111 protein-coding genes, 3 tRNA genes and 1 pseudogene (2 of these 115 cut by a window edge) are annotated in these 110,980 nt (G+C 66.8%); 42 read left to right on the forward strand and 73 right to left on the reverse strand.

Going from position 1 to position 110,980, the window contains the following annotated elements; all coding sequences use genetic code 11:
* On the reverse strand, positions 1-159 hold the 5' end (the start) of the coding sequence (locus ACFOMD_RS14100) for a DNA polymerase III subunit chi (protein ID WP_380862464.1). 294 nt of this gene lie to the left of the window's left edge; the window shows 159 of its 453 coding nt (coding positions 1-159); it begins with the start codon at positions 157-159; its stop codon lies beyond the left edge, outside the window.
* Positions 156-1,646, reverse strand: coding sequence for a leucyl aminopeptidase (locus ACFOMD_RS14105; protein WP_380862466.1), 1,491 nt, complete (start codon positions 1,644-1,646; stop codon positions 156-158). The genes ACFOMD_RS14100 and ACFOMD_RS14105 overlap by 4 nt, the downstream gene beginning before the upstream one ends.
* Positions 1,647-1,778: 132 nt before the next feature.
* On the opposite strand from ACFOMD_RS14105, the gene ACFOMD_RS14110 reads away from it, so the two are divergent.
* Together ACFOMD_RS14110 and ACFOMD_RS14115 are read left to right on the forward strand one after the other, a co-directional pair.
* A complete protein-coding gene (locus tag ACFOMD_RS14110; RefSeq protein WP_380862468.1) occupies positions 1,779-4,061 on the forward strand; it encodes an LPS-assembly protein LptD in 2,283 nt (760 codons plus the stop codon).
* Positions 4,062-4,118: 57 nt separating this feature from the next.
* Positions 4,119-4,517 (forward strand): hypothetical protein, encoded by a 399-nt coding sequence (locus tag ACFOMD_RS14115; RefSeq protein ID WP_380862470.1) that lies wholly within the window; start codon positions 4,119-4,121, stop codon positions 4,515-4,517.
* Positions 4,518-4,533: 16 nt separating this feature from the next.
* Here ACFOMD_RS14115 and ACFOMD_RS14120 read toward each other — a convergent pair whose 3' ends face one another.
* The 4 genes from ACFOMD_RS14120 to ACFOMD_RS14135 all read right to left on the reverse strand — a co-directional run bounded on the left by ACFOMD_RS14120 (position 4,534) and on the right by ACFOMD_RS14135 (position 6,184).
* Positions 4,534-5,115, reverse strand: coding sequence for a DUF1989 domain-containing protein (locus ACFOMD_RS14120; protein ID WP_380862472.1), 582 nt, complete (start codon positions 5,113-5,115; stop codon positions 4,534-4,536).
* Between the two features lie 77 nt (positions 5,116-5,192).
* Entirely contained in the window at positions 5,193-5,519 is a 327-nt protein-coding gene (locus ACFOMD_RS14125) for a hypothetical protein (protein WP_380862474.1), read from the reverse strand.
* A gap of 43 nt (positions 5,520-5,562) precedes the next feature.
* Positions 5,563-5,638, reverse strand: a tRNA-Val gene (locus ACFOMD_RS14130).
* A 156-nt stretch (positions 5,639-5,794) separates the two neighbouring features.
* Positions 5,795-6,184 (reverse strand): hypothetical protein, encoded by a 390-nt coding sequence (locus tag ACFOMD_RS14135; RefSeq protein WP_380862476.1) that lies wholly within the window; start codon positions 6,182-6,184, stop codon positions 5,795-5,797.
* 645 nt (positions 6,185-6,829) lie between these two features.
* Here ACFOMD_RS14135 and ACFOMD_RS14140 point away from each other — a divergent pair.
* A pseudogene (locus ACFOMD_RS14140) lies at positions 6,830-7,048 on the forward strand (hypothetical protein); the annotation flags it as partial.
* Positions 7,049-7,333: 285 nt separating this feature from the next.
* Positions 7,334-7,858, forward strand: coding sequence for a zinc ribbon domain-containing protein (locus tag ACFOMD_RS14145; protein ID WP_380862478.1), 525 nt, complete (start codon positions 7,334-7,336; stop codon positions 7,856-7,858).
* A gap of 37 nt (positions 7,859-7,895) precedes the next feature.
* Here the strand turns inward: ACFOMD_RS14145 and ACFOMD_RS14150 are convergent, their stop codons facing one another.
* Together ACFOMD_RS14150 and ACFOMD_RS14155 are read right to left on the reverse strand one after the other, a co-directional pair.
* Positions 7,896-8,951: a DNA topoisomerase IB gene (locus ACFOMD_RS14150; protein WP_380862480.1), complete on the reverse strand. Its 1,056-nt coding sequence runs from the start codon at positions 8,949-8,951 to the stop codon at positions 7,896-7,898.
* A gap of 69 nt (positions 8,952-9,020) precedes the next feature.
* Positions 9,021-9,095, reverse strand: a tRNA-Val gene (locus tag ACFOMD_RS14155).
* A 135-nt stretch (positions 9,096-9,230) separates the two neighbouring features.
* On the opposite strand from ACFOMD_RS14155, the gene ACFOMD_RS14160 reads away from it, so the two are divergent.
* Positions 9,231-9,809: a DUF4142 domain-containing protein gene (locus tag ACFOMD_RS14160; protein ID WP_380862482.1), complete on the forward strand. Its 579-nt coding sequence runs from the start codon at positions 9,231-9,233 to the stop codon at positions 9,807-9,809.
* 57 nt (positions 9,810-9,866) lie between these two features.
* Here ACFOMD_RS14160 and ACFOMD_RS14165 read toward each other — a convergent pair whose 3' ends face one another.
* From ACFOMD_RS14165 to clpP, 4 genes are all read right to left on the reverse strand, one after another.
* Positions 9,867-10,142 (reverse strand): HU family DNA-binding protein, encoded by a 276-nt coding sequence (locus ACFOMD_RS14165; protein ID WP_380862484.1) that lies wholly within the window; start codon positions 10,140-10,142, stop codon positions 9,867-9,869.
* 165 nt (positions 10,143-10,307) lie between these two features.
* Entirely contained in the window at positions 10,308-12,692 is a 2,385-nt protein-coding gene (gene lon, locus ACFOMD_RS14170; protein ID WP_380862486.1) for an endopeptidase La, read from the reverse strand.
* Positions 12,693-12,924: 232 nt separating this feature from the next.
* On the reverse strand, positions 12,925-14,190 hold the full coding sequence (gene clpX / locus ACFOMD_RS14175) for an ATP-dependent Clp protease ATP-binding subunit ClpX (RefSeq protein WP_380862488.1): 1,266 nt from the start codon (positions 14,188-14,190) through the stop codon (positions 12,925-12,927).
* Positions 14,191-14,408: 218 nt separating this feature from the next.
* A complete protein-coding gene (clpP, locus tag ACFOMD_RS14180; protein WP_380862490.1) occupies positions 14,409-15,050 on the reverse strand; it encodes an ATP-dependent Clp endopeptidase proteolytic subunit ClpP in 642 nt (213 codons plus the stop codon).
* Positions 15,051-15,200: 150 nt separating this feature from the next.
* Between clpP and sppA the strand changes: the two genes are divergently transcribed.
* Together sppA and ACFOMD_RS14190 are read left to right on the forward strand one after the other, a co-directional pair.
* Entirely contained in the window at positions 15,201-17,084 is a 1,884-nt protein-coding gene (sppA, locus tag ACFOMD_RS14185; protein ID WP_380862492.1) for a signal peptide peptidase SppA, read from the forward strand.
* A complete protein-coding gene (locus ACFOMD_RS14190; protein WP_380862494.1) occupies positions 17,084-17,446 on the forward strand; it encodes an antibiotic biosynthesis monooxygenase family protein in 363 nt (120 codons plus the stop codon). Before sppA ends, ACFOMD_RS14190 begins: the two co-directional genes overlap by 1 nt.
* Here the strand turns inward: ACFOMD_RS14190 and ACFOMD_RS14195 are convergent.
* The 9 genes from ACFOMD_RS14195 to mdh form a co-directional block, all read right to left on the reverse strand.
* Positions 17,405-18,028: a trimeric intracellular cation channel family protein gene (locus tag ACFOMD_RS14195; protein WP_380862496.1), complete on the reverse strand. Its 624-nt coding sequence runs from the start codon at positions 18,026-18,028 to the stop codon at positions 17,405-17,407. The two genes, ACFOMD_RS14190 and ACFOMD_RS14195, sit on opposite strands and share 42 nt — an antisense overlap.
* Positions 18,021-18,359 (reverse strand): type II toxin-antitoxin system PemK/MazF family toxin, encoded by a 339-nt coding sequence (locus ACFOMD_RS14200; RefSeq protein WP_380862498.1) that lies wholly within the window; start codon positions 18,357-18,359, stop codon positions 18,021-18,023. Before ACFOMD_RS14200 ends, ACFOMD_RS14195 begins: the two co-directional genes overlap by 8 nt.
* Positions 18,337-18,588: an antitoxin MazE-like protein gene (locus ACFOMD_RS14205; RefSeq protein WP_380862500.1), complete on the reverse strand. Its 252-nt coding sequence runs from the start codon at positions 18,586-18,588 to the stop codon at positions 18,337-18,339. Before ACFOMD_RS14205 ends, ACFOMD_RS14200 begins: the two co-directional genes overlap by 23 nt.
* 53 nt (positions 18,589-18,641) lie before the next feature.
* Positions 18,642-20,036, reverse strand: a complete 1,395-nt coding sequence (gene lpdA / locus ACFOMD_RS14210) for a dihydrolipoyl dehydrogenase (RefSeq protein WP_380862502.1) — start codon at positions 20,034-20,036, stop codon at positions 18,642-18,644.
* A gap of 96 nt (positions 20,037-20,132) precedes the next feature.
* Positions 20,133-21,392: a 2-oxoglutarate dehydrogenase complex dihydrolipoyllysine-residue succinyltransferase gene (gene odhB / locus ACFOMD_RS14215; protein ID WP_380862504.1), complete on the reverse strand. Its 1,260-nt coding sequence runs from the start codon at positions 21,390-21,392 to the stop codon at positions 20,133-20,135.
* Between the two features lie 139 nt (positions 21,393-21,531).
* Positions 21,532-24,429, reverse strand: a complete 2,898-nt coding sequence (locus ACFOMD_RS14220; RefSeq protein ID WP_380862506.1) for a 2-oxoglutarate dehydrogenase E1 component — start codon at positions 24,427-24,429, stop codon at positions 21,532-21,534.
* Positions 24,430-24,601: 172 nt separating this feature from the next.
* Positions 24,602-25,486, reverse strand: a complete 885-nt coding sequence (gene sucD / locus ACFOMD_RS14225; protein ID WP_380862507.1) for a succinate--CoA ligase subunit alpha — start codon at positions 25,484-25,486, stop codon at positions 24,602-24,604.
* Between the two features lie 3 nt (positions 25,487-25,489).
* Positions 25,490-26,686, reverse strand: coding sequence for an ADP-forming succinate--CoA ligase subunit beta (sucC, locus tag ACFOMD_RS14230; RefSeq protein WP_380862508.1), 1,197 nt, complete (start codon positions 26,684-26,686; stop codon positions 25,490-25,492).
* Between the two features lie 129 nt (positions 26,687-26,815).
* Entirely contained in the window at positions 26,816-27,778 is a 963-nt protein-coding gene (mdh, locus tag ACFOMD_RS14235) for a malate dehydrogenase (protein ID WP_380862510.1), read from the reverse strand.
* A 167-nt stretch (positions 27,779-27,945) separates the two neighbouring features.
* Here mdh and ACFOMD_RS14240 point away from each other — a divergent pair, with 167 nt between their 5' ends.
* Complete coding sequence (locus ACFOMD_RS14240) at positions 27,946-28,614, forward strand: hypothetical protein (protein ID WP_380862512.1); 669 nt, start codon at positions 27,946-27,948, stop codon at positions 28,612-28,614.
* Here the strand turns inward: ACFOMD_RS14240 and zapE are convergent.
* The 10 genes from zapE to ACFOMD_RS14290 form a co-directional block, all read right to left on the reverse strand.
* A complete protein-coding gene (gene zapE / locus ACFOMD_RS14245; RefSeq protein ID WP_380862514.1) occupies positions 28,611-29,720 on the reverse strand; it encodes a cell division protein ZapE in 1,110 nt (369 codons plus the stop codon). The two genes, ACFOMD_RS14240 and zapE, sit on opposite strands and share 4 nt — an antisense overlap.
* A complete protein-coding gene (locus ACFOMD_RS14250) occupies positions 29,717-30,160 on the reverse strand; it encodes a PaaI family thioesterase (RefSeq protein ID WP_380862516.1) in 444 nt (147 codons plus the stop codon). The genes zapE and ACFOMD_RS14250 overlap by 4 nt, the downstream gene beginning before the upstream one ends.
* A 44-nt stretch (positions 30,161-30,204) precedes the next feature.
* Positions 30,205-30,954: an alpha-ketoglutarate-dependent dioxygenase AlkB family protein gene (locus tag ACFOMD_RS14255; RefSeq protein WP_380862518.1), complete on the reverse strand. Its 750-nt coding sequence runs from the start codon at positions 30,952-30,954 to the stop codon at positions 30,205-30,207.
* Positions 30,938-31,762, reverse strand: a complete 825-nt coding sequence (locus ACFOMD_RS14260) for a hypothetical protein (protein WP_380862520.1) — start codon at positions 31,760-31,762, stop codon at positions 30,938-30,940. Before ACFOMD_RS14260 ends, ACFOMD_RS14255 begins: the two co-directional genes overlap by 17 nt.
* Positions 31,763-31,952: 190 nt before the next feature.
* A complete protein-coding gene (locus ACFOMD_RS14265; protein ID WP_380862522.1) occupies positions 31,953-32,738 on the reverse strand; it encodes a succinate dehydrogenase iron-sulfur subunit in 786 nt (261 codons plus the stop codon).
* 43 nt (positions 32,739-32,781) lie between these two features.
* Entirely contained in the window at positions 32,782-34,572 is a 1,791-nt protein-coding gene (gene sdhA, locus ACFOMD_RS14270) for a succinate dehydrogenase flavoprotein subunit (protein WP_380862524.1), read from the reverse strand.
* Positions 34,572-34,955 carry a succinate dehydrogenase, hydrophobic membrane anchor protein gene (gene sdhD / locus ACFOMD_RS14275; RefSeq protein WP_380862526.1) on the reverse strand — a complete coding sequence of 128 codons (384 nt, stop codon included), beginning with the start codon at positions 34,953-34,955 and terminating at the stop codon, positions 34,572-34,574. The genes sdhA and sdhD overlap by 1 nt, the downstream gene beginning before the upstream one ends.
* Positions 34,956-34,957: 2 nt before the next feature.
* Entirely contained in the window at positions 34,958-35,356 is a 399-nt protein-coding gene (gene sdhC, locus ACFOMD_RS14280; protein ID WP_380862528.1) for a succinate dehydrogenase, cytochrome b556 subunit, read from the reverse strand.
* 96 nt (positions 35,357-35,452) lie between these two features.
* Positions 35,453-35,818 carry a DUF6285 domain-containing protein gene (locus ACFOMD_RS14285; RefSeq protein WP_380862530.1) on the reverse strand — a complete coding sequence of 122 codons (366 nt, stop codon included), beginning with the start codon at positions 35,816-35,818 and terminating at the stop codon, positions 35,453-35,455.
* A gap of 1 nt (position 35,819) precedes the next feature.
* The gene (locus ACFOMD_RS14290; protein WP_380862532.1) at positions 35,820-36,812 is read right to left on the reverse strand and encodes a phosphotransferase family protein; all 993 of its coding nucleotides are present in this window, start codon (positions 36,810-36,812) and stop codon (positions 35,820-35,822) included.
* Between the two features lie 114 nt (positions 36,813-36,926).
* Between ACFOMD_RS14290 and ACFOMD_RS14295 the strand changes: the two genes are divergently transcribed.
* Positions 36,927-38,291 carry a methyl-accepting chemotaxis protein gene (locus ACFOMD_RS14295; protein WP_380862534.1) on the forward strand — a complete coding sequence of 455 codons (1,365 nt, stop codon included), beginning with the start codon at positions 36,927-36,929 and terminating at the stop codon, positions 38,289-38,291.
* Positions 38,292-38,444: 153 nt separating this feature from the next.
* Positions 38,445-39,152: an SDR family NAD(P)-dependent oxidoreductase gene (locus ACFOMD_RS14300; RefSeq protein WP_380862536.1), complete on the forward strand. Its 708-nt coding sequence runs from the start codon at positions 38,445-38,447 to the stop codon at positions 39,150-39,152.
* A 114-nt stretch (positions 39,153-39,266) separates the two neighbouring features.
* On the opposite strand, the gene ACFOMD_RS14305 is transcribed toward ACFOMD_RS14300, so the two are convergent.
* Positions 39,267-40,244 carry an NADPH:quinone oxidoreductase family protein gene (locus tag ACFOMD_RS14305; protein WP_380862538.1) on the reverse strand — a complete coding sequence of 326 codons (978 nt, stop codon included), beginning with the start codon at positions 40,242-40,244 and terminating at the stop codon, positions 39,267-39,269.
* A gap of 59 nt (positions 40,245-40,303) precedes the next feature.
* Here ACFOMD_RS14305 and ACFOMD_RS14310 point away from each other — a divergent pair, with 59 nt between their 5' ends.
* A complete protein-coding gene (locus ACFOMD_RS14310) occupies positions 40,304-41,338 on the forward strand; it encodes a 2-dehydropantoate 2-reductase (protein WP_380862540.1) in 1,035 nt (344 codons plus the stop codon).
* On the opposite strand, the gene ACFOMD_RS14315 is transcribed toward ACFOMD_RS14310, so the two are convergent.
* Positions 41,302-42,207: a hydrogen peroxide-inducible genes activator gene (locus ACFOMD_RS14315; RefSeq protein WP_380863451.1), complete on the reverse strand. Its 906-nt coding sequence runs from the start codon at positions 42,205-42,207 to the stop codon at positions 41,302-41,304. The two genes, ACFOMD_RS14310 and ACFOMD_RS14315, sit on opposite strands and share 37 nt — an antisense overlap.
* A gap of 108 nt (positions 42,208-42,315) precedes the next feature.
* Between ACFOMD_RS14315 and ACFOMD_RS14320 the strand changes: the two genes are divergently transcribed.
* Positions 42,316-42,858: a peroxiredoxin gene (locus ACFOMD_RS14320; protein WP_380862542.1), complete on the forward strand. Its 543-nt coding sequence runs from the start codon at positions 42,316-42,318 to the stop codon at positions 42,856-42,858.
* Positions 42,859-42,999: 141 nt separating this feature from the next.
* The gene (locus tag ACFOMD_RS14325; protein ID WP_380862544.1) at positions 43,000-43,521 is read left to right on the forward strand and encodes a carboxymuconolactone decarboxylase family protein; all 522 of its coding nucleotides are present in this window, start codon (positions 43,000-43,002) and stop codon (positions 43,519-43,521) included.
* Between the two features lie 3 nt (positions 43,522-43,524).
* Here the strand turns inward: ACFOMD_RS14325 and ACFOMD_RS14330 are convergent, their stop codons facing one another.
* Together ACFOMD_RS14330 and ACFOMD_RS14335 are read right to left on the reverse strand one after the other, a co-directional pair.
* Complete coding sequence (locus ACFOMD_RS14330) at positions 43,525-44,268, reverse strand: sulfite exporter TauE/SafE family protein (RefSeq protein ID WP_380862546.1); 744 nt, start codon at positions 44,266-44,268, stop codon at positions 43,525-43,527.
* Between the two features lie 143 nt (positions 44,269-44,411).
* Entirely contained in the window at positions 44,412-45,062 is a 651-nt protein-coding gene (locus ACFOMD_RS14335; protein ID WP_380862548.1) for a PRC-barrel domain-containing protein, read from the reverse strand.
* A gap of 131 nt (positions 45,063-45,193) precedes the next feature.
* Here ACFOMD_RS14335 and cysE point away from each other — a divergent pair, with 131 nt between their 5' ends.
* Genes cysE through ACFOMD_RS14350 form a run of 3 tightly spaced genes read left to right on the forward strand, consistent with a single transcriptional unit; the run spans position 45,194 to position 46,458 of the window.
* Positions 45,194-45,877 (forward strand): serine O-acetyltransferase, encoded by a 684-nt coding sequence (gene cysE, locus ACFOMD_RS14340; protein WP_380862550.1) that lies wholly within the window; start codon positions 45,194-45,196, stop codon positions 45,875-45,877.
* Positions 45,878-45,888: 11 nt separating this feature from the next.
* A complete protein-coding gene (locus ACFOMD_RS14345; protein WP_380862552.1) occupies positions 45,889-46,233 on the forward strand; it encodes a DUF2794 domain-containing protein in 345 nt (114 codons plus the stop codon).
* A 6-nt stretch (positions 46,234-46,239) separates the two neighbouring features.
* Complete coding sequence (locus tag ACFOMD_RS14350) at positions 46,240-46,458, forward strand: hypothetical protein (protein ID WP_380862554.1); 219 nt, start codon at positions 46,240-46,242, stop codon at positions 46,456-46,458.
* A gap of 54 nt (positions 46,459-46,512) precedes the next feature.
* On the opposite strand, the gene rpsD is transcribed toward ACFOMD_RS14350, so the two are convergent.
* A complete protein-coding gene (rpsD, locus tag ACFOMD_RS14355; RefSeq protein ID WP_380862556.1) occupies positions 46,513-47,124 on the reverse strand; it encodes a 30S ribosomal protein S4 in 612 nt (203 codons plus the stop codon).
* A gap of 255 nt (positions 47,125-47,379) precedes the next feature.
* Here rpsD and ACFOMD_RS14360 point away from each other — a divergent pair, with 255 nt between their 5' ends.
* Together ACFOMD_RS14360 and ACFOMD_RS14365 are read left to right on the forward strand one after the other, a co-directional pair.
* A complete protein-coding gene (locus ACFOMD_RS14360; protein ID WP_380862558.1) occupies positions 47,380-49,368 on the forward strand; it encodes an alpha/beta hydrolase family protein in 1,989 nt (662 codons plus the stop codon).
* Positions 49,369-49,377: 9 nt separating this feature from the next.
* Positions 49,378-51,306, forward strand: coding sequence for an alpha/beta hydrolase family protein (locus tag ACFOMD_RS14365; protein WP_380862560.1), 1,929 nt, complete (start codon positions 49,378-49,380; stop codon positions 51,304-51,306).
* A 3-nt stretch (positions 51,307-51,309) separates the two neighbouring features.
* Here ACFOMD_RS14365 and ACFOMD_RS14370 read toward each other — a convergent pair whose 3' ends face one another.
* The 5 genes from ACFOMD_RS14370 to ACFOMD_RS14390 form a co-directional block, all read right to left on the reverse strand.
* Entirely contained in the window at positions 51,310-52,053 is a 744-nt protein-coding gene (locus ACFOMD_RS14370) for an RNA methyltransferase (RefSeq protein WP_380862562.1), read from the reverse strand.
* 135 nt (positions 52,054-52,188) lie between these two features.
* Positions 52,189-52,686, reverse strand: a complete 498-nt coding sequence (gene nrdR / locus ACFOMD_RS14375) for a transcriptional regulator NrdR (RefSeq protein ID WP_380862564.1) — start codon at positions 52,684-52,686, stop codon at positions 52,189-52,191.
* 9 nt (positions 52,687-52,695) lie between these two features.
* A complete protein-coding gene (gene glyA / locus ACFOMD_RS14380; protein WP_380862566.1) occupies positions 52,696-54,000 on the reverse strand; it encodes a serine hydroxymethyltransferase in 1,305 nt (434 codons plus the stop codon).
* Positions 53,997-54,458 carry a ribose 5-phosphate isomerase B gene (gene rpiB, locus ACFOMD_RS14385; protein WP_380862568.1) on the reverse strand — a complete coding sequence of 154 codons (462 nt, stop codon included), beginning with the start codon at positions 54,456-54,458 and terminating at the stop codon, positions 53,997-53,999. Before rpiB ends, glyA begins: the two co-directional genes overlap by 4 nt.
* A 455-nt stretch (positions 54,459-54,913) precedes the next feature.
* The gene (locus ACFOMD_RS14390) at positions 54,914-55,318 is read right to left on the reverse strand and encodes a hypothetical protein (RefSeq protein WP_380862570.1); all 405 of its coding nucleotides are present in this window, start codon (positions 55,316-55,318) and stop codon (positions 54,914-54,916) included.
* Between the two features lie 332 nt (positions 55,319-55,650).
* Here ACFOMD_RS14390 and ACFOMD_RS14395 point away from each other — a divergent pair, with 332 nt between their 5' ends.
* Positions 55,651-56,100 (forward strand): hypothetical protein, encoded by a 450-nt coding sequence (locus ACFOMD_RS14395; protein ID WP_380862572.1) that lies wholly within the window; start codon positions 55,651-55,653, stop codon positions 56,098-56,100.
* 18 nt (positions 56,101-56,118) lie between these two features.
* Positions 56,119-58,215 carry a M10 family metallopeptidase C-terminal domain-containing protein gene (locus ACFOMD_RS14400; protein ID WP_380862574.1) on the forward strand — a complete coding sequence of 699 codons (2,097 nt, stop codon included), beginning with the start codon at positions 56,119-56,121 and terminating at the stop codon, positions 58,213-58,215.
* Between the two features lie 58 nt (positions 58,216-58,273).
* On the opposite strand, the gene hemA is transcribed toward ACFOMD_RS14400, so the two are convergent.
* From hemA to murI, 4 genes are all read right to left on the reverse strand, one after another.
* A complete protein-coding gene (gene hemA / locus ACFOMD_RS14405; protein ID WP_380862576.1) occupies positions 58,274-59,488 on the reverse strand; it encodes a 5-aminolevulinate synthase in 1,215 nt (404 codons plus the stop codon).
* An 82-nt stretch (positions 59,489-59,570) separates the two neighbouring features.
* On the reverse strand, positions 59,571-60,599 hold the full coding sequence (locus ACFOMD_RS14410; RefSeq protein ID WP_380862578.1) for an enoyl-CoA hydratase/isomerase family protein: 1,029 nt from the start codon (positions 60,597-60,599) through the stop codon (positions 59,571-59,573).
* Positions 60,596-61,045 (reverse strand): PaaI family thioesterase, encoded by a 450-nt coding sequence (locus ACFOMD_RS14415; protein ID WP_380862580.1) that lies wholly within the window; start codon positions 61,043-61,045, stop codon positions 60,596-60,598. The genes ACFOMD_RS14410 and ACFOMD_RS14415 overlap by 4 nt, the downstream gene beginning before the upstream one ends.
* Positions 61,046-61,058: 13 nt before the next feature.
* Positions 61,059-61,847 carry a glutamate racemase gene (gene murI / locus ACFOMD_RS14420; protein WP_380862582.1) on the reverse strand — a complete coding sequence of 263 codons (789 nt, stop codon included), beginning with the start codon at positions 61,845-61,847 and terminating at the stop codon, positions 61,059-61,061.
* Positions 61,848-61,883: 36 nt separating this feature from the next.
* On the opposite strand from murI, the gene ACFOMD_RS14425 reads away from it, so the two are divergent.
* From ACFOMD_RS14425 to ACFOMD_RS14445, 5 genes are all read left to right on the forward strand, one after another.
* A complete protein-coding gene (locus ACFOMD_RS14425; RefSeq protein WP_380862584.1) occupies positions 61,884-62,186 on the forward strand; it encodes a FitA-like ribbon-helix-helix domain-containing protein in 303 nt (100 codons plus the stop codon).
* Positions 62,187-62,570 (forward strand): type II toxin-antitoxin system VapC family toxin, encoded by a 384-nt coding sequence (locus tag ACFOMD_RS14430; protein WP_380862586.1) that lies wholly within the window; start codon positions 62,187-62,189, stop codon positions 62,568-62,570.
* A complete protein-coding gene (gene hemB, locus ACFOMD_RS14435) occupies positions 62,567-63,559 on the forward strand; it encodes a porphobilinogen synthase (RefSeq protein ID WP_380862588.1) in 993 nt (330 codons plus the stop codon). The genes ACFOMD_RS14430 and hemB overlap by 4 nt, the downstream gene beginning before the upstream one ends.
* 101 nt (positions 63,560-63,660) lie before the next feature.
* Positions 63,661-65,826, forward strand: a complete 2,166-nt coding sequence (locus ACFOMD_RS14440) for a spermidine synthase (protein WP_380862590.1) — start codon at positions 63,661-63,663, stop codon at positions 65,824-65,826.
* 62 nt (positions 65,827-65,888) lie between these two features.
* Positions 65,889-66,443 (forward strand): hypothetical protein, encoded by a 555-nt coding sequence (locus ACFOMD_RS14445; RefSeq protein ID WP_380862592.1) that lies wholly within the window; start codon positions 65,889-65,891, stop codon positions 66,441-66,443.
* Here ACFOMD_RS14445 and ACFOMD_RS14450 read toward each other — a convergent pair.
* Complete coding sequence (locus ACFOMD_RS14450) at positions 66,440-68,170, reverse strand: amidohydrolase (RefSeq protein ID WP_380862594.1); 1,731 nt, start codon at positions 68,168-68,170, stop codon at positions 66,440-66,442. The two genes, ACFOMD_RS14445 and ACFOMD_RS14450, sit on opposite strands and share 4 nt — an antisense overlap.
* Before the next feature lies 1 nt (position 68,171).
* Positions 68,172-69,026: an NAD(P)-dependent oxidoreductase gene (locus tag ACFOMD_RS14455; protein WP_380862596.1), complete on the reverse strand. Its 855-nt coding sequence runs from the start codon at positions 69,024-69,026 to the stop codon at positions 68,172-68,174.
* A gap of 70 nt (positions 69,027-69,096) precedes the next feature.
* On the opposite strand from ACFOMD_RS14455, the gene ACFOMD_RS14460 reads away from it, so the two are divergent.
* A complete protein-coding gene (locus ACFOMD_RS14460) occupies positions 69,097-70,335 on the forward strand; it encodes a threonine ammonia-lyase (RefSeq protein WP_380862598.1) in 1,239 nt (412 codons plus the stop codon).
* Positions 70,336-70,379: 44 nt separating this feature from the next.
* Positions 70,380-71,126 (forward strand): arginyltransferase, encoded by a 747-nt coding sequence (locus tag ACFOMD_RS14465; protein WP_380862600.1) that lies wholly within the window; start codon positions 70,380-70,382, stop codon positions 71,124-71,126.
* A gap of 91 nt (positions 71,127-71,217) precedes the next feature.
* Here ACFOMD_RS14465 and metH read toward each other — a convergent pair whose 3' ends face one another.
* The 4 genes from metH to ACFOMD_RS14485 are packed head-to-tail and all read right to left on the reverse strand — an operon-like array spanning position 71,218 to position 76,833.
* On the reverse strand, positions 71,218-73,881 hold the full coding sequence (gene metH, locus ACFOMD_RS14470) for a methionine synthase (RefSeq protein WP_380862602.1): 2,664 nt from the start codon (positions 73,879-73,881) through the stop codon (positions 71,218-71,220).
* Positions 73,882-73,895: 14 nt separating this feature from the next.
* A complete protein-coding gene (locus tag ACFOMD_RS14475) occupies positions 73,896-74,954 on the reverse strand; it encodes a homocysteine S-methyltransferase family protein (protein WP_380862604.1) in 1,059 nt (352 codons plus the stop codon).
* Positions 74,951-75,895: a methylenetetrahydrofolate reductase gene (metF, locus tag ACFOMD_RS14480; protein ID WP_380862606.1), complete on the reverse strand. Its 945-nt coding sequence runs from the start codon at positions 75,893-75,895 to the stop codon at positions 74,951-74,953. The genes ACFOMD_RS14475 and metF overlap by 4 nt, the downstream gene beginning before the upstream one ends.
* Complete coding sequence (locus ACFOMD_RS14485) at positions 75,892-76,833, reverse strand: ArsR/SmtB family transcription factor (RefSeq protein WP_380862608.1); 942 nt, start codon at positions 76,831-76,833, stop codon at positions 75,892-75,894. Before ACFOMD_RS14485 ends, metF begins: the two co-directional genes overlap by 4 nt.
* 141 nt (positions 76,834-76,974) lie before the next feature.
* Here ACFOMD_RS14485 and ACFOMD_RS14490 point away from each other — a divergent pair, with 141 nt between their 5' ends.
* A complete protein-coding gene (locus ACFOMD_RS14490; protein WP_380862610.1) occupies positions 76,975-77,871 on the forward strand; it encodes an MlaA family lipoprotein in 897 nt (298 codons plus the stop codon).
* A 1-nt stretch (position 77,872) separates the two neighbouring features.
* Here ACFOMD_RS14490 and ACFOMD_RS14495 read toward each other — a convergent pair whose 3' ends face one another.
* From ACFOMD_RS14495 to ACFOMD_RS14505, 3 genes are read right to left on the reverse strand one after another with little or no spacing between them, the layout of a single operon-like run.
* Positions 77,873-78,208, reverse strand: coding sequence for a 2Fe-2S iron-sulfur cluster-binding protein (locus tag ACFOMD_RS14495; protein WP_380862612.1), 336 nt, complete (start codon positions 78,206-78,208; stop codon positions 77,873-77,875).
* Positions 78,205-79,344, reverse strand: a complete 1,140-nt coding sequence (locus ACFOMD_RS14500; protein WP_380862614.1) for a cysteine desulfurase family protein — start codon at positions 79,342-79,344, stop codon at positions 78,205-78,207. The genes ACFOMD_RS14495 and ACFOMD_RS14500 overlap by 4 nt, the downstream gene beginning before the upstream one ends.
* On the reverse strand, positions 79,344-80,495 hold the full coding sequence (locus tag ACFOMD_RS14505) for a cysteine desulfurase family protein (protein WP_380862616.1): 1,152 nt from the start codon (positions 80,493-80,495) through the stop codon (positions 79,344-79,346). Before ACFOMD_RS14505 ends, ACFOMD_RS14500 begins: the two co-directional genes overlap by 1 nt.
* Between ACFOMD_RS14505 and ACFOMD_RS14510 the strand changes: the two genes are divergently transcribed.
* Positions 80,494-81,135, forward strand: a complete 642-nt coding sequence (locus ACFOMD_RS14510) for an alpha/beta hydrolase (protein ID WP_380862618.1) — start codon at positions 80,494-80,496, stop codon at positions 81,133-81,135. The genes ACFOMD_RS14505 and ACFOMD_RS14510 overlap by 2 nt on opposite strands.
* Here ACFOMD_RS14510 and ACFOMD_RS14515 read toward each other — a convergent pair.
* On the reverse strand, positions 81,132-81,578 hold the full coding sequence (locus ACFOMD_RS14515) for an Lrp/AsnC family transcriptional regulator (protein WP_380862620.1): 447 nt from the start codon (positions 81,576-81,578) through the stop codon (positions 81,132-81,134). The genes ACFOMD_RS14510 and ACFOMD_RS14515 overlap by 4 nt on opposite strands.
* Before the next feature lie 104 nt (positions 81,579-81,682).
* On the opposite strand from ACFOMD_RS14515, the gene ACFOMD_RS14520 reads away from it, so the two are divergent.
* Complete coding sequence (locus ACFOMD_RS14520) at positions 81,683-81,985, forward strand: cupin domain-containing protein (RefSeq protein ID WP_380862622.1); 303 nt, start codon at positions 81,683-81,685, stop codon at positions 81,983-81,985.
* A 3-nt stretch (positions 81,986-81,988) separates the two neighbouring features.
* Here the strand turns inward: ACFOMD_RS14520 and ACFOMD_RS14525 are convergent, their stop codons facing one another.
* Positions 81,989-82,315, reverse strand: a complete 327-nt coding sequence (locus ACFOMD_RS14525) for a hypothetical protein (protein ID WP_380862624.1) — start codon at positions 82,313-82,315, stop codon at positions 81,989-81,991.
* On the reverse strand, positions 82,312-83,439 hold the full coding sequence (locus ACFOMD_RS14530) for an anhydro-N-acetylmuramic acid kinase (RefSeq protein ID WP_380862626.1): 1,128 nt from the start codon (positions 83,437-83,439) through the stop codon (positions 82,312-82,314). Before ACFOMD_RS14530 ends, ACFOMD_RS14525 begins: the two co-directional genes overlap by 4 nt.
* Before the next feature lie 32 nt (positions 83,440-83,471).
* Here ACFOMD_RS14530 and tyrS point away from each other — a divergent pair, with 32 nt between their 5' ends.
* Positions 83,472-84,695, forward strand: coding sequence for a tyrosine--tRNA ligase (gene tyrS, locus ACFOMD_RS14535; protein ID WP_380862628.1), 1,224 nt, complete (start codon positions 83,472-83,474; stop codon positions 84,693-84,695).
* 8 nt (positions 84,696-84,703) lie between these two features.
* Here tyrS and ACFOMD_RS14540 read toward each other — a convergent pair whose 3' ends face one another.
* Together ACFOMD_RS14540 and recG are read right to left on the reverse strand one after the other, a co-directional pair.
* Complete coding sequence (locus ACFOMD_RS14540) at positions 84,704-85,201, reverse strand: tetratricopeptide repeat protein (protein ID WP_380862630.1); 498 nt, start codon at positions 85,199-85,201, stop codon at positions 84,704-84,706.
* Between the two features lie 23 nt (positions 85,202-85,224).
* Entirely contained in the window at positions 85,225-87,291 is a 2,067-nt protein-coding gene (gene recG, locus ACFOMD_RS14545; protein WP_380862632.1) for an ATP-dependent DNA helicase RecG, read from the reverse strand.
* Positions 87,292-87,373: 82 nt separating this feature from the next.
* Between recG and ACFOMD_RS14550 the strand changes: the two genes are divergently transcribed.
* The 4 genes from ACFOMD_RS14550 to ACFOMD_RS14565 are packed head-to-tail and all read left to right on the forward strand — an operon-like array spanning position 87,374 to position 94,256.
* Positions 87,374-87,646, forward strand: a complete 273-nt coding sequence (locus tag ACFOMD_RS14550) for an FAD assembly factor SdhE (RefSeq protein ID WP_380862634.1) — start codon at positions 87,374-87,376, stop codon at positions 87,644-87,646.
* 10 nt (positions 87,647-87,656) lie between these two features.
* Complete coding sequence (gene mfd, locus ACFOMD_RS14555) at positions 87,657-91,208, forward strand: transcription-repair coupling factor (protein WP_380862636.1); 3,552 nt, start codon at positions 87,657-87,659, stop codon at positions 91,206-91,208.
* A 1-nt stretch (position 91,209) separates the two neighbouring features.
* Positions 91,210-92,097: a subclass B3 metallo-beta-lactamase gene (gene bla / locus ACFOMD_RS14560; RefSeq protein ID WP_380862638.1), complete on the forward strand. Its 888-nt coding sequence runs from the start codon at positions 91,210-91,212 to the stop codon at positions 92,095-92,097.
* Between the two features lie 53 nt (positions 92,098-92,150).
* Positions 92,151-94,256 (forward strand): S9 family peptidase, encoded by a 2,106-nt coding sequence (locus ACFOMD_RS14565; protein ID WP_380862640.1) that lies wholly within the window; start codon positions 92,151-92,153, stop codon positions 94,254-94,256.
* Positions 94,257-94,259: 3 nt separating this feature from the next.
* Here ACFOMD_RS14565 and ACFOMD_RS14570 read toward each other — a convergent pair whose 3' ends face one another.
* Genes ACFOMD_RS14570 through ACFOMD_RS14580 form a run of 3 tightly spaced genes read right to left on the reverse strand, consistent with a single transcriptional unit; the run spans position 94,260 to position 97,645 of the window.
* Complete coding sequence (locus ACFOMD_RS14570; RefSeq protein ID WP_380862642.1) at positions 94,260-94,859, reverse strand: TIGR02466 family protein; 600 nt, start codon at positions 94,857-94,859, stop codon at positions 94,260-94,262.
* Positions 94,860-94,885: 26 nt separating this feature from the next.
* Positions 94,886-95,527 carry a DsbA family oxidoreductase gene (locus ACFOMD_RS14575; protein ID WP_380862644.1) on the reverse strand — a complete coding sequence of 214 codons (642 nt, stop codon included), beginning with the start codon at positions 95,525-95,527 and terminating at the stop codon, positions 94,886-94,888.
* A gap of 6 nt (positions 95,528-95,533) precedes the next feature.
* The gene (locus ACFOMD_RS14580) at positions 95,534-97,645 is read right to left on the reverse strand and encodes a putative bifunctional diguanylate cyclase/phosphodiesterase (RefSeq protein WP_380862646.1); all 2,112 of its coding nucleotides are present in this window, start codon (positions 97,643-97,645) and stop codon (positions 95,534-95,536) included.
* Between the two features lie 145 nt (positions 97,646-97,790).
* Here ACFOMD_RS14580 and moaA point away from each other — a divergent pair, with 145 nt between their 5' ends.
* From moaA to ACFOMD_RS14595, 3 genes are all read left to right on the forward strand, one after another.
* Entirely contained in the window at positions 97,791-98,819 is a 1,029-nt protein-coding gene (gene moaA, locus ACFOMD_RS14585; protein WP_380862648.1) for a GTP 3',8-cyclase MoaA, read from the forward strand.
* The gene (locus ACFOMD_RS14590; RefSeq protein WP_380862650.1) at positions 98,816-99,592 is read left to right on the forward strand and encodes an NAD kinase; all 777 of its coding nucleotides are present in this window, start codon (positions 98,816-98,818) and stop codon (positions 99,590-99,592) included. Before moaA ends, ACFOMD_RS14590 begins: the two co-directional genes overlap by 4 nt.
* Before the next feature lie 76 nt (positions 99,593-99,668).
* Positions 99,669-99,743 (forward strand) — tRNA-Asn (locus ACFOMD_RS14595).
* 47 nt (positions 99,744-99,790) lie between these two features.
* Here ACFOMD_RS14595 and ACFOMD_RS14600 read toward each other — a convergent pair.
* The 3 genes from ACFOMD_RS14600 to ACFOMD_RS14610 form a co-directional block, all read right to left on the reverse strand.
* Positions 99,791-100,174: a type II toxin-antitoxin system VapC family toxin gene (locus ACFOMD_RS14600; RefSeq protein ID WP_380862652.1), complete on the reverse strand. Its 384-nt coding sequence runs from the start codon at positions 100,172-100,174 to the stop codon at positions 99,791-99,793.
* Positions 100,171-100,428: a type II toxin-antitoxin system Phd/YefM family antitoxin gene (locus ACFOMD_RS14605; protein ID WP_380862654.1), complete on the reverse strand. Its 258-nt coding sequence runs from the start codon at positions 100,426-100,428 to the stop codon at positions 100,171-100,173. Before ACFOMD_RS14605 ends, ACFOMD_RS14600 begins: the two co-directional genes overlap by 4 nt.
* Positions 100,429-100,498: 70 nt before the next feature.
* Positions 100,499-101,491 (reverse strand): magnesium transporter CorA family protein, encoded by a 993-nt coding sequence (locus tag ACFOMD_RS14610; RefSeq protein WP_380862656.1) that lies wholly within the window; start codon positions 101,489-101,491, stop codon positions 100,499-100,501.
* A gap of 132 nt (positions 101,492-101,623) precedes the next feature.
* On the opposite strand from ACFOMD_RS14610, the gene ACFOMD_RS14615 reads away from it, so the two are divergent.
* On the forward strand, positions 101,624-101,785 hold the full coding sequence (locus ACFOMD_RS14615) for a hypothetical protein (protein ID WP_380862658.1): 162 nt from the start codon (positions 101,624-101,626) through the stop codon (positions 101,783-101,785).
* Positions 101,786-101,839: 54 nt separating this feature from the next.
* Entirely contained in the window at positions 101,840-102,454 is a 615-nt protein-coding gene (locus tag ACFOMD_RS14620) for a DUF4142 domain-containing protein (RefSeq protein ID WP_380862660.1), read from the forward strand.
* Positions 102,455-102,524: 70 nt separating this feature from the next.
* Here the strand turns inward: ACFOMD_RS14620 and ACFOMD_RS14625 are convergent, their stop codons facing one another.
* The 3 genes from ACFOMD_RS14625 to ACFOMD_RS14635 form a co-directional block, all read right to left on the reverse strand.
* A complete protein-coding gene (locus ACFOMD_RS14625; protein WP_380862662.1) occupies positions 102,525-102,698 on the reverse strand; it encodes a hypothetical protein in 174 nt (57 codons plus the stop codon).
* 93 nt (positions 102,699-102,791) lie between these two features.
* Positions 102,792-103,025 (reverse strand): DUF6894 family protein, encoded by a 234-nt coding sequence (locus ACFOMD_RS14630; protein ID WP_380862664.1) that lies wholly within the window; start codon positions 103,023-103,025, stop codon positions 102,792-102,794.
* Positions 103,026-103,065: 40 nt separating this feature from the next.
* Positions 103,066-103,344 carry a hypothetical protein gene (locus ACFOMD_RS14635; protein WP_380862666.1) on the reverse strand — a complete coding sequence of 93 codons (279 nt, stop codon included), beginning with the start codon at positions 103,342-103,344 and terminating at the stop codon, positions 103,066-103,068.
* Positions 103,345-103,527: 183 nt separating this feature from the next.
* On the opposite strand from ACFOMD_RS14635, the gene ACFOMD_RS14640 reads away from it, so the two are divergent.
* Complete coding sequence (locus ACFOMD_RS14640; protein ID WP_380862668.1) at positions 103,528-105,603, forward strand: 3-hydroxyacyl-CoA dehydrogenase NAD-binding domain-containing protein; 2,076 nt, start codon at positions 103,528-103,530, stop codon at positions 105,601-105,603.
* 136 nt (positions 105,604-105,739) lie between these two features.
* Here the strand turns inward: ACFOMD_RS14640 and ACFOMD_RS14645 are convergent, their stop codons facing one another.
* A complete protein-coding gene (locus ACFOMD_RS14645; RefSeq protein WP_380862670.1) occupies positions 105,740-107,515 on the reverse strand; it encodes an ABC transporter transmembrane domain-containing protein in 1,776 nt (591 codons plus the stop codon).
* A 36-nt stretch (positions 107,516-107,551) separates the two neighbouring features.
* On the reverse strand, positions 107,552-108,340 hold the full coding sequence (locus ACFOMD_RS14650; protein WP_380862672.1) for a 3-hydroxybutyrate dehydrogenase: 789 nt from the start codon (positions 108,338-108,340) through the stop codon (positions 107,552-107,554).
* Positions 108,341-108,517: 177 nt separating this feature from the next.
* Here ACFOMD_RS14650 and ACFOMD_RS14655 point away from each other — a divergent pair, with 177 nt between their 5' ends.
* Positions 108,518-109,756 carry a polyhydroxyalkanoate depolymerase gene (locus ACFOMD_RS14655; protein ID WP_380862674.1) on the forward strand — a complete coding sequence of 413 codons (1,239 nt, stop codon included), beginning with the start codon at positions 108,518-108,520 and terminating at the stop codon, positions 109,754-109,756.
* A 22-nt stretch (positions 109,757-109,778) separates the two neighbouring features.
* Here the strand turns inward: ACFOMD_RS14655 and ACFOMD_RS14660 are convergent, their stop codons facing one another.
* From ACFOMD_RS14660 to ACFOMD_RS14670, 3 genes are all read right to left on the reverse strand, one after another.
* Positions 109,779-109,940 (reverse strand): hypothetical protein, encoded by a 162-nt coding sequence (locus ACFOMD_RS14660; RefSeq protein ID WP_380862676.1) that lies wholly within the window; start codon positions 109,938-109,940, stop codon positions 109,779-109,781.
* Between the two features lie 157 nt (positions 109,941-110,097).
* Complete coding sequence (locus ACFOMD_RS14665) at positions 110,098-110,568, reverse strand: winged helix DNA-binding protein (RefSeq protein WP_380862678.1); 471 nt, start codon at positions 110,566-110,568, stop codon at positions 110,098-110,100.
* Positions 110,569-110,692: 124 nt separating this feature from the next.
* Positions 110,693-110,980 carry the end of a glutathione S-transferase family protein gene (locus ACFOMD_RS14670; RefSeq protein WP_380862680.1) on the reverse strand. The gene runs 339 nt beyond the window's last position, so the window shows 288 of its 627 coding nt (coding positions 340-627); its start codon lies beyond the right edge, outside the window; its stop codon occupies positions 110,693-110,695.

The following is a 110,980-nucleotide window of genomic DNA, read 5'->3' on the forward strand; positions in this document are numbered from 1 at the left end:
GGTCCAGAGATGCTGGTCGAGCGCCTTCACCTGCGCGTCGTCGGCGCAGTGAATGAGGATTCGGTGGCCGGCGGCGTGCGCCTTCTCCAGCAGACGCGGCAAAACCGTGTTCAGCGGCTGCCGCGTCAGATGGTAGAAGCCGACCTCGGTCTCGCTCACTTTTCGTGATTTTCCTCGATGAACTTGTCGAGCAGGCGCACGCCGTAGCCGGTGGCGCCCTTGTCCCACAGCGTCGCGGGCTTGGCGCTCCACACCATGCCGGCGATGTCGAGGTGCGCCCATTTCACACCGTCGTCGACGAAGCGCTTGATGAACTGCGCCGCGGTGATCGAGCCGCCGTCGCGCGGGCCGACGTTCTTCATGTCGGCGATCTGCGATTCGAGCAGCTTGTCGTAGGCGTCGCCCAGCGGGAAGCGCCACAGCCGGTCGCCGGCGCCGAGGCCCGCGTCGACCAGTTGCTTCGCCAGCTCGTCATCGTTCGAAAAGAGCCCGCCATATTCATGGCCGAGCGAGATGATGATCGCGCCGGTCAGGGTCGCGAGATCGACGATGACCTCCGGCTTCCAGGTCTTCTGAGCATAGGTGATCGCATCGCACAGCACGAGGCGGCCTTCCGCGTCGGTGTTGATGACCTCGATCGTCTGGCCCGACATCGAGGTGACGACGTCGCCGGGGCGCTGCGCATTGCCGTCGGGCATGTTCTCGACGAGGCCGCAGACGCCGATGACGTGCGCCTTCGCCTTGCGCTTGGCGAGCGCGAGCATCGCGCCCGCCACGGCGCCGGCGCCGCCCATGTCCCACTTCATCTCTTCCATGCCGGCCGCCGGCTTGATCGAGATGCCGCCGGTGTCGAAGGTGACGCCCTTGCCGACGAACACGACGGGCTTGGCCGCCGTGCCGCCGGTGCCGTCCCACTTCATGATGAGGAGCCGTGCCTCGCGCACCGAGCCCTGCGACACGCCGAGCAGCGAGCCCATGCCGAGCTTCTTCATTTCGGCTTCGCCCAGCACCTCGATCTCGACGCCGCTGCCTGCCAGCGCCTTCTTCGCGCGCTCGACGAAGCTTTCCGGGTAGATGACGTTCGCCGGCTCCGACACGAGGTCGCGGGTGAAATAGACGCCGTCGGCCACGGCCTTCAGCTTGTCGAAGGCCGCCTGCGCACCGTCGCCGGCGTTGACGATGATCAGCTCGGCCAGGGTCGGCTTCTGCTTGTCGGTCAGCTTGGTGCGGTAGGTGTCGAAGCGATAGGCGCGGAGCAGCGCGCCATAGGCCAGCCGTGCCGCCGCCTCGCCGCGCGAGATCGCGATGTCGTCGACGCCGTCCATATCGACGACCAGCGTCGTCTCGCCCGACAGCAGCAGCCGCGCGACCAGCGCACCGCCGACGCGTTCGAAGCTGCCGCGGTCGGCCTTGCCGGCGACGCCGAGGCCGACGAGCAGCAGCCGGGTCGCCTCGACATTGGCCGGCGCCAGCAGCTCGGTAATGGCAGCAATGTCGCCGTCGAAGCGGGCGGCCTGGCTGGCGCGCGCCAGGCGGCCGGCGTCGTCGCGCGCCTGCGCGCCGCGGCTCAGCACCAGATCCTTGTGCGCGAAAACCGCCAGCGCCGAGGTCTGCGGATTGGCGGGCTGGCCGAAAGTGACACGCATTTATTCAAACTCCGGAGAAATATCGTCAGGCGCGAGGTTGTAGCGAGGCGGGGTCGGACAGGCAAACACGGCGCCGCTTGTCGGTCGTACCTCCCATCCGTTAGAGGGCGGGGACCGTTTCGGGAGCTTCGCTTGCGCCTACGCCCTTCCCTGCTGCTCCTTGGCGCCGCGCTGTGCGGCCTGACGGCGCCGACTTACGCGCAGGAAGCACCGCCTCCGGATGCCACTGAAGCGCGCGATCCGGCCGAAGCCACCGCGACTCCTGACCAGCTTTACGGCGGCCCGCCGGTGCCCGAGGTCGTCGACCCGACCGCCGAGGTCGATGCCGACCAGGTGATCGACTTCGCCGCCGATACGCTGAGCTATGACGAGGGTGCCGACATCGTCACCGCGAGCGGCAACGTCATCCTGGTGCGCGGCGGCTACCGCCTGCGCGCGCAGACGGTCGAGTACAACCGGCGCAGCGGCGTCGTCGAGGCGCGCGGCAACGTCATCGTCATCGATCCGGGTGGCAATCAGGCGTTCGGTGACCGGGTCGAGCTGACCGAGTCGCTGCGCGACGGCGCCATCGAGAACATCCTGCTCGTGCTGCAGGACGGCGGCCGCCTCGCCGCCCGCTCGGGCAAGCGCGTCGACGGGCGCAGCGAGCTCGACCGCGCCATCTACAGCCCCTGCGACATCGATGACTCGGAAGGCTGCCCGAAGAAGCCGGTGTGGCAGATCAAGGCGGTGAAGATCATCCATGATCCCGCGCGAGAGCGGATGACCTATCGCCACGCCTATTTCGAGCTGTTCGGCATCCCTGTGCTCTACCTGCCGTCGCTGTCGCATCCGGTGGGCGGCAGCGGCAGCGCCGGTGGGCTGCTGGTGCCCGACATCCGGCTCGACCGCTCATTGGGGCTCGAGCTGAAAGTCCCCTATTATCTGTCGCTGGCGAAGAACCGCGACCTGACGATCACGCCCTATCTCTACACCGACGCCAACCCGATGCTCGGCGCCGAATATCGCCACCTGTTCGGCGGCGGCCCGGCGCGGGTCGGCGGGCTGATCACCAAGGCGACGCGCGAAACCACCGCCGGCAACGACAAGAATGACGTGCGCGGCTATTTCTTCGCCAACGGCCGGCTCCAGCATTCGACCGCCTGGCGATCGACGCTCGGCGTGCGGCTGACCACCGACGACACTTTCCTGCGCCGCTATGATATCTCGCGCGACGATACGCTGCGGAATTTCTATACGCTCGAACGCTTTGGCGGGACTTCCTACCTCAGTATCGAAGGATGGGCGTTCCAGGGCCTGCGCGCCGACGATCGCGCCGGGCAGCAGCCGATCGCGCTGCCGCTGGTCGATTTCCAGTGGCGGCCCGAGCTAGATGCTTTGGGCGGCCGGCTGGAGGTGCGCGCCAACACGCTCGCGATCACCCGCACCGACGGGCAGGACACGCAGCGCGCGCTGGCGCAGGTGCGCTGGGACGCGGCGACCTATACGCCGATGGGCCAGCGCGTGACGGCGACCGCGATGTTCCGCGCCGACGCCTATCACACCAACGACACCGACCTGTCCCCGTTCCCCATCTATTCGGGCAAGGACGGCTGGTCGGGCCGCGCCATCCCGGTCGCAGCACTCGATGCCGAATGGCCGTTCGCCGGCCCGGCGTTCGGCGGCATGCAGACGCTGACGCCGCGCGTGCAGCTCGTCGGCAGCGGCAAGGGCGACAACAGCGACATCCCCAACGAGGATGCGCGCGCTGTCGATCTCGACGATCTCAACCTGTTTTCGCTCAACCGCTTCAACGGCTTCGATCGCTGGGGCGGCGGCGCCCGAGTCACTTATGGCGCGCGCTGGACGCTCGATCGGCCGAACTGGCGGGTGGAACTGGAAGGCGGCCAGAGTTACCGCTTCGACAAGGACAGCGACCTGTTCCCGGTCGGCACCGGTCTCTCCGGCAATTTCTCCGACTTCGTCGGCCGCTCCACCCTGAAGATCGGCAGCTTCGTCGACGTCACCCACCGCTTCCGCGTCGACAAGAACGGGCTGGAAGTGCGCCGCAACGAGATCGACGCGACGATCGGCAGCCGCCGCACCTATGCGACGATCGGCTATGTCCGCCTCAACCGCGACATCCAGCTCGAGGATCTGCAGGACCGCGAGGAAGCCCGCGTCGGCGGCCGCGTCGCCTTTGCCCGCTACTGGTCGCTGTTCGGCTCGGCGATCGTCGATCTTACGGGGCGCGGCGAAGACCCGCTCAACCTCTCCGACGGCTATGAGCCGATCCGCCACCGTGTCGGCATCGCCTATGAGGACGAATGCTTCGAGCTCGGCGTCACCTGGCGCCGCGACTATACGCAGGACCGCGACTTCCGGGCGGGCAACACCTTCCTGATCCGCCTGTCGCTGAAGAATCTCGGACGGTAATCGGCGGCCATGAGAAGCGCCCGGGCCATAGGCCGGATAGCGGCGCAAGTCTCGGTAATGCTGTTGGCCGCAGTGGGCGCTTTTTCGCTGATCGGCGATCCGCTTCTTCGAATGCTCTTCGCGTCGTCATCTGCGACTGACATCGTAAGAGAGGTCGCAAGTCCGGATGGGCTTGCCAGTGCAAGGGTGAAAATCACCAGTGGCGGCTTGGGCACAGTCCACACCGTCCACGTCGAGCTTTCATCGCACGAAGGCGAGAAGTGGGCGATCTATCAGGCAGGCGACAGCGACTACCGCCCCTCGCTGCGTTGGATCGACCGGCAGACGCTCGAACTCGGCCTGCCGTGCGAGCGCTTCGATTTCGCCTCCAATCCTGACGATTGGAAGCGATCAGCGTCGAAGGCGCGTCAGCTAAAAGTGCGCTTCCGATACGACGATGCGTGCAGTGATCGCTGACTATCGCCTGGGTTTTTCAGGGCTCTAGAATTTCAAAGCCCAGCGGCCGCGGCGGGACGCCGCCGTTGCACATCGTCGAGGGACAGGCTGACAGCGCCACGATCAGATCCATCTCGGCACGCAGCACCATCGCCGCGCCCGGCCACGAGCGCGCCGGGGCGATGCTGAGGCGGCCTTCCTCGTCGATCTCGACGTTCATGAAGAAGTTGAGCGTCTGCGGCAGGAACACGGGATCAATGCCCTGCCCGCGCAGCGCCGCGCTGAGATTGTCATGGCAATTGGGATGATCGTCGATGCCATATTGCAGCGCATACATCTCGCGCGTGCAGGCGGCATAGAACATGTCGTGGCGCCCGACCTCGTCGGCGATGATGGTCAGCAGGCGATTGCTGCGATCCGACCACAGCGCGTCGCCGGTCGAGAGCCGAACCTTCTCATTATAGTCGAAAGTCCGCCCGCTCGACAGCCGCTCGCTGCCGTCCGCCGAATAGGCGACAAGGTCGCCGGTCTGGCCGCCCTCGGGGTCGACGAGGCGCAGATGCTCGCCCTTGCGCAGGCGCAACCCGACGCCGGACGCGGCGGGCACAAGATTCAACATAGCGGTAGCCCTTCGTTCAGGTTCCGCCAGGATAGGGCCGGCCAACGGCGAGTCCACACATGAACTTGCGCTTCCGGCTAACGCCCACCGGTGCGCTGCCAGCGGTTGATCAGCCACAGGTGCAGCGCGTGGACGGCCACGAACATCACCGCCATCACCGCTATGGCGAACGTCGCTTCATCGCTGGGTGATACGATGTCCGACACCAGCGCGGCACTCAGGCAGATGATTGCCAGCAGCGGCGTGAACGCCAGCGCGATCCGGCGCGGCGCTGACCAGTTCACGTCGCCGTTCAGCCCCCACTGCATCGGCAGGCTGGGCTCGCCGTGCAGCCGGCGGTTGGCGCGCAGCGACATCGTCGAGAGCATCAGCACCACAACCGCTACAATCACGACATCCAGCATCGGCCCTCTCCTGCTGCGCCGGCGCGGCGCGGGACAAGGAAACTGGTGGGCGGTGACGGGCTCGAACCGCCGACCCTCTCGGTGTAAACGAGATGCTCTACCAACTGAGCTAACCGCCCTAAGGGTGGAAATGCCCTAGTTTCCTAGGGTTTCGGAAGCAAGGGCGTTTTGAGTTTGGGACTGGGGAGGACTCCCGCGGACCCAAAAAATCCCCGCAATCCCCAAAAAATCCCCGAACCGCGTTCCGCCTTGGTTCGGGGTTCGTTTCGTTCAAGCTAGAATAGATGCACCCGCGTTATGCAGCCGCCCCCGACCTCAAAGACATATAGATTGTCCTCGACCTCGCCGTCCGACTTCTTACGAACCTTCGCAGCGATCGTGTCGGAACCATCGGACATCATGTCCAGCACTTCCAGCACGCCATCGACACGTGCACCCGCCGCCGCATTGGAAATTTCTGTAAGAAATGTCGCTGCCGGAATGCTCTTTTCCTCTACAGCATCTGTCCAAACGGCATTCGGAGCCAACTGCGCGCCCATGGCGACAAACTGACCGTTCCCAGCGTTTTCTATAAATTGCTCAACGGCGGCTCGATGCGCGGCGTCGGTGCCCGTCTGCGTCGAGCAAGTGGCCGCTACAGAGGCAGCGAGCAACAATGCGATCATATTGTACCCTCCCGATTTCGCGACGATGCCACATGGCTGCGCGTCTGTGGAGGGGCTGCCTGTTGCACCCAGCGCAACATGATTGAACACCGCGCACGAAGGCGTTGCAGATTATCCGACGATGCATTCTACTCGTTCGCCATCGGGCTTTCGGGGGCGGGTATGAAACTTCTGTGCGCGGCGATTGCCATCTCATTCGCATCCCCGGCAGTTGCGGGAACTGTTCATTGGGCGACAAATTACTCGCGCGCTGAAGCCATAAGATTGGCTGACTCAGAGGCCGCGACGAGGGCGATACGAAAAGGCGTTTGCTACAGACCCGCGCGCGTAAGTGAATGCACCCTGGTCCCCAACCCGCTCCCTATGAAGATTCCTACGGGCACCGTGCCGCGACAAACTCCGATCGATGCGAAGCACTGGTCCAGGTGCTTCGCGATTAGCGCAAACCATAAAGGCTCATGCAAAGCCCATGAGACCACCTATGGTCCTGCCCCGGTCGTTGTTTACGAAACGGATTGGGACGATTGGCTGACTCTGACGCGAGTAAGGATCGGTCAGGCGTTTGACTCCATCGCAAATTGACGATCGGGCATCTGCCAAAAAAACTGCGCAGTGAATGACTGATCGAGAGGCAAGTTCCACGATCTTCGCCATACCGCCGCCTCGCGCAATCAGCGCGCCTCGGGAAATCTCCTCATGACGATGACGCTCCTCGGACACTCGAATATCAATACGACGCTCCGCTATGCGCACGTCAGTCAAACCGAGGTCTATGAGACGATGATCGCCGCCGAGAGACGGCCTGAGAGCCCCGCCAAGCCCGCCGTCGCTGGCAAGGTCGTCCCGATCCGAAAGCGCGCATGAGCGGGGTTCCAGCCCCAAATTTCGGGGAATCCCCAAACTTCCCCCAAACTGCGCCGACCGCGAGGCGAAAAACAGAGTAACTTCCTCTGCTTAGGGGGTCGGGGCAATCTTCGTGTAAACGAGATGCTCTACCAACTGAGCTAACCGCCCGAACGGTGGAAAAGCCCTAGATTCCTAGCCTGCAGGAAGCAAGGCAGATATCAGAGCCTGCGCCTCGCCATCCTACGGTATTATTCACCGTTGACGCGGGGCGCTCTCGTCGCGAGCATCCCCAGCGGGGGGAGTATGACAGACGAGAAAACCTGTCCGCGCTGCGCGGAACCCGTGAAGGCGGCCGCCAAGATTTGTCGCTTCTGCAATTACGATTTCGAGACTGGGACCGCGGCCCTCGTCCTAACGGCGCCGGCACCAGCCAAGAAGCCTGATTCAAGCGCTGGAGCTATAGGCTGCCTTGGGCTTCTTGCGATTATTTTCCTTATCTCGATGTGCAGCGGGAACGACGAGAACAAGAAGAACCCCGCGCAAGAAGCAGCAGAGGCTGCTGAGGAGAAGCGCAAAGGGTTCCATTGCCTGAGCGCTTGGGATGGATCTCATCGCGCCGTTGTTGATTCCGTCAAGGCGTCGCTTCGCGATCCCGACAGTTTCGAACACGATGAAACCAAAATCACGCCCGTCGATGAGAAGGGGAAGCACGCTCTTTCGATGAAATTTCGCGCTAGGAACGGCTTCGGAGGAATGAATCTCGGTGTAGCTATCGCTTCTGTAGATAATGCAACCTGTGGAGCAACAGTAGTGGCGATCGACTCCTAGTTGCCAGTTCTCGCCGCTCACCTTGTCGGACAGGAAGCTACTTCGCCGCTTTCAACCGGCGCTTGAGCAGGTTGAACACCGCCTTCTCCTCGGCGCGCAGCTCGCCCTTCTTGTCCGCGCCCTTGGCGATGCGCAGGCCGAGGTCATGTTCGCTGAAGGCGCCGATGACTTCGGGGTGGATATAGGCCTTGCGGCAGACGGTCGGCGTGTTGCCGAGGGCGGCGGCGACGTCGCAGATGGCTTCCTTGAGGCGCGCCTTCACGCCGCGTTCGTTCTCCACCGGTTCGGCGGCGGCGAGGGCGAGCGCGGTGAGGACGGTGCCGGTCCAGGTGCGGAAGTCCTTGGCGGTGATGTCGCGGCCGGAAATTTCGCGGAGATAGTCGTTGATGTCGGTCGAGCTGACCTCGCAGCGCTCGCCGCTCTCGTCGAGGTACTGGAAGAGCTGCTGGCCGGGCAGTTCCTGGATCGACTTGACGATGCGCGCGACGCGGCGGTCGCGGATCGAGACGTTCCATGCCTTGCCGCTCTTGCCCTTGAAGGCGAAGCGGACCTCGCTGCCGTCGATGTCGACATGGCGGTTGCGCAAGGTCGACAGGCCAAAGCTTTTGTTCTGCTTGGCATAGTCGGCATTGCCGACGCGGATCATCGTCGTCTCGAGCAGGTGGACGATGGTTGCGAGCACTTTCTCGCGCGGCAGGCCGTGCTTACGCATGTCGGCGTCGACGCGTTCGCGGATCGCCGGCAGCGCGGCGGCGAACTCCAGCATGCGCTCATACTTATTGCTGTCGCGCGTCTCGCGGAACCTGGCGTGGTAGCGATATTGTTTGCGGCCCTTGGCGTCGCGGCCCGTGGCCTGGATATGGCCGTTGGCGCGGCGGCTGATCCACACATCGGTGTAGGCCGGCGGCACGGCAAGCGCGCGGATGCGGTCGAGCGTCTTCTCGTCGGTAACGCGGCTGCCGTCCGGGTGGAAATAGGCGAAGCTCTGCCCCTGCTTGCGGCGGGTGATGCCGGGCCGCTCATCGGAGACATAGGAGAGGCCCGCGGCTTCGGCGGCGGCCTCGGGATCAACGGATGGATCGTCGCGCGCCATATCGCCTTCGCATGCAGGATTATGCGGGGCTAACTGTCGGCAATCAGGGGAGTTCCACGATCGGGGACATGGTGGGCGCGGCAAGGATTGAACTTGCGACCCCCGCGGTGTGAACACGGTGCTCTACCACTGAGCTACGCGCCCATGTCCCCGTCGGAGCGGGTGCATTAGGCGAGCGCCCCGCCCTTGTCCAGCCCTCTCCGAGCCACTGCTTCGGAACCTCTGCACCGCCTCTCGGGTTGAGCCCTCAACCATCGGGGTCGGCCAAGGAGTCACCACATGAAGTTTCTGAAGAACATCGCCATTGCCAGCCTCGTCGGCTCGACCGCCCTGCTCGGCGCCGGCGCCGCCGGCGCTTTCCAGACCGCCGCGTCGACGGCGACCTCCAACCAGACCGCCGAACGAATGACGCCGAACATGCCGCTCGACATGAAGAGCTTCATCGACACGGCGAGCAGCATCGGCGCGTTCGAGGTGGTGGCGAGCAAGCTGGCGCTTGAGCGCGGCGTCGGCGGTGAGGTGAAGACGTTCGCTGAAAAGGTGATCGCCGATCACACCGCTGCCAACGACGAGTTGACCGCGCTGATCGCGACGATGAACCCGCCGATGGCGCAGCCGAAGGATTTGAACGGCAAGTATAAGGGTCTGTTCCAGACGCTGAACGAAGCCGGCCCCGGCAACGCCTCGACCCGCGCCTATGTGGATTCGCAGCGCGTCGCGCATAACGAGGCGGTGGCGCTGTTCACCGCCTATGCGCAGGGCGGCGACAACGCCCAGCTGCAGGCCTATGCCCGCAAGTACCTGCCCGCGCTGCAGGCGCATCTCGACCATATCCGCCGCATCGAGGCGATGCGCTGATCGCCGCTTCCGCAGCGGGATGCGAAAAGGGCGTCGGAGACGGCGCCCTTTATCGTGTCAGGGGTTGCAGGCGTCCTTCAACGCCTTGCCGGCGCGAAACTTGGGCTGCGCGCTCGCCTTGATCTCCATCGGGGCGCCCGTCCGCGGGTTGCGCCCGGTCGAGCCCTTGCGCTTCGACAGGCTGAAGGTGCCAAAGCCGACCAGCCGCACCTCCTCGCCTCGCTCCAGGGAGGTGGAGATGCCGTCGATGACCGCCTCGACCGCGCGCGCGGCGTCGGCTTTCGCGAGGCCGGCTGCGTCGGCCACCGCGTTGATCAGATGCTGCTTGTTCATGTGATGCGACTTGCCCCCAACTCACACAACTTACACCCGCGTGACCCTACGCGATGCGCCGCGCACTTAAGCTGGCAGGCTGTTGCCAAGTCAAAAGAAAACCGCCCCGAAAGGCGGTTTTCATGATCGAGCCATAATCGTTACGGTTCAGTAACTTAACATAGGTTAGTGACGCATCGTCGCCTCAGCTTGCGGGGGTGCCGGCTCGGTGGCCAACGTCTCCGGTTCGGTCCATTCGATGGCGCTCAACGGGGCGACAAGCGCCCGCGCCAGCACCTCGTCGACATGGCCGACCGGAACGATGGTCAGCGCCTCTTTGACGTTCGCCGGAATGTCGGCGAGATCCTTCTCGTTCTCCGCCGGGATCAGCACGGTGGTGATGCCACCGCGCAAAGCGGCCAGCAGCTTTTCCTTGAGGCCGCCGATCGGCAGCACGCGACCGCGCAAGGTGACCTCGCCGGTCATCGCCACGTCCTTGCGCACCGGCACGCCGGTCAAGGTCGAGATGATCGAGGTGACCATGCCGATGCCCGCCGACGGCCCGTCCTTGGGCGTCGCGCCTTCGGGAACGTGGACGTGGATGTCGCGCTTCTCGAAGATCGACGGCTTGATGCCGTACTGCGTCGAGCGCGCCCGGACGAACGACCAGGCCGCCTGGATCGACTCCTGCATCACGTCGCCGAGCTTGCCGGTGGTCTTCACCTGCCCCTTGCCGGGGACGGTGACGGCCTCGATGGTCAGCAGCTCGCCGCCAACCTCGGTCCACGCAAGGCCCGTCGTCGCGCCGATCTGGTCTTCCTCCTCGCCGATGCCGTAGCGGAACTTCCGCACGCCGAGGAACGCCTCGAGATTGTCGGCGTCGACCTTGACCGTCGTGTAGGTGCCCTCGAGGATCCGGCGCAGCGCCTTGCGCGCGACCTTCGCCAGTTCGCGCTCGAGCGTGCGGACGCCGGCTTCGCGCGTGTAGTAGCGCATGATGTCGCGCAGCGCGCTGTCGTCGACCGAGAATTCCTGTGGCTTCAGGCCGTGCGCCTCGATCTGCTTGGGCAGCAGGTGGCGCCTGGCGATCTCGACCTTCTCATCCTCGGTGTAGCCCGACAGCTGGATGATCTCCATGCGGTCGAGCAGCGGCTGCGGCATGTTGAGCGAGTTCGCCGTGGTCACGAACATCACGTCGCTGAGGTCGTAGTCGACCTCGAGATAATGGTCGTTGAACTTGGCGTTCTGCTCCGGGTCGAGCACTTCCAGGAGCGCCGACGACGGGTCGCCGCGGAAATCCTGGCCGAGCTTGTCGATCTCGTCGAGCAGGAACAGCGGGTTCGACGTGCCGGCCTTCTTCAGGTTCTGCACGACCTTGCCCGGCATCGAGCCGATGTAGGTCCGGCGGTGGCCGCGGATCTCGGCCTCGTCGCGCACGCCGCCCAGCGACTGGCGAATGAACTCGCGCCCCGTCGCCTTGGCGATCGAGCGGCCGAGCGAGGTCTTGCCGACGCCGGGCGGGCCGACGAGGCAGAGGATCGGGCCCTTGAGCTTGTTGGTGCGCGCCTGCACCGCGAGATATTCGACGATGCGGTCCTTGACCTTCTCCAGCCCGAAATGGTCGCCATCGAGCACCGTCTGCGCGGCGCGGATGTCCTTCTTCACCTTGGACTTCTTGCCCCACGGCAGGCCGAGCAAGGTGTCGAGATAGTTGCGCACGACGGTGGCCTCAGCCGACATCGGCGACATCGACTTCAGCTTCTTGACTTCGGCAATGGCTTTATCGCGCGCTTCCTTCGACAATTTGGTCTTGGCGATCTTCTCCTCGAGCTCGCCGACCTCGTTACGCTCGTCGTCGCCCTCGCCCAGCTCGCGCTGGATCGCCTTCAGCTGCTCGTTGAGGTAATATTCGCGCTGCGTCTTCTCCATCTGCCGCTTCACGCGGCTGCGGATCTTCTTCTCGACCTGAAGGACTCCCATCTCGCCTTCCATGAAGGCGAACACCATCTCCAGCCGCTTGCCGGTGTCGATGGCGTTGAGCAGCGACTGCTTGTCGGCGATCTTGAGGTTGAGGTTCGACGCCACGGTGTCGGCAAGGCGCGACGGCTCCTCGATCTGGCCGACCTGGACGACCACCTCGGGCGCGACCTTCTTGTTGAGGCGCGTATAGCTTTCGAACTGCTTGGCGACCGACCGCATCAGCGCGTCGAGATCGGTGCCCTCGGGCGCCTCGTCATCGAGCATCTCGACACCGGCCTGCAGATATTCCTCGCCGGCCTCGAACTCGACGACGCGGCCGCGCTGCTGCCCTTCGACCAGCACCTTCACGGTGCCGTCGGGCAGCTTCAGCAGCTGAAGCACCGTCGCGAGCGTGCCGACTTCATAGAGCTGCTCGCGGCCGGGATCCTCATCGGCCGGGTTGAGCTGCGACAGCAGGAACACCTGCTTGTCGCCGTGCATCACCGCCTCCAGCGCGCGAACCGACTTTTCGCGGCCGACGAACAGGGGAACGATCATCTGGGGGAAGACCACGATGTCGCGAAGCGGCAATACGGGAAGAACCTTGGTCATTCAGACGCTCCACTCCGGCAGGGCGAAACGCGCCTGCCGTCCACAACAGATATGGGCGTGCGATGCGGCTGCATCAACTGCCCCCCACACAGCGCCCGCTGCCGTTCCCCACCGGACTCCGGAACACTGACCCCGCGAGGTTAACATGCGGTTCCGAAAAGCGAAGCGTGAACGCCCAAGAAAAATGGGCGGCCCCGAAAGGACCGCCCACATTTTCAGGCTGACTTGGCGGTTAAGCTGCGTCGCCGGCCGATTCCTTCTGCTGGCTGAAGATGCGGATCGGCTCCTTGGTGCCGCCGACCACATCCTTGTCGACGACGATCTCGTCGACGCCCTGCATGCCCGGCAGGTCGAACATCGTGTCGAGCAGGATATTCTCCATGATCGAGCGAAGGCCGCGCGCGCCGGTCTTGCGCTCGATGGCGCGCTTGGCGATCGCCGACAGCGCGTCCTGCGCGAAGGTGAGCTTCACGCCCTCCATATCGAACAGCTTGGCGTACTGCTTGATCAGCGCGTTCTTCGGCTCGACCAGGATCTTGATGAGCGCCGGCTCGTCGAGATCCTCGAGCGTCGCGATGACCGGCAGGCGGCCGACGAACTCGGGGATGAGACCGAATTTCAGCAGATCTTCCGGCTCGCAATGACGCAGCGTCTCGCCGGTGCGGCGCTCCTCGGGCGCGGCCACGAAGGCGCCGAACCCGATCGACTTGCCCTGCAGGCGGTCGCCGATGATCTTGTCCAGCCCGGCGAAGGCACCGCCGCAGATGAACAGGATGTTCGTCGTGTCGACCTGCAGGAACTCCTGCTGCGGATGCTTGCGCCCGCCCTGCGGCGGCACGGAGGCAGTGGTGCCTTCCATGATCTTCAGCAGCGCCTGCTGCACGCCCTCGCCCGACACGTCGCGGGTGATCGAGGGATTGTCCGCCTTGCGGCTGATCTTGTCGATTTCGTCGATGTAGACGATGCCGCGCTGCGCGCGCTCGACGTTGTAGTCGCTCGCCTGCAGCAGCTTCAGAATGATGTTCTCGACGTCCTCGCCGACATAGCCCGCCTCGGTGAGCGTCGTCGCGTCGGCCATCGTGAACGGCACGTCGAGGATGCGCGCCAGCGTCTGCGCCAGCAGCGTCTTGCCGCAGCCGGTCGGGCCGACGAGCAGGATGTTCGACTTGGCGAGTTCGACCTCGGCGCCCTTCGCACCGTGGTTGAGGCGCTTGTAATGGTTGTGCACCGCCACCGACAGCACGCGCTTGGCGTGCGCCTGGCCGATTACGTAATCGTCGAGGACCTTGCAGATCTCGCGCGGGGTCGGGACGCCGTCCTTGGTCTTGACCAACGCGGTCTTGGTCTCTTCGCGGATGATGTCGTTGCAGAGCTCGACGCACTCGTCGCAGATGAACACCGTCGGGCCCGCAATGAGCTTCCGGACCTCATGCTGGCTCTTTCCGCAGAAGGAGCAGTAGAGGGTGTTCTTCGAGTCCCCGCCGCTGAGTTTCGTCATCGCTTACCCTTCTCGGCCGATACACCGGCCCGCTCTTGCCGGCATCCTAGCCAGCTTTCCGCCCGCGACAATCCGAAAACAGGACTTCGCGGCCAGTGGTTGCCCCGCGCAGTGGCGGCGGCAGGCAACGGAACGCCTGTAACCCATCAGGCCTTCACGGGCCATTAACGCCCGATCTCGCGCCCGTTGCCATAGGGCAAACCGCCTCAGCCGTGTCTTTACGCAGCCTTGGCGATCTCTTCGGTCGGCGACGGGCGCTTCTCGAACACCTCGTCGATCAGGCCAAAGGCTTTCGCTTCGTCCGCCGAATAGAATTTGTCGCGGTCCATCGCCTTCTCGATGTCCTCGAGCGGCTGGCCGGTATACTTGGCGTACAGCTCGTTCATCCGGTGCCGGATGCGCAGGATTTCCTTCGCCTGGATCTCGATGTCGGTCGCCATGCCCTGGGCGCCGCCCGACGGCTGGTGGACCATGATGCGGGCGTTCGTCAGCGCGACGCGCATGCCCGGCTCGCCCGAGGCGAGCAGGAAGCTGCCCATCGACGCCGCCTGCCCGATGCACACCGTGCCGACGCGCGGGCGGATGTATTGCATCGTATCATGGATCGCCATGCCGGCCGTCACCACACCGCCCGGCGAGTTGATGTACATGAAGATGTCCTTCTTCGGGTTCTCGGACTCGAGGAAGAGCAGCTGGGCGGTGATCAGCGAGGCCATATGGTCCTCGACCTGGCCGGTCACGAAGATGATGCGCTCGCGCAGCAGGCGCGAATAGATGTCGAACGAGCGTTCGCCGCGGCTCGACTGCTCGATGACGACAGGAACCAGGCCGGCGATGGTGTCGATCATGAAATTCTCCATAGGTGCCTCCCCTAGATCGGAGGCGCGTGCCGACATTCAATAGGCCGGACTTGCGCATATGGTCCAGTGGGCCAAAAGCTGCCGCGCCCTCGTTGGAATCCCGATCCGGCACTGCTATATGCGGCTCATACACGGGAAGGACGATCAAGAATGGGTTTCCTGCGCGGCGTCTGGCGGTTCCTCGTTGGTATCAAGGACGCGCTCGCGCTCCTGTTCCTCGTCCTCTTCTTCACCCTGATCTTCGCCGCGACCCAGTCGTCGACGCCGCTGACGGTGCCGAGCGGATCGGCGTTGCTGCTCGACCTCGACGGCGTCGTCGTCGACCAGGCGACCGAGCGCTCGCCGTTCGAAATGATCGCCGGCACGTCGAACGTGGTGCCCGAGGTGCAGGTCCGCGATGTCGTCGAGGCGATCGACCGCGCTCGTGAAGACAGCCGCATCAAGTCGATCGTCCTGCAGATGGACGGCTTCTACGGCACCGGCATGGCCAATCTGCAGACGATCGGCGACGCGCTGAAGGCGTTCAAGGCCAAGGGCAAGCCGATCTACGCCTATTCCTCCGCCTATGTGGACGACAGCTATTATCTCGGCGCGCACGCGACCGAGGCGTGGCTCAATCCGCTGGGCGCCGTGCTGCTGACCGGCCCGGGCGGCCCCGGCCTCTATTTCAAGGGCACGCTCGACAAGCTCGGCGTCGATGTGAACGTGTTCCGCGTCGGCACCTACAAGGCCGCCGTCGAGCCGTTCACCCGCACCGAAGCCTCGCCCGAGGCGCGCGCCGCCGAACAGGCGCTGGTCGACACGTTGTGGGACACCTGGACCAGCGACGTGCAGGCCGCGCGCCCCAAGGTGAAGGTCGACGCGATCACCGCCAGCTTCCCGCAACGGCTGCAGGCCGCCGGCGGCGACTTTGGCCAGCAGGCGCTTGCCGACGGCCTCGTCGACAAGATCGGCACCTATGTCGACTTCGGCCAGGCGATGGCAAAGCGCGTCGGCGAAGGCGACGACGACCGCCCCGGCGCCTACAACCAGGTCGACTATCGCGACTATCTGCGCGCCAGCTCCTCGCGGCGGAGCAGTACCGGCGGCGCGGTCGGTGTCGTCTACGTTTCGGGCGAGATCGTCGACGGCAAGGCCGGGCGCGGCATGGCGGGCGGCGACACCATCGCCGATCTGATCGCGGAAGCCGTCGCCGACGAGAATATCAAGGCGCTGGTCGTCCGCGTGGACTCGCCGGGCGGCTCGGTCACGGCGTCGGAGAAGATCCGGCAGGCGCTGGTCGACGCCAAGGCGGACGGCCTCCCCGTCGTCGCCTCCTTCGGCTCGGTCGCCGCCTCGGGCGGCTACTGGATCGCCACCGCCGCCGACCAGATCTACGCCGAGCCGGCGACGATCACCGGCTCGATCGGCGTGTTCGCGATGATCCCGACCTTCGAGAAGACGCTCGCCAAGGTGGGCTTGAGCGCCGACGGCGTGAAGAGCACGCCCTTCTCCGGCGAGCCCGACGTGCTGCGCGGCATGAGCCCCGAGGTGAACGCGGTGCTGCAGGCGTCGGTGGAGAATATCTACAAGCGCTTCACCGGCCTCGTCGGCAAGGCGCGCAACCTGCCCGTCAACCGCGTCGACGAGATCGGCCAGGGCCGCGTCTGGGCGGGCGGCACCGCCCACCAGTTGAAGCTCGTCGACCATCTCGGCGGCCTCGACGACGCTATCGCGGTGGCGGCGAAGCGCGCCGGGCTCGGCACCAACGCTCGCGTCGTCGCGGTCGAGGTGAAGCCCTCCTTCCCCTTCCAGCTCGCCGAGCAGTTCTTCGCACCTCAGGAGCAGCAGCAACAGCCCGGTACCGACGCCTTCGCCCAGCTCACCCGCGGCAACCAGCTCCGCGCCGTCGGCTCGCTGATGGCGGCGACGCAGGTGGCCAGCGGGCCGACCTTGCAGGCGCGCTGCCTGAGCTGCGCCGGGCTCACCGTCGACCTGCCCGATCCGCGGCAGGCGCAAGGTTTCCTCGCCACGATCGGAAAGCTGTTCGACTGATGCTCCCTACCCCGCCCTTCCCGACGCCCTATATCGCGGTGATCTTCGTCAACCAGCGGACGCCGGTCGAAGACGGCGCCTATGGGCAGACCGCCGACGCGATGGTCGAGCTGGCGAAGCAGCAGCCGGGCTATCTCGGTGTTGACTCGGTGCGCGGCGCCGACGGGCTCGGCATCACCGTGTCCTATTGGGCCGACGAGCAATCGATCATCGCGTGGAAGAATGTCGGCGCGCACCGCGCCGCGCAGATCGCCGGCATGAAGCGCTGGTACGAAGCCTATACGACGCACATCGCCAAGGTGGAGCGCGCCTACGCGCTGTCAGACGCGGCGGTAACCGGGAAGAGTCCAGCCGAAGCGTAACGCCCCGGCGCGCAGCACGAACCCCGCCGCCGCGCCGATCGCACCGGCGATCAGCGGCGGCAACCCCATTGCCGCGAGCACGAGGAACACCGTGGCGGCCAGCGCTGCCGCCGACAGGTAAATTTCTGGCCGCAGCAGGATCGACGGCTCGTTGGCGAGAACGTCGCGGACGATGCCGCCGAAGCTCGCGGTCAGCACGCCCATCACCATGCACGGCAGCGGCGGCACGCCGTAGGACATCGCCTTGGCGGCGCCGACGACGGCATAGACTGCCATGCCGGCCGCATCGAGCCACAGGAGGGTAGCCGCGGGCCAGCGGTCGGCGCGCGTCACCCAGACGAGCAGCGCCATGCCGAGGCAGACGGCGAGATAGAGCTGGTTCTGCACCCAGAACACCGGCGCGCCGATCAGCAGGTCGCGCAAAGTGCCGCCCCCCACCCCGGTCACGGCGGCGAAGAAGGCGAAGGTGACGATGGTATGCTTGTACCGTGCCGCCGCCAACGCGCCCGACGCAGCGAACACCGCGACGCCCGCATAGTCTAGCAGCGCGAAGGTGGCTGAGAGCGGGTTCAGGTCAGGCATCGTCGAACAGACCGGTGATTTCAGCGAGCATGCGATTGAGCGCGACGAGTTGCGCATCGTCAATCCGCCCAAGGACCTCGCCGACTTTCCAGCGAGGGATAGCACTGATCTTTTCGACCATCACATAGGACTCGACCCGCAGGCCATTGCCGGGCGTCGGCACGATCGGCAGGCGATAGAGCGGCTCATCGACCGCCGTGCTGGTCGGCGGGCAGACCAGCACGCTGTGCGTAATCAGATAGTCGCTCTGAATGACGATGGCGGGGCGCGGTTTGCCGAGGTCGCCCTGCAACGCCACGGTGATCAGGTCACCGCGTTTCGCCGTCGTCATAGGTCCATTCGTGGATCCACTCGCCCATCGCCGCCTCGCCGAAGCGCGCAATGTCCTGCTCGCCTTCCGCCTGGGCCAGCCGCTCTGCTTGCTCCCGCGCCGCCGCCTGAAAGTCAGGCGATCGGACATCGTGCGCCCACAGGCGAAGCTCACGCCCACCGGGAAGTGGCCTCGCCGCAATCCTGCGACGGCGATCGGCGGCGCTCGAAGATGAACCGGCTGTCTTCATCAACCCAACCTAAACCTTGCCGCGTCCAAGAACAACGGCGAGGGCTTGCGCCGTCAGGCGTGGATCGGCTTGCCGAGCACCGCCATCGCCGCTTCCTTGATCGCCTCATTGTGCGTCGGATGGGCGTTGCAGGTGTAGGCGATATCTTCCGACGAGGCGCCGAACTCCATCGCCTGCGCCGCCTGGCCGATCATCGTGCCCGCCGGGCCGGCGATGATCCAGACGCCGAGGACGCGGTCGGTCTTGGCGTCGGCGATCACTTTCACGAAGCCGTCGGCGGCCTTGATCGCCTTGGCGCGGCTGTTGGCGACCATCGGGAACTTGCCGACCTTCACCTCGCCCTTCGCCGTCGCGTCCTCCTCGGTGAGGCCGACACCGGCGATCTCCGGGAAGGTGTAAACGACCGACGGGATGAGGTCGTGGTTCACGATGCCGGTGAGGCCGGCGATGTTCTCGGCGACCGCGATGCCCTCGTCCTCGGCCTTGTGCGCGAGCATCGGGCCCGGGATGACGTCGCCGATTGCCCAGACGCCGCGGACGCTGGTCGAGAAATCATGGTTGGTCTCGATCTGGCCGCGCTTGTTGACGGCCAAGCCCGCCTTGTCGAGCGCGAGGCCGTCGGTGTTCGGGCGGCGGCCGATCGACACCAGCACCGCGTCGGCCTCGATCGTCTCGGCAGCACCGCCGGCGGCGGGCTCGATGGTGATCGTCGCCGACGTGCCGCTGCGCTCGACCTTGGTGACCTTGGTCGAGGTCTTGATTTCGAAGCCCTGCTTCTTGAACAGCTTGGCCGCTTCCTTGCGGACCTCGCCGTCCATGCCGGGCAGGATCTGGTCGAGGAATTCGACGACGGTGACCTTGGCGCCGAGGCGCTTCCACACCGAGCCGAGTTCGAGCCCGATGACGCCACCGCCGATGACCACCATGTGCTTCGGCACCGCCGCCAGCTCGAGTGCCGAGGTCGAATCGAGCACCACCTCATTGTCGACCGTCACGCCCGGCAGCGGGGTGACCGACGAGCCGGTGGCGATGACGATGTTCTTGGCGCGGACCTTCTTGCCGTCGATGACGACGGTGTCGGCGGAGGTGAAGGCGGCATGGCCCTTCAGCCAGTCGACCTTGTTCTTCTTGAACAGGAACTCGATGCCGCCGGTCAGGCCGTTCACCGCGTCGAGGCGCGAGCCGTGCATCGCGGCGAGGTCGAGCTCGACGCCCGCGGTCTTCACGCCGAACTTGGCGAGCGCGCCCGACGACGCCTCGTGGAACAGCTCGGAAGCATGCAGCAGCGCCTTCGACGGGATGCAGCCGACATTGAGGCAGGTGCCGCCGAGGGTCGCCCGGCTTTCGGCGCAGGCGGTCTTGAGGCCGAGCTGCGCGGCGCGGATCGCCGCCACATAGCCGCCGGGGCCGGCGCCGATCACCAGCACGTCGTAGTCGTAGTCAGCCATCACGCACCCCGGGCAATGTTTGGGTCAATCGCGCCCATATAGCGCGAAAACGGCCGCCGTCGCCCCCATGCGAGGCGACGGGCAGCCATAGCCTCGTCACATATCGAGCAGAAGGCGCGCCGGATCCTCGATCGCTTCCTTGACGCGAACGAGGAAGGTCACCGCCTCGCGACCGTCGATCAGGCGGTGATCGTAGCTCAGCGCTAGGTACATCATCGGGCGAATGGCGATCTGGCCGTTGCGGACCACCGGGCGGTCCTCGATGCGGTGCATGCCGAGCACGCCCGACTGCGGCGGGTTGATGATCGGCGTCGACATCAGCGAGCCGAACACGCCACCGTTGGAGATGGTGAAGGTGCCGCCCTGCAGTTCGTCGAGCTTGAGCTGGCCGTCGCGGGCGCGGCGGCCGAAGTCGCCGATCGCCTTTTCGGTCTCGGCGAAGGAGAGCTTATCGGCGTCGCGCAGGATCGGCACCACGAGGCCGCCCGGCGAGCTGACGGCGACGCCGATGTCGGCATAGTCGCGATAGACGATCTCATCGCCCTCGATGGCGGCATTGACCGACGGCACGTCGCGCAGCGCCAGGGTCACCGCCTTCACGAAGAAGGACATGAATCCGAGGCGGACGCCGTGCTTCTTCTCAAACATGTCGCGATAGGTGTCGCGCGCGGCGATCACCGCGGTCATGTCGACGTCGTTGAACGTCGTCAGCATCGCGGCGGTGTTCTGCGCTTCCTTGAGGCGGCGCGCGATGGTCTGCCGCAGGCGCGTCATGCGCACCCGCTCCTCATTGCGCGCGGCCTTCGGCGCCGCGGCAGCCGGCTTGGCGCCCGACGACAGCAGCTTCGCCGAGCCGTTGTCGATCGCCGTCAGCACGTCGGCCTTGGTCAGGCGGCCGTCCTTGCCCGAGCCGGTGATCGAGGCCGGGTCGAGATGATAGTCGCCGAGCAGGCGGCGAACCGCCGGCGAGATCGCGTCATAATCGGCCTCGGCCTCGGCCTCGGCAGCGGCAGGAGCCGCAGGCGCCGGGGCGGCAGCGGCAGGCTTCGCGGCCTCGGCCTTCGGCGCTTCGGCGGCCTTGGGCGCTTCCGCCTTCGGAGCGGGCGCCGCGGCGGCGGCACCAGCCTCGACGCGGGCGATCGCCGAACCGACGGCGACGGTGTCGCCCACGGCAGCGAGATGCTCGGTCAGGACGCCGTCGACCGGCGACGGGACTTCGACCGCGACCTTGTCGGTCTCAAGGCTGACGATCGGCTCGTCGGCCTTCACCGCATCGCCGGGCTGCTTCAGCCACTGGCCGACGCTGGCTTCGGTGATCGACTCGCCGAGCGGCGGGATGGTGACGTCGGTTGCCATGGTCTTCCTTGCGTCCAGATCGGCCCTCAGGCCGCCGTATATCCAACTCCGTCATCCCCGCGAAGGCGGGGATCCATTAACTCAACCGGTTGGCGGTAATGGATCCCCGCCTGCGCGCGGATGACGATATCTCTAAACCCTAGGCACCCAACGCCTCGGCAATCAACTGCGCCTGCTCGGCTGCGTGCCGCTTGGCAAGGCCGGTGGCGGTGGCGGCGGCGGCGGCGCGGCCGGCGTAGACCGGACGCTTCGGCGAGACACCCGCCTCGACCATCGACGCCTCGATCAGCGGCTCGACGAAGAACCACGAACCCGCGTTCTTCGGCTCTTCCTGCGCCCACACCACCGTCTTCAGCTTCTTCATGCGCTTCAGGCGCGTGACAAGGGCGTCGGACGGGAACGGATAGAGCTGCTCGACGCGGACGATCGTCGTCTTGCCGTCGTTCTTGGCGTCGCGCGCCTCGGCGAGGTCGTAGAACACCTTGCCCGAGCACAGCACCAGCCGCTCGACCGCCTCGTCGGCGGGCGGGTTCGGGTCGCTGAGGATGCGGCGGAAGTGGCTCTCGCCGGTGAATTCCTCGATCGACGACACCGCCAACTTGTGCCGCAGCAGCGACTTCGGCGTCATGATGATCAGCGGCTTGCGGAACGCCCGCACCATCTGCCGGCGCAGGATATGGTAATAGTTGGCCGGGGTGGTGCAGTTCGCCACCTGCATATTGTCCTCGGCACAGAGCTGCAGGAAGCGCTCGAGGCGCGCCGAGCTGTGCTCCGGCCCTTGGCCCTCATAGCCGTGCGGCAGCAGCATCACGAGACCGTTGGCGCGCAGCCACTTGATCTCGCCTGAGGCAATGAACTGGTCGATCATCACCTGCGCGCCGTTGGCGAAGTCGCCGAACTGCGCTTCCCACAGGGTCAGCGTCCGCGGCTCGGCGAGCGAATAGCCGTATTCGAAGCCGAGAACGCCGAACTCCGACAGCGGCGAGTCCAGCACCTCGAAATTGGGCGCGATCTGCTGCAGCGGCACATATTTCTGGCCGCTCTTCTGGTCGACCCAGACGGCATGGCGCTGGCTGAAGGTGCCGCGGCCCGAGTCCTGGCCGGACAGGCGGACGCCATAGCCTTCCTGCACCAGCGTACCGAACGCCAGCGCTTCGCCGGTCGCCCAGTCGATGCCCTGCCCGTTGCGGATCGCTTCACCTCGTCCCTCAACGACGCGCGCCAAGGTCTTGTGAATGTTGAAGTCGGCCGGAACGGTCGAAATCACCTTGGCAACCTCGGCGATGCGGTCGGGCGCGACGCCCGTGTCGCCGGCGCGGCGCGCGGTGACCGGGTCGACCGGACGGCCGAGGCCCGACCAGCGGCCTTCGAACCAGTCGGCCTTGTTCGCCTTGTAGGACGGCGCCGCCTCGAAATCGGCTTCCATCTTGGCGACGAACTGGTCGACGCTCGATGCGATCCAGGCGTCGTCGATGACGCCCTCGCGCTTCAGCCGCTCGGCATAGACCGCGCTCACCGGCGGGTGCTGGCGGATCTCGGCGTACATCAGCGGCTGGGTGAAGGCCGGCTCGTCGGACTCATTGTGGCCGAAGCGGCGGTAGCACCACATGTCGATGACGACGTCGCGCTTGAACTTCTGGCGGAACTCGGTCGCGACCTTGGTCACGAAGGTCACCGCCTCAGGGTCGTCGCCGTTCACATGGAAGATCGGCGCCTGCACCACCTTCGCAATATCCGACGGATAGGGCGACGAGCGCGCGAACTGCGGCGAGGTGGTGAAGCCGACCTGGTTGTTGATGACGAAGTGGACGGTGCCGCCGGTGTTGTAGCCCTTCAGCCCCGAGAAGCCGAAGCATTCGGCGACGATGCCCTGCCCCGCGAACGCGGCGTCGCCATGCAGCAGGATCGGCATCACCTCGGTGCGGTCATTGTCGCCGCGCGCCGTCTGCTGCGCGCGCACCTTGCCGAGCACCACCGGGTTGACGGCTTCGAGGTGCGAGGGGTTTGGGGTCAGCGACAGATGGACGGGCACGTCGTCGAACACACGGTCGGTCGAGGTGCCGAGGTGATATTTCACGTCGCCCGAGCCGCCGACATCCTCGGGCGTCGAGGCGCCGCCGGCGAATTCGTGGAAGATCACGCGGAACGGCTTCTGCATGACGTTGGCGAGCACGTTCAGCCGGCCGCGGTGGGCCATGCCGATGACCATCTCGCGCACGCCGAGCGCGCCGCCGTATTTGATGACGCTTTCCAGCGCCGGGATCATCGATTCACCGCCGTCGAGGCCGAAGCGCTTGGTGCCGACGTACTTGCGACCCAGGAACTTCTCGAACTGCTCGGCCTCGATCACCTTGGCGAGAATGGCTTTCTTGCCGTTCTCGGTGAACTCGATTGCCTTGCCGCGACCCTCGATGCGCTCCTGGATGAAGCGACGCTCCTCTAGGTCGTTGATGTGCATATATTCGACGCCGACGTTGCCGCAGTAGTTGCGCTGCAGGATCTCGACGATCTCGCGCACGCTCGCCTGCTGCACGCCGAGCGCGCCGCCGAGGAAGACCGGGCGGTCGAGGTCGGCGCCGGTGAAGCCGTGATACTCGGGCGTCAGGTCGGCCGGCAGCTCAGTACGCTGCTCGAGGCCGAGCGGATCGAGCTTCGACGCGAGATGGCCGCGCACCCGGTAGGTGCGGATCAGCATCATCGCGCGGATCGAGGCGTCGGCGGCCTTCTGGATGTCGGCGGTCGAAACGCTCGCGGCGGCGGCCGGTGCGGCGGCGCTGGCGCCCTTCTTGGCGGGCTTGGGCTCGACCTCCATCTGCATCGGGTCGAGGCCCGCGGTCAGATTGTCGGTCGGGGTCGGCGGCCAGTTCGGGCGCGCCCACGACGGGCCAGTGACGACGGTGCGCTCCAGCCCTTCGAAATAACGCTGCCAGCTCGGGTCGATGCTGCCCGGCGCGTCGAGATAGCGCTGGTAGAGCGCCTCCACGAACGAAGGCCCGACGCCTTCGAGCGCTTCCGGAAGATCGCCTTCAAAACCCATCACACCCAGTCCTACAGCCTGCGCCGCGCTCACATAAGCGCTTTGCCTTCGCGCGTCACCCCAAGAGCACGACAATCAAGGTCGTCATCCTGACGAAAGTCAGGATCTCCAGTTGCGTACTAGGCCGCTGGAGATCCTGACTTTCGTCAGGATGACGTCTGATGTGTGAAGATCAGCCCTTAAGAACTTCCATCAGGGTCGTGCCGAGCGCCGACGGCGAGTCCGACACGCGGATGCCGGCGGACGACATCGCCTCGATCTTGTCCTCGGCGCCGCCCTTGCCGCCCGACACGATCGCGCCGGCGTGGCCCATGCGGCGTCCCGGCGGCGCGGTGCGGCCGGCGATGAAGCCGACCATCGGCTTCTTCCGGCCCTTCTTCGCCTCGGACTTGATGAACTCGGCGGCTTCCTCTTCGGCCGAGCCGCCGATCTCGCCGATCATGATGATCGACTTGGTGGCGTCGTCGGCGAGGAACAGCTCGAGCATGTCGATGAAGTTGGTGCCGTTGACCGGATCGCCGCCGATGCCGACCGCGGTGGTCTGGCCGAGGCCGACCGCCGTCGTCTGGTGCACCGCCTCATAGGTCAGCGTGCCGGAGCGCGAAACGACACCGACGGTGCCCTTGAGGAAGATATTGCCCGGCATGATGCCGATCTTGCACTCGTTCGGCGTGAGGACGCCCGGGCAGTTCGGCCCGATCAGCCGCGACTTCGAGCCCATCAGCGCGCGCTTCACCGGGATCATGTCGAGCACCGGAATGCCTTCGGTGATGCAGATGATTAGCGGAATCTCGGCGTCGATCGCCTCGAGGATCGCGTCGGCCGCGCCGGGCGGCGGCACGTAGATGACGCTGGCGTCGGCGCCGGTGGCGTCACGCGCCTCGGCGACGGTGTCGAATACCGGCAGGTTGAGGTGGGTCGAGCCGCCCTTCCCCGGCGCGACGCCGCCGACCATCTTGGTGCCATAGGCGATCGCGGTCTCGGCGTGGAAGGTGCCGGTCTTGCCGGTGAACCCCTGCGTGATGACCTTGGTGTTGCTGTTGACGAGAATGCTCATCGGTCAGGCGGCCTTCTTCACTTCGGCGACGATCTTCTGCGCCGCATCCCCGAGATTGTCCGCCGAGACGATCGGCAGGCCGCTCTCGGCCATGATCTTCTTGCCCTCGGCGACGTTGGTGCCCTCGAGACGGACGACCAGCGGCACCGCCAGCTTCACCTCGCGCGCCGCCGCCACCACGCCCTCGGCGATGATGTCGCAGCGCATGATGCCGCCGAAGATGTTGACGAGGATGCCCTTCACCGCCGGATCGGCGAGAATGATCTTGAACGCCGCGGTCACCTTCTCCTTCGAGGCGCCGCCGCCGACGTCGAGGAAGTTGGCCGGGAAGGCGCCGTTCAGCTTGATGATGTCCATCGTCGCCATCGCGAGGCCGGCGCCGTTGACCATGCAGCCGATATCGCCGTCGAGCTTGATGTAGGCGAGGTCGTACTTCGACGCCTCGAGCTCCATCGCGTCCTCCTCGGTCTCGTCGCGCAGCGGCACGAGCTCGGGGTGGCGGAACATCGCGTTGCCGTCGAAGCTCATCTTGGTGTCGAGCACCATGAGCTTGCCGCCGCTTTCGGCGAGCGGATTGATCTCGATCTGCTCGCAGTCGAGCGCGACGAACGCCGCGTAGATCTGGCCGGTCAGCGTCTGGCACTGCTTGGCGAGATCGCCGCTGAGCGCGAGCGCCTTGGCGACGGCGCGACCATGGTGCGGCTGGAAGCCGGCGACCGGGTCGACGGTGATCGTGAAGATCTTCTCGGGCGTGTCGTGAGCGACCGCCTCGATGTCCATGCCGCCCTCGGTCGAGGCGACGATGGCGATGCGGCCCGTCGCGCGGTCGACGAGCATCGACAGGTAATATTCCTTGCCGATGTCGACGCCGTCGGTGACGTAGAGGCGGTTGACCTGCTTGCCCGCGTCACCCGTCTGGATGGTGACGAGCGTGTTGCCGAGCATGTCGGTGGCGTGGGCGCGAACCTCATCGACCGACTTGGCGAGGCGGACGCCGCCCTTGGCCTCAGGCGCCAGTTCCTTGAACTTGCCCTTGCCGCGCCCGCCGGCGTGGATCTGCGACTTGACGACATACAGCGGCCCCGGAAGCTTGCCGGCGGCGGCAACCGCCTCGTCGACGGTCAGCGCGGCGATGCCCTGCGGGATCGGAACGCCGAACTTCGCCAGCAATTCCTTGGCCTGATACTCGTGGATGTTCATTCGTCCACCATCCTTAATCGTCATCCCCGCGAAGGCGGGGACCCAGTCCTCAACAAGCAACCTGCCAGCTTCGCTGGCGCAAATTTCTCCGTGCTGGATCCCCGCCTTCGCGGGGACGACGGATAGAGCTTAGGCGAGGCTGCCGTCGATGTTCTTGCAGGCGACCAGCAGTTCCTTCACAGCGTCGACCGACACTTGGAAGTTGGCCTTCGCCTCGTCGTTGAGCTTGATCTCGACGATCTTCTCGACGCCGCCGGCGCCGATCACGACGGGCACGCCGACGTAAAGGTCGCTGACGCCATACTGGCTGGTGAGGTTCACCGCCGCCGGCAGGACGCGCTTCTTGTCCTTGAGATAGGCCTCGGCCATCTCGATGCCGCTGGTCGCCGGGGCGTAATAGGCCGAGCCGGTCTTCAGCAGCGCGACGATCTCGCCGCCGCCCGAACGGGTGCGCTGGACGATCGCGTCGATGCGCTCCTTGGTCGACCAGCCCATCTCGATGAGATCGGGGATCGGAATGCCCGCGACGGTCGAATATTCGACCACCGGCACCATCGTGTCGCCGTGGCCGCCGAGCACGAAGGCGGTGACATCCTGCACCGACACCTTGAACTCGTCGGCGAGGAAGTGGCGGAAGCGCGCCGAGTCGAGCACGCCGGCCATGCCGACCACCATGTGGTGCGGCAGCCCGGAGAACTCGCGCAGCGCCCAGACCATCGCGTCGAGCGGGTTGGTGATGCAGATGACGAAGGCGTTCGGCGCGTTGGCGGCGATGCCCTCGCCCACGGCCTTCATGACCTTCAAATTGATCCCGAGCAGGTCATCACGGCTCATGCCCGGCTTGCGGGCGACACCGGCGGTGACGATGATCACGTCGGCGCCCGCGATGTCGGAATAGTCGTTGGTGCCCTTCAGCTCGACGTCGAAGCCTTCGACCGGCGCACAGTGCGCGAGGTCGAGCGCCTTGCCCTGCGGCACGCCTTCCACGACGTCGAAGAGGACCACATCGCCGAGTTCCTTGGACGCTGCGAGATGCGCGAGCGTGCCACCGATGTTACCGGCGCCGATTAGAGCAATTTTCTTGCGAGCCATGGGCCTCTCTCGAAACTTCGTAGTTGAAAAGGCGACCGCGGAGCGCAGCCCGCCAAAGGCGCGGCCCGGATAGGACGTTTCCCGCCGAGGGGCAAGCGCAAGGGATGACGGGCGCGCAGTTAAATGCGATCTTCTCTCAAAGAGCGATCCTTGGGGGGACTGAAACCATGCTCACCGACCCGCGCAGCCTGTGGCGCGCCACCTTCGTTTTCGGCCTGCTGACCTTCGCGCTGTTCATCGTCAGCGCAGTGCGCGGCGTGCCCGACTGCAGCGTGCCGATGCCGGCGGCGATGCTCGACTTCGAGCTGGCGCTCGACCGGGCGGCGTTCGCGCTGGTGCTCGACTGCGCGCCCCGCCTCGCCGCGCTCGATCAGGCCAACATTGTCGATCTGCTGCTGTTCATGTGGGCATACGGCGGCCTCCTCACCTTCTTCGCGCTCGCCGTGGGGCTGCGGCCGTGGCTGGCGGTGTCGCTCGGCGCGCTGATGATCGCCACCGACTTCGTCGAGACGGTCACGCTGCGCTGGATCGCCGCCGGCTGGCCGCTGTTCGACCCGACCCTGGTGTCGCCGCTCGCCATCGCGGTGCGGGTGAAGTTTGTCGCGATCGGCATCGCCATGGTGCTCGCCGGCCTGTGGCTGGCGCGGTTCAAGACCGGCTGGGGCGCCCGGCTGGTGGCGCTGCTCAGCGTGATCGGCGGCGTCGGGTCGGTGTGGCTGATGTACAGCGACGGGCGGATGACCGGCACCGCGATGCTGGCGGTCGCGTGGATCGCCATCACCGTCTACGCTGGCGCCCGCACCCTCGGCTATCGCAAGGCGGCGAGCGCCGCCTAGCCGTGGCCCTCAGCCAGATAATCCGCCGACTGCATCTCCATCAGCCGCGAGACGGTGCGTTCGAACTCGAACGCGCCGTCGCCGGCCGGATAGAGGCTCTGCGGCGGCGCGTCGGCGGACATCAGCAGCTTGCAGCGATGCTCGTAGAGCGCGTCGACGAGCGTCACGAAGCGCGCCGCCTCGTTGCGGTTCTCCGGCCCCAGCTGCGGCACGCCGACGAGGATCACCGTGTGATAGCGCCGCGCCACCGCCAGATAGTCCGCGGCCCATAACGGCTGGCCACACAGCCGCTTGAACGAGAATACCGCGACGCCCTTCAGCGCCTTCGGCACGAACAGCGTCCGCCCGCCGGGCACGTCGATCGTCTCGGTCGGCACATGCTCCCGATCCTCGACCGGATGGTCGGTCAGCCGGAAAAAGGCCTCCGACAGGGCCGCGGTCGCTTCCGGGCCGTTCGGCACATAGTAGGTCGGCATGCCCGCCAATCGCTCCAGCCGATAGTCGGTCGGGCCGTTGAGGCTGAGCACGTCGAGCCGCGCTTCCAAGAGCGCGATGAACGGCAGGAACAGCTGCCGGTTGAGCCCGTCCTTGTAGAGGTCCTTCGGCGGGCGGTTGGAGGTGGTCACCACCGTCACGCCGCCGTCGAGAAGGGCTGTGAACAGCCGCGACAGGATCATCGCGTCGGCGACGTTGTTGACCTGCATCTCGTCGAAGCAGAGCAGCTTGGCGGAGCCGGCGACCGCCTTCGCCACCGCCGGGATCGGGTCCTCGCTCGACGCCTGCCGGTGCTGGTGGATGCGCGCGTGGATATCGAGCATGAACTCGTGGAAGTGGATGCGCCGCTTCGGCTCGACCGACGCTTCGCCGTAGAACAGGTCCATCAGCATCGACTTGCCGCGCCCGACCGCGCCCCAGATGTAGAGGCCGCGCGGGGCCGCCGCCGGCTTGCCGCCGAACAGCTTGCCGAGGAAGCCCTGCGACGGCGCGGGCGCCGCCAGTTCCTGCGCCAGCGCATCGAGCTTCAGCGCGGCGGCGCGCTGGTCGGGATCGGGGCGCAGCTCGCCATTGGCGACCAGCGCGTCATAGGCGGCAATTACCGCGCTCACAGCTGGCGCGGCACCTTGCGCAACGTCGCGGTGTAGGCAGCGACCTTGCCGCCATCCTGCTCGAGCAGCCCGCGGATGAAGATCAGCTTGCCCGTCTCGCGCAGCACCTCGCCGGTCCCGACGAGCGGCGTGCCGGGTTTGCCCGAGCCGAGGAAATGCGTATCGCAGGACAGGGTCACCGCGCCGAGCGTCTTCGACAGCAATGGCCGCGCCACCGCGAACAGCACCATGTCGACGAACGCCATGATGAAGCCGCCGTGCAGGAAGCCGAGCCCGTTCAGATGCCGCTCCTCGCCGATGATGGCGCATTCGATGCGGCCGTCGTCGCGGGTGCGGTAATATTGCGGGCCGACGAGGTCGGTGAAGCGGTTCTCGAAATGGCCGCGCCAAGCATACCAGCCGGCGAACGGGCCTTCGATCATGAGTTCGGGCGCGGGCATGCGGTGGGGATAGTGACCGGCACCGCTTTACGCAACGGCTGCTGTTAAGAGCCAATTTGCCGGAACGTCAGGTTAAATCTAGATCCATGCACACTCTTCCGCTTTGGGACTGAATGCTCCCAAAAATGCTGTAATGCCCCCCTCATGATGAGCACCGTTCCATGTTTGAGAGGTATTGAGAGTTTTGTTGATTTATTATCATTTCGCCTTAAGAGAAAATCTCTTGTCTCACCAAAATTCACCGAAGCAATAGTCGGATTTTCGCCAAGTTCTTTTTCATTATCTGCATGCCAACTCAGTGAATCTTCGCCATCTCGATACCAGTTCAACAGAACACTATTGAAATTTACGCCCGCACAATTTTCTACTGCGTGCTTTATATACAATAGGCCCTTGTTCCAACTATTTGGCTGCGATTTTATACCGGAGTACGTATAGGATTTACCTTCATCGCCATACCACGATGTCAATCGCGGAAGTGGCACTCGTTTTCCGTAGAAATTAATCCAGTCTTGCTTCCAACGTAGATTGGAGAAGGAGATTTTGTTAATATCATCCGAAGAAAGTTTCCGCCAATCGACATTTTTCCAGTCAAGGCTTTCGTTCTCTTGGAAATACTCTACTGATCTATCGCTTACTTTTCGATCAAAAAATCTCTCTGAGTAGAATAATTCTCCGTTTGGAACAGTGATGATGTAACCTCGAAGGTCCTCTCTCCAAACCGAGGCGTACCCCTCCTCCTGGGGAAGATCGATTGGACAGGCTTGCTTGGCATGCTCAAACAGATTCGACACGAGCGATATCCACCTTCAGGAACCAGCGAATAGCCTTCGATCGGCTAGGGTTGTCACACTCAAACCGGACAACCTTGGATTTCCGAACAGTAGCAGCCAAGCCGTTCCATGTACCCGCGATAGATGATCGCAACTTTTCTATTCTCGCGGACCCGCCATCGTGATCGCGATCGTGACTTATCACGATGACTGTGTGCTTCCCCTCCGTGAGCCCGGTGCGGAGCAGCGCAACTTGATCGAAGCCTGTGATATCCATCACATTTGAAAAAACGTGGACAGTTCGCACTTCGGAATCTGGCTGCAGGTGCTTCGCAGCCAGCTTTTGAAATGGCTTGCCAACGCAAAAGATAGGCGCCGCTGGGATCAGTGAGCGATACACCGCCTCGGCTCGAATTAGAGCAACCTCGGACGGCTCAACCAGTACGACCTGTTTTACCGCTTGCCGAAATGCGGCACCGTAGTGGTCAAACAGCAGAATGCCCGCGAGACCTTGACCGCATCCGTAGTCGATAAAGCGAAAAGGCTCTTTGCCAAGCGGCATTGCCGAGCAGGTTTTTTCCCACTGGCTTTGGATCATCAAGCCGTGGGAATAAAGGTACTGATCAAGGCATTCCTTGGAAGGAAGAATAGCGCGGCCCCGATCTAACTGATGTTGAGTGCCGTTTTGCGCGCCGAAGGTTTGCCTAAGCCAGTCGAAGGAAATCCGCCTTCCGTCTCGCGTTAACTGATCAATCGCAGCAACGGCAGGGTCCTGCTTGCGCAGGGCGGAAACCCTTTGCGGCGTGAGACTGTCAAAGTGAGATCCCATGCTTCCCCCCCCCCCCATCTCCGGCTCGCCAAGCACGTTATGCGCTGCGCACAGCTGAGTCGTAGGGAGAGATTCTAGCTGACACTCACAATTCTGCGTCCAGGATTCGACGATTCCTCACCCACAAACGCGTCCCCCGGCCTTCGCCGGGATAACGGAATGGTGTGTGCGAGCGCTGGGAGCGAACGGCTTAAAGCTGCCGCTCGATCATCATCTTCTTGATCTCGCCGATCGCTTCCGCCGGGTTCAGACCCTTCGGGCAGACGTTCGAGCAGTTCATGATGGTGTGGCAGCGGTAGAGGCGGAACGGGTCCTCCAGCGCGTCGAGGCGTTCGCCGGTCATCTCGTCGCGGCTGTCGGCGAGCCAGCGATAGGCCTGCAGCAGGATCGCCGGCCCCAGGAACTTGTCGTTGTTCCACCAGTAGCTCGGGCACGAGGTGGAGCAGCAGGCGCAGAGGATGCACTCGTAGAGGCCGTCGAGCTTCGAGCGGTCCTCGGGCGACTGGATGCGCTCCTTGGCAGACGGCGACGGCGTCACCGTCTGCAGCCACGGCTTGATCGACGCATATTGCGCATAGAAGTGCGTGAAGTCGGGAACGAGGTCCTTGACCACATCCATGTGCGGCAGCGGCGTGATCTGCACGTCGCCCTTCACGTCGTCGATCGCTTGCGTGCAGGCGAGCGTGTTCGAGCCGTCGATGTTCATCGAGCACGATCCGCAGATGCCCTCGCGGCACGAGCGGCGGAAGGTCAGGGTCGGGTCGATCTCCGACTTGATCTTGATCAGCGCGTCGAGAACCATCGGCCCGGTCTGGTCGAGGTCGATCGTATAGCTGTCGAAGCGCGGGTTCTCGCCCGTGTCCGGGTTCCAGCGATAGATTTTGAACGTCTTGGTGCGCTTGGCCCCGGCCGGCGCGGTATGCTTCACGCCGTCCTTCTTGATGACGCTGTTCTTGGGAAGCGAGAATTCGGCCATCAGAGCGCCTTTTCCTGAGCTGGCAGCTTGAAGATCGTCGGCATCAGTACACCCGCGCCTTGGGCTTGATGTACTCGATCTCTTCGGTGAGCGTGTAGGTGTGCACCGGGCGGTAATCGATCTTCACCGCGCCCGCGTCGAACCACGAGATGGTGTGCTTCATCCACTGGTCGTCGTCGCGGTTCGGGAAGTCCTCGTGCATGTGTGCGCCGCGGCTTTCCTGGCGGTTCGCCGCCGAATGCATCGTCACCACCGCCTGGCCGATCATGTTGTCGAGCTCCATCGTCTCGATCAGGTCGGTATTGTAGATAAGACTGCGATCGGTGACCGCAATGTCGGCCATCTGCGTGTAAACCGCGTCGATCTTGGCTTTGCCCTCGTCGAGCACCTCGGTGGTGCGGAACACCCCACAATTCGCCTGCATCGTCTTCTGCATCGCGAGGCGGATCTGCGCCGTCGACTGCCCACCCTTGGCGTTGCGGAAGTGATCGAGCCGGCCGAGCGCGAGGTCGGCCGAGTCCGACGGCAGCGCCGCATGGTTGCTGCCCGGCTTGATCAGCTGCGCGATGCGGTGGCCGGTGGCGCGGCCGAACACCACGAGATCGATCAGCGAGTTGGAGCCGAGGCGGTTGGCGCCGTGCACCGACACGCAGGCCGCCTCGCCCACCGCGAACAGGCCCGGCACCACGGTGTCGGGGTTACCGTCCTTCAGGGTGACAACCTCGCCCCAATAGTTCGTCGGCACGCCGCCCATGTTGTAGTGGACGGTCGGCACCACCGGGATCGGCTCGCGCGTCACGTCGACGGCGGCGAACACCTTGGCGGTCTCCGAGATGCCCGGGAGGCGCTCGGCGAGGATCGCCGGGTCGATGTGGTTCAAATGCAGGTAGATGTGGTCGCCCTCGGGGCCGACGCCACGGCCCTCGCGGATTTCCATCGCCATCGAGCGGCTGACGACGTCGCGCGAGGCGAGGTCCTTGGCGCTCGGCGCATAGCGCTCCATGAAGCGCTCGCCGGCCGAGTTGGTCAGGTAACCGCCCTCGCCGCGCGCGCCCTCGGTGATCAGCACGCCGGCGCCGTAGATGCCCGACGGGTGGAACTGGACGAACTCCATGTCCTGCATCGGCAGGCCGGCGCGCAGCACCATGCCGCCGCCATCGCCGGTGCAGGTGTGCGCCGAGGTTGCCGAGAAATAGGCGCGGCCGTAGCCGCCGGTCGCCAGCACGACGCTGTGCGAGCGGAAGCGGTGGATGGTGCCGTCTTCCATGCACAGCGCGATGACGCCGCGGCAGACGCCGTTCTCCATGATCAGGTCGAGCGCGAAATATTCGATGAAGAAGTCAGCGTCGTATTTGAGGCTCTGCTGGTAGAGCGCGTGCAGCATGGCGTGGCCGGTGCGGTCGGCGGCGGCGCAGGTGCGCTGCGCGGCCGGGCCGTTGCCCATGTTCTGCGTCATGCCGCCGAAGGCGCGCTGGTAGATCTTGCCTTCCTCGGTGCGGCTGAACGGCACGCCGTAATGCTCGAGCTCGTAGACCGCCGCCGGCGCCTCACGGCACAGATATTCGATCGCGTCCTGGTCGCCGAGCCAGTCGGAACCCTTCACCGTGTCGTACATGTGCCAGGTCCAGTGGTCCGGGCCCATGTTGCCGAGCGAAGCGGCGATGCCGCCCTGCGCCGCCACCGTGTGGCTGCGCGTCGGGAACACCTTGGTGATGCAGGCGGTCTTCAGGCCGCTCTCGGCGATGCCCATCGTGGCGCGCAGGCCCGCGCCGCCGGCGCCGACGACGACCGCGTCATAGGTGTGGTCGATGATCTTGTAGGCGGCGTCGGCCATCAAACGGCTCCGAAAGCGATCTTGAGGACGCAGAAGGCGGCGGTGAAGCCGAGCGCCAGCGCGAAGAAGCCGAGCGCGAGCAGCGACAGCACCTTGGTGCCCTCATTGGTGACATAGTCTTCGATCAGCACCTGAACGCCGAGGCGCAAGTGCCAGAAAACGCTCGCGATGAGCAGAAGCAGCGGTACCGCGGTCAGCGGCTGCTGAATCCAGGCGGTGACGGTCGGATGGTCGAGGACCGGCAGGCGGACCAGCGACACCACGAACCACACCAGCAGCGCGAAGTTCGAAAGCGCGGTCACGCGCTGCAGCCACCAGTGATGCGTGCCCGACTTGGCGGCGCCGAGGCCGCGGACGCGGCCGAGCTGGGTTCCGGTTCCCATCGTCAGAACCCCTTGTGGCTGTAGATGGCGAACCAGGTGAGCGCCGTCAGGATCACCGCGCCGACATAGGCGGCGGTGGCGCTGGTCTTCGCCGTCTTCAGCTCGTAGCCGGCGCCGGTGTCCATCACCAGGTGGCGCAGGCCCGACAGCATGTGCTGGAAGAAGCTGTAGGTGAAGCCGACGCCGACAATGTAGCCGATCGGCGAGCGGGCGACGCCGTAGAAGGTCTCATAGGCTTCCGGTCCAGTCGCGGCGGCGACAAGCCACCAAGTGAACAGCGGAATCGCGACAAACGCCATGGCATTCCCAGTAATGCGATGCGTTATCGATACGAGGGCGTGGACGCGCCACCGCCAGATGGAAAGATGCGGCGAGAGCGGGCGCGGACGCGCGGTGGCCATGAGCGAACCTCTACTGGCGTGCTGAACGGGAGTGCTTTTAGGCGCTTGTCGCCATCTGGCAACCGTTGATCGCAGCTATCCGTCGCATTGGCGCGCTCACTTTGGGTCGGCGAGCCGACGGTAGGTGGAGAATTTCGGGTTGTCGACGGCGATGCGCGCCCTCGTCGCCTCGAGCAGAGTGTCGACGACGCCGGGCGTTTCGGCGGTCAGCCGCCCTGCCCTGAACGCTTCGCACACCTCGCGGCGCAGCGCGGCTAGGTCGCCATTATGGCCGAGCAGCCGGGCGAGCGCCGCCGTCTCGACGATCTCGGGCTGTTGCTGCAGTTCGCGTTCGACCAGCGCCAGCACATTGCCGGCAACTTTGGCATGGAACGCCTCACGCCCCGACAGGCGCGATTCGATGGAGGCGAGATAGCCGCGCACGGCCTCGACCAGTTCGGCGGCGGTGGGATGGCCGGACATCTCAGACCTCGCCCTGCTTGAGGATGTGGAGGATATCGATCTCGGTCTCCGAGACCCGGCGCCCGATCGCCGCCATCTCTACCGATCGGCGCACGCCCGACATGTGACTGTGCGCGAGCTGGAGGCACATCACGCCCCAGCGCAGGCTGCCCCATAGTTCGAATACGCGCGCCAGCGATCGGTCGACCCTGCCGCCGGCCGCCGCATAGGCCTCGTAGAAAGCGTCGCGCTCGCCGAAGCCGCCGATGGGCTTCTGCCACTCGCCGAAGCGCCAGGTGTTGGTGCTGAGCCAGCCGATATCCTCCATCGGGTGGCCGATCTGCGCCAGCTCCCAATCGAGGATCGCGGTCAGCCCGCCCTCGCCCACGAGGAAATTGCCGCTGCGGAAGTCGCCGTGGATCAGCGCCGACGGCGCATCGGCGGGCAGCCGCTCGACCAGCCAGGCGAAGGCGAGATCGAACACCGGCGAATCGACGCCGTAGGAGCGGTAGCGATCGTACATCGCCGCCCGCGCGTCGGCGGGCGAGCCGACCGGCAACTTGAGATCGGCGACTTCGGCGATCGGGATCGCATGGAGTTTCGCCAGCGCGGCGGCGCACTGCCCGACCATCGCCTCGCGCGCCGCGGCATACTCCGGGAGGCGGAGATATTTGGGCGCGAGGCTCTCGCCGTCGATGCGCTCCATGACGAAGCCCTGCCCCAGCCCATCGCCAGCCTGCGGCACCGCGACGACCTTCGCTACCGGCAAACCGGCCTCATAGGCACGCATCTGGAGCGCCGCCTGCACCGCGCGGGTCATGCCGCCGACGCTGGCGGACTCTTCGGCCTCGTCGCGCTGGAAGATCAGCCGCCACGGCTTGCCGTCGCGCAGGGCCTCGACGCCGAAGGTCAGCGAGGCGGCGCCGCCGGTGAGCGCGGTCACTTTCTTGACGGTAACGTCCTCGCCCGTCTCGCGCCGCAGCAGGCGGGTCAGCTTGTCCTGTGTCTCGTCCATCGCCGGCGACCCTAGCGGCGCGGGCGGCGCTGGCAACCTGACGGCATAAGTAAGCCGTTAACCTAATTCGGGCATCACCGCGGATCGTAGAAGGATAAGCGGCGGGGATCGTACATGGCCAATTTCGAACGCGCGGAACGTCATTTCGCGCACCTTGCCGTCGAGCGCATCGGCTTCGAGGATCGTCGTCGCGCCTATGGCCTCGACGCCGAATTCGAGGCGGCGATGCGCGAAACCTGGGACGTGATCGCCGACGACGTCGACGGCATCGTTCAGGCATTCTGGGACCATTATCTGTCGTTCCCCGAAATGGCGCGGAAGATCGACACCGCGCTCCTCCCCAGGCTGGTCGCCGCCGGCACCGCCTACACGGCGGGCAAGCTCGGCCAGCCGATCGACCAGGCGTGGATCGACCGTATGGCCGGCCATGGCAGCGACATCGCGCGCACCGGTGCCCCAGTCTACATCGTCACCTCGTCGTTCGCCGCTTCCTACGCCTTCACCATCGACCTCGTGCGCCAGCGCATCAGCGACCCGGAGCGGCTGGCCCGCATCTACAAGGCGAGCGAGACGCTGGCGGTCGTCGAGACCGAGGTGATCATGACGCAGATCGCCAACATCCACCGCGCGCAGGTCGCGCACAGCACCCGTCAGCAGGCCGAGGTGTTCCGCCAGCAGGTGCTGAGCGTGATCCAGGGCGCCACGGCGCGCAGCAAGACAGTGCGCGGCCAGGCCAGCACGGCTGCGGGCAACACCCGCGGCATGCTCGGCAAATCGGCCGAGGTCGCCGCCGCTGCCGAACAATCGGCGACCGCGATACGCGAGGCGGCGCAGACCGCCGCCGGCCTGATCCGCGCCATCGAGGAAGCGCGCCGCGAGGTGGAAAGCGCCGCCCATATCGCGCACCGCGCCTCGGCGCAGGCGGTCGATGCGGTCGACACCGCCGTCAGCCTCGCCGCGCACTCGGAAGCCATCGAATCGATCGTCAGCCTGATCCGCGACATCGCCGGCCAGACCAATCTCCTCGCTCTGAACGCCACCATCGAGGCGGCACGCGCCGGCGAAGCAGGCCGCGGCTTCGCGGTGGTCGCGCAGGAAGTGAAGTCGCTCGCCGGGCAGACGGCTCGCGCCACCGACGACATTGCCAAGCAGATCGCCGCCATCCAAGCCGCGACCAAGCAGACCGTCACCGCCAACGGCTCGATCCGCGACACCGTCGACGAGGTGAAGGGCTCGGCCGAGCGCATCCGCAACGCGATGGACAATCAGGCGCAGACGGTGACGATGATCACCGGCTCGGTCGACGAGACCGCGCTGTCCGCCGATTCGATGTCGGCAGTGATCGCCTCGATCCGGCAGGCGACCGAGCAGGTGGCGGGCGAAATCGACGCGGTCGACAGCGCCTTCGCGCATGTCGACGACCAGCTTGTCGAGTTGCAGACGGCGGTCGGCCAGCTCATCGACAGCATCGCGGCGTAGGGCGTCCGCCGGCCCCGACATCCAAAAGCCGCGTCATCCTGACGAAAGTCAGGATGACGACAGGGAGATGACGACGAGGCAGGCGACGGCTGGGGGGTTGGGTTGAGCGCGGCTGCGGCCTACACGGCGTGCAATTCACGACTTGAGGACGCCATGACGACTCACATTCTGGTCACCGGCAGCACGCGCGGCATCGGCGCGGCGATCGTTGCTGCGCTCGGCAGCGACGCGCGCGTCGTCGGCCACGGCAGCAGCACCCGCGACGGCGTCATCGGCGAAGACCTCGCGCAGGCGGGCGCCGGCGATCGGCTGTGGGATGCGGCCCTGACTGCGCTCGACGGCCGGATCGACGTGCTGGTGAACAATGCCGGCGTGTTCGAGGAGGCGCCGGTCGACCTGCCCGCCGACGACTGGCAGGCGCAATGGGCGCGGACGATGGCGATCAACCTGCAAGCCGCCGCCGACCTCTGCCGCCGCGCCGTTCTGCATTTCCGCGAGCGCGGCACGGGCGGTCGCATCGTCAACGTCGCCAGCCGCGCCGCCTATCGTGGCGATTCGCCGGCGCACTGGCATTATGCGGCGGCGAAGGCCGGCATGGTCGGCATGACCAAGTCGATCGCCCGCGGCTTTGCCCGCGAGAATATCCTCGCCTTCACGGTGACGCCGGGCTTCGTGATGACCGGCATGGCCGACGACTATCTGGCGAGCCGCGGTGGCGACAAGCTGCTGGCGGACATCCCGCTGGGCCGCGTCGCCATGCCCGACGAGGTGGCGAGCGCGGTGCGGTACCTCGCGCTGGAGGCGCCGGCGTCGATGACCGGTGCGGTGATCGATATCAACGGGGCGAGCTTCGTTCGATAGGCCGTCCCTCACCTCACCCCAAACGTCATACCGGCGAAAGCCGGTATCCAGACCGATCGTTGGACTGGATACCGGCTTTCGCCGGTATGACGAATGAGGGTGCGCGAGCGGTCGTCACGCGACCGTCAGGACCACCTTCCCCTTGGCCTTGCGGTCCATCATCCAGCGGATCGCCTTGGGGCCATCGTCGAGGCTGAAATGCTCGCTGACATGCGGCTTCAGCTTGCCTTCCGAATACCAGGTCAGCAACTCGCGCATGTTGTCGGCGTGCACCTTGGGTTCGACGCCGGTGAACATGCCCCAGAACACGCCGACGATCGACGCGCCCTTGATGAGCGCGAGGTTGAGCGGGAGCTTGGGGATTTCGCCGGCGGCGAAGCCGACGACGAGGTAGCGGCCGTTCCAGCCGATCGAGCGGAACGCCGGCTCGGCATATTTGTCGCCGATCGGGTCGTAGATGACGTCGGGCCCCTTGCCGCCGGTGGCGCGCTTGATGCCCTCGCGCAGATCCTCGGTCGAATAGTTGATCACCTCGTCGGCGCCGTACTGCTTGCACAGTTCGAGCTTCTCGTCGGTCGAGGCGGCGGCAATGACGCGCGCGCCCATCACCTTGCCGAGTTCGACCGCCGTCAGTCCGACGCCGCCCGCCGCGCCCAGCACCAGCAGGGTTTCGCCCGGCTGCAGCCGCGCGCGCTGCTTCAGCGCGTGGTGCGAGGTGCCGTAGGTCATGGTGAAGCCGGCGGCGACGTCATAGGGCATGTCGCCGATGATCGGGATGACGCGGCTTTCGCCTGCCACCACATATTCGGCGAAGGCGCCGTGGCCGGTCATCACGATGACCCGGTCGCCGACCTTCACCGACGAGACCCCCTCGCCCACCTTGTCGACGACGCCCGACGCCTCGCCGCCCGGCGAGAAGGGCCGCGGCGGCTTGAACTGATATTTGTCCTCGATAATCAGCGTATCGGGGAAGTTGACGCCTGCGGCATGCACCTTCACCCGCACCTCGCCCTTGCCCGGCTCCGGCGTCGGCACGTCCTTGACCACCAGGCTCTCGGGCGGTCCTACCACCTCGGAAAGGACAGCTTTCATTCAGGGCTCCCATCTCGCTTGTATCGCGCGCTAGGATAGCGACGAGCGGAAGGGTGCCAATGGATAAAGCTGCTAGCGCGAAGATCGCGGTGCTCGGCGCCGGGCTGATCGGCACCTATGTCGGCGGGAGGCTCGCCGCCGCGGGCGCCGATGTGACGTTGATCGGCCGGCCGCGCGTACTCGACGATCTGCGTGCCAACGGCCTGCGCATCACCGATCTGCACGGCGCCGACATCGCGGTGCCCGCCGAGCGGCTGACCTTGACCGACAACGCGGGAGCGCTGGCCGGCGTGGACTTCATCCTGTTGACGGTGAAGAGCCCCGGCACCGAGGAGGCCGCGGCGCAGATTGCTGCCCACGCCAGGCCCGGTACGGTGATCCTTTCGCTGCAGAACGGCGTGTCGAACGCCGACCAGTTGCGCGGGCTGTTGCCGGCGATGACGGTGGTCGCCGGCATGGTGCCGTTCAACGTCGCCCAGCCCGGCCCTGGCCATTATCATCAGGGCACCGGCTCCGATCTTAAGGCCGAGGATGTGCCGGCAATCGCGGCCTATGCGCCGTTGTTTGCCGCCGCTGGCCTGCCGCTGTCACTCTCGCCCGACATGCCGGGTGTGATGTGGGGCAAGCTGGTGATCAACCTCAACAACGCGATCAACGCGCTGTCGGGGCAGACCTTGCTGATGCAGCTCATGCAGCGCGACTACCGCCGCTGCGTGTCGCTCTGCCAACATGAGGCGCTGAAGCTGCTGCGCAAGGAGGGCATAAAGCCCGCGAAGGTGCTGGCGCTGCCGACCAGCTTCATGCCGTATATCATGGCGTTGCCCGACCCGCTCTACCGCAAAGCGATGGCGCGCGGCGGCACGCGGATCGACAAGCACGCCCGCTCCTCGATGGCCGACGACCTGTCGCAAGGCCGGCTCACCGAGGTGGATTACCTCAACGGCGAGGTCGTCGCACTGGCGGCGAAGCTCGGCCGCAAGGCGCCGGTCAATGCGCGAGTGGTCGAGCTGGTGCGCGCGGCGGAAGGTGGCGCGAAGCCGTGGGCGGCGGCCGACCTCTACCGCGAGCTGGCAGACGCGCGCTCGAGGGCCTGAGCCAGCATCCGGAACTCCTCGCCGCGCGGGCTGCTCGTTCGCCACACCAGCGCGATGTCGCGATAGGCGTGCTGCGCCTCCAGCGGCCGGGCGATGACGTCGGTGCCGTTGAGGATGCCCGCGTCGAGCGCCATCTTCGGCAGCAGGGTCAGCCCGAGCTTGTTGTCGACCATCTGGACCAGCGTGTGCAGCGAGGTGCCGAGGATCGCCGCCTCGGCGCGCAGTTCGGGGCGATTGCAGGCGGACAGCACCTGGTCCTTCAGGCAATGCCCGTCCTCGAGCAGCAGCAGCCGCGCCTCGTCGATCGCGGCGGGCGGCACGTTGGGCTCGCCCTCGACCGGCTCTTCCTTGTGGAAGGCGACGTAGAAGCTGTCCTCGAACAGCACCGCCTTGGTGATGTCGCCGCAGCCATAGGGCAGCGCCAGCAGCACGCAGTCGAGCAGGCCGCGGGCCAGCGCCTCGCAGGCCATGCCGCTGGTCTCTTCGCGCAGATAGAGCTTCAGGTCGGGATATTCGCGGCGCAGCGTCGGCAGCACGCGCGGCAGGAAGAAAGGCGCGATCGTCGGGATGACGCCGAGGCGCAGCTCGCCCGACAGCGGCTTCGCCGAGGCGCGCACCGCTTCAGCCAATTCCTCCGCCTCGTGCAGCACGCGATAGGCCTTGGCGACGACCCGCTCGCCCAGCGGGGTGAAGCGCACCACCCGGCGGGTGCGCTCGACGAGCGTTGCACCTAACAAGGTCTCCAGTTCGCGCAGGCCCGACGACAGCGTCGACTGGGTCACGAAGCAGGCATCGGCGGCGCGGCCGAAATGGCCGTGCTGATGCAGCGCGATCAGATATTGGAGTTGCTTAAGGGTCGGCAAAATCATCATCGAACCAATCGATCAACTGTCTCGGAATAATCTATTGGATTGATGAGAATGCGCAAGGCATATGCCCCACACCAAGTTTCACCCCGCACCTAGGAGCGAGCATTCATGCTTACCGTTGGCGACAAGCTTCCCGAATTCACCGTCCCCTCGCAGCAGGGCGTCGACGCGCTGCCGAACGGCGAGACGCTCAGCCATGACGCCTTCTCGGGCAAGTGGAAGATTCTGTTCTGGTGGCCGAAGGACTTCACCTTCGTCTGCCCGACCGAAATCCTCGGCTACAACGAGCTGGCGCAGGACTTCGCCGACCGTGACGCGGTGCTGATCGGCGCCTCGACCGACACCGACTTCGTCCACTTCGCCTGGCGCAAGTCGGACGAGCGCCTCGCTGCCTGCAACTTCCCGTGGCTGGCCGACAACAAGCAGGAACTCGCGCGTGCCCTCGGCGTGCTCCACAAGGATGCCGGTGTTGCGCTGCGCGCCACGTTCATCATCGACCCCGAGAACACCATCCAGCATGTGACGGTCAACGGCCTCGATGTCGGCCGCAATCCGCAGGAGACGCTGCGCGTTCTCGACGCGCTGCAGACCGACGAGCTGTGCCCGTGCAACTGGAACCAGGGCGAAGAGGTGTTGAAGCCGGCTGCGTAAGGCGTAGCGCGGCGCGCCCGTAGCGCCGCGAATGCCCCGGCATTCGTCAGCTACGGGCCGACTCGCGCAAGCCCGGCCGGCGGCTTTCAAGCCGACCGACGGCGCGGCTTTGCCGCGCCGTTTTCATAAGGAGTGCATAAAATGTCCCTGAACGATCTCGCGCGCACCCTTCCCGACTTCGCGAAGGACCAGCGCCTCAACATCTCGTCGCTGCTCCAGGAGCAGGGCCTGACCGACCAGCAGAAGTACGGCACCTTCATCGCCTGCGCGCATGCGACCGGCCATGGCGCCACCATCGCGGCGGCGGAAGCCGAGGCCGAGGGCAAGCTGTCCGAAGCCGCGCTGACCGCGGCGAAGGCGGCGGCGTCGATCATGGCGATGAACAACATCTACTACCGGTTCGTGCACCTCGCCTCGAACAAGGAGTACGGCACCCTCCCCGCCCGCCTGCGCATGAACGTCATCGGCGCGCCGGGGATCGATAAGGCCGACTTCGAGCTCTACAGCCTCGCGGTCTCCGCCATCAACGGCTGCGGCATGTGCATCGATTCGCACGAGAAAGTGCTGCGCGATCACGGCGTGTCGACGCAGACGATCCAGACCTCGGTGCGCATCGCCTCGGTGGTTCACGCGGTGGCGAAGACGCTTCAGGCCACGACCTGAGCCTTAGCTCAGCGCCTTGAAGATCCCGTAGCCGCTGGTCGCGATCAGCACGATACCGACAAGGATCATCAGGGTACGCGCCGGAATGCGTTTGGCGAGCAGCGCTCCGAAGGGCGCTGCCGCCACCCCGCCGATCAGCAGACCGATCGTCGCGGTGGTGATCACCTCCCACCCCAGATGCGTGATGAACGCGATCGAGGTGGCGAGCGCGATGAAGAATTCCGATGAATTGACGGTGCCGATGGTCTTGCGCGGATCACCGCCCTGCACCAGCAGATTGCCGGTCACCACCGGTCCCCAGCCGCCGCCGCCCGCCGCATCGAGGAAACCGCCGACGAGGCCGAGCGGCGCCACCACCTTCGGGCTCTTCGCCTGCGGCAGCGGCCGGAACGCCTTGTAGAGCAGGATGCCACCGATCGCCGTCAGATAGGCGAGCACGAACGGCTTCGCGACATCGGCCGGCAGGTTGGTCAGCACATAGGCGCCGAGCACGCCGCCGATGACACCGGGCAGCACGAGGCGCCGGAACAGCTTCCAGTCGATGTTGCCGTGGAGCGCGTGACTGATCCCCGACACGCCGGTGGTCACGCATTCGACGGCATGGACGCCCGCCGAGGCGACCCTTGGCGGCACGCCGACCGCGATCAGCATCGTGCTGGAAATGACCCCGAATGCCATGCCGAGCGCGCCATCAATGAGCTGCGCGGCAAAGCCGATGGCGATGAAGGTAACAAGATCGAATTCCACGCGCCCCCGGCAGGTCTGATTTTAATGGCGCGTTGTCCCGCGAACCCCGCTTACCCTACAAGGTAGAAAGAGTATCGCGCCTGAAACGAGCCCTTAGCGACGAAGCGGGCGGAAGGTGGGACACCCTCCGTCCGCTCGCGCGCTTAGTAACGCATCGGTGTGACGAACGAGACGCCGTAATAGTCGTAGATCGCCGGCCCGGCCTTGCCATAGTCGAGCGCGTCCAGCTCCTCGCGACTATAGTGCGGCGCCGCGCGCAGCTGGTCGACGGTATGACCGATGTTGTACCCGCCCTTCGCCTCGTCATAGGTCAGCGCGTCCCACGGCAGCGGGTGATAGCGCTCGCCGATCCCGAGGAAACCGCCGAAGCTCATCACGGCATAGGCGACGCGACCCGAGATCTTGTGGAGCATCACCGAATGGATGCTGCCGAGCTTCTCGCCGCCGCTGTTGTAGACGGCGGTGTCGACCACCTTGTCCGACGCGATCAGCTTGCCGGTCTCGTCGGCGGCGAGCCGCCCGCTCTGGTCGCGGCCCAGACCGTCGCGGTTGTCGCCGGGTTCGCGGCGATCGTCGGCCTTGGGCGCGGTGCCCGGAAGTGTGCCGTCCGGGTTGAGGTCGGTGGCGTGGCGGCCGTCGAGCAGCTTGTCGTCGCCGAGGCGGTCGTCATCATAATCGGCGCTGCGGCCCTGCGTGTCGAAGCCGGTCTGGCTGCGGGTCAAGGAGGTGTCGTCACGCTGGGGCGCCGCGCCGCGGCCTTCGAAGCCAGCGCCGGAATTCTTGTTCTCGTTCATGGCGGATCCTTCCCGTTGGTCGATGGGTCGTGGTCGTTCAACGAAGCGTCCGCACTGCCCGTTCCGGCAGGACTGGCGGCGCGCCGTGGATGCGCCTACATGTGCGTTGCAAAGGACAACCGGAGGCGGGCGTGGTTGCACCCCTGTTCGCGTATCTCGACTCGATCAAGGCTCGCGATCCCGCGCCGCGGACGCGCTGGGAGGTGCTGTTGTACCCCGGCGTGCACGCCGTGGCGCTGCACCGCGTCGCCAACTGGTTGTTTCGCGGCGAGCTCTATTTCCTCGCGCGCTTCGTCAATCACATCGCCCGCCTGCTGACCGGCATCGACATCCATCCGGGCGCGAAGCTCGGCCAGCGGCTGTTCATCGACCATGGCCAGGGCGTGGTGATCGGCGAAACCGCGATCATCGGCGACGATGTCACCATCTACCAGTCGGTGACGCTCGGCGGCACCGACCCCACCAACGGCATCGCCGGCAAGCGCCACCCGACCCTTGAGGACGGCGTCATCGTCGGTTCGGGCGCGGCGGTGCTCGGCCCGATTGTTGTCGGTATGCGCGCGCGCATCGGCGCCAATTCGGTAGTGACGCGCGACGTGCCCGAAGGCGCGACGATGGTCGGCATCCCGGCACGGGCGACGCTCGTCGACGCCGAGGACTATGCCAAGCCCTTCGTCCCTTACGGCACCCCCTGCAACGAGGCCTGCGACCCGCAGGTGCAGCGCCTCGAAGGACTGAAGGCCGAGGTCGAGCAACTGACCCGCCGGCTGGCCGAGTTGACGCAAGAGACTGGACCGCAGCGCAAACGTGGGTAACCTAGGGGGTGATGAGTAACGTCACCCCGTTCGTCCTTCCGGCGCGGGCCGCGGCGCAGGTGGTTTTCGACCGCGCCGAGCTGAACGCCATCCTCAACATCTACGGCCGGCTGGTCGCTGCGGGCGAATGGCGCGACTATGCCATCGCGATGGACCGCGACGCGGCGGTCTTCTCCTGCTTCCGCCGCGCCTCCGAACGCCCCGAGGCGCAGGTGGTCAAGCGCCCCGCCCTGCGCAACAAGCAGGGCATGTTCGCGCTGATCGGCGAAGGCGGCGCGGTGCTGAAGCGTGGCCACGAGCTGAGCTCGGTCCTCGCCCCGCTCGAACGGCGGCTGATGAAACTGGTCGAGGCGTAACGCCCGATGCAACCCGAAGACGAGACCGTGCCGCCGGCGCGCGGCAACCGAACCTTGCGGATCGTCGCCCTGGTGATGTGGCTGACCATTACCGCGCTTCATGCCGCGGTGATCATCCTCGGCGCCAAGTTCGGCGGCATCGAGGGTGCGCTGATCGGCGGGGTGTTCGCATTCCTCTTCTGGGCGCCGCTCACCCGGACGATGATCACTTACATGCGCCGCTAACGAAAAAGGGCGCGGAGATCGCTCTCCACGCCCTTTTCGAAACGGCTGAACCGTTTAGCGCGAGTAGAACTCGACGACCAGGTTCGGCTCCATCTTCACCGGGTACGGCACCTCGTCAAGCGTCGGGACGCGGACGTAGGTCGCCTTGAAGCCGTCGGCCTGGACGTACTCGGGCACGTCACGCTCCGACAGCGCCTGCGCTTCGAGCACCAGCACCATCTCGCGACCCTTGGCGCCGACTTCGACGACGTCGCCCGGCTTCACGCGCGCCGACGCGATATTGGTGCGGCGGCCGTTGACGAGGATGTGGCCGTGGTTGACCAGCTGGCGCGCCGACCACACGGTCGGGGCGAACTTGGCGCGGTACACGACCATCGCGAGGCGCTGCTCGAGCAGGCCGATCAAATTCTCGGCGGTGTTGCCCTTCACGCGCACCGCTTCGGCGTAAACCTTGCGGAACTGCTTCTCGGTGACGTCGCCGTAATAGCCCTTGAGCTTCTGCTTGGCGCGCAGCTGCACGCCGAAGTCCGAAAGCTTGCCCTTGCGGCGCTGGCCGTGCTGGCCCGGGCCGTATTCGCGCTTGTTGACCGGCGACTTCGGGCGGCCCCAGATGTTCTCGCCCATGCGGCGATCGAGCTTGTACTTGGCGTTCGTACGCTTCGACATATCTTCTCCAACTCGCAAAAGCCGTGCCTCGACCGCGGCGCTGAACGAGCGCTGCACCCTACCGCTCGGCAGAAATCCCGGAATCGCGCCGCCGGACCAAGAATATCCGACGCGGCCACCGCTTCACCGGGGTGCGGGGCCAATTGCGAGCGGGCTACATAGCGGCTTTGCCCAAAAGATCAATCCCGGCGGTCGCCGGGGATTGCCTCCGCGTGCCGTGGCGATAGCATGCCCATGTCTCTGGGGGGAAACATCATGTCGCGATTCATCACCCGCGCCGCGCTGGTGGCGCTTGTCACCGGTACGCTTGCCGCGCCAGCCCAAGCCCAAATGGCGGACCTTGCTGTCAAATTCGGTGCGCGCGAGGCATTCAACGGTGTCGCGCTGTCGCCCGACGGCAGCCGGATTTCCTATCTCAACCCCGTGGCGGGCCGGGCGACGGCCGTGGTGGTGGTCGACATCAAGAGCGGCGCGATGAAGCCGGTGCTGTCCACGTCCGATCCCAACATGCGCATCAACTGGTGCGACTGGATCAAGATGGACCGCATCGCCTGCCAGATGAGCGGCGAGCGGCGCGACATCGGCGACAATTTCGGCATCTCGCGGATGATCGCGGTCAATGCCGACGGCAGCGAGATGAAGGAGATCGGTGCGCGGCAGACCGCGCGCGCCGTCGGCGTCAATTCCTATGGCGGCACCATCATCGACTATCTGCCCGACGATCCCGACAACATTCTGATGGAAGTCTACAAGCTGCCCGAGGAAAGCGTCGGCACCCTGAAGGCCGATACCGAGGGCGGGCTGACCGTGGTGTCGATCAACTCCCGCACCGGCCGTTCGCGCACCGTCGAGGGCGCCGTGCCCAATGGCGGCGATTTCATGAGCGACCGCCGCGGTCGCGTGCGGCTGCGCTCGCTCGCCGAGATGAAGGATACCGCAAGCTACACCAGCTATTCGTCGGGCACCTACCGCTGGTTCTACCGGCCGAAGACCAGCAACAACTGGGTGCCGCTCGGCATCAGCAATGCGCGCGATGTCAGCACGCTCGAAGTGCTGGGCTTCGACGAAAGCGGAGACAATATCCTCGCGCTGAAGCCGCACAACGGCCGGCAGGCGCTGTTCAAGATCGCCGCCGACGGCAGCAACCGCGAGGAATTGCTGTTCGCGCAGGATCAGGTCGATGTGTCGGGCATCAAGCGGATCGGCAAGTATTTCCGCCCGGTCGGCGCCAATTATTCGAGCGACTACAATCACATCGAATATTTCGACCCAGCGCTGGAAAAGCTCGCCGCCAGCCTGGGCCGCGCGCTCCCCGGCAAGCCCGAGATCAACGTTATCGACGAAACCTGGGACGGGTCGAAGCTGCTGCTGTTCGCCGGCACCGACGTGAACCCCGGCGCCTATTATCTGTTCGACAAGGCGACCAAGTCGCTCGGCAAGCTTTCCGATACCCGTCCCGGCACCGACGGCATGAAGTTCGGCGAGATGACGCCGGTGCGCTACACCGCCCGCGACGGCGCCTCGATCCCCGGCTATCTCACCCTGCCGCCCGGCAAGGACGGCAAGAATCTGCCGACGATCATCCTGCCGCACGGCGGCCCTTCGGCGCGCGACACCTGGGGCTTCGACTGGCTCGTCCAGTATTTCAGCCAACTCGGCTACGCCGTCCTGCAGCCGAACTATCGCGGCTCCGCCGGCTATGGCGAGGCCTGGCTCCAGCAGAACGGCTTCAAGGCGTGGCGCACTTCCATCGGGGACATCAACGACGGCGCGCGCTGGCTGGTGGCGCAAGGTATCGCCGATCCGAAGCGGATGGCGATCTTCGGCTGGAGCTACGGCGGCTATGCGGCGCTGCAGGCCAATGTCGTCGAGCCCGATCTCTACAAGGCGACGATCGCGGTCGCCCCGGTAACCGACCTCTACGAGCTGAAGGAGCAGAGCCGCTATTTCGGTAGCTTCCTCATCAACAAGGACTTCATCGGTGCCGGCCCGCACGTCACCGAAGGCTCGCCGGCAAAGAATGCCGCGGCGATCAAGACGCCGGTGCTGATGTTCCACGGCGACAAGGACCTGAACGTCGATATCCGTCAGGCGAAGCTGATGGAGTCGGCGCTGAAGAGCGCGGGCAAGCCGGTCGAGTTGATCGTCTACCCCAACCTGCAGCACAGCCTGATCGACAGCGGCGCCCGCGCCGACCTGCTGCTGCGCTCGGCCAAGTTCCTCGCGGCGAACGTGCCGCAGTAGGCTAAAGGCATGACGGGTCGCTTCCTCTCCGCCTTGGCTGCGAGCCTGCTTGCAGCCGTGCCCGCCACGGCAGATGAGGCAGCCCTTGCGGCGAAGTTCGGCGCGCGCGAGGCGTTCGACGGCGTGGCACTGTCGCCCGACGGCAAGCGCATCTCTTACCTCAACCCGATCCGCGGCAAGGGAAGCGCGCTCGTCGTCGTCGATCTCGCGACCGGCGATGCGAAGCCGATCATGACCGTCAGCGGCGCGGACTATCAGCTCCGGAGCTGCGACTGGATCAAGATCGATCGCCTCGCCTGCCGCGTGCGCGTCGAGCTGGAGCGATCGGACTTCACCGTGGCGGCGGCGACGACGATCGCCATCGATCCCGACGGCGGCAATCGCCTGGAAATCGGCGACGACGTTCGCTGGGGCCGCTCGCGCGGCGGGCGCATCATCTCGACGCTTCCCGACGACCCCGACGAGATCCTCATGGCGACCAACGGGCCGTGGGGCCTGACCGCGCAGCGCGTCAATGCGCGAACGGGCAAGGCCCGCCCGACGATGGACGAAGAGCGCATGGTGGCCTTCTATGCCGTCGATCCCGCGGGCCGGGTCCGCCTCAAGGGCAATGTCCGCGCGGTCGAAACCGCCAGCGGCGGCTATTATGTCGATCGCCGCTTCCGCTACGCCTATCGCGCCGGCGCCGAAACACAATGGCGCACGCTCGCGGTCGCCGATCTCGGCGCCAACATAACGGTCGATGTCGATGGCTTCGACGAAAGCGGCGCAGCGCTGCTTGTCCTGAAGCCGCATCAAGGCAAGCAGGCGCTGTTTCGTGTCGCCGCCGACGGCAGCGAGCGCGAGGAGCTGATTTTCGCGCATCCCGATGTCGATGTCAGCGGCATCAAGCGCATCGGAAAATACGCCCGCCCCGTTGGCGCGACCTATTCGACCGACTATCAGCATGTCGAATATTTCGACGCCGAGCTGAAGAAGCTGGCCGCCAGTTTGCGCAAGGCGCTGCCGGGCGGCCCGACGATCACCATCGTCGACGAGACCTGGGATCGCACGAAATTGCTGATCCACGCGGGGTCCGATGTCGATCCGGGCGGCTACTATGTCTACGACAAGGCCACGCGGAAGCTCGGCAAGCTGTCGGGGACGCGGCCGGACCTCGACGGCCTGACGCTCGGCGCGATGAAGCCGGTCACCTACACTGCGCGCGATGGCACCTCGATCCCGGGATATCTGACCCTGCCGCCGGGCAAACCGGATGCAACAGGGCTGCCGGCGATCGTCATGCCGCACGGTGGTCCATCGGCGCGCGACACGTGGGGCTTCGACTGGATCGCGCAATATTTCGCGCAACTCGGCTACGCCGTCCTGCAGCCGAACTATCGCGGCTCCGCCGGCTATGGCGATGCCTGGTTCCAGAAGAACGGCTTCCAGTCATGGCCAACGGCGATCGGCGACATCAACGACGGGGCGCGCTGGCTGGTGGCGCAGGGCATCGCCGACCCCAAGCGGCTGGCGATCTTCGGCTGGAGCTACGGCGGCTATGCGGCGCTGCAGGCCAATATCGTCGAGCCCGACCTCTACAAGGCGACGGTCGCGGTGGCGCCAGTCACCGACCTCGTCGCCCTGAAGGCTGAAGCGCGGCGCTATAATTCGCGGCTCGAGCAGAATTTCATCGGTGCCGGCCCGCATGTCGAGCAGGGCTCCCCTGCCCGCCGCGCCGCGGCAATCAAATCGCCGGTGCTCATGTTCCACGGTACGCGCGACCTGAACGTCGATATCGAGCAGGCGCGGCTGATGGCGAAGGCGCTGAAATCGGCGGGCAAGACTCATGAGCTGATCGTCTACGACGGGCTCGAACACAGCCTTGTCGACAATGTCGCGCGAACCGACCTGCTCAAGCGCTCCGCCGACTTCCTGTCGTCGAACCTGCCTCGATAACCGCTAGTCGCGGGGGCGGTTGCCGCGGCGCCCCGCGACGATGGCGTGGACCATGCCACGGAGCGTACGAATCTCGCCGCCGTTGTAGCCGGGCTTCGTCAGCAGGTTGCGCAGCGTGCGCTTCGCCGCGGCGACCCTGCTCGGCACATGATAATAGCCGGCGTCGTCGAGTGCGGCGTCGACCTGGACGATCAGCCCTTCGAGCGTGGCGTGATCGGCCGGCGGCTCATAGTCGGTGACCACCGCCGGGGTGGTATCCGCCGCCTTGTGCCATTCATAGGCGACGAGCAGCACCGCCTGGGCGAGGTTGAGCGACGTGAAGGCCGGGTTGACCGGCACCGTCAGGATGTCCTGCGCGATCGCCACCTCCTCGGTCTCAAGCCCCGAGCGCTCGGCGCCGAACAGCACCGCCTGCTGGAAGCCGCGTGCCCGCATCGCGACAGCCGCGGCTTCGGGCGTCACCACCGGCTTCCACAGGTCGCGCTTGCGCACCGTCGTCGCGTAGATGTGCCGACAGTCGGCGACCGCTTCCTGCACCGTGGCATAGACGCGCGCGTTCGCCAGCACCTCGTCGGCGCCCGAGGCGGCCGGGCCGGCATCGGGGTTGGGCCAGCCGTCGCGCGGCGCCACCAGCCGCAGATCGGTCAGCCCGAAGTTGAGCATGGCACGCGCCGCCTTGCCGATATTCTCGCCGAGCTGCGGGCGAACGAGGACGATGGCGGGGTTGAGGGTGGGAACGTCGTTCATGGAGGCGCCCTTACCTCACATCGTCATCCCCGCGAAGGCGGGGATCCAGTCCACAGCAAATGACTGCCCGCTCCCGCGGGCGCTTCTTGTGTTTCGGACTGGGTCCCCGCCTTCGCGGGGATGACGGGAGGAACGTTAGGTCTTCGCCTTCAGCGCCAGCAGCGGCAGCTCGGGCGCCATCTCGGGCGCGGTCAATGCTTCGGCGACACGCTTGAAGTCCTTCGCCTCGCGGAAGTCCTTGTAGACGCTGGCGTAGCGAATGTAGGCGACGTGATCGAGCGTCGCGAGGCCGTCCATCACCGCTTCGCCGATGCGGCTCGAATCGATGTCGGTGTCGCCGCTCGATTCAAGGCGCCGGACCACGCCCGTCACCAGCCGCTCGATGCGTTCCGGCCCGATGTTGCGCTTGCGGCAAGCCAGTTCGACCGAGCGCGCGAGCTTGTCGCGGTCGAACGCCTCGCGCCGGCTGTTGCCCTTCACCACGATCAGGTCGCGCAAATGCACGCGTTCGAAGGTGGTAAAGCGCGCGCCGCAGGCCGGGCACTGCCGCCGCCGCCGGATCGCGCCGCCATCCTCGGTGGGACGGCTGTCCTTCACCTGGCTGTCGTCATGGGCGCAGAACGGGCAGCGCATCCGCGGAGATTAGCCCAGGTCGGCGTAGATCGGGAAGCGGCGGCAGAGGGCGCGGACCCGGTCGCGCACCTCGGCCTCGACCGCGGCATTGCCCTCCTCGCCATTCTTCGCAAGGCCATCGAGCACGTCGGCGATCATATCGCCGATCGCCGCGAACTCGGCCGGGCCGAAGCCGCGCGTGGTGCCCGCCGGCGAACCGACGCGGATGCCGCTGGTCTTGGTGGGCGGGAGCGGATCGAACGGCACGCCATTCTTGTTGCAGGTGATCGCCGCGCGCTCGAGCGCTTCGTCGGCGTCCTTGCCGGTGATGCCCTTCGGCGTCAGGTCGATCAGCGCGAGGTGGGTGTCGGTGCCGCCGGCGACGACGGCGCAGCCGCGCTCGACCAGCTTTGCCGCCAGCACCTTGGCGTTCTCGACGACGCGGCGGGCATAATCCTTGAACTCCGGCTGCAGCGCCTCACCGAAGGCCACCGCCTTCGCCGCGATCACATGCATCAGCGGCCCGCCCTGCAGGCCGGGGAATACCGCCGAGTTGAGCTTCTTGCCGAGATCCTCGTCGTTCGACAGGATCATGCCGCCGCGCGGGCCGCGCAGCGTCTTGTGCGTCGTCGTGGTCACCACATGCGCGTGCGGCAGCGGCGACGGGTGAACGCCCGCGGCAACGAGCCCGGCGAAATGCGCCATGTCGACGAACAGATAGGCGCCGACCGAATCCGCGATGGCGCGGAAACGCGCGAAGTCGAGCGTGCGCGGATAGGCCGAGCCGCCGGCGATGATGATCTTCGGCTGGTGCTCCTTCGCCAGCGCCTCGACCTGATCGAAGTCGACGAGGTGATCTTCCTGGCGCACGCCATATTGGATGGCGTTGAACCATTTGCCCGACTGGGCGGCGCGAGCGCCGTGCGTCAGGTGGCCGCCGGCGTCGAGGCTCATGCCGAGAATGGTGTCGCCCGGCTTCGCCAGCGCCATCATCACCGCGCCGTTGGCCTGTGCGCCCGAATGCGGCTGCACGTTCACATAGGCGGCGCCGAACAGCTGCTTGGCGCGGTCGATGGCGAGCTGCTCGACCTTATCCGACGGGGCGCAGCCCTGATAATAGCGCTTCCCCGGGTAGCCCTCGGCATATTTGTTGGTGAACACCGAGCCCTGCGCCTCGAGCACCGCGCGGCTGACGATATTCTCCGATGCGATCAGCTCGATCTGTTCCTGCTGACGCTTCAGCTCCTCGCGCACGGCGGTGAACACCGCCGCGTCGCTCTGGCCAAGCGTGTCGGTGAAGAAGCCGTCGTCCTCGTTGGCGGGTCGGGTGCTCATGGGGCGGCCTCCTCGATGCTGGGATGGGAAAGCTTGTCGATGCGGCGCTGGTGGCGGCCGCCAGCGAATTCGGTGGTCAGGAACTGGCGCACGCACTCGCGCGCGATCTCGATGCCGGTGATGCGCGCGCCGAGCGCCAGCACGTTGGCGTCGTTATGCTCGCGCGACAGGCGCGCGACCTCGCCGTGGGTGCACAGCGCGGCGCGGATGCCGGGGTGGCGGTTGGCGGCGATCGAGATGCCGACGCCGCTGCCGCAGATCAGAATGCCGCGCTTCGCACGACCGGTGGCGACGGCGGTGGCCACCGCATAGCCATAGTCGGGATAATCGACCGAGGCGTCGCTGTTGGTGCCCATGTCGAGCACCTCGACATCCATGGCGCGCAGCTCCTCGATCAGCTGGTCTTTCAACTGATAACCGGCGTGATCGGCGCCGATGGCGATCGTTTCACGGGGCACGGGCACCTCGTTTCGGTCTGCGCTGGAAATATGGCGCCTATCTAGTGGATGGCCCCTGCGCTGGCTACCGCCAATTGCGTCTGGGCAGCCACTTTCCCTACTGTATTATCTTGATAATACACGGGGGCGTGCAAATTGATGCTGAAGACCGTTGGTTACGCCCTCGCACTGGCGGTTTCGACCGCCGCCCTGCCCGCCTTGGCGGCCGAGCCGGCGCCCGTCGAGATGCTGAAGCTCGGCGACGCCAACGACTAGCCCGGCGCCGACCTCAACGCCATGTGGTACCTGCGGAACGCCAAGATGTTCGGCAAGATCGCCACCATCGCCCCGGTGACCGGGTGCTGGTGGTGGCGGGGTCCGGGCACAGTTATTGGCTGCGGCATCTCGTGGCCGAGACGCCGGGCTTCAAGCTGATCGACCCGGTCCCCTATCTCACCGGATAGTAGCGGCGCGCGCTACTTCGGACAGTGCCGGCCGACCTCCGACCGCACCGGCCCCAGCGCCCGCTCGACATCCTTGGCGAGCGTCGCGGCGGAGGCGGCGGTAATGAGGTTGGTCGGGCTGACCTTGGCGGCGAAATTGGCCACCGCCGAGATCGCGCTGTCGAGCGCGCGGTCCTGGTTGGTGATGCCGGCGCGCTTCAGGCCGGTCTTCGCCGACATCAGCTTGCTCTGCGCCTCACGCAGATAGCTCGGCCGGGCATTGTCGGACGGCGCGCGGTAGATGTCCGCCACCGCCATGCCCATCTTGTTGCCCGCGTTGAACAGCGCGTTCGGCGAGCACATCTGCGCCGCGGCCGGGACGGCGGCGGTGCCTGCGAGAATGATCGATAACCCTAAGGCGACGCTGAATCGCGTCATGGTGTCCTCCCCTTGACCATGTCGAATGCCGCAACGCCACCCAACCGGCCGGAAGGTGCCGCCCTCGAAAACGGGGCCGCTTGCTTCAGGCTGGCGATACTGTCCGTCACGAAATCGCAAAGCGCAAGCGCCACTCGCATCGTCGCAAATATCCCCGGTTCGGCGCAGACCCGGCTTGACCGGTCGCCGGATCGGGCAGAGTCTTTCCGGTCTGGGTCCGCGCCGATGGGCAATCGGCGCGTCTGGAGTGAGTAAGAGTGTAGATGCGTAAATTGGTTGCTGCCCAACAGGGGGGCGGAAACCGTGTCGTTGCTGACAGGTGTCCCACGACGTTGCGATCCGCAGCGCCGCTCGCTGCCCTGCTGGGAGCAGCCCTGCCCTTCGCCACCGCCGACGCCATGCCGCTGCGCCATGCCGGAGCGCTCGCCGTCAGCTGCCCGATCGCCGGGCTGCCCGCCGCCGCCGCGCCTAAGCTCTGCGCGCAGGTGGCCGAGGCCGCGCGCCGTGGCGCGCCCTTCCCCGTCGCGCTGGCGGCGCGTTCCGACGCTGCGCTGTCGCTGGTCGTCGGCGGCAGTATGCGCGACGGCAAGCTCACGCTCGCCGCACAGCTCCTCCGCCCCGGCCAGCCGCAGGCGGCGGCGCTGACCGCGCCCGCCACGCGAGCCGTTCCGATCAAAGACGAGGCGGCTGTGCGCGCCGCCATCGAAGCGGCCCTTGCCGCCGTGCTGCCCTGGCAGCGGACGGCGCGGTCGCAACCACCACGCGCACCACGAGCAGAGTAAGCAAGGGAGATTGCATCGATGGAGAGGATCAACGGACCCGAGCGCGAGACCGACTGGCCGCGCCGCTTCGAGGATGACTATCCCGTCCGCATCGCCGCCTCGGCCGATCCGAACGCGGGGGGCGCCGCCGCCGGCAAGCCGATCTGGGAGGTCGGCACCATCGAGGACAACCTCGTCCGTTCCGGCTTCAACTGGAGCGTCAACAACAATGGTGAGCTCGACGACAACGAGCTGAGCTTCGGCTTCTGGGAAAACTACGACCAGCTCGCCAGCAGTTATTACGTCAACGCGGAAGGCACGATCGCCTTCGACGAGGCCTATTATCAGGAGTATTTCTCGGTCTTCACGCCGGCGCAGGTCGGCATGGCGACCAAGGCGATCGCGCTGTGGGACGACCTCATCTCGGTGAAGTTCGTCGAAAAGAGCGCCGACGAAGCCGACCTCAACTTCGGCAACACCTACACCGGCGGCGCGCAGGCCTATGCCTATCTGCCGTTCGGCACCGTGAATGACGACTTCTATCAGCAATATGGCTTCGAGAGCGTCCAGGGCCTCGGCGGCGACGTGTGGATCGACGGCTTCGTCGCCTCGAACTTCTCGCCGGTCGGCGACAGCTGGTATTCGCAGACGACAATGATCCACGAGATCGGCCATGCGCTCGGGCTCAGCCACCCCGGCGACTACAACGCCACCGACGACAATGACGGCGATGGCGTTCCCGACCCGATCACCTATGCGAACGACGCCTATTTCTTCCAGGACTCGGCGCAATATTCGATCATGTCGTACTTCGACGCCTATGAGACGGGCGCGCAGCACATCGACTGGAATCTGCTGAGCTTCGGCTATGGCTCGACCCCAGCGGTGCACGACGTGGCGGCGATCCAGGCGCTGTACGGTGCCGACATGACGACGCGCACCGGCGACACGACCTACGGCTTCAACAGCAATGCCGGCCGCTCGGCGTTCGACTTCAGCGCCAACCGGGTGCCGATCGTCACCATCTGGGACGCGGGCGGCACCGACACGCTCGACCTGTCGGGCTACAACTCCGACTCCACCATCGACCTCAACCCTGGCGCCTTCAGCTCGGCGGGTGGGATCGAGCAGTTCAAGACGCTCGCCGAAGTGAATGCCGCCCGCCTCGCCGCCGGGCTGCCGGCGCGCACGCAGGAGCAGTTCGACTTCTACGAGGCGCTGAAGACCGATCTCGGCCTGACCGACGGCCTGTTCCGCGACAATATCGCCATCGCCTATGGCGCGGTGATCGAGAACGCCAAGGGCGGCGGCGGCGATGATCTGCTGATCGCCAACGCGGTCGCCAATTTGCTCGACGGCGGCGACGGCCTCGACGTGGTCAGCTACCGCAGCGCCGACGCCGGCATCTCTGCCTCGCTCGGCAACAACGGCGCGGGCCAGGGCCTTACCGGTGCCGCGGCGGGCGACCGCTACACCAATGTCGAGGGGCTGGAGGGCAGCGACTTCGCCGACCGGCTGTCGGGCGGTAACGGCAGCGACACCTTGCGCGGCCTTGGCGGCAACGACCAGCTCGACGGCGGCAACAGCGATGACACGCTCGACGGCGGCGATGACGACGATCGCCTCGACGGTGGCAACGGCAACGACACGCTGCTCGGCGGCGCCGGCGTCGATACGCTGTCGGGCGGCAATGGCAACGACACGCTCGATGGCGGTGACGGCAACGACCGGATCGAGGGCGGCAACGGCAACGACACGATGCGGGGCGGCGCCGGCGACGATGTCCTCGAAGGCGGCAATGGTGACGACACCCTGCTCGGCGGCGACGGGGCCGATCGCCTCGAAGGCGGCAACGGCAACGACGTGCTGACCGGCGGCGCCGGCAACGACACGCTCGCCGGTGGCAACGGCAACGACCGCTTCATCTTCGCCGCAGACGGCTCGACCGACACCATCCTCGATTTCCGCAGCGGGCAGGACAAGATCGACCTGTCGGCGCTCGGGATCGATGGCGGCGACATCAAGCTGCAGAACGGCAAGCTGTTCGCCGACACCGACAATGACGGCGCGTTCGACGACTTCACCCTCAACGTTCAGGGTGATGCGGTGAAGCCCGCCGACGTGCTGTTCGGCTAACGGAAAGGGGCGCGCCGGTCCTCCCGGCGCGCCCCTTTTTCTGAACTCGCGTCAATGGTTACGCGGCGCGGCGAATCTCCAGTCGCGACCAGATCTCGACCAGCGCATCGCGCAGCTCGACCATCATCGCGTCGTCGTGCATCGGGCCGGGCGTGAAGCGCAGCCGCTCGGTACCGCGCGGCACCGTCGGGTAATTGATCGGCTGCACGTAGACGCCATACTCGGTCAGCAGGATGTCGCTGATCTTCTTTGCCTTGACCGGGTCGCCGACCATCACCGGCACGATGTGCGTCAGCGTCTCCATGATCGGGATGCCGGCATCGGCGAGCAAGGTCTTCAGCCGCGCGGCGCGCGCCTGCTGGCCGTCGCGCTCTTCCTGGCTGCCCTTCAGATGCTTCACGCTGGCCAGCGCGCCGGCGACCAGCACCGGCGACAGCGAGGTGGTGAAGATGAAGCCCGGCGCATAGGAGCGGATCACGTCGATGATCGTCTGATCGGCGGCGATATAGCCGCCCATCACGCCGAACGCCTTGCCGAGCGTGCCTTCGATGATCGTCAGCCGGTGCGCGACCGCGTCACGCTCCGAAATGCCGCCGCCATGCTCGCCGTACATGCCGACCGCATGGACCTCGTCGAGATAGGTCAGCGCGTTATATTTGTCGGCGAGGTCGCAGATCTCGGCGATCGGCGCCACGTCGCCGTCCATCGAATAGACGCTCTCGAAGGCGATCAGCTTCGGCGCGTCGGGATCCTCGGCGGCCAGCAGCTCCTCGAGGTGGACGAGGTCGTTGTGGCGGAATACCCGCTTCTCGCAGCCCGAGTTGCGGATGCCTGCGATCATCGAGGCGTGGTTCAGCTCGTCGGAAAAGACGATGCAGCCGGGCAGGATCTTGGCGAGCGTCGACAAGGTCGCCTCGTTCGAGACGTAGCCGGAGGTGAACAGCAGCGCGCCCTGCTTGCCGTGCAGCGAGGCAAGCTCATGCTCCAGCTCGACGTGATAGTGGGTGTTGCCGCCGATGTTGCGGGTGCCGCCCGAGCCGGCGCCGACATCATGCAGCGCCTCTTCCATCGCGGCGATGACCTTCGGGTGCTGGCCCATCGCGAGATAGTCGTTCGAGCACCAGACGGTGACCGGCTTCGGGCCGTTGTGGCCGGCAAAGCAGCGTGCGTTCGGAAACGCGCCCTTGTTGCGCAGGATATCGATGAAGACGCGGTAGCGCCCCTCCGCGTGGAGGCGGGAAATCGCGTCCTCGAAGATCTTGCCGTAATCCACGCCGCTCGTCCTTACCCCGAATGACGCGCCCGATTTACTGCCGAACGTGTCACCTTACCAGTCACATAAGGCCGCAGCCTGCCTAGAAGCGCAGGTCGCCGCCCGCTGGTGCCTCAAAGTAACGGTTTACCTCGGCGTCGGACACCTCGGCGAGCGTTGCCGGCACCCACTTCGGATTGCGGTCCTTGTCGACCAGCTGCGCGCGCACGCCTTCGAAGAAATCGCTGCCCTGCTTGATGGCGCAGACCACGCGATATTCATTCTGCAACGCCCCGGCGATGTCGAGCTTCGCGCCTTCGCGCAGGGTACGCAGCGTCAGCTTGCACGAGGTCGGCGACATCTTGCGCAAGGTCGCTGCCTGCTCCTTCGCCCAGTCGTTGCCGCCATCGAGCGAGGCAATGATCCCTTCGACGCTGTCGCCGGTGAAATGCCTGTCGATCGCCGGGCGGTTGGCGACGAGCGGCGGCTCCTCGGTGTCGGTGTCGAAGTCGGCGAGTACCTGATCGACCGGATCGCCCTCGGCCAGTTCCTCGATCAGCTTCGGCAGCTTGTCGCTCGGCACATAATGGGTGGCGATCCCGGCATATTCGGCGTCGACACCCTTCAGCCGCGCGCCGGTGAGGCCGAGATAGGCGCCGAGCTCGCCCGGCAGCCGCGGCAGCGCATGGCTGCCGCCGACATCGGGGATCAGGCCGATGCCGGTCTCGGGCATGGCGAACAAGGTGCGCTCGGTGGCGACGCGATACGGTGCGTGGATGGAGAGGCCGACGCCGCCGCCCATGGTGATGCCGTCGATCAGCGCGACATAGGGCTTCGGGTAGGTCGCGATCGCATGGTTCATGCGATACTCGTCGTGGAAGAAGCCCTCCCACTCGTCGCTGCCGCTCTTGCCCGCATGGTAGAGGCCGACGACATCGCCGCCGGCGCAGAAGGCGCGGTCGCCGCTGCCCTGGATCACCACCGCCTTTACCGCCGCGTCGTCGCGCCACTTGTCGAGCTGCGCGTGGATGGCGAGGCACATCGGCCGGTTGAGCGCATTGAGCGCCTGCGGGCGGTTGAGCGTGATGAGGCCGATCGCCCCTCTGGTCTCGAAGAGAACGTCGTCGGTCATTTCCGCTCCACCATCGAATGTTTGTCGGGCATCGGCGTCGGCATCGCCGTGCAGCTCATCCGCGCCAGCAGCTTGCCCGCGGGGTCGAACAGGTCCGCCTCCATGAACGCGGCGCGTTTGCCGAGCTTCAGGCAGCGGCCTTCGGCAAACAGCTCGCCCTGCGGTGCCGGCGCGAGGAAACTCGTCTTGAACTCGAGCGTCGGCACCACGATCCGCTCGCCCGACTTCACCACTGCCGAGGTCGCCGCCGCATCGTCGAGCATCGCCGCGACGATGCCGCCCTGCAGATTGCCCATCGGGTTGCAGAACTCGGGCTTACCGTCGTAGCGGATGCGTACCCAGCCCCTGGCGCTGTCGAGCGCGATCATCCGATAGCCGAGCATCAGCGCGGTCGGCGGCACGTACTTGTTCATGCGCTCGAGCAGTTCCTCGTCGGTCATCGGCATCGGCGGCAGCCCCCTAGAGATAATCGAGTTCGGTGAGCCCGAACCGTGCAAGCGCCGGGCGCAGCGCGTCAATTTCGCCGTTTCGAGAGGTCAGCACCGCCCTGCCCGTCGCCTCGCCATCCCACTCAGCGCCGGCTAGCAGATGCGCGGTGCGCCGCCCGATCCCTTCGGCGCCGTCGACGAAGGTCAACGGCCGCGGGCTGGCGGCGGCAAGGCGGTCGCGAACGAGCGGGAAATGGGTGCAGGCCAGCACCACCGTATCGATGCGCTCGCCGCCGGGCTGGTCGAGCAGCCCGGCGAGCACCGCCGCATAGTCTGAAAGCGCCTGCGGGCGACCGCGCAACTCGGCCTCCGCCATCTCGACCAGCTTCGCCGAGCCGTGGCGCAGCACCAGGCAATCGGCGGCGAAATCCGCGGCGAGCCGGTTGACATAGGGCTGGCGAACCGTCGCTTCGGTGCCCAGTACGCCAATGGCGCGGGCGGTGCTGGTCTCGGCCGCCGGCTTGATCGCCGGCACGGTGCCGACCACCGGCACTTCGAGCGCGGCGCGGACATGCGCCAGCGCGATCGTCGAAGCGGTGTTGCAGGCGATGACGATCAGCCGCGGCCTGTAGCGCTCGGTCAGGCGGCCGAGCAGCGCGCAGACCCGCGTCGCCACCTCCATCTCGGTTTTAGTCCCATAGGGAAAGCCGCCGGTATCGGCGACATAGACGATCGGCGCGCGCGGCAGCCGCTCGCGGATCGGCCCGAGCACCGACAGCCCGCCGACGCCGGAGTCGAAGATGAGGATCGGCTGCGACATGCCGGCAGGCCTTAGCACGCAGCAGCGCGAGCGCAATTGACCACGCTCGCCAAATCGGCATATTGGTTTCGGAATGCCTCCAAATTGGAGCCAGTGATGGGCGTGAACTTTTCAATAAAGAATGTGTCGGAAGAAATGGCGGACGACCTCCGTGCGATGGCGGCACGCAATCATCGATCTGTGCAGGGCGAACTCATGGCCATGCTTGAAGAACGGCTGCGGGGCACCCGAAAATTGAGCGCTCTCGAAGCAGCTCAGGAAGTGCGACGGCTTGGCATTCGTAGCGAGGGGCGGTCTGCGGACATCGTCCGCGAGCTTCGTGATCTGGATGCACGCTAGGTGATCGTCGATGCTTCGGCAATTGGCGCGATCATCTTTCGGGAAGCCGAGTTCGCGGACGCAGCAGCCTTTGTTGCCGATGCACCGATGATCGCGCCGACGCTGCTCCCATTCGAGATCGCCAGCATCGCCGCCAAAAAGAAGAGCCGAGGGCTGCTTGACGAGGAAGGCATCGGCCTGGCGCTCACCGTTTTCGACGCCATGGCAATCCAGTTGATACCTGTGCGGGCACGCGACGCGCTTGCCGTGGCTTCCCAAACCCGGCTTTCCGTCTATGACGCCAGCTATCTCTGGCTGGCGCGTCGTTTCGATACGCCGCTTGCAACGTGCGACCGTCGGCTTGCCGACGCCGCCGGTATCACGCCGATCGGGAAAGCTGAATGATCCACGGCTCCTACCCTGCCCTCCGCCTCCGCCGCACCCGCGCCGCCGCCTGGTCGCGCGCGATGGTCGCCGAGACGCTGCTGACCCCGTCCGACCTGATCTGGCCGCTGTTCGTCACCGGCGGCAGCCAGAATCGCGAGAGCATCAAGGCGATGCCCGGTGTCGACCGCTATTCGGTCGACCTGCTGCCGGCGCTGGCGCGCGAGGCGGCGAGCCTCGGCATTCCCTGCCTCGCGCTGTTCCCCAATACCGAGCCCGACCGGCGCTCCGACGACGGGCGCGAGGCGCTCAACCCGGAAAACCTGATGTGCCGCGCCATCCGCGCCATCAAGGAGGCGGTGCCCGAGATCGGCGTGCTGACCGACGTGGCGCTCGACCCCTATACCAGCCACGGCCATGACGGCATGCTCGACGAGGCCGGGCGCATCGTAAACGACAGCAGCGTCGAGGTGCTGGTCGGCCAGTCGCTCAACCAGGCCCGCGCCGGGGCCGACATCATCGCGCCGTCGGACATGATGGACGGCCGCATCGGCGCGATCCGCGGCGCGCTGGAGGGCGAAAGCTTCCACGACGTTCAGATCATGTCCTACGCGGTCAAATACGCCTCTGCCTTCTACGGCCCGTTCCGCGATGCGGTCGGTTCGGGCGGCTATCTGAAGGGCGATAAGAAGACCTATCAGATGGACCCGGCCAATGCTGAGGAAGGGTTGCGCGAGGTGGCGCTCGACCTCTCCGAGGGCGCCGACCATGTCATGGTCAAGCCCGGCCTGCCCTATCTCGACATGGTACGTCGCGTGAAGGAACGCTTCGAAGTTCCTGTTTTCGCGTACCAAGTCTCCGGCGAGTACGCGATGATCGAGGCCGCGGTCGCCGCCGGTGTGCTCGATCGCGACCGCGCGGTGCTGGAGACGCTGACCGCCTTCAAGCGGGCCGGCTGCTCGGGCGTGCTGACCTATCACGCGCGCCACGCCGCGCAGCTGTTGGGCTAGCCAGTTGAACCACATTTCCGTCATTCCGGCGAAAGCCGGAATCCAGTCGAACCGCCGGTCTGGATACCGGCTTTCGCCGGTATGACGGCCTTGGGAGCCGCATGATCCTCTCTCGCCGCGCGCTGTTCACGCTGACGATCTTCGTCGGCTCGTTCCTGCTGTTCCTCGTCCAGCCGCTGATCGCGCGGCTGGCGCTGCCGCGCCTCGGCGGGGCGCCGGCGGTGTGGAACACGGCGATGCTGTTCTATCAGGCAGTGCTGCTGTTGGGCTATCTCTACGCCCATGCGCTGGCCCGCGCCCCGGCGAGAACGCAGGCGATGGTGCACCTCGCCCTCCTCGCCGGCGCGGCGCTGATGCTGCCGATCGGGCTTGCCGATTTCGCGCCCCCCGCGACCAGCAACCCGGCCTTCTGGCTGCTCGGGCTGCTCGCCGCCTCGATCGGGCCGCTGTTCCTTGCCGTCTCGGCGCAGGCGCCGCTGATGCAAGCGTGGTTCGCCGCCGGCGACGACCGCGACCCCTATTTCCTCTACGCTGCGTCGAACGCCGGCAGCCTGCTGGCGCTGCTCGCCTACCCCTTCCTCGTCGAGCCGCTGATGAGCCTCGGCGTGCAATCCTGGCTGTGGTCGGGCGGCTATGCGCTGCTGATCGCGCTGGTCGCCGCCTGCGCGTGGCGGACGCGCGGCGCGCATATCCGCGAGGTGCCGCTGGAGCGCATCGCCATTCCGTGGCGCAAGAAGCTCTACTGGGTGATGCTCGCCTTCGTGCCGTCGGGGCTGCTGCTGTCGACGACGACGCACCTGACCACCGACGTCATGGCGATGCCGCTGCTCTGGGTGGCGCCGCTCGCCATCTACCTGATCACCTTCATCATCGCCTTCTCGTCGGCGGGTGAGATCTTCTGCCGGCAGGCGATGAAGATTTCGCCGATCCTGCTCCTGGTTTTCGGCAGCTGGCTGTTCGTCGACTGGGGCGCGCTGGCGCTGCTGCTCGCCGCCGCCGGGCTGGTGCTGCTGTTCTATGTGGCGCTCGCCCTCCACGGCGAGCTGGCGCGCACCCGGCCGCCGGCGGGCAATCTCACCGAATTCTACCTCTGGGTGTCGGTCGGCGGCATGATCGGCGGGCTGTTCTGCGGCCTGCTCGCGCCGTTGATCTTCGACTGGAGCTACGAGCACCCGATCCTGCTGATCCTCGCCGCGGCGCTGATCCCGGCAAAGCCGCTGCTGAAGCGCATCGGCCGACTCTGGCAGAAGCAGCCGACGCGCTGGCTGATGCGCTATGTGCTCCCGACGCTGTCCCTCGTCGTCTCATTGTGGGTGCCGAGCGAACGGCTCGCCGCCGCCTTCGTCATTGGCGGCATGGGCCTCGCCGCCATCCTTTCGATCGGTCACCGCAAGGCGTTCGCCGTGCATTTCCTCGCGCTGATGCTGGGCCTGGGCGGCTGGGCGACGATCGACGTCTCGACCATCCCGCACGCCCGCGAGCGCAGCTTCTTCGGCACCTATGAGATCCGCGGCAGCAACAGCCGGCGCATCCGCGAGCTGGTGCACGGCACCACCTTGCACGGCGTCCAGAGCACCGTGCCCGCCTATATGCGCGAGCCGATGACCTATTATGTGCGCGACAGCGGCGTCGGAAAGGCGATGACGCTCGCCGCGCCCGACGCCAGCATCGGCTTCGTCGGCCTCGGCACCGGTACCCTCGCCTGCTACGCGCAGCCGGGACAAAGCTGGACCGCGTTCGAGATCGACCCGGCGATGGTGCGCATCGCCCGTGACAAGCGGCTGTTCTCCTACCTCAGCCGCTGCAAGCCCGACATCAAGGTCGACGTCGGCGACGCCCGCCTGCGCCTCGGCGGCTACAAGGCGGCCTTCGATCTGCTGGCGGTCGACGCCTTCTCGTCGGACGCGATCCCGCTGCACCTGATGACCGCGGAAGCCTTCGACGCCTATGCCCGCTCGCTGAAGCCGGGCGGGCTGCTGCTCGTCCACATCTCCAACCGCCACCTCGACCTCGAGCCGGTGGTGGCGGCGATCGCCAAAAAACAGGGCTGGACGGCGGTACTGCGCGACTATCGCTCGCCGCCCGAGCAGCCGTCGGGGATGATGTACACCCGATCGCAGTGGATCATGCTCGGCCGCGACAAGGCGGCGGTGCAGCGCGTCCTCGACGCCGGCCCGCAGGCCGACTGGCGGCCGCTGCGCGAGCGAAAGGATGTGCCGGCCTGGACCGACGATTTCGCCAGCGCGCTGCCGCTACTCAAATATTGAGGCGGCCCGCTGAGGCAACGCCTTGCCTCATGCCGGTGGACCCATCGCGAGCCCGCGTGCGCTTGAGCGGGATGATCCGCTACACCGCCACCGCCCTCGCCCTGACCCTCGCCGCCTGCTCGAACGCCGAGCCGGAGAAGGCCCCTGCCGAAGTGCCCGAACAGCCGGTCACGGCTGAGCCGGTCGCGCCACCGCCCGCTGCGCCGTCGCCACCCTCGATCGGCCCGACAACCGGCGGCGACGGCTCGGAGATCATCCTGACCCCGCTGACCGGCGCCGAGATCGAGGAGGCCGACCTGCAGGGCGAATTGGGCTGCAGCTTCGCCACCGCCGGCGCGGCGCCCCTGCTGATCGCTATGGGCAATGTCGCGTCGAAGGAGCCGGCGTTCGGCCTGATCAAGATCGGCGACTATGTCGAGCGCGTCGCGGCGCCCGGCGGCTTCGACGGCATGCTGAAAGGCGCGACCTTCTCGGGGCGCGGCACCACCATCAGGATCGCACTGACCGGCCCGGCCACCGGTGGCGGCGAATCCCCGCCGAGCCCGGCGACCTTGACCTTCGACCGCATGGACGGCGCGCAGCGCGTCTTTGCCGGCCGCTGGAGCTGCGGCCCTTAGGAGGTCGGCGTCTCGACGGCGCCCTCGGCCGGCTTTTCCGCGTCGGGTGCCGGCTCAGGCGCGGTCGGCGCGCCGCGCAGATACACTCGCTTACCCGCCAGCCAGGTCTCCTGAACCTTTACCTTCCAAAGCTCGCCCGGCGCGATCTTGAAGATGTCGTGGTCGATGACGATGAAATCAGCCCATTTGCCCGGCTCCAGCGAGCCGACGAGGCTTTCGGCGTGGCCGGCGTAGGCCGCGCCCGTGGTGAAGGCGGCAAGCGCCTGCGTCAGCGTCAGCGCCTCGCCGACGCGCCAGCCCTCGGGCGGCTGGCCGTCGCGGTCCTGCCGGGTGACGGCGGCGTGGAGGCCGTAGAAGGGGTTGGCCGGCTCGACCGGGAAGTCGGAGCCGCCGGCGATGCGCGCGCCGCTGTCGAGCAAGGTCTTCCACGCATAGGCGCCGGCCAGCCGCGCCTCGCCGACGCGGTCGCCCGCCATCGCCTTGTCCGAGGTGGCGTGCGTCGGCTGCACGCTGGCGATGATGCCGAGCTGCGCGAAGCGCGGGATGTCGGCGGTATCGACCACCTGCGCATGCTCGATGCGGTGGCGCAGCGCGCTGCCGTAGGCCGGGATCAGGTCGGCATAAGCGTCGAGCACCTGCGCGTTCGCGCCGTCGCCAATAGCGTGCACATTGACCTGAAAGCCGTGCATCATCGCCTTCGACATCCAGTTGCGCATCCGCGTGTCGTCGAGGAAGCGCAGGCCCTTGTTCTCGGGGTCGTCGCTGTACGGCTCCTTGAGGAACGCCCCGCGCGAGCCGAGCGCACCGTCCGAATAGAGTTTCACCGAGCGCAGGATGAGGCGATCGTCGTAGAGCCAGCCGGTCGGCCGCACCGGCGCGATCTTTTCGAGCTGCTCCATGCCGCCCGCCATCGCGTAGATGCGCGTGGTCAGCCGCCCCTCGTCGCCGAAGCGGCGGTAGAGCGTCCAGGTCTCGGCATCGACGCCGGCGTCATGCACGCCGGTCAGGCCGAGCGACGCCATCTGGTCGAGCGCCTTGCCCAGCGCGCGCTCCGCCTCGATCGGGTTCGCCGGCGGAACCTTCGACGTGATGAGATTGGCGGCGGCATCGACGAACACGCCGGTCGGGTTGCCGTCGGCGTCGCGCTCGATGCGCCCACCCGCCGGATCCTTGGTCGCCCTGGTGACACCGGCGATCTTGATCGCGGCGCTGTTCGCCCAGCTCGCATGGCCGTCGACGCGTTCGAGCAGCACCGGTTTTTCCGAATAAGCGGTATCGAGCTCGGCGGCGGTCGGGAAACGGCCGAGGCCCCAGGTCACCTGGTTCCAGCCGCGGCCGAGGATCCAGCGCGCGCGCGGGTTCGCCTCGGCATAGGCTTTCACCTTGCCGAGCGCTTCCTCGAGCGTCTTCGTTTCGCTCAAATCGACGGTCAGCGCCTGGAAGCCGAGGCCCATGACATGGCCGTGCGCGTCGATCAGGCCGGGCAGCACGGTCAGCCCCTTGGCGTCGAGGCGGGTGTACGGCCCGCTCATCGCCGGCGGCTTGTCCCCACGCTTGATGACGCGCTCGACGCGGCCCTCGTCGCTGATCAGCAGGCTTTCGAACGGCTGCAGCCGGCCCATCGAGTCGAGCGTGAAGCCGTTGGCGTTGACCACCAGCGTCTTCGCGTCGGCCATCGCCGAAAACGCCAGCGCGGCCAGCGCCGCCCCCATCATCAAAGCGCGCATGCTACCCCCTGAACCGGCGAATGAGCGACGACGTGTCCTGCCGCCGCCCGCCGAGCTTCTGTACATCCCCGTAGAACTGGTCGACCAGCGCGGTCAGCGGCAAGGTCACGCCGGCGCGGCGCGCCTCGTCGAGCACCAGCGCCAGGTCCTTGCGCATCCAGTCGACCGCGAAGCCGAAATCGAACTCGCCGCGCACCATCGTCTTTGCGCGATTGTCCATCTGCCAGCTCTGCGCCGCGCCCTTCGAGATCACATCGACGACGGCATCGGCATCGAGGCCGGCTTCCATGGCGAAGTGCAGCCCTTCGGCGAGGCCCTGCACGACGCCGGCGATGCAGATCTGGTTGACCATCTTGGTCAGCTGGCCGCTGCCCGCGGCGCCCATCAGCCCGACGCGTTTGGCGTAGGCCTGCATCACCGGCTCGGCCGCGGCGAAGGTGGTGGCGTCGCCGCCGACCATGATGGTGAGCTGGCCGTTCTCGGCGCCCGCCTGCCCACCCGACACTGGCGCGTCGAGCGAACTCGGGCGTGCGGCCGCCAGCTCGCGGGCGATCTCGGCGGAGACGGTGGTGTGGTCGACGAAGATCGCGTCCGGCGACATCGCAGCGAAGCAGCCGTCGCCGCCGAGCGTCACCTGCCTCAAATCATCGTCGTTGCCGACGCAGGCGAAGACGATCTCGGCTCCCTCGGCCGCTTCGGCCGGCGTCGGCGCGCTGCGCCCGCCATGCTGCGCCACCCAGGCTTCGGCCTTGGGCGCGGTACGGTTGTAGACGGTGACTTCGTGCCCCGCGCGCGCCAGGTGCCCCGCCATCGGGTAGCCCATCACGCCGAGACCGATGAACGCAACGCGCGCCATGCGATTCTCCTTGTCAGGAGCGGATAGCATGGTTTGCCGCTGCCGCCAGATGGGCTAAGGGCACGACCCTATGGCCACCGCAGCAAAACCGACCGCCCTTCCCGTCACCGCCGATGATGTTCGCGCGGCGCGAATGGCGATCGGCGACGAGGTGGTCCGCACCCCCTGCCTCAAGTCGAAGACGCTGTCGCAGATTTCGGGCGCCGAGGTGTGGCTGAAGTTCGAGAACCTCCAGTTCACCGCTGCCTTCAAGGAGCGCGGCGCCTTGAACAAGCTGCTGACGCTCGACGAGGATGCGAAGAAGCGCGGTGTCGTCGCCATGTCCGCCGGCAACCATGCACAAGGCGTCGCCTACAATGCCGCGCGCCTCGGCATCCCGGCGACGATCGTGATGCCGAAGCCCACGCCGATCGTGAAGGTGCAGCAGACCGAGAGCCACGGCGCCACCGTCATCCTCCACGGCGACAAGCTCGAGGAAGCCGCCGCGCATGCGCATGAGCTGGCGGCGAAGCACGGGCTCACCTTCGTCCACCCCTTCGACGACCCGCTGGTCATCGCCGGCCAGGGCACCATCGCGCTCGAAATGCTCGAGGACGTGCCGCAGCTCGACACCTTGATCGTGCCGATCGGCGGCGGCGGGCTGATCTCCGGCATGGCGGTCGCGGCGAAGAGCGTGAACCCCGACATGGAGATCGTCGGCGTACAGGCCGAGCTCTATCCGTCGATGTATGCCAAGCTCAGGAACGAGACGGCGGTGTGCGACGGCGACAGCCTCGCCGAGGGCATCGCGGTCAAATATCCTGGCGACCTGACCTTCGAGATCGTCAAGGAACTGGTCGACGACGTGCTGCTGGTCGGCGAGCGCGACCTCGAACATGCTGTGGCGTTGCTGCTGTCGATCGAGAAGACCGTGGTCGAAGGCGCCGGCGCCGCCGGGCTTGCCGCGCTGCTCGCGCACCCGTCGCGCTTCCGTGGCCGGAAGGTCGGCCTCGTGCTCTGTGGCGGCAATATCGACACGCGCCTGCTCGCCAATGTGCTGCTGCGCGACCTCGCGCGCGACGGTCGCATCGCCCGGCTGCGTATCCGACTGAAGGATCGCCCCGGCCAGCTGTTCGGCGTGGCGCGCATCTTCGACCAGCAGCAGGTCAACATCATCGAGATCTATCACCAGCGGGTGTTCACCAACCTGCCGGCGAAGGGCCTCGTCACCGACATCGAGTGCGAGACGCGCGACCGCGCTCACCTCGAACGGCTGATCGAGGCCCTTCGCGGTGCGGGCTATGAGGTGAAACCGGTCGAACTGGCCTGAACTAAGGCTTCTCAAGTCCGCCACCGTCACGCATATTGCAGTTTGTGACGGACCAGACCTTCCGCTTCCCGCGCTTCTTCGTGACGGCGCCCAGCCCGTGCCCGTATTTGCCGGGCAAGACGGAGCGGAAGGTGTTTACCGAGCTGCGCGGCGGCGACGCCGTCGAACTCAACGAGGCGCTGTCGCGTATCGGCTTCCGCCGCAGCCAGAACGTCGTCTACCGGCCGAGCTGCGAGGATTGCTCGGCCTGCGTGTCGGTGCGCGTCGTCACCGGCGAATTCGTGCCCAACGCCACGCAGCGCAAGCTGATGCGCCGCTATGCCGACCTGCAGGTCAGCGCCTGCGAGCCGTGGTCGACGCAGGAGCAGTTCGACCTGCTGCGCCGCTACCTCGCCGACCGGCACCCGGCGGGCGGCATGGCGAACATGGACATGTTCGACTACGCCGACATGGTCGAGCAGACCCCGGTGAACACCGTCGTCGTCGAATATCGCGAGCCCGGCGAGGACGGCCGCCCCGGCCGCTTGGTGGGCGCCTGCGTGACCGACAAGCATTCGGACGGCCTGTCGATGGTCTACAGCTTCTACGACGCCACCGACGACAGCCGCCGGGGCCTCGGCACCTACATCATCCTCGACCACATCACCCGCGCCGCGCGGGCCGGGCTGCCTTATGTGTACCTCGGCTACTGGATCGACGGCTGCGACCGCATGGCCTACAAAACCAAATATCGCCCGATCGAGCGGCTGAGCGCGCGCGGGTGGCGGCGGGTCGAGGAAACTTCAGCCTAAAAAATCGTCATACCGGCGAAGGCCGGTATCCAGGCAGGCCGTCGACTGGATTCCGGCTTTCGCCGGAATGACGGATGTAGGCGTGCGGCGCCTAGTGCAAGTTCGGCCGCAGCCAGGTTTCGGCCTGCTCCCCCGTCACCCCGCGCCGTTCGGCATAGTCCGCCACCTGGTCCGGGCCGATCCGCGCCACGCCGAAATATTCGCTCTGCGGGTGCGCGAAGTAGAAGCCGGAGACGCTCGCCGTCGGCAGCATCGCGAAGCTCTCGGTCAGCGTCATCCCCGTCGCGCCGGCGTCGAGCAGGCGGAACAGCTCGGGCTTGTGGCTGTGGTCCGGGCAGGCCGGGTAGCCGGGCGCCGGACGGATGCCCTCGTATTTCTCGCGGATCAGCTCGTCGTTCGAGAAATTCTCGTTCGGCGCATAGCCCCAGAACTCGCGGCGGACGCGCAGGTGCATATGCTCGGCCATCGCTTCGGCGAGCCGGTCGGCGAGCGCCTTCAGCAAAATGTCCTGATAATCGTCGTTCTGCTGCTTGAAGCGCGCCAGATGCGCGTCGATGCCGAGGCCGGCGGTGACGGCGAAGCCGCCGATCCAGTCCTCGTCGGGCGAGATGAAATCGGCGAGGCACATGTTGGCGCGCCCTTCCCGCTTCTCGACCTGCTGGCGCAGGAAGGCGAAGCGGGTCAGTTCGGTGGTCCGGTCCTCGCCGGTGTAGAGCACGACATCGTCGCCGATGCGGCGCACCGGCCAGAAGCCGATCGCGGCGCGCGCGGTCAGCCACTTCTCCTCGACGATGTTCTTCAGCATCGCCTGCGCATCGTCGAATAGCGCGCGGGCGCTCTCGCCGACCACGGCATCCTCGAGGATCGCGGGATAATTGCCCGCCAGCTCCCAGGCGCGGAAGAACGGCGTCCAGTCGATGTAGGGCACCAGCTCGGCGAGGTCGTAATCCTCGAACAGGCGAAGGCCGGCCATCTTCGGCTTCACCGGCGGATGCGCGACGAAATCGGTCTTGAAGCTGTTGGTGCGCGCCGCCGCCAAGGTGGCGAGCTTGCTCTCGCCCTTGCCGGCGCGCGCGGTGCGGATCGCCTCATATTCGCCGGCGGTGCGGTCGACGAGTTCGGCCTTCATGTCGCCTTCCGACACCAAGGCCGAGGCGACGCCGACGGCACGGCTGGCGTCGAGGACGTGGATGGTCGGGCCACTATAGGCCGGCTCGATGCGCAGCGCGGTGTGGACGCGGCTCGTCGTGGCGCCGCCGATCAACAGCGGCATCGTCATGCCGCGCCGCTCCATCTCAGTCGCAACGGTGACCATCTCGTCCAATGACGGCGTGATCAGGCCCGACAGGCCGATCATGTCGGCGTCATTCTCGTTGGCCGCCTTCAGGATGTCGTGGAACGGCACCATGACGCCAAGGTCGATGACCTCGAAATTATTGCACTGGAGCACGACGCCGACGATGTTCTTGCCGATGTCGTGAACGTCGCCCTTAACGGTCGCCATCACCACCTTGCCCTTGGCCTTGGCGCCTTCGGACTTCTCCGCCTCGATGAACGGGATCAGGTGGGCGACCGCCTTCTTCATGACACGCGCCGACTTCACCACCTGCGGCAGGAACATCTTGCCCTCGCCGAACAGGTCGCCGACGACGTTCATGCCCGACATCAGCGGGCCTTCGATGACCTCGATCGGCCGCGTCGCCAGCCGACGCGCTTCCTCGGCGTCCTCGACGACATAGGCGTCGATGCCCTTGACCAGCGCGTGCGACAGCCGGCGCTCGACCGGCCAGCTGCGCCACTCTTCGGCCTGCTTTTCAGCGACTTCGCCGCCGCCTTTGAACTTCTCCGCGAGGTCGAGCATCCGCTCGGTCGCGTCGTCGCGGCGGTTGAGGATGACGTCCTCGCAGGCGTCGCGCAGCTCGGGGTCGATGGTGTCGTAGACGTCGAGCTGGCCGGCGTTGACGATGCCCATGTCCATCCCTGCCTTGATGGCGTGGTAGAGGAACACCGAGTGCATCGCCCGGCGCACTGGCTCGTTGCCGCGGAACGAGAACGACAGGTTGGAGACGCCGCCCGAGATACGGACATGCGGGCAGCGCTTCTTGATCGCGGTACAGGCTTCGATGAAGTCGACGCCGTAATTGTTGTGCTCCTCGATACCCGTCGCCACCGCGAAGATGTTTGGATCGAAGATGATGTCCTCGGCCGGGAAGCCGTCGGCGACCAGCAGGTCGTAGGCGCGGCCGCAGATCTCGAGCTTGCGCGCCGCGGTGTCGGCCTGGCCGACCTCGTCGAACGCCATGACGACGGCGGCGGCGCCGTAGCGGCGGCAGGTGCGCGCCTGCGCGAGGAACGCCGCCTCGCCTTCCTTCATGCTGATCGAATTGACGATCGGCTTGCCCGAGACGCATTTCAGCCCCGCCTCGATAACGCTCCACTTCGAGCTGTCGACCATCACCGGCACGCGCGCGATGTCGGGCTCGGCGGCGATGAGCTTGAGGAAGGTGGTCATGGCGTACTCGGCGTCGAGCAGGCCCTCGTCCATGTTGACGTCGATGACCTGCGCGCCGCTTTCGACCTGCTGGCGCGCGACATCGACCGCGGCGGCATAGTCGCCGGCCATCACCAGCTTCTTGAACTTGGCCGAGCCGGTGACGTTGGTGCGCTCGCCGATATTGACGAAGGTCGCCACCACCGGCGCGGCCTCCACGCCCGCGTCATCTCCCGATACTGCCGCCAACGCACTCGAACTCATCGACGTCATATCCTTCAGGCTGCGAGCGTCATCGGGTCGAGCCCGGCGAGCCGCATCGCGGGCGTCAGCGTAGGGATTGCGCGCGGCAGATGATCCTTCACCGCCGCCGCCATCGCCGCGATATGCGCCGGGGTAGAGCCGCAGCAGCCGCCGACGATGTTGATGAGGCCGCTGTCCGCCCATTCGCCGATGAAGCCGCCGGTGGTGTGCGGCTGCTCGTCATACTGGCCGAGGTCGTTGGGCAGGCCGGCGTTCGGATAGGCCATGATCAGCGTATCGGCGATGCCGTTGAGCGCCTGAACGTGCGGGCGCAGCAGGTCGGCGCCGAACGAGCAATTAAGGCCGATGGTCAGCGGCTTGGCATGGCGCACCGCGTACCAGAAGGCCTCGATCGAATGGCCCGAGAGATTGCGGCCCGACATGTCGGTGATGGTCATCGAGATCATCAGCGGGATCTCGACGCCGCGCCGGTCGCCTTCCTCGAGCACCGCCATGATCGCCGCCTTGGCGTTTAAGGTGTCGAAGATCGTCTCGATCAGGATGAAGTCGACGCCACCGTCGAGAAGTGCTGCGATCTGCTCGACATAGACCTCCTTCACGCTGTCGAAATCGACCTCGCGAAACCCCGGATCGTTGACGTCGGGCGACAGCGACAGCGTCTTGTTGGTCGGCCCGAGCGCGCCGGCGACGAACCGCGGCTTGCCGTCCGCCGCCTGCGCGTCGTCCGCCGCCTTGCGGGCGATCCGCGCCGAGGCAAGGTTGATGTCGCGCACCAGCGCCTCGGCGCCATAGTCGCCCTGGCTGATCTTGGTCGCGTTGAACGTGTTGGTCGACACGATATCGGACCCTGCCGCGAGATAAGCGCGGGTGATCTCGTCGATCACGTCCGGGCGCGTCAGCGCCAGCATGTCGTTGTTGCCCTTCTGGTCGTGATTGAGGTCGAGGCTGCCCCGATAGTCGGCTTCCTGCAGCCCGTAGCTCTGGATCATCGTCCCGAAGGCGCCATCGGTCAGCAGGATGCGCTTCGCCGCCTCGGCGCGCAGCCGCTCGGCCGCTTCGCTGCGAATGGTCATGCGGCCTTCTCCTGCAGATTGCCGGCCTGCGGGCGCACGCCGAGCAGGTGGCAGATGGCGTAGGCGAGCTCCGCCCGGTTGAGCGTGTAGAAGTGGAATTGGCGCACACCGCCGGCATAGAGCCGGCGGCAGAGTTCGGCGGCGACGGTCGCGGCGACGAGCTGGCGCGCCGCCGGCTTGTCCTCCAGCCCGACGAAGAGCCGCTCCATCCAGCCCGGGATCGCGGTCTTGCACATCGTCGCCATTTTCAGGGTCTGCGCGAAATTCGACACCGGCAGGATGCCCGGCACGATCTCGGCGGTGACTCCGGCGGCGACCGCCGCGTCACGGAAGCGGAAGAAGGTATCGGGCTCGAAGAAGAACTGGGTGATCGCCCGGTGACTGCCGGCATCGAGCTTGCGCTTCAGATGGTCGATATCGGTCGCGAGCGACGCCGCTTCGGGGTGCGCCTCGGGGTAGGCCGCGACCGAAATGTCGAAGTCACCGACCTTGCGCAGCCCCGCGACCAGTTCGGCGGCGCTGGCATAGCCGTCGGCACGCGCGCTGAACGGCTGGCCGGGCACCGAGGGGTCGCCGCGCAGCGCGACGATGTGGCGGACGCCCGCCGCCCAATAGTCGCGCGCGACCTCGTCGATCTCGTCACGGCTGGCATCGACGCAGGTCAGATGCGCCGCCGGGGTCAGCGAGGTCTCGCGGACGAGGCGGGCGACGGTGTTGTGCGTACGCTCGCGCGTCGAGCCGCCGGCGCCATAGGTCACCGACACGAAGCGCGGCTGCAGTGGCTCAAGGGTCTCGATCGACGACCAGAGCGTCGCTTCCATCGCCTCGGTCTTCGGCGGGAAGAATTCGAACGAGATATCGATATCGCCGGCAAGGTCGGCATAGAGCGGCGCGCCGAGCGCGCGCGCGGCCTCCGACATCTGGGCGAGGGAAAGCGTCATGCGGCCTCCGCTTGGGGCCGCGCGGCGCGCTCCCCGATCCATAGAGTGACGGTGAGTGGCCCGCCGGTCAGGCGGTCGGCGACGCGCGCCGCAAGCCCCGCCTCCGCTAGCCAGCCGCAGACCAGCGTGTCCTCGAAGCCGAGGCGCGTGTGCGCATGCTGCGACCGCAATTCCTCGCGGTCGTGCGGCGCGAAATCGATGATCAGCAGCCGGCCGCCGGGTGCCAGCACCCGCGCCGCTTCAGCAATGGCCTGCGCGGGTTCATGCGCGAAATGCAGCACCTGGTGCAGGATCACGGTATCGGCGCCATCCCGTTCGACCGGCAGCGCATACATGTCGGCCTGACGGACCTGCGCGCGCGGCAGCCCCGCCGCCTCGATCTTGGCGCGGGCAACGCGCAGCATGTCGACGCTGCGGTCGATGCCCAGCGAGTCGCCCGCGGTGGGGCCCAGCAACTCGATCATCCGCCCCGTCCCGGTCCCGATGTCGAGCAATGTGCCGAGCGGCCGGTCGGCCAGTGCGCGCTCGATCGCCGCTTCGACCTCGGCCTCGGCGATGTGCAGCGTGCGAAGGCTGTCCCACTCGGTGGCATGCGCTGCGAAATACTCCTCGGCGACGCTGACCCGTTCGGCGCGAACGGCGCCCAGGCGCTCGACATCGCCGGTCGATACATCGACACCCCAGGCATCGAGGGCTGCGAATGCCGGCCCGGCCGCCTTGCCATGTCCGGGGCGCAGGAACACCCAGGCCCCTTCCTTGTGGCGATCGATCAGCCCGGCGTCGGCGAGGATTTTCACATGACGCGAGACGCGGGGCTGGCTCTGGCGCAGCACCTGCGCGAGTTCGCCGACCGAAAGCTCCATCCGCCGCACCAGCGACAGAATGCGAAGCCGCGTCGGATCGGCCAGCGCGCGGAAGATGGGCAGGGCGTTCTGCATCGGATGCAGATATAAATATATCTTTATATGCGGTCAACGGATTGACTCGCGTGGACCCATGTTGCTTCCAAAAGGTTCGCCCATCGGGTTGAGTCAGGGTTTGGGAGATTCGAATTGCGCGCCACTCGCGTTGCCGTCTTGTTGACGGCCAGCCTTCTTGCCGCCTGCGCGACGACTCCCGGCAACCAGCTCGCGGCCGAACGCGATCCGTGGGAAAAGACCAACCGCGGCGTCTACAAGTTCAACCGCGGGCTCGACAAAGCCGTGGTGACCCCGGCAACCAAGGTCTACCGCGCGGTGACTCCGAAAGCCGCGCAGCGCGGCATCGGCAATGCCTTCAACAATGTCGACGAGCCCTTCTCGTTCGTGAACGCGGTGCTGCAGGGCAAGGTCCGCCAGGCGTTCCGCACCGCGGCGCGCTTCCTGATCAACACCACGCTCGGCGTCGGCGGCCTCGCCGATCATGCGACCGACATGGGCCTGCCCGAAGAACCCGAGGATTTGGGTCAGACGCTCGCGGTCTGGGGCCTCGATTCCGGCGCCTATGTCATGCTGCCGCTGTTCGGCCCCTCGACGGTGCGCGACACCATCGGCTTCGCGGTGGAGCGCTTCAGCGACCCCTACCGGCTGGCGCTCAACGAGGCCAATCTCGACACGATGGAGACGATCGGCGTCACCGGCCTCGAGCTCGCCGATACCCGTTCCTATGTGATGGACACCGCCGACCCGCTGCTCGAGGGCAGCGCCGACGAATATGCGACGGTGAAGTCGGCCTATCTCCAGTACCGCTGGAATGCGATCCACGACGGCGCGCCGCCCGAGGATTACGACGAGACCCATCCGGTCGAGCAGATTCCCGCCGCCGCGCCGACCGATCCCGATCCGGTGGCAGCGCCAGCCGCCACGGCGCCCGGCGAAGCGACGCCGGCGCCGGCCGACGCCCCTGCGGCTGAGCCGCCCGCCCCGGCAGCCACGACGCCCGCAGCGGAACCGACGCCCGCACCGGCGCCGGAGAAGCCGACCGAGCCGAAGCCCTAATCTAGCGTCGCTGCATGTTGGCGCTGCCGCCCGGCATGCGCACTTCCAGGCTGTCGAGCCCTTCGCCGAGCCAGATCTGGCAGGCGAGCCGCGAGGTGCGGCCGACGCCATAAGCGAAGTCGAGCATATCCTCTTCCTCGTCGCTGGCCGGCGGCAACTTGGCGAAATCGCCCTCGGCAACGATGACATGGCAGGTCGAGCAGGCCATCGCGCCTTCGCAGGCGCCCTCGAGCGGCTGGTCGTGGGCCTGCGCCAGTTCGAGCAGCCGGATACCTGCGGCACCTTCCGCCTCGACGCTGTTACGCCCGTCCGCCGACACGAACTTCACCTTCGTCACGCCGCCCTCACCCCCTGTGCCCGCACCGCATCGTTGATCATCGCCATCGCCCGGTCGATCTCGTCGGCGGTCGTGAACCGCCCCCAGCCGATGCGCAGGCTCGCCTTCGCCAGCGCGTCGGGCAGCCCGAGCGCCGCCAGCACATGGCTGGGCTTGCCCTTCGCCGAAGCACAGGCGGCACCCGCCGATACCGCCAGGCCACGCAAATCGGCGAGAAGCCGCGCGCCATCGACGCTGGGAAAGCAGAGGTTGAGATTGCCGTGCCAGCGCGCGGTGGCTGAGCCGTTGAGACTGTAGGGCACATCGAGGGCGGCGAGCGCCCGGTCCCACAATTCCCGAACATGCGCCGCATCAGCGTCGAGGCGTGCCGCCGCCACCTCGGCGGCCTTGCCGAAGCCGACGCACAGCATCGGCGCGAGCGTTCCAGAGCGCAGCCCGCCGCCCTCCTGTCCACCACCGTGCATCTGCGGCGCAAGGCGCGTGCCGGGGCGCACGTAGAGCGCGCCAATGCCCTTGGGACCATAGGCCTTGTGTCCTGACAGGCTGAGCAGATCGACGCCGAGCGCGTCGACGTCCACCGGGATTTTGGCGAACGCCTGCGCCGCGTCGCAGTGCATCACCGCACCCGCGCGCTTTGCCAGCGCCGCCACCTCGGCAACGGGCTGGATCACGCCGATCTCGTTGTTGACCGCCATTACCGAGACGATCGCGACATCGTCGCCGATGGCAGCGGCGGCCGCGTCGAGGTCGATCAGCCCATCGGCATCGACGCCCAGAACGGTCAGTTCGGCGCCAAGCTCACGGAGGTACTCGGCGGTATCGAGCACGCAGCTATGCTCCGTCGCAACGGTGACGATGCGCCGCCGCGCTTGTCCCGGCGCGGTCAGCACACCTTTCAGCGCGAGATTGGTCGCCTCGGTAGCGCCGCTCGTAAAAACAAGGGCTTCGGGCAGCATGTTGAGAAGGCGCGCGATCTGCGCACGGGCGTTATCGACCGCCGCTTCGGCTTCCCAGCCGGGGCGATGCTGCGAATGCGGGTTGCCGAACCGGTCGAGCAGGAACGGCTGCATCGCGGCTGCCACCGCCGGATCGACCGGGGTCGTCGCCTGATAGTCGAGGTAGATCGGCGCCGCCATCAGGCCGCTTTCGCCGCCTGGCGCTTCGCCAGCGATGTCCAGGCTTCGGCGAAGCTCTCGACCTCGGCGGCGGTCGTGTGCCAGCCGAGGCTCACCCGGATCGCCTCACCGGCGGCCTCCGGCCCGATACCCATCGCCGCCAGGACATGGCTGGCCTTGACCTTGCCCGACGAGCAGGCCGCGCCGCTCGACACCTGATAGCCGGCGAGATCGAGCGCGATGAGCTGCGTCGAGGCAGCGACGCCGGGCATGCGGATGCAGCTGGTGGTGCCGAGGCGCGGCGCACCCGCGCCGAAGATCTCGACACTTGGCACTCCGGCGCGCAGCCGTTCCTCCAGCCGATCGCGCATCTCCGTGACGCGAGCTATCCAGTTCGTATCGGCGCGCGCCTCCAGCGCCGCGGCAAAGCCGGCGATTCCCGGCAGATTCTCCGTGCCGGCGCGAAAACCCCGCTCCTGCCCGCCGCCGCGCTGTACCGCGCTCAGATCCTCAGCACAGCGGACGATCAGCGCGCCGACACCAGGTGGCCCGCCGAGTTTATGCGCCGACACCGCGACGAAATCGGCCGCCGGCAGCGACAGCTTGCCCGCCGCCTGCACCGCATCGACCAGCACCCGCGCACCATGATCGCGGGCGAGGCGCAACACCCCGTCGATCGGCTGGATGACGCCGGTCTCGTTGTTGACCTGCATCACCGCGACCAACACCGGGCCTTCCGCCTGCGCCAGCAGTCCTTCCAACGCCGCGAGATCGATAATCCCATCGCCATCCACCGGCGCGACGATCGCGCCCCCGGCCTGCGCCAGCACCGCGCTATGCTCGACCGCCGATACAATCCGCGTCGCCGCCGGCACGCCGTGAAGCGTGAGCCCCAGCGCCTCGGTACCGCCGCTCGTGAAAACAATCGCTTGCGGCTGACAGCTCAGATAGCGCGCCATCTGTTCGCGCGCTGCCTCCAGCGCGCCCTTGGCCTTCCGCCCCGCGCCATGCACCGACGACGGGTTCGCCCACGCCCGCGCGGCGGCCGTCATCGCCTCGACGGCGGCGGGCTCGATCGGCGTGGTGGCGTTATAGTCGAGATAGGCGGGCATGGCAGCGAGAGCGGTTCCGGTTGCGGAGTCGGGCTTGTCCCATATATAGGCGCTCGCCATGCCTGAAGTCATTTTCCCCGGCCCCGACGGCCGTCTCGAGGGCCGCTACCAGCCCGGTACCCGTCCCCGCGCGCCGGTGGCGATCATCCTGCACCCGCATCCGGGCACGATGAACAACCACATCGTGCATATGCTGTACAACGCCTTCACCAAGCGCGGCTTCTCGACGCTCCGCTTCAATTTCCGCGGCGTCGGCCGCAGCCAGGGCGAGTTCGACAACGGCATCGGCGAACTGTCCGACGCGGCGTCGGCGCTCGACTGGATGCAGCAGTTCAACCCGGAAGCGCAGATCACCTGGGTCGCCGGCTTCAGCTTCGGCGCCTGGATCGGCATGCAGCTTTTGATGCGCCGGCCGGAGATCAAGGGCTTCATCTCGGTGGCCCCACCCGCCAACCTCTACGACTTCGGCTTCCTCGCGCCCTGCCCGTCCTCGGGCCTGATCGTGAACGGCGCGAACGACGAAGTGGTGACCGCCGGCGGCGTGCAGAAGCTCGTCGACAAGCTGAAGACGCAGCGCCACATCACCATCACCCATGAGGTGGTCGAGGGCGCCAACCATTTCTTCGAAAAGGAAATGGTCGAGCTTCAGGGCCTCGTCGAGAATTATATCGACGCGCGCATGGCAGCGCTTCCCCGCTAAGCCTTGGTTCGCCGCTCGAACGGCGTCGACAGCACCAGCCGCGTCTCGACGCTGTCGACGCCGCGCGCCAGCCGGATCGCCTGCACGATGCGGTCGAGATCGGCGGTGTCCGCCGCGCTCACCTCGGCGAGCAGATCGATCTCGCCGGCGAGCGCATGCACGGTGACGATCTCGGGGTGCTTCGCCAGTTCGGGCAACGTCGTCTCGCAGCGCCCGCCCGCGCCGTTGCGCACGAACAGCCAGGCGCGCAGCCGCGGCCTGGCCGACATAGCGCCGCGATCGATGGTGTAGGCGGCGATCGCCCCTGAGCGCTCCAGCCGCGCCAGCCGGTCCTGCGTCGCGCTGCGCGACAGGCCGATGCGCCGCGCCAGATCGACGACGCTTGCCCGCGCATTGCGCTCCAGCGCCAGCAACAACGCCTCATCCTTGTCGTCGAGCGTCACAGTCTCTCCCTACCGGCGATCTGCCGGCCCCGGCGACACAAATACGGGCGAACCCGCGGCACGCCGCCGCTAGCAGAGGCTGACCGACAGCGGAGAGAGTTAGCATGGATTGCCTGAACATCGACACCGTCGCCGCCATCGAGGTGGGCCCCGGCTGCTATCGCCGCGATCTGCCCACGGCGGGTGGCGTGCGCGCCTGGATCGTCGACATGGACCCGGGCGCCCAGTGGCCGCATGTCGACCAGCATGACCGCTACGGCGAGGAAGTGCTGGTGCTGTCGGGCGAGATGATCGACGGCGACCGGCGCATCGGCCCCGGCACCTACATCCTCTACGGCCCCGACAGCGCGCACCAGCCGCGCACCGAGATCGGCGTGCGGCTGTTCGGGATCAACGTCGTCGGCTGACGCCTATTTGGCGCGCGACCACCAGTTTGCGGCGTCCTGCACCTCGACCTTGCCGCTGCGACGGTCGTAGAGGCACAGCATCAACCCCTGCGCGCCCTTCATGTGCGGTTGCGGGTAGATGCCGCTGACGAGGCGCGTGTCGTAGCCGACATCGTCGCTGAAGCGGATCGTGCTCTTGCCGACGTACGGCTTGGTGAAGCCGGTGGCCTTCGCGCAGGCGGTGGCGACCTTGGCTTCGAGCGCGGCGTAGCTCTCCGGGGTGGCGGCGCCAACTGTGGTGGAGGCGGCGCTGCCCGTGAGCAGCGCGGCGAGGAGGAAGAGTTTCTTCATGACCGATGAACTCGCCCGCCGCCGATCGGTTGCGGAACGCCGGTCGTTGTCGGGAAGCTGGTGGGCTTGCCGTCGAGCACGCGCACCGCGAGATAGGCGAAGGCCTGCGCCTCGAGCATGTCGCCATCCCAGCCCACCGCCTCGACCGGATCGACGGGCATGTTGAGTCGCTGGCGCAGCATCGTCATCAGCGCCGCATTGTGCCGCCCGCCGCCCGCCACCAGCAGCCGCGCGGTCGGCTCGGGGACATGACCGAGGCCGATGCGCACCGATTCGGCGGTGAAGGCGGCAAGGGTCGCGGCGCCATCCGCGAGGCACAGCCCTTTCACGCCGGCGATCGAGAAATCATTGCGGTCGAGCGATTTGGGTGGCGGCGCGGCGAACCACGGCAGCTCGCACATCGCCGCCAGCCGCGCCTCATCGACCTTGCCCGACAGCGCCAGCGCCCCACCCTCGTCATGGGTGAGCCCGCCCTGCTCGCGCACCCAGTCGTCGATCAGCGCGTTGCCGGGGCCGGTGTCGAAGGCGATCATGTCGTCGTCGCGGCTGCCGAACCAGGTAATGTTGCCGACGCCGCCCAAATTGAGCACTGCCACCGCCTGCCGACAGCCGAGGCCCGGCACTTCGCGCAAGGGCTCGACCAGCGCGCGGTGGAACACCGGCACCAGCGGCGCGCCCTGCCCGCCCGCCGCCACGTCCGCCGAGCGGAAATCATCGACGACGGTGACGCCCGACAGCTTCGACAGCAGCGCGCCGTCGCCGATCTGCCAGGTCCAGCGCCGGTCGGGGCGGTGTGCAACGGTCTGGCCGTGGAAGCCAATGACGTCGACGTCGTCGGGGGCGACGCCCGCTTTTTCGAGCAGCGCCTCGACCGCCTCGTCATGCGCGACGGTCAGATCGAGCGCGATCCGGTCGATCTCCTTGTGGGCGGCCGGTGCGTCCATCGCCAGCGCCAGTTCCATCGCGCGGCGCAGCTTGGCGCGCATCGCCTCGTCATAGGGCTGCGAATGATGCTCGATCGGGCGGACGATGGTCTCGCCGTCGGTCTCGATCAGTGCGGCGTCGACGCCGTCCATCGAGGTGCCCGACATCAATCCGACCGCAAGCCGCAAGCCGCTACCCACGTCGACCAACTCCATGCTAAGCGCGGCGCGCCATGACAGCCTACCGCTCCGATCTGCTCCGCGTCCTAGACGAACGCGGCTACATCCACCAGACGACCGACGGCGCCGCGCTCGATGCGCTGGCGCTGAAGCAGGTGGTGCCCGGCTATATCGGCTTCGATCCGACGGCGCCCTCGCTGCACGTCGGCAGCCTCGTGCAGATCATGCTGCTGCGCCGGCTCCAGCAGACCGGCCACAAGCCGATCGTTCTGATGGGCGGCGGCACCGGCAAGATCGGCGACCCGAGCTTCAAGGACGAGGCGCGGAAGTTGCTCGGCGCGGATTCAATCCAGTCGAACGTCAATTCGATCAAGCGCATCTTCGAGCGCTTCCTGACCTTCGGCGACGGCCCCACCGACGCGGTGATGCTCGACAATTCCGAATGGCTCGACAAGCTCGAGTACATCCCGTTCCTGCGCGATGTCGGCCAGCATTTCTCGGTCAACCGCATGCTGAGCTTCGATTCGGTGAAGCTGCGCCTCGACCGCGAACAGTCGCTAAGCTTCCTCGAGTTCAACTACATGATCCTGCAGGCCTATGACTTCATGGAGCTGCAGCGTCGCGCGAACTGCCGCCTGCAGATGGGCGGCTCCGACCAGTGGGGCAACATCGTCAACGGCATCGAGCTGACCCGCCGCATGGACGGCGTCGAGGTGTTCGGCGTCACCACCCCGCTCATCACCACCGCCGACGGCGGCAAGATGGGCAAGACCATGTCGGGCGCGGTGTGGCTGAACGAGGACAGCTTGCCCGCCTATGATTACTGGCAATTCTGGCGGAACACCCACGATGCCGACGTCGGCAAGTTCCTGAGGCTGTTCACCGATATTCCCGTCGACGAGATCGCGCGGCTGGAGGCGCTGCAGGGTTCCGAGATCAACGACGCCAAGAAGGTGCTGGCCGACGCCGCGACCGCGCTCTGCCGCGGCCCGGAAGCCGCTGTTGCCGCTGCCGAAACGGCGCGCACCACCTTCGAGCAGGGCTCGGCGGGCGCCGACCTGCCCACGCTCGCGGTATCGGGCTCGATCGGGCTGATCGACGCGATTCTGCAACTGGGTTTCGTCGCCTCGAAGAACGAGGCGCGGCGGCTGATCGCGCAGGGCGGCGCCCGCGTCGACGGCGAATCAGTAACCGACGAGGCTTATGTCATCGCGGTCTCGGGTCAGGTGAAGCTGTCGGCGGGCAAGAAGCGCCACGGCGTGCTCACCGCGGCGTAAGAGCGTCGTTAGCGGGCCGAGGTCGACCACGGGCGCCAGTTGAGCACCCAGCGGTCGGCGCGGCGACGCTCCGCTTCGGTGATCTTCTGCGCGACCTCGGCGGCGGTCTGCCCCCCGGCCTGCGCCGTCACCCCGTGGCCGCGCACCTGCGCCAGCCGCGCCCACATATAGGCGCCCGGCAGGTCGACCCACGTCCCCTTGCCGTCGGCATAGGCGTCGGCGAGCGCGAGCTGCGCCGGGGCATAGCCACGGTTGGCGGCACGGTAGAAATAAGCGGCGGCGGTGGCGTCGTCCGCCTTCACGCCGCGCCCTTCCGCGTACATCGTGCCGAGCATCGTCTCGGCGATCGCCGAACCCTGATCGGCGAGCTTCTGGAAATCGTGGCGCGCCGCCTTGAAGCGCTTCGCCTCATAGGCGGCCACCGCCCGCTCGAAGAGCCTGGCGTTGTCGGGCGCCGCGGCGGCGGGCGTCGCGAACAGAGTGATGGCGATCAGCAGGATGCGCATGGAATGCTGCCTTTGCCCGCCGCTCAGCCCGACCGCAAGAGACCGACCGCCGCATCCCGCTCGAACAGATAGAGCAAGGTACGCGCCGCTTGGCCCCGCGCGCTCGACAGCCCGCCGTCGCGGTCGACGAGCAGCCGCGCGTCGTCGCGGGCAACCGGCAGCAGCTCGGCCATCTGCACCGGGTCGGCCAGCCGCCATTCGGCCTCGCCCGATTGCTTGGTGCCGAGGATTTCGCCGGCGCCGCGCAGGCGTAGATCCTCCTCGGCGATGCGAAAGCCGTCGTTGGTTTCGCGCATCAGCGCCAGCCGCGCGCGCGCCGTCTCGGAAATCGCCGGGGAGCGCAGCAGCAGGCATACCGAGCGGCCACTGCCGCGCCCGACCCGCCCGCGCAGCTGGTGGAGCTGGGCAAGGCCGAAGCGCTCGGCCTGCTCGACGATCATCAGGGTGGCGTTGGGCACGTCGACTCCGACCTCGATGACGGTGGTCGCGACCAGCACCGACAGGCGGCCGTCGGCGAACTCGGCCATCACCGCGTCCTTCTCCGGCCCCTTCATGCGGCCGTGGACGACGCCGATCGCCGCGCCATAATGCTCGCGCAGCGACGCGGCGCGCTCCTCGGCGGCGGCGAGGTCGCCCTTCTCCGACTCCTCGACCAGCGGACACACCCAATAGGCCTGCCCGCCGTTGGCGATATGGCGGCCGACGCCGGCATAGACTTCCATCAGCCGTTCGAGCGCCGTGACGCGCGTCTCGATCGGCTGGCGGCCCGGCGGCATCTCGTCGATCCGCGACACATCCATCTCGCCGTACACGGTCAAGGTCAGCGTGCGTGGGATCGGCGTCGCGGTCATCACCAGCACATGCGCCGGCAACTCGGCCTTGGCGGCGAGCATCAGCCGCTGGTGGACGCCGAAGCGGTGCTGCTCGTCGATCACCACGAAGCCGAGATCGCGGTAGGTCACCGCCTCCTGGAAGATCGCATGGGTGCCGACGAGGATGTCGATATCGCCGGCGGCCAGCCGCTCCAGCGTCTCGGCGCGGGTGCGGCCCTTCTCGCGCCCGGTGAGGATCGCGACCTTGACCGGCAAGCCGTCAAGCAGCGCGGTGAGGTTGGCGAGATGCTGGCGGGCAAGGATTTCGGTCGGCGCGAGCATCGCCGCCTGCGCGCCGCTCTCGACCGCCGTCAGCATCGCCAGCAGCGCCACCAAGGTCTTGCCCGACCCGACATCGCCCTGCAGCAGCCGCAGCATCGGCGACGCCTGCGCCAGATCGCCGTTGATTTCGTTGACCGAGCGGAGCTGTGCCCCGGTCGGGCGGTAGGGCAGCTTCGCCGTCAGCGCCTCGGCGAGCTTCCCCGTCACCGGCAGCGGTCGCCCCCGCCGGCGGCGGGTATCGGCGCGGACCAGCATCAGCGCGAGCTGGTTGGCGAACAGTTCGTCATAGGCGAGCCGCTGGCGCGCCGGTCCTTCGGCGTCGAGCGCGTGAACCTTGGTCAGCGCCTCGCGCCACGCCGGCCAGCCTCGCGTCGACAGCACGCTCGGCTCGATCCACTCGTCGAGCTCGGGCGCGCGCTCCAGCGCCGACTGCACCAGCACGCCCATGCGGCGGTTGGCGATGCCCTCGGTCAGCCCGTAGACCGGCTCGCGCTCGGGGATGGTGTCGGCGGTGCCGACCGGCACGACATGATCCGGGTGCACCATCTGCAGCGCCTGGCCGTAGCGTTCGAGCCGCCCCGACACGAGGCGGCGCTCGCCGACCGGCAGCAGTTTCTTCGCGTAGCCGCCGCGGTCGGAGAAATAGACCAGAGTCACCGGATTGCCGGCCTCGTCCATGCAGCGCACCCGCGTCGGCGAGCGCGGGCCGCCGGCGTCGTGGCCGACGACGCGCAGCTCGACCGTCACGATGCGGTCGACCCACGCCATCGACAGCTCCTCGACGCGGAATCGCTCGATCGCCGATACCGGCAGGTGGAACAGCAGGTCGACTGCCCGGTTGAGACCCAGCCGCGCGAGCCCGCGGGCGACCGCGGGTCCGACGCCTTTCAGCGCGGAGGCTTCGGCGAACAGGGGGTTGAGGATGCTGGGACGCATGGGGTATCCGACCGCGACGTTAAACGATGGCGCGGGCCGGTTCTACCGGTGTCGCGCCGTTGCCGATTCCGCGAAAGCCCACATGACCGACGATCTCGACTTCCGCCGCCGGCGCATCGCCTTCCGCGCCTGGCACCGCGGCACCAAGGAAGCCGATCTGATGATCGGCGGCTTCGCCGACCGCTATGCCGCCGGCTGGAATAGCGAAGAGCTCGACTGGTTCGAGGATCTGCTTGCCGAGCAGGACGTCGATATCATGGCCTGGGCGCTCGGCCGGCAGGCGCCGCCGGCGCGCTATCACGGGCCGCTGCTCGACGCGCTGATGAAGCTCGATTTCATCGGCAAGGCCCGATGAGGATTAGGACGTGATCGATTTCAAGCGGCTCGTTCAGGCGAAGGAATCGCTGACGCTCGCCGGCGTGCCGGCGGGGTTTCAGCCGTGGCTGCTCGCCGACCTCGCGCGCGCCGCCAAGGGCCGCGCCGTCTATGTGGCGCCGGATGAAGCCGCGGCGCGCAGCGTGCTCGACGCCGCCACCTATTTCGCGCCCGAACTGACGACGATCTTCATTCCCGCCTGGGACACCCTGCCCTACGACCGCGCCTCGCCGAGTCTGCGCGTTACCTCCGACCGCCTCGCCGGCATCGCCGCGCTGGCGGCGAAGCAGCAGGGCGCCGAGCTGGTGGTGACCACGGTCAACGCGCTGACGCAACGCACGCTGGCGCCGGGCCGCATCGCCGCGCTGACCGCGCGCATCGCGCCCGGCGAGCGCATCGACCGCGACCGGCTGGCGGCAAAGCTGCAGTCGAACGGCTATGTCCGCACCGACACGGTGGCGGAGGCCGGCGAGTTCGCGATCCGCGGCGGCCTGCTCGATCTGTTTCCGGCGGGCGAGGAGCTGGCGCTGCGTCTCGACTTCTTCGGCGACGAGATCGAGACGGTGCGCCGCTTCGACCCCGGCAGCCAGCGCACCGTCGAGACCAGCCCCGGCTTCACCCTGATGCCGGTCTCGGAAATCCTGCTCACCGACGAAACGGTGCGCACCTTCCGCAAGGGCTATGTCGAGGCGTTCGGGGCGACGGCGACCGGCGATCCGCTGTATCAGGCGATCAGCGACGGGCGGCGACTGGCAGGCATGGAGAATTGGCTGCCGCTGTTCGAGCCCGGCCTCGCCACCCTGTTCGACTATTTCGGCGACGACGACGTCATCGTCCGCGATGCCGGCGCCGAGAAGGCCGCCGAGCAGCGCTTCGAGGCGATCGCCGACTATTACGACAACCGCACCGCCGCGCTCGCCACTTCGAAGGGCAGCTACCGGCCGCTCGCGCCGAACGCGCTCTACCTGCCGCCAGAGGAATGGCGCGAGCGGCTCGCGGCGCACCGCGTCCACCTCACCTCACCGTTCCATGTGCCCGAGGACACGGCGCGCGCCGTCGACCTCGGCGCCGAGCCGGCGCGCGATTTCGCCCCCGAGCGCGCGGCGAACGAGAATGTCTATGAGGCGGTGCAGCGCCACGTCGATGCGCTGCGCAAGGCGAAGACGCGCGTCGTGCTCGCCAGCTACACGGCTGGTGCGCGCGAGCGGCTGGGCGGCCTGCTCACCGATCATGGGCTGAAGAAGTTCGCGCTCGCCGATAGCTGGCAGGAGGCGTTGGGCGCCGCCGCCGATGGGCGCGTGGCGATGGCGGTGGTGCCGCTGGAGCATGGCTTCACGGTCGACGGCCTCGCCGTGCTGACCGAGCAGGACATGCTCGGCGACCGGCTGATCCGCCGGAAGCGGGTGAAGAAGGCCGACGCCTTCCTCGCCGAGCTGGCGATGCTGACGCCCGGCGACCTCGTCGTCCATCAGGACCACGGCATCGGCCGCTACGAGGGGCTGACCACCATCCCGGTCGGCAACGCGCCGCACGACTGCGTGATGCTGACCTACGACGGCGGCGACAAGCTGTACGTCCCCGTCGAGAATATCGACGCGCTGTCGCGCTACGGCGCCGAGAACGAAGGCGTGTCGCTCGACAAGCTCGGCGGCGTGCAGTGGCAGGCCCGCAAGGCGCGGATGAAGGAGCGCATCCGCGAGATCGCGGGCGAAATCCTGAAGACCGCTGCCGCCCGCGCCACCCGCCCCGCCCCCGCCGCCGAGGTCGATCCGTCGGCCTATGCGCAGTTCGTCGACCGCTTCCCCTATGCCGAAACCGACGACCAACAGAAATCGATCGACGACGTCATCGGCGACTTGTCGTCGGGGCATCCGATGGATCGGCTGGTTGTCGGCGACGTCGGCTTCGGCAAGACCGAGGTGGCGTTGCGCGCTGCCTTTGTCGCGGCGATGTCGGGGATGCAGGTGGCGATCGTCTGCCCCACCACCTTGCTTGCGCGCCAGCATTACCAGAATTTCCGCGAGCGCTTCGCCGGCTTCCCGGTCGAGGTGCGCCAGCTGTCGCGGCTCGTCGCCTCGGGCGAGGCCAAGAAGGTGCGCGAGGGGCTGACCGACGGCTCGGTCGATATCGTCGTCGGCACCCACGCCATCCTCGCCAAGGGCATCGAATTCAAGCAGCTCGGCCTCGTCGTCGTCGACGAGGAGCAGCGGTTCGGCGTCGTCCACAAGGAGCGGCTGAAGGCGCTTAGGAACGATGTCCATGTGCTGACGCTCACTGCGACGCCGATTCCGCGCACCCTGCAGATGGCGATGTCGGGGCTGCGTGAGCTGTCGGTGATCACTACGCCGCCGGTCGACCGCCTCGCGGTGCGCACCTACGTCATGCCGTGGGATGAAGTGGTGGCGCGCGAGGCGCTGCTGCGCGAGCACTACCGCGGCGGCCAGAGTTTCTTCGTGACGCCGCGCATCGCCGACCTGCCCGATATCGAGAAATTCCTGCGCGAGAGCGTGCCCGAGGTGCGCTATGTCATCGCGCACGGCCAGATGTCGCCGACCGAGGTCGAGGAGCGCATGAGCGCCTTCTACGACAAGCAATATGAGGTGCTGGTCTCGACGACGATCATCGAATCGGGGCTCGACATCCCGAGCGCCAACACGCTGATCGTGCACCGCGCCGACATGTTCGGCCTCGCGCAGCTCTACCAGATCAGGGGCCGCGTCGGCCGGTCGAAGATCCGCGCCTACGCCTATCTGACCACGCCGGCCGACATGTCGATCACCGAGACGGCGGAGAAGCGGCTGCAGGTGCTATCGAGCCTCGACTCGCTGGGCGCCGGCTTCCAGCTGGCCAGCCACGACCTCGACATCCGCGGCGCCGGCAATCTGCTCGGCGACGAGCAGTCGGGGCATATCCGCGAGATCGGCTTCGAACTCTACCAGCAGATGCTGGAGGACGCGATCGTCGCCGCCCGCGCCGAAAGTCAGGGTCTGAAGCCGCCCGAGGATGCGTTCAGCCCGACGATCACCGTCGACGCGCCGATCCTCATCCCCGAGGATTATGTCCCCGACCTCAACCTGCGCATGGCGCTCTACCGCCGGATGAGCGAGCTCGAGGACCGCCGCGCCATCGATGGCTTCGCCGCCGAGTTGATCGATCGGTTCGGCAAGCTGCCGGCCGAGGTGAAGAACCTCATCATGGTGCTTGAAACCAAACAGAATTGCCGCGTGGCGTGCATCTCGAAGATCGAGGCCGGGCCGCGCGGTGCCATTGTCAGCTTCCAGGGCGGCTTCCCCAATCCCAAGGGCCTGTTCGACTATATCGACCGGCTGAAGGGCACCGCGAAACTGCGCCCCGACCAGAAGATGGTGGTGTCGCGCGACTGGGGCGGCCCCGACGCGCGGCTGAACGGCGTGCTGCAGCTGTCGCGCGGCCTCGCCAAGGTGGCGAAAGGCGAGGAGGTGAAGCCGAAGGCGGCGCCCCCGGCTCCGCCGCCCGCACCCAAGAAGCCGGTGATCGGCAGTTTCCAGAGCAAGCGGCGGTAAGATGAAACGGATCGGAGCAGCCCTCGCGTTGACGATGCTGGCGGCGGCGGCCCCGGCGGACGACCCCCTCCTTCGCCCAATCGCGCCCGACTTTGCCAAGCAGTGGCTGACGCCGCAGCCGCCAGTGAAAGTCTTCGGCAACACCTATCTCGTCGGCTTCGGCGGCATGAACGTCGCGCTGATCAAAACGAAGACCGGCCTTATACTTATCGATGGCGCGCTGCCGCAGGCGGTGCCGGCGATCGAGGACAACATCGTCAAGCTCGGTTTCCGCCTGAAAGACGTCGAGCTGATCCTTAGCACCGAGCCGCATTACGACCATGCCGGCGGCCTCGCCGCGCTGACGCGCGATACCGGCGGGCTGGTGGTGGCGAGCAAGCCGGCCGGCGCGGTGCTGAAGCGCGGGCGCAACGGCCCCGATGATCCGCAGATGGCGGATTTGCTGCCCTTCCCGCCGGTCGAACGGCTGCGGATGGTGCGCGACGGCGAGAAGGTGCGGCTTGGTGATGTCATCGTCACCGCTGTCGCCACGCCCGGCCATACCGCAGGCAGCATGAGTTGGACGTGGAAGAGCTGCGAGGGCGAGCGCTGCGTCGACATGGTGTTCGGCGCCAGCCTCAACCCGGTGTCGGCAGAAGGCTACCGCTTCTCCGACCCGGCCAACGCCGCTGTGGTCACCGCCTTCCGCTACAGCTTCGCCCGGCTGCGCGAACTGCCGTGTGACATGCTGATCAGCGCCCATCCGGTCCATTCGGGCGGCGTCGAGAAGATGGCGCGGCTGATCGAAGGCGCCTCCCCCAACCCCTTCCTCGATCCCGGCGCCTGCAGCGCCTATGCCGACAAATATGCGCGGCTGCTCGACGAGCGATTGGCGCGGGAGGCGCGTTGACCGGCGGCTGAGAATCGCGCCATCCTCGCCGCATTCGAACGGGGGAGCTGATGATGACGCGGTGGATGATGCTGGCCGGCGTGGCGCTGGTGATGTCGGGTGGCGCGCTGGCGCAGACGGCGCCGAAGCCCGCCAAGCGGCCCTTCCAGGTCACCTCGCCCAACGGCGCGCGCGCCGACGATTATTACTGGCTGCGCGACGACACCCGCAAGAACCCCGACATGCTCGCCTATCTGAAGGCGGAGAACGATTATGCCGATGCGCAGCTGAAGGCGCTGAAGCCGCTGCAGGACAAGCTCTACGAAGAGACCGTCGCGCACATCAAGCAGGACGACAGCTCGGTCCCCTACCAGAAGAACGGCTATTGGTACGGCACCCGATTCGAGACCGGCGCCGACTATTCGATCATCGAGCGGCGCAAGGGCAGCCGCGACGCGCCGGCCGAGACGATGTTCGACCAGCCGGCGATGGCGAAGGACAAGGCGTTCTTCGCGATCGGCGACTGGGCGGTCAGCCCCGACAACCGGCTCGTCGCCTGGGCCGAGGATATCGTCGGCCGCCGGCAATATGTGCTGAAGGTGAAGGACCTCACCACCGGCAAGGTGTTCGCCGATACGGTCGACAACATCGAGCCGAACGTCGTCTGGTCGGGCGACGGCAAGAGCGTGCTCTACGTCGCCAAGGACGCCACCACCCTGCGCGGCTATCAGGTGAAGGCGCATGCGCTGGGCACCGCGGTGGCGAGCGACAGGCTGATCTACGAGGAGAAGGACGACACCTTCTCGATGGGCATCGGCCGCACCGCCGACGACCGCTTCGTCTGCATCATTTCGCAGAGCACGGTCAGCGACGAGCAGCGTTGCGCCCCAACCGCGGCGCCGACCAGCTTCACCGTGCTCGCGCCGCGCGCCCGCGAGTTCCGCTACAGCGCCGACCACCTCGGCAACCGCTGGATCATCCGCACCAACCGCGACGCGAAGAACTACAAGCTGGTGACGCTCGCCGACGCCGACGCAGCGAACGGCGTCGCCGCGTGGCGCGACCTGACGCCGGCGAGCGACAAGGTCTTCATCGAGAATTTCGAGCCGTTCGAGGGCTTCATCGCCATCGACGAGCGCGAGGGCGGCAACCGCAAGGTGCGGCTACTCGGCGACGACGGCAAGTCGACGGCGGTGACTGCCGACGAGCCCGCCTATCGGATGATGCTCGACGTCAACGAGGAGCCGGCCACGCCATGGGTGCGCTACACCTACGCCTCGCTGGTAACGCCGACGACGACCTATGAGGTCAACGCGAAGACCGGCGAGCGCCGCGTGCTGAAGGTCGCGCCCGTCCCCGGCTACGACCCCGCCAACTACGTCACCGAGCGCGTCTGGGCGACCGCGCGCGACGGGGTGAAGGTGCCGGTGTCGGTGGTGTACCGGAAGGGCACCAAGCTCGACGGCACCGCGCCGCTGTTTCAATACGCCTATGGCAGCTACGGCTATTCGACCGACCCCGCCGTCGACGCCGGCCGCATCGGTCTGCTCGACCGCGGCGTGGTCTACGCGATCGCGCATATCCGCGGCGGGCAGGAAATGGGCCGTGGCTGGTACGACGACGGCCATCTCCTGAAGAAGAAGAACAGCTTCACCGACTTCATCGACGTCACCCGTCACCTCGTCGCGACCAGATATGCCGCGAAAGACCGGGTCGCGGCGATGGGCGGCAGCGCCGGCGGGCTGCTGATGGGCGCCGTCGCCAACATGGCGCCCGAGGACTATAAGCTGATCGTCGCGCAGGTGCCGTTCGTCGACGTGGTGACGACGATGCTTGACGCCTCGATCCCGCTCACCACCTTCGAATATGACGAATGGGGCAACCCGGCGCAGAAAGCCTATTACGACTATATGCTGAGCTATTCGCCCTACGATAATGTCGCGGCGAAACCCTATCCGGCGCTCTATGTCGGCACCGGCCTCTGGGACAGCCAGGTGCAATATTATGAGCCGGCGAAATGGGTAGCGCGGCTGCGCGAGATGAAGACCGACAGCAATCCGCTGCTGTTCCGCGTCAACATGGAGGCCGGCCACGGCGGCAAGTCGGGCCGCTTCGAGCGTTATCGCCAGAATGCGGAGTGGCAGGCGTTCATGCTGAGTCAGCTCGGCGTCGAGAAGTAGTTTCTAACTGTAGTTGAAGCTGATGCTGATGCGGTCGTCCTTGGCGTTGCTGGGGACGACCTCATGGCGCAGCCAGCTTTCCCACAGGAAGATCGTGCCGGGCTTCGGTTCGGCATAGACGAAGCTGCGCTGATCCTCGGGCGCGTCGGGCAGGCGCGCGGGAGCGGCCATCATCAGCGGCAGCCGCGGGTCTTCGAGCTTGAGCGTGCCCGATCCCGCCGGCACCGCGACGTAGAGGGTGCCGGAGATCACACTATGTGGGTGGATATGCCCCGAATGGCCGCCGCCGGGCTTGAGGATGTTGACCCACAGGCTGTCGAGCTTGAGCCGCTTCGGCAGGTCCATCGCGCAGGCCTCGGCGAACTTCGAGACGTGACGGTTGAGCAGCTTCACCAGGTCGGCGAAACGCGGGTCGCGCAGCGGCAGGTCGTTGAGCGAGGCGTAGGAGGTATAGCCGCGATAGCCGTGCTCCTTCGACCAGCGCCGCCCGGCGCGGTCGTTGGCGGCCAGGTCGTGGCAGGCGTCTTCCAGCTCGACGAGCAGATCATCGTCGCCGAGGTCGCCCTCGTAGAATCGTGTAACGAACAGATTACGGACAGACATTAACCCAGATCCCCAGGCCGCTGATTTCAGGCGCTTTTGCGTTCGACGAAAAGCCAATTACCGGCGACGGTGCCGGCGCGGCGGCTCCAGTCGCGGACCTGTTCGCGCTGTGCCGCATCGGCGCCGACCATGATCGTCGGCACGCCGCTGATCCCCGCCGCCCGCGCCTGATCGGACCCGGTATCGACGAAGTGACGCTCGGCGTCGCCGGCCAGCAGTTCGGCGACCAGCGCCGGGTCGAGCCCGACCTCGCCCGCCAGTTCGGCCAGCGTCGCGCGATCGCCGATATCACGGCCATCGGCGAAATGCGCCGCGAACAGCCGCTCGGCAAGCGCGTCGGCGACGCCCTGCCCGGTCGCCCAGCGCATCAGCCGGTGCGCGTCGCGGGTGTCGGGGATGCGAGCGACCTTGCCCATCTCGATGAACAGCCCCGCCTCGCGCGCCGCCTGCTCGATCGCCGCGCCCATGCCGCGCAGCCGCTCGCTGTCGTCGCCGAACTTGGCGCGCATGAAGGCGGCGCGCTCGATGCCGCCCGCCGGCATGTCAGGGTGCAGCAGATAGGGATGCCAGCGCGTCTCGACCGGCAGTTCGGCGCGCAGCGCGTCGAGGTTGCGCTTGCCGATGTAGCACCACGGGCAGACGAAATCGGAGACGATGTCGACGATCATCGGGGTTCAGGCCGCGGCGGCGCGGCCCTGCTCCCAGGCGGCGATGAACGGCGCCAGTTCGGCCGCCGGCATCGGCTGCGCGCAGAGAAAGCCCTGATACTGGCCGCAGCCTTCGTGGACGAGCAGATCGAGCTGTTCGGGCGTCTCGACCCCTTCGGCGACCACATCCATCTCCAGCGAGCGTGCCATGTCGACGATGCCGCGCACCACCACCCGGCCGCGCGGCGAGCCGACGACGTCGGTGACGAGGCTGCGGTCGATCTTCAGATAGTCGAGCGGCAGCGACTTGAGGTAGGCCAGCGACGAATAGCCGGTGCCGAAATCGTCGATGGCAACGCGCACGCCCATGTCGCGCAGCGCCGACAGCAGCAGCGCCGCCTTGTCGAGATTTTCCATCAGCCCGCCCTCGGTGACCTCGATGGTCAGCCGCTCGACCGGGAAGCCGGTGTCGCGCAGCACACCCATCACCGTCCGGTCGAAATCGTCGAACTTCAGATCGTCGGCGGTGACGTTGACCGACAGGCGCAGACTGGCGAGCGGCCCTTCCCAGGCGGCGGCCTCGCGGAGCGCCTTGTCGATGATATGCTCGGACAGCCGCCCGGTCAGCTCGGCGCTCGCCGCCACGTCGAGCAAGGTCTCGGCGGGCAGCAGCCCCATCACCGGGTGCCGCCAGCGCACCAGCGCCTCGACGCCACAGATCGCCTGCGAAGCGACGTCGACCTGCGGCTGATAGACGATGTCGAGTTCGTCTGACTCCAGCGCGCGGCGCAGATCGGTCTGCAGGTCGGCCATACGTTCGCGCGCGTCCTCGCCCTCGCCCGGCATGAAGATGCGGTAGCTGTTGGGCTCGGCGCTCTTTGCCTCGGCCAGCGCGGCGCTGGCGCGGCGGAACAAGGTCTCGGCGCCGTCGAGATCGGCCTCGGCGGCAGCGATGCCCATGCGGCTCGACAGGTGGATGACCCGCCCCTCGACCGCGAACGGCCGCTCGAACGCCTCGCCCAGCGACTGGGCGAAGGCGACGACGTCCTTCAACTGCGTCGGCCCGGCAAAGGCGATCGCGAATTCGGCGCCGCCGAGGCGGGCGAGCAGCATGCGTTCGCCATAGGCGTTCTCGCTGCCGGCGAGGTGGCGGACGCGGCGCGCGACGGCCTGCAGCAGCGAATCGGCGACGGCGCGGCCGTAGCTGGCGTTGACCTGGTCGAAGCGGCTGATCGCCATCTGGACGATGATGCAGGCCGGGTCGTGACCGGTGCGACCGCCCAATAGCTGATCGATCCACGCCTGCGCATAGCCCTGGTTGGCGAGGCCGGTGAGCGGATCGAAATGCGCCGACAGCCGCCGTTCGAGCATGGCCGCGTCGAGATCCTCGACGGTGGCGGTGAGGCCGGTGACCTGCTTGTCGGGGCCGTGCAGCACGCGGACGTGGTGGACGATGCGGTGCGGCGTGCCGTCGACGAGCATCTTGTGCTCGATGTCACCGCCCGAACCGGAAATCAGCAGGCGGCGGAAGCCGCGGCGGATCTTCAGCCGCTCGGGCGTTTCCAGCCGGCGCAGCAGCGCGGTAACATCGATCGGCCCGGCGACCGGCTGGCCGAGCAGCGCCGCCAGCGACGGCGAGATCGTCGCCGACCCCTCGCCCGTCGACCAGTGCCAGCGCGCCGTATCGGTCAGCGCCGCCTGCGCGCTTACCACCGCGGCGCTGACGCCCGTCTCCTGCATGCGGCGGACATAGCGATCGGCGAAGCGCAGCGCCTGGCCGAGCTCCGAATTGCTGAACGGGCTGATCAGGAAATGGGTGGCGCCGGCTTCGTAGACATCACCGATCGCCTCCGCGTCGCTGCGCGACAGCAGCACCGCAAGCGCACCGCGTCGTGCCTCGACGGCGGCGGCGAGCTGGCGGGTGACCTTCAGCCCGTGGGCGAGCGCGCCGCGCGCATCGACGATGGCGATCGACGAGGCCGATTGCGCAAAGCGGCGTGACGCCTCGTCGGGCCGCCGCACGGCGACCACGCTGCGCCCGCTCGCCTCGATCGCCGCCGTCACCTCCTGGCGATAGCGAACCGACACGATGAAGATCGGCGCCTGAGGACCCGTCCCCGTCATCTTGTTCCAATACATGACCACCCCGGCGATTGCCCCGCCAAGGCAGCATTACCCCTCCGTCGCGGCCATCGGCCCGACGCGACGATGCTAAACCGACAACGGGCACAATGCCATAGGCTGGACTTGCCCGGTTGCCCCCCTCACATTAGGCGACATGGCGGTGGCGCTTCGCACCCTGGATGATCCGGCCGTTCGGCCGCTGATCGACGGCTTCGGCCGGCGCATCGACTATCTGCGCCTGTCGGTGACCGACCGCTGCGACTTCCGCTGCGTCTATTGCATGTCGGAACACATGACCTTCCTGCCGAAGGCCGAGGTGCTGAGCCTCGAGGAGATCGACCGGCTGGCCAGCGCCTTCGTGCGGCGCGGTGTCAGGAAGCTCCGGCTGACCGGCGGCGAGCCGCTGGTGCGGCGCGGCATCGTCGATCTGGTGCGCTCGCTGTCGCGGCATTTGGACAGCGGTGCCATCGACGAATTGACGCTCACCACCAACGGCAGCCAGCTCGCGCGCCATGCCGCCGACCTTGCCGCCGCGGGCGTCCGACGCATCAACGTCAGCCTCGATACGCTGGACCCCGACCGCTTCGCGCGCATCACCCGCTGGGGCCGGCTGCCGCAGGTGCTGGAGGGCATCGCCGCGGCGATCGCCGCCGGGCTGCACGTCAAGATCAACATGGTGGCATTGAAAGGCCTCAACGAGGACGAGATCGACACCATGCTGCGCTGGTGCGGCGCCGCCGGTCACGACCTCGTGCTGATCGAGACGATGCCGCTCGGCGAGGTCGAGGAGGACCGCACCGACCGCTATCTGCCGCTGTCGGCGGTGCGCCACGATCTGGAAAGCCGCTGGACGCTCGACCCGATCCCGCTGTCGACCGGCGGCCCGGCGCGCTATGTCCGGGTACGGGAGACGGGGCAGCGGCTGGGGTTCATCACCCCCCTCACCCATAATTTCTGCGAAAGCTGCAACCGCGTGCGACTGACGGCGACGGGAACACTCTACATGTGCCTCGGCCAGGATGATTCGATCGACCTGCGCGCGGTGTTGCGCGGCAGCGACGACGATGGCGCGATCGACGCGGCGCTCGACGCGGCGATGGCGGCCAAGCCGAAGGGGCACGACTTCCGTATCGACCGCCGCGACGCCGCGCCTGCCGTGGCGCGCCACATGAGCCTGACCGGCGGATGAGCCGCTTTTCCCGCATGGCGCTGCTCGCCTCGCCGACCGAACAGGCGGAGTCGGCGGCCGAGGCACTGCGCGCGCTCTACGACTGGTCGCCGGTCGCCGAGGCCGATGTGATCGTGACCTTAGGCGGCGACGGCTTCATGCTGCAGACCCTCCACGGCATCATGGAACGCCGGCGCAATGTGCCGGTATTCGGCATGAACCTCGGCACCGTCGGCTTCCTGATGAACAGCTATCAGCCCGATGGGCTGGTCGACCGGCTCACCAACGCCAAGCCGTTCGCGCTCCACCCGCTGTGCATGGAAGCGCGCACCGTCAGCGGCCAGCGCATCGTCTCGCCGGCGATCAACGAGGTGTCACTGCTCCGCGAAACGCGCCAAGCGGCAAAGATCGAGATTTCGATCGATGGCCGCGTCCGCATGTCCGACCTCGCCTGCGACGGCGTGCTGGTGGCGACGCCCGCCGGCTCGACCGCCTACAACCTCTCCGCCCACGGCCCGATTCTGCCGCTGGAGAGCGATCTGCTCGCGCTGACCCCGATCAGTCCTTTTCGCCCCCGCCGCTGGCGTGGCGCGCTGATCCCCGCGAAGTCGGAGATCGAATTCCGCGTGCTGGAGGCCGCCAAACGCCCGGTCAGCGCCGTCGCCGATCAGGTCGAGGTGCGCGATGTCGCGCATGTGAAGGTGATCACCGATCGCTCGACCAAATTGGAGCTGCTGTTCGACCCCGAATATGCCCTCGACGACCGCATCGTCATGGAGCAATTCCTCACCTGAGGCCGCTTCGGCAATAAAAGCGTCAACGGGTGCTTGGCAGGCGGACGAGCCGTTGCTATACCCCGCGCCGCTCCATTCCTCGGTAGCTCAGCGGTAGAGCATCCGACTGTTAATCGGATGGTCGTAGGTTCGAATCCTACCCGGGGAGCCAGATACGGAAAGGCTCGGCTCTCTTTGAGGTGCCGGGCCTTTTTGTCGTCAGAGGGCGGGTTCGATGTCCGTCCTTGCGAAATCTTCGCCGACGTAGAGCAACGGGCAGCCATAGGCTGTCGCGACCTCATAGGCGAAGCAGTCACCAAAGTTGAGCGCTGCCGGGTGAACTCCCTTCCCCCACCGCTGGTAAGCCTCAGCGACACGTGAAGCCGAGGCCGGTGTGACGCTGACGACCTCCATGCCGAGTCCTTCGATCAGGCGGCCGATTTCCTCGCCCATACCGCGTCGTGTTGCAACGATCAGCGCCTCGGCGACCGTGCCGGCGGAAATCAGCAGGCGATCCTCGACCTCGAGAACCGCGGCGCACGCGTCGGCTTCCGGCTCGTTCAACAGGATGGCCATCAGCGCCGAGGTATCGATCGCGATCACTCGGGAAGGCCATCCTCGTCGTAGAGGAAGTCCTGACTGCGCGCGGCACCCGATCCGGCGTCGACTTTCGCGCTGACGGCGGCGCGTACCGAAGCGAGCACCGCACGACGCGACGCGGCGTCCACCGCCGGCCTGATCGCGACCAGCCGCGCTGCCGCATGGCCGTGGCGGGTCAGAATGATCTCGTCGCCCGCTTCGGCGCGCCGCACCAGATCGGTCAACTGGCCCTTGGCATCGGTCACGGATATCCGCATGGCGCCGTCTTTCGCTGAAGCTATCGCGTAATTTAGACCATTAGGCGGTCCATTTCAACGGCGGCGCGCGCTACAGCCACCCCTTCCGCTTGAAGAACAGGTACGGCAGCACTGCCGACATCGCCATCATCGCCAGCGCATAGGGGTAGCCGAGCAGCCAGCGCAGCTCGGGCATATGGTCGAAGTTCATGCCGTAGATGCTGGCGACCAGGGTCGGCGGCAGGAAGATCACCGCGGCGACCGAGAAGATCTTGATGATGGCGTTCTGCTCGATGTTGATGAGGCCCAAGGAGGCGTCGAGCATGAAGCTGATGTTGGTCGACAGGAACGCTGAATGCTCGATCAGCGAGGTCACGTCGCGGCCGAGGCCCTTCACATGCTCGCGCAGCTCGCCGTCCTCACGGATGAAGGCGGGCAGCGCGAGGTAGCGCATCAACCGGCCCATCGAATTGAGGCTGTCGCGGGTCTTCGCCAGCAGATCCTGATCGTCGCCGATGCGCAGCATCAGCTCGTGCAGCATCGCGTTCGACATGCGCGCCCGCCGCCGTCCGCCGACCTTGTCGCGGCGGAAGACCGCGCGCGAAGTGCGGTCGATGTCGGCCTGAACCACCTCCAGCGTGTCGGCGAGGCGGTCGACGATGGCGTCGAGCAGGCCGATCAAGGTCATTGGCGCGGTGCCGCACATCATCGGGCTCTGGCCGATATGCGTGGCGAAGCTGCGGAACGGGCGCGGGTCGGCATAGCGCACGGTGACGAGGTGGCGCGGCGCCAGCACGAAGCTCACCGGCGTGCTGACCGGATCGCCGGCGTCGATGCCGCTCATCACATTGGCGGTCAGGAAGACCGAGCCGCCTTCCTGGTAGAAACGGCTTGAGGGCTCGATCTCTGCCATCTCCTCGCGCGTCGGCACCTGGAAGCCGAGCGTGGTCTCGACGAGCACTTCCTCTTCGCGTGTCGGCTCGAACAGATCGATCCACATGGCATCGGGCGACAGCGCCGCGCCCGGCACGGCCGCATCGATCACCGTCTCCTCGCCGATCCCCGGCCGGAATACCCGCAGCACCCGTCACGCCTCCCGCGAACCGTTACGCCCTTGTCGCGATATAATGTGCGGGAGGGAAGCCCGGTTGCTTTGCCCTCCCCGGTCAGAAAGGCTAATAGGATAGCGTCTGTTGCGTCTCCGGGGGGAGTATCCATGGCCCATGACGAAATCCGCGCGCTGGAGAAGCTGCTCGAGCGCATGCGCACCCTCTACACCGAGATGACCGCTTATCATGGCGGGGTGTCGCTGCTGCACCTGGAGGCGGCTGTCGAATCGCTCGAATGCCACCTGCTGCGGCAGCACGAGCCGGCCTGAGCGCGGGAACGGACCTTCAGGCCCAAGGGTTGGAAGCCTCTAAAAGGAGGTTTCATGACCCGTTTTCTGATCCCGATGACCGCGATGCTGGCGCTCGCCGCCTGCGGCGAGGGCGACCGCACCCCTGAGCAGCGCGCCGAGGCGCCGGCCCCCACCGCTGCCGAGATGGGCACCGCGCCGATGGCCGCCGCGCCGATCGCTGCAGCGACGACGGCCGGCGGCTATGCCAGCGCACTGGCGCTCGGCGACCTGTTCGAGATCGAATCGAGCAAGCTGGCGCTCGAAAAATCCAATTCGCCCGAGGTGAAGAAGTTCGCCCAGATGATGGTCGATGCGCATACCAAGAGCGGCGCGGATCTGCGGGCGTCCTATTCGTCGGCCGGCGGCAGCGAGGCGCTTCCCAACATGCTCGATTCGCGCCGCGCCGGCGAGGTCGAGGCGTTGCGCGGCAAGACCGCGCTGGAGTTCGACACCGCCTATCTCGATGCGCAGACCAAGGCGCATGAGGAGGTGGTTAAGCTGCACAAGGATTTCATCAAGGAAGGTGAGACCGGGGCGCTGAAGGCCTTCGCCGCCACGCAGGTGCCGACCGCCGAGGCGCATCTCGCGCTGGTGAAGAAGCTCGACAAGACCGGCGCCGACGAGCCGGCGTCGAACCCGCCGCAGTAAGATAGGCGGTGAAAGAAAAGGGCGACGATCCTGTGGATCGCCGCCCTTTCTCATGTCAGGCGTTAACGCCTCAGCTGGCGTCGGCACTCCGGCGGCCGCGATAGTGTCGGCCGATCAGCAGCGCCGCCGCGCCCGCGGCACCGGCAGCAGCAAGGCCGAGCGCGCGGCGGTTATCGCTCGCGAAGCGGCGCGCGCTGGCATAGGCGTTGCGCGTCGAGCTGTTCGATCGTTTCTGCTTGGCCATGATTTTCTCCTTTACGCTTTGAACAACGGGGAGAAACACGCGCCGGCCTGCCCCGCAGTTCCGGCGGGCGCGACGAAGCGCCCGTGGCCCCCGCTAGTCGGCGACGACGCCCGATGGATCGACCGTTGCGACATGCTGGCCGCCGGCATCGGCGATCTCGATGCGCCAGTCGGTCGGGTCGTCGCCAGGATGCTGCTGAGCCGAAATCCGCGCTGCGGCGCTGGTGATGGCTTCGCGTTTGGCGGCGGCGAGATCGGCGAAGTCGGCGCCTTCGCTGTCGAGCTGAACGCGCGGGCCAAATCTCAGATGGAAATAATATGTCGGCATGGGGCTTAAAGCGCCCGAGCCGGGATGACGTTCCCGCGGCTCAGGCGGCGCGCCAGGTCGCCGGCAGCTGCCGCTCGCGGTGCATCAGCTGCTGGATGGCAGCATCGATGAGGTTCTCGGCCTCGTCGGACAGCGGGCTGACCAGATAATCGCGGATATTGCCGAGCATCTGCATCGCGTTGAGCAGGCGAACCCGCTCGTCGCCGCTCGCCGCCGCCAGCGTCAACTCGCGCGAGAGACTGTCGAGCGACCCCAGGTCCGCGACCGGGAACGGCGCGACATCGACGGGCTTCAGATCGGCGATATTCATATGACGCATTACAGTGCCTCCGCTCGTCGATAAGTCGCTGAACCGCCCTTCCCATGCGAGATCGTAATACTGCGGTAAGTGTTCCCACAGTGTGACGGCCCCCATTTTCGACAGCGGTTTGCGCGGGCGTCGGATCGTGTATCTGTCGCGTCGACGTCTTCGGGCGACACACGCATCTGGGGAGAGAGCGCCATGGGCAATATCAACGCGGCCGCCGACCTGTCGGTCGAAGGCAATATCGGCATCATCACGCTGGACTCGCCGCCGGTGAACGCGCTCGGCGCCGACGTGCGCGACGGCCTCGCCGGCGCGGTCGACAAGGCGGTGGCCGACCCGGCGGTCGAGGCGATCGTGCTGATCTGCGCGGGCCGCACCTTCATCGCCGGTGCCGACATCTCCGAATTCGGCAAGCCGCCCCGCGGCATCGGCCTCCACGAGGTGCAGGCCAAGATCGAGAATGCGCCAAAGCCGGTGGTCGCCGCGATCCACGGCACCGCGCTCGGCGGTGGGCTCGAGGTGGCGCTGACCGCGCACTATCGCGTCGCGGTGCCTTCCGCGAAGCTCGGCCTCCCCGAGGTGAAGCTCGGCCTGCTGCCGGGCGCCGGCGGCACGCAGCGGCTGCCGCGCATCGTGGGCGCGGCGAAGGCGCTCGACATGGTCACCAGCGGCACGCCGATCGGCGCCAAGGCGGCGCTCGAAACCGGCCTCGTCGACGAGCTGGCGCCCGAGGGCGAACTGCGTAGCGCGGCGGTGGCGTTCGCGCAGAAGATCGTCGCCGAAAAGCGGCCGTTGAAGAAGGTGCGCGACCTCGAGGTGAAGGGCGGCAGCCCTGAGCTGTTCGCCGAGTTCCGCAAGGCCAACGCCCGCAAGTTCCGCGGCTTCGAGGCGCCCGAGGCCAATATCAAGTGCATCGAGGCGGCGAGCGGATTACCCTTCGACGAGGGCATGAAGCGCGAGCGCGAGCTGTTCATGGGGCTGATGACCGGCGTGCAGTCGGCGGCGCAGCGCTATGTGTTCTTCGCCGAACGCCAGGCCGCGAAGATTCCGAACCTGCCCGAGGGCACCGCGACGCGGCCGATCAACAAGGTTGGCGTCATTGGCGCCGGCACGATGGGCGGCGGCATCTCGATGAACTTCCTGTCGGCGGGCATCCCGGTGACGATCGTCGAGATGAAGCAGGACGCGCTCGACCGCGGCACCGGCATCATCCGCAAGAATTACGAGAACACGGCGGCCAAGGGAAAGCTCACCGCCGAGGGCGTCGAGCGCAACATGGGCCTGCTCACCGCCTCGATGTCGCTCGACGACCTCGCCGACTGCGACCTCGTCATCGAGGCGGTGTTCGAGCAGATGGATATCAAGAAGGAGGTGTTCGGCAAGCTCGACAGGATCGCCAAGCCGGGCGCGATCCTCGCGTCGAACACCAGCTATCTCAACGTCGACGAGATCGCCGCGGCGACCTCTCGCCCGCAGGACGTGGTCGGCCTGCACTTCTTCTCGCCGGCGAACGTCATGCGGCTGCTGGAAGTGGTGCGCGGCGCCAGGACGGCGCCTGACGTACTGGCGACGGCGATGGAAGTGGCGAAGAAGATCGGCAAGGTCGCCGTCGTCGCCGGCGTCTGCTTCGGCTTCATCGGCAACCGCATGCTCAGCTCACGCCAGCGCGAGGCGAACAAGCTGATCCTCGAAGGCGCGATGCCGTGGGACGTCGATCGCGTGCTCTACGACTTCGGCTTCCCGATGGGGCCGTTCCAGATGGCAGACCTCGCGGGCCTCGACATCGGCTGGTCGAAGGAGAAGTCGAGGGGCGAGACCTTGCGCGACCGGCTCTGCGAGATCGACCGGCGCGGCCAGAAGAACGGGGCTGGCTTCTACGACTATGACGAGAAGCGCAACCGCACCCCGTCGCCGCTCGTCGAGAAGATGATCCTCGACTTCGCCGCCGAGAAGGGCATCGCGCGCCGCGCCATCTCCGACGAGGAGATCGTCGAGCGCTGCATCTACCCGATGATCAACGAGGGCGCGAAAGTCCTCGACGAGGGCATGGCCTATCGCGGGTCGGACATCGATATCGTCTGGATCAACGGCTACGGCTGGCCGGTCTATCGCGGCGGGCCGATGTTCTATGGCGACACCGTGGGCCTGCAGACGGTGCTCGACCGCCTGAACCACTACCGCGCGACGCAGGGCGACGATTTCGCGCCGTCGCCGCTGCTGGAGAAACTCGCGGCGGAGGGCGGGAAGCTCAGCCAGTACGCCGCGAAGTAGTCTTCGGCCTTCGCTTTTTTTCCTATCGTCATCCCCGCGAAGGCGGGGATCCATTACCGCCGACGCTTCGGAAAATGGATCCCCGCCTTCGCGGGGATGACGAGGTAGCGGGTGTCGGAAGGCGTAGCGCGACTGCCTACGCCGCTTCTTCGAACTGCAATCTCGCCAGCCGCGCGTAGAGTCCGCCCTGCGCCATCAGCTGGTCGTGGGTGCCGATCGCGGCGATCTGGCCCTGGTCCATCACCACGATGCGATCAGCGGTGCGCACCGTCGACAGGCGGTGGGCGATGACCAAGGTGGTGCGCCCTTCCATCAGCCGCTCGAGCGCGTCCTGCACCAGCCGCTCGGATTCGGCGTCGAGCGCGCTGGTCGCCTCGTCGAGCAGCAGCACGGGGGCGTCGCGCAGGATGGCGCGGGCAATGGCGAGGCGCTGGCGCTGGCCGCCCGACAGGCGGCCGCCGGCTTCGCCGAGGAAGGTGTGGATGCCGTCGGGCAGCGCGCGCAGGAAGGTTGCTGCATTGGCGGCCTCGGCGGCGGCCCACACTTCGTCCTCGGTCGCGTCGGGGCGGCCGTAGAGGATATTCTCGTAAGCAGAGGTGGCGAACACCACGCTTTCCTGCGGCACCAGCGCGATGCGGCTGCGCAGCTCGCGCGGGTCGGCGTCGGCGAGCGCGACGCCGTCGAGGCGGAGGACGCCCTCCTGCGGGTCGTAGAAGCGCTGGATGAGCTGGAACAGGGTCGACTTGCCGGCGCCCGAGGGGCCGACCACCGCCACCGTCTCGCCCGGCGCGATATCGAGCGTGAAGTCGATCACCGCCTTTGAATCGGGCTTCGACGGGTAGCGGAAGGTGACGTGATCGAAGCCGAGGCGGCCCTGCGCCGGCAGCGGCAGCGGCACCGGATTCGCCGGCGCGGCGATGTCGGGGCGCGCCTGCAGCAGTTCGGCCATGCGGCCGGCGGCGCCGGCGCCGCGCATCACGTCGCCATAGACCTCGGTCAGCGCCCCGAACGCACCGGCGACGATCGCGGCGGTCAGCACGAAGGCGGTGATGGTGCCGCCGGTCATGTCGCCCGAGATGACGTCGCGCGCGCCTTCCCACAGCACCAGCGTGATCGAGGTGAAGATCAGGCCGATCACCACCGCGGTCATGATCGCGCGGGTGAAGATGCGGCGCTTGGCGGCGACAAAGGTGCGTTCGACCGCGCCGGCGAAGCGCTCGCGCTCGCGCGGCTCCTGCGTGAAGGCCTGCACGATGCGGATGGCGCCCAGCACTTCGCTGACCATGGCGCCGACGCCGGCGATGCTGTCCTGGCTGTTGCGCGACAGGTTGCGCACGCGGCGGCCCATGATGCTGATCGGGATGATGGTGAGCGGGATGACCAGCAGCATCAGCCCGGTGAGCTTCGCCGACAAGGTGAACAGATAGACGATGCCGCCGATGCCCATGAAGACGTTGCGCAGCGCGACCGACAGCGAGGTGCCGACCACCTGCTCGATCACCGAGGTGTCGGAGGTGAGCCGCGAGGCGATCTCCGACGGGCGGTTCTCTTCGAAGAAGCTCGGGTCGAGCGTCAGCAGATGCGTCTGCACGGCGCGGCGCAGGTCGGCAACGACGCGCTCGCCCAGCCACGACACGAAGTAGAAGCGCACCGCGGTGGCGAGCGCCAGGACGCCAACGATGCCGAGCATCCCGTAGAAATAGGGCGCGATCGACCCCGCCTGCTCGGCGCCGAAGCCCTGGTCGACGACCAGCTTGAAGGCGCGCGGGATGGCGAGCGTCGCGGTGGCGGCCACGAGCAGCGCCACCAGCGCGGCGGCGATCTGCGCGGGATAGGCGCTGGCGAACTTCCAGACGAGGTGAAGCTTCGACAGGCGCTGCGTCGCAGGCGCTTCGGGAGCGGTTTCGGCCATGGCGGCGGATTAGCAGGCGGCGGCCGGCGGCGATAGTCAGCGCGCCGTCCAGCCCCCGTCCATCGTCAGCGCTGCGCCGGTGATCGAGCGGGCCGCGTCGGAGGCGAGGAAGGCGGCGAAGGCGCCGACCTCGCCGGTTTCCACGAAGCGCTTGGTCGGTTGCACCGCGAGGATGACGTTCCGGATGACGTCCGCCTCGCTCATGTTGTGGACCTTCGCCTGATCGACGACCTGGCCTTCGACCAGCGGCGTGCGGACATAGCCCGGGCAGATGGCGTTGCAGGTGACGCCGGTTTCGGCGAGTTCGAGCGCGACCGACTTGGTGAAGCCGACGACGCCGTGCTTCGCCGCGACATAGGCCGACTTGAACGGCGACGCGACGAGGCCGTGCGCCGAGGCGATGTTGATGATCCGGCCCCAGCCCTTCGCCTTCATCGCGGGTACCGCGACGCGCGTCGTATGGAAGGTGCTGCTCAGCACGATGGCGATCAGCGCGTCCCACTTCTCCGGCGGGAATTCATCGACCGGCGCGACATGCTGGATGCCGACGTTGTTGACGAGAATATCGACGCTGCCGAGCTGCGCGGCGACCTGCTCGACGAAGCCGGCCGCGCCCGCGCCCGTCGACATGTCCGATCCAAGGTGGATGCAGCGCACGCCGTGATCGGCGGCGATCTTCGCGCGCATCGCCTCGATGGCGGCGGCGTCGCCGAAGCCGTTCAGCGCCACGTCGGCGCCGGCGGCGGCGAGCGCCTCGGCAATCGCGAGGCCGATACCGCTGGTCGAACCGGTGACCGCCGCGACTTTTCCGGAGAGCGTACCCATATAATCCCCATGATCAGTTTGGCGCATTCGACTCAACGAAAGCACCGCGCGGGCGTTCTAGACGATGGGTGGCGCTTTGCCATCGACATTCGGCCACGGTGGGTTACGGTGGACAAAAGGCGAAAAGCCAGTCCCAGACCGACGGGGGGAACGCCGGTCCAGAGCGGGGAATAGACGATGTTGTATCAGGCTTATGAGTTTCAGCGGCAGTGGCTGGCCGGCGCCAGCGCGGCCGCGACCCTCGGTGCGAGCTGGCTAACCAATCCGGCGAACCCCTTCTCCTATGTGGCGGCGGGCCCGCTGGTGGCCTCGGCGCTCGACGTGTTCGCGCATGCCTCGGCCACCTACGGTAAGCCGGCGTTCGACCTCGATCACACGATCATCGACGGCAGGCAAGTCACGGTGACCGAGGAGATCGTGCTGAGGAAGCCCTTCGGCCAGCTGAAGCGCTTCGCGCGCGCCACCGACCGGCAGGACCCGAAGGTGCTGATCGTCGCGCCGATGTCGGGGCACTTCGCCACCCTGCTGCGCGGCACCGTCGAGCGCATGCTGCCGGGCCACGACGTCCACATCACCGACTGGCGCGACGCGCGCAACGTGCCGGTGAGCGAGGGGCATTTCGATCTCGACGATTATATCGATTATGTCGTTGAATTCCTGACCGAGATGGGCCCCGGCGCGCATATCATTGCCGTCTGCCAGCCCTCGGTGCCGGTCTATGCCGCCGTGGCGCTGATGTCGGCGCAGAACCACCCCGCCCTTCCCGCGACGCTGACCATGATGGGCGGCCCGGTCGACACGCGCGAGGCGCCGACCGCGGTCAACACGCTCGCCACCAAGCGGCCGTTCGCCTGGTTCGAGCAGAATGTCATCGCGACGGTCCCGATGAACTATGCCGGCGTCAACCGCCGCGTCTATCCGGGCTTCCTGCAGCTCACCGGCTTCATGTCGATGAACCTCGGCAACCACATGATGAGCCATTGGGAGATGTTCAAGCATCTCGTGCAGGGCGACGAAGAGAGCGCCGACGCCACCAAGACCTTCTACGACGAATATCGCGCGGTCTGCGACATGACCGCCGAATTCTACCTGCAGACGATCGACGTGGTGTTTCAGAACCACAAGCTGCCGAAGGGCGAGATGACCCATCGCGGCGTGGCCGTCGATCCGTCGAAGATCAGCAAGGTTGCGCTGATGGCCGTCGAGGGCGAGCGCGACGATATCTCCGGCCTCGGCCAGACGCGGGCAGCGCTTACCCTCGCCACGGGGCTACCCGAGACGAAGAAGCGCTACCTGATGGCGAAGGGCGCCGGCCACTACGGCATCTTCAACGGCCGCAAATGGCGCGAACAGATCGCCCCGGTGGTGGAGAAATTCATCGCCGCGCACGACCGCAAGGCAGCGAAGGACGCCTAGGCGTCCTCGTTAGCCGCGGGCGTCAGCCGTTCGCGCAGGCATCATTGTCATTCTCGCCCATCTGTTCGAGCGCCAGCCCGACAGCGGTTTCGAGATGCGCGGCGATGATCGGGTGATCATGATCGAGCAGGCCCTGGGCCTCGCGGATCAGTTCGATGGCCCGGTCGAGAGACGAGGTGTTCAAGCAGCAACCTTCCGACAGCCGCCCCGCCAGACGGTTGGTTAACTCTAACCTGTGTTAAATCATTGCGCCAATGGCGAGCCCCACTCAAGGGAGCGCGTTTCGGACGCGACAGGACGTCGCTGTAACGATCTATGTTAGTTTTGGGTCCAGCCGATTTTCAGGTCAGGCCGATTCCCGTCATCGCCAGATAGCGTTCCATGCGCGACCAGCCTTCGGCGCTGAGCCGCACGATGACGCGGCGAGAGTCGCGCGGGTCCGGAATACGGTCGACAAGGCCCTGCCGTTCGAGCGTGCCGATCCAGCGCAGCGCGGTGGTCTGCGGCACGGCGGCGGCGATGCAGACGTCGGTGACCGACAGGTCGCGCCGCTCGATGCGGGCGATGGTGAGATCGAGGAGGATGTCCCAGGCCGGGTCAGCGAACAGGCCGGCGGAGAAGCAGATTTCGCGGGCGCGGCGGCGTTTGATGACCTGCCGCAACGCGTCGGGCACGTTGACGAACATCCCGTCCGACGCGCGCACGCTGTTGGCCGGTGGGCCGAGCGCTGCGAGGCTCTCCGCCACCACCTTCAGGATTTGCGACGTCAGCTTTTCCACCTCCTCCAGGGCGGGCAGCTGGCTGTTGCGCATCGAGGCTCCCAACTTTGTTCTTCTCGTTCTTTTTTTGACCCTAACGCAAATAAGCCGCCGAAGGCTCGCCTGTTGCTACTACCGTAGTCTTCCTGTGTGCTTCCGAAACGACCGGCCGAGCCGATCAGCGCGCGAACTGGTAGGCGCCGCCCTTGTCGATGGCGCGGCGATAGGCGGGCCGGGCCTGGATCATTTCGACGAAGGCGGCGAGCTTCGGCCGTGTCGCCGCCCGCCCCTGCGCGATCGCCACTTCGGCGGGGAAGCTCAGCATGATGTCGACCGCCGACAGCGTGTCGAGGACATAGTGGCCCGAGGGACGTAGCACCCGTTCCATATGGTCGAACACCAGGTCGAGCTGGCTTTCGACGCGCGGGTGCAAGGGCGCGCCCGCCTCGCCCAGCCGCCCGACATA

It is taken from the genome of Sphingoaurantiacus capsulatus (assembly GCF_042648405.1).
Taxonomy (GTDB): domain Bacteria; phylum Pseudomonadota; class Alphaproteobacteria; order Sphingomonadales; family Sphingomonadaceae; genus Sphingoaurantiacus; species Sphingoaurantiacus capsulatus.

Bases quoted from the DNA above. Each gene is read 5' to 3' on its own strand.
- ACFOMD_RS14315 (WP_380863451.1), bottom strand. From the start codon at position 42,207: ATGATTTTGCCGACCCTTAAGCAACTCCAATATCTGATCGCGCTGCAT.
- ACFOMD_RS14360 (WP_380862558.1), top strand. From the start codon at position 47,380: ATGTCGCGATTCATCACCCGCGCCGCGCTGGTGGCGCTTGTCACCGGT.
- ACFOMD_RS14650 (WP_380862672.1), bottom strand. From the start codon at position 108,340: ATGGGTACGCTCTCCGGAAAAGTCGCGGCGGTCACCGGTTCGACCAGC.
- ACFOMD_RS14485 (WP_380862608.1), bottom strand. From the start codon at position 76,833: ATGCAGAACGCCCTGCCCATCTTCCGCGCGCTGGCCGATCCGACGCGG.
- ACFOMD_RS14655 (WP_380862674.1), top strand. From the start codon at position 108,518: ATGTTGTATCAGGCTTATGAGTTTCAGCGGCAGTGGCTGGCCGGCGCC.
- ACFOMD_RS14335 (WP_380862548.1), bottom strand. From the start codon at position 45,062: ATGAACGAGAACAAGAATTCCGGCGCTGGCTTCGAAGGCCGCGGCGCG.
- ACFOMD_RS14640 (WP_380862668.1), top strand. From the start codon at position 103,528: ATGGGCAATATCAACGCGGCCGCCGACCTGTCGGTCGAAGGCAATATC.
- ACFOMD_RS14525 (WP_380862624.1), bottom strand. From the start codon at position 82,315: ATGAAGAAACTCTTCCTCCTCGCCGCGCTGCTCACGGGCAGCGCCGCC.
- bla (WP_380862638.1), top strand. From the start codon at position 91,210: ATGAAACGGATCGGAGCAGCCCTCGCGTTGACGATGCTGGCGGCGGCG.
- rpsD (WP_380862556.1), bottom strand. From the start codon at position 47,124: ATGTCGAAGCGTACGAACGCCAAGTACAAGCTCGATCGCCGCATGGGC.
- ACFOMD_RS14565 (WP_380862640.1), top strand. From the start codon at position 92,151: ATGACGCGGTGGATGATGCTGGCCGGCGTGGCGCTGGTGATGTCGGGT.
- ACFOMD_RS14550 (WP_380862634.1), top strand. From the start codon at position 87,374: ATGACCGACGATCTCGACTTCCGCCGCCGGCGCATCGCCTTCCGCGCC.
- ACFOMD_RS14240 (WP_380862512.1), top strand. From the start codon at position 27,946: ATGCTCACCGACCCGCGCAGCCTGTGGCGCGCCACCTTCGTTTTCGGC.
- metF (WP_380862606.1), bottom strand. From the start codon at position 75,895: ATGACGCTTTCCCTCGCCCAGATGTCGGAGGCCGCGCGCGCGCTCGGC.
- ACFOMD_RS14250 (WP_380862516.1), bottom strand. From the start codon at position 30,160: ATGCCCGCGCCCGAACTCATGATCGAAGGCCCGTTCGCCGGCTGGTAT.
- sucD (WP_380862507.1), bottom strand. From the start codon at position 25,486: ATGAGCATTCTCGTCAACAGCAACACCAAGGTCATCACGCAGGGGTTC.
- ACFOMD_RS14410 (WP_380862578.1), bottom strand. From the start codon at position 60,599: ATGACCGACGACGTTCTCTTCGAGACCAGAGGGGCGATCGGCCTCATC.
- murI (WP_380862582.1), bottom strand. From the start codon at position 61,847: ATGTCGCAGCCGATCCTCATCTTCGACTCCGGCGTCGGCGGGCTGTCG.
- ACFOMD_RS14450 (WP_380862594.1), bottom strand. From the start codon at position 68,170: ATGCGCGCTTTGATGATGGGGGCGGCGCTGGCCGCGCTGGCGTTTTCG.
- ACFOMD_RS14350 (WP_380862554.1), top strand. From the start codon at position 46,240: ATGCAACCCGAAGACGAGACCGTGCCGCCGGCGCGCGGCAACCGAACC.
- ACFOMD_RS14285 (WP_380862530.1), bottom strand. From the start codon at position 35,818: ATGTCCGGCCATCCCACCGCCGCCGAACTGGTCGAGGCCGTGCGCGGC.
- ACFOMD_RS14615 (WP_380862658.1), top strand. From the start codon at position 101,624: ATGGCCCATGACGAAATCCGCGCGCTGGAGAAGCTGCTCGAGCGCATG.
- clpX (WP_380862488.1), bottom strand. From the start codon at position 14,190: ATGACGAAACTCAGCGGCGGGGACTCGAAGAACACCCTCTACTGCTCC.
- clpP (WP_380862490.1), bottom strand. From the start codon at position 15,050: ATGGAGAATTTCATGATCGACACCATCGCCGGCCTGGTTCCTGTCGTC.
- ACFOMD_RS14415 (WP_380862580.1), bottom strand. From the start codon at position 61,045: ATGCCGATGACCGACGAGGAACTGCTCGAGCGCATGAACAAGTACGTG.
- sppA (WP_380862492.1), top strand. From the start codon at position 15,201: ATGGGTTTCCTGCGCGGCGTCTGGCGGTTCCTCGTTGGTATCAAGGAC.
- sdhC (WP_380862528.1), bottom strand. From the start codon at position 35,356: ATGGCCACCGCGCGTCCGCGCCCGCTCTCGCCGCATCTTTCCATCTGG.
- tyrS (WP_380862628.1), top strand. From the start codon at position 83,472: ATGACAGCCTACCGCTCCGATCTGCTCCGCGTCCTAGACGAACGCGGC.
- ACFOMD_RS14200 (WP_380862498.1), bottom strand. From the start codon at position 18,359: ATGACGACGGCGAAACGCGGTGACCTGATCACCGTGGCGTTGCAGGGC.
- ACFOMD_RS14605 (WP_380862654.1), bottom strand. From the start codon at position 100,428: ATGCGGATATCCGTGACCGATGCCAAGGGCCAGTTGACCGATCTGGTG.
- recG (WP_380862632.1), bottom strand. From the start codon at position 87,291: ATGCGTCCCAGCATCCTCAACCCCCTGTTCGCCGAAGCCTCCGCGCTG.
- ACFOMD_RS14590 (WP_380862650.1), top strand. From the start codon at position 98,816: ATGAGCCGCTTTTCCCGCATGGCGCTGCTCGCCTCGCCGACCGAACAG.
- ACFOMD_RS14205 (WP_380862500.1), bottom strand. From the start codon at position 18,588: ATGAAGACAGCCGGTTCATCTTCGAGCGCCGCCGATCGCCGTCGCAGG.
- ACFOMD_RS14190 (WP_380862494.1), top strand. From the start codon at position 17,084: ATGCTCCCTACCCCGCCCTTCCCGACGCCCTATATCGCGGTGATCTTC.
- ACFOMD_RS14540 (WP_380862630.1), bottom strand. From the start codon at position 85,201: ATGCGCATCCTGCTGATCGCCATCACTCTGTTCGCGACGCCCGCCGCC.
- ACFOMD_RS14300 (WP_380862536.1), top strand. From the start codon at position 38,445: ATGACGACTCACATTCTGGTCACCGGCAGCACGCGCGGCATCGGCGCG.
- lon (WP_380862486.1), bottom strand. From the start codon at position 12,692: ATGACCAAGGTTCTTCCCGTATTGCCGCTTCGCGACATCGTGGTCTTC.
- ACFOMD_RS14645 (WP_380862670.1), bottom strand. From the start codon at position 107,515: ATGGCCGAAACCGCTCCCGAAGCGCCTGCGACGCAGCGCCTGTCGAAG.
- ACFOMD_RS14345 (WP_380862552.1), top strand. From the start codon at position 45,889: ATGAGTAACGTCACCCCGTTCGTCCTTCCGGCGCGGGCCGCGGCGCAG.
- ACFOMD_RS14220 (WP_380862506.1), bottom strand. From the start codon at position 24,429: ATGGGTTTTGAAGGCGATCTTCCGGAAGCGCTCGAAGGCGTCGGGCCT.
- ACFOMD_RS14295 (WP_380862534.1), top strand. From the start codon at position 36,927: ATGGCCAATTTCGAACGCGCGGAACGTCATTTCGCGCACCTTGCCGTC.
- ACFOMD_RS14290 (WP_380862532.1), bottom strand. From the start codon at position 36,812: ATGGACGAGACACAGGACAAGCTGACCCGCCTGCTGCGGCGCGAGACG.
- ACFOMD_RS14160 (WP_380862482.1), top strand. From the start codon at position 9,231: ATGAAGTTTCTGAAGAACATCGCCATTGCCAGCCTCGTCGGCTCGACC.
- ACFOMD_RS14120 (WP_380862472.1), bottom strand. From the start codon at position 5,115: ATGTTGAATCTTGTGCCCGCCGCGTCCGGCGTCGGGTTGCGCCTGCGC.
- sdhA (WP_380862524.1), bottom strand. From the start codon at position 34,572: ATGGCCGACGCCGCCTACAAGATCATCGACCACACCTATGACGCGGTC.
- ACFOMD_RS14265 (WP_380862522.1), bottom strand. From the start codon at position 32,738: ATGGCCGAATTCTCGCTTCCCAAGAACAGCGTCATCAAGAAGGACGGC.
- mdh (WP_380862510.1), bottom strand. From the start codon at position 27,778: ATGGCTCGCAAGAAAATTGCTCTAATCGGCGCCGGTAACATCGGTGGC.
- lpdA (WP_380862502.1), bottom strand. From the start codon at position 20,036: ATGGCTGACTACGACTACGACGTGCTGGTGATCGGCGCCGGCCCCGGC.
- ACFOMD_RS14195 (WP_380862496.1), bottom strand. From the start codon at position 18,028: ATGCCTGACCTGAACCCGCTCTCAGCCACCTTCGCGCTGCTAGACTAT.
- ACFOMD_RS14635 (WP_380862666.1), bottom strand. From the start codon at position 103,344: ATGCGTCATATGAATATCGCCGATCTGAAGCCCGTCGATGTCGCGCCG.
- ACFOMD_RS14260 (WP_380862520.1), bottom strand. From the start codon at position 31,762: ATGGGATCTCACTTTGACAGTCTCACGCCGCAAAGGGTTTCCGCCCTG.
- ACFOMD_RS14305 (WP_380862538.1), bottom strand. From the start codon at position 40,244: ATGAAAGCTGTCCTTTCCGAGGTGGTAGGACCGCCCGAGAGCCTGGTG.
- ACFOMD_RS14390 (WP_380862570.1), bottom strand. From the start codon at position 55,318: ATGACGCGATTCAGCGTCGCCTTAGGGTTATCGATCATTCTCGCAGGC.
- ACFOMD_RS14320 (WP_380862542.1), top strand. From the start codon at position 42,316: ATGCTTACCGTTGGCGACAAGCTTCCCGAATTCACCGTCCCCTCGCAG.
- hemB (WP_380862588.1), top strand. From the start codon at position 62,567: ATGATCCACGGCTCCTACCCTGCCCTCCGCCTCCGCCGCACCCGCGCC.
- ACFOMD_RS14165 (WP_380862484.1), bottom strand. From the start codon at position 10,142: ATGAACAAGCAGCATCTGATCAACGCGGTGGCCGACGCAGCCGGCCTC.
- ACFOMD_RS14370 (WP_380862562.1), bottom strand. From the start codon at position 52,053: ATGAACGACGTTCCCACCCTCAACCCCGCCATCGTCCTCGTTCGCCCG.
- ACFOMD_RS14570 (WP_380862642.1), bottom strand. From the start codon at position 94,859: ATGTCTGTCCGTAATCTGTTCGTTACACGATTCTACGAGGGCGACCTC.
- ACFOMD_RS14630 (WP_380862664.1), bottom strand. From the start codon at position 103,025: ATGCCGACATATTATTTCCATCTGAGATTTGGCCCGCGCGTTCAGCTC.
- ACFOMD_RS14105 (WP_380862466.1), bottom strand. From the start codon at position 1,646: ATGCGTGTCACTTTCGGCCAGCCCGCCAATCCGCAGACCTCGGCGCTG.
- ACFOMD_RS14145 (WP_380862478.1), top strand. From the start codon at position 7,334: ATGACAGACGAGAAAACCTGTCCGCGCTGCGCGGAACCCGTGAAGGCG.
- sucC (WP_380862508.1), bottom strand. From the start codon at position 26,686: ATGAACATCCACGAGTATCAGGCCAAGGAATTGCTGGCGAAGTTCGGC.
- odhB (WP_380862504.1), bottom strand. From the start codon at position 21,392: ATGGCAACCGACGTCACCATCCCGCCGCTCGGCGAGTCGATCACCGAA.
- ACFOMD_RS14325 (WP_380862544.1), top strand. From the start codon at position 43,000: ATGTCCCTGAACGATCTCGCGCGCACCCTTCCCGACTTCGCGAAGGAC.
- ACFOMD_RS14400 (WP_380862574.1), top strand. From the start codon at position 56,119: ATGGAGAGGATCAACGGACCCGAGCGCGAGACCGACTGGCCGCGCCGC.
- ACFOMD_RS14135 (WP_380862476.1), bottom strand. From the start codon at position 6,184: ATGATCGCATTGTTGCTCGCTGCCTCTGTAGCGGCCACTTGCTCGACG.
- ACFOMD_RS14365 (WP_380862560.1), top strand. From the start codon at position 49,378: ATGACGGGTCGCTTCCTCTCCGCCTTGGCTGCGAGCCTGCTTGCAGCC.
- ACFOMD_RS14505 (WP_380862616.1), bottom strand. From the start codon at position 80,495: ATGGCGAGCGCCTATATATGGGACAAGCCCGACTCCGCAACCGGAACC.
- ACFOMD_RS14460 (WP_380862598.1), top strand. From the start codon at position 69,097: ATGGCCACCGCAGCAAAACCGACCGCCCTTCCCGTCACCGCCGATGAT.
- nrdR (WP_380862564.1), bottom strand. From the start codon at position 52,686: ATGCGCTGCCCGTTCTGCGCCCATGACGACAGCCAGGTGAAGGACAGC.
- ACFOMD_RS14510 (WP_380862618.1), top strand. From the start codon at position 80,494: ATGCCTGAAGTCATTTTCCCCGGCCCCGACGGCCGTCTCGAGGGCCGC.
- ACFOMD_RS14520 (WP_380862622.1), top strand. From the start codon at position 81,683: ATGGATTGCCTGAACATCGACACCGTCGCCGCCATCGAGGTGGGCCCC.
- ACFOMD_RS14580 (WP_380862646.1), bottom strand. From the start codon at position 97,645: ATGTATTGGAACAAGATGACGGGGACGGGTCCTCAGGCGCCGATCTTC.
- glyA (WP_380862566.1), bottom strand. From the start codon at position 54,000: ATGAGCACCCGACCCGCCAACGAGGACGACGGCTTCTTCACCGACACG.
- sdhD (WP_380862526.1), bottom strand. From the start codon at position 34,955: ATGGGAACCGGAACCCAGCTCGGCCGCGTCCGCGGCCTCGGCGCCGCC.
- ACFOMD_RS14500 (WP_380862614.1), bottom strand. From the start codon at position 79,344: ATGGCGGCGCCGATCTACCTCGACTATCAGGCGACGACCCCGGTCGAT.
- ACFOMD_RS14455 (WP_380862596.1), bottom strand. From the start codon at position 69,026: ATGGCGCGCGTTGCGTTCATCGGTCTCGGCGTGATGGGCTACCCGATG.
- ACFOMD_RS14440 (WP_380862590.1), top strand. From the start codon at position 63,661: ATGATCCTCTCTCGCCGCGCGCTGTTCACGCTGACGATCTTCGTCGGC.
- ACFOMD_RS14575 (WP_380862644.1), bottom strand. From the start codon at position 95,527: ATGATCGTCGACATCGTCTCCGATTTCGTCTGCCCGTGGTGCTACATC.
- ACFOMD_RS14150 (WP_380862480.1), bottom strand. From the start codon at position 8,951: ATGGCGCGCGACGATCCATCCGTTGATCCCGAGGCCGCCGCCGAAGCC.
- ACFOMD_RS14125 (WP_380862474.1), bottom strand. From the start codon at position 5,519: ATGCTGGATGTCGTGATTGTAGCGGTTGTGGTGCTGATGCTCTCGACG.
- ACFOMD_RS14625 (WP_380862662.1), bottom strand. From the start codon at position 102,698: ATGGCCAAGCAGAAACGATCGAACAGCTCGACGCGCAACGCCTATGCC.
- metH (WP_380862602.1), bottom strand. From the start codon at position 73,881: ATGAGTTCGAGTGCGTTGGCGGCAGTATCGGGAGATGACGCGGGCGTG.
- ACFOMD_RS14620 (WP_380862660.1), top strand. From the start codon at position 101,840: ATGACCCGTTTTCTGATCCCGATGACCGCGATGCTGGCGCTCGCCGCC.
- ACFOMD_RS14665 (WP_380862678.1), bottom strand. From the start codon at position 110,568: ATGCGCAACAGCCAGCTGCCCGCCCTGGAGGAGGTGGAAAAGCTGACG.
- ACFOMD_RS14475 (WP_380862604.1), bottom strand. From the start codon at position 74,954: ATGACCATTCGCAGCGAAGCGGCCGAGCGGCTGCGCGCCGAGGCGGCG.
- ACFOMD_RS14310 (WP_380862540.1), top strand. From the start codon at position 40,304: ATGGATAAAGCTGCTAGCGCGAAGATCGCGGTGCTCGGCGCCGGGCTG.
- ACFOMD_RS14115 (WP_380862470.1), top strand. From the start codon at position 4,119: ATGCTGTTGGCCGCAGTGGGCGCTTTTTCGCTGATCGGCGATCCGCTT.